Here is a 113,731-nt window from a genome sequence, read left to right as displayed (position 1 = left end):
GCGAGCTGAGCGACTTTCATCGAAAGGCTCCGGCCCCCATGGGGTTCGGAGCCTTTTTCGTTTCCGCACAGCGGGCTCGTCCCGGTGTATACCGGGCTGCACGCGCGATGACCTTGCTCACAACGCAAGCCGACCACAAGATCTTCTTCAGGTCCGCCCGCCACACTTCCCGGCATGTTCAAGAAATTGCTGGCCGCCGCGGGTGTCGGCGGGGCCGAGGTCGAGACCGAATTGTTCACCCCCGGAGTGCAGCCCGGCGGCGTGGTCGAGGGAACGATCCGGCTGCGCGGCGGGCGCGTCGCTCAGGACGTGGAGTACATCGCCGTGAAGTTCGTGACCCGCGTCGAGCAGGAGTACGAGGACCACGAGGGCCTGAGCGATGTCGGCTTCGCCCCGGTGGGGGTGACCGGCCCGTTCCATCTGCCCGCCGAGGCCGAGATGTCGTTCCGGTTCGCCGCCCGCGCGCCGATGGAAACCCCCATTACGTTCTACAACGGCAGGCACCTGCCCGGCACCGTGGTCTCGCTGCGCACCGAAGTCGGCATCCGCGGCGCGGTCGACGCGGGCGACACCGACCCGATCGGCGTCGGCGCGCTCCCGGCGCAGCACATCGTGCTGGAAGCCGTGGAGCGTCTGGGTTTCCACCTGCGCAGCGCCGACGTCGAGCAGGGCCGGGTGCACAACACCCCGCAGACGCTGCCCTTCTATCAGGAGATCGAGTTCGCGGGCTCGCCGCACTACCCGAGCCTGAACCAGCTCGAGGTCACGTTCATCGCCACCGAGACCGGGATGAGTGTGGTCTTCGAAGCGGACAAGCGCGGCAATTTCTTCACCGAGGGACGGGATGTGTTCGACGCGCTGTGGATGGAACACCACCGCCTCGACGGCATCGACTGGGCCGGTGAGATCCACCACCGGATCGCGCGTCTGGCCTCCTGAGCGCTGTCCCGGATTCGAGTGCGCACAACTCGCGCGGCTGTGGTTAAGTTTTGACCCATGAGCACGTCGCAGTCTGTCTCCACCGAAGAATATCTACCTCGTGACACCGCGGATGTCGTTCGCACTGTTCGGGATTCGCGGGTGCGCGCCGAAGGTCTCACGGTCGTCGGTGGCGAGGTCCTCGATGAGGGACTGCAGGTGCCAGATCACCGCGCGGTGGTGTCGCTGCGCAGGATGAACGCCGTACTGGATATCAACCTGGGTCGCAAGACCGTCCGGGTGCAGGCGGGGGCGAAGCTCTCCGAGATCGACCGCAGGCTCGGCGCGCACGGCCTCGGCCTGCCGATCGTCGGCGACCACCGGGACATCACCGCGGGCGGATTCGCCTCCGTCGGCGGTGTCTCCAGCGCTTCGCACCGCCACGGCCTGTTCATCGACCAGGTCGTCGATCTGGAGTACGTCGATCCGGACGGGCGCATCGGCACCTGCGGGCGCGATCACCACACCGAGCGCTTCCACCGCATCCTCGGCGCGGGTGGCCGGGCGGGCATCATCACCGCGTTGACGCTGGACACCATCGAGGTCGACAAGGACCACACCTGGCTCACCACCGACGCCCACCGGTTCCTGGACTTCGACTCCTTCGTCGAGCACGCCCAGAGCGAGATCTCCCGGCCCGGCAACGCCGCGCTGCAGGTGGGCCGCTGGGTCGACACCCAGCCGCTCAAGGTCGCGCGTCCGGTCGGAACCGGCCACGTGCAACTGGGCACGGTCCGCTTCGGCCAGTGGTCGAGTCTGTTCCCGACCGCGCCGACCCGCTCGTTGAAGGCCCGGCGCGACGTCGGCACCCGCGCCCGTAAGGGCCTGGGCGCCATCGCCTCGCACGCCAGCGGGCGCGCGGGCATGCCGGTGCGCAACGCCGCGGCGGGCGCGCTGATGTTCGCACCGAAGGTGCTCACCCTGCGCGACGCGGAATACCTCGCCGACACGGTCATCAGCTCCTCCGAGCGCGGCCCGGCCTACCGCGTGGGCATCTTCGCTCCGATGTCGACCTACTCCTCGGTCTTCTACCGGCTGCACGATCTGTTCTCCGGGCATCGCGAGCGCACCGGCTGCTTCACCGTCATCTCGGCGATGACCTATGGCGTGCGCTCGAACTACCTGCGCGCCGAGGCCGCCGCGCGCAACCTGCCGCACGAGGACCACGGCCTGATCACCTTCACCTGCCGCCTGCGCCCCTCGGCGCTGCCCTCGGAACTGCTGCGCGACATCGTGTCGAGCATCGACGAGATCTGCGCCTCCGAGCGCGCCCTGCGCTACGAATCGGCGCAGTAGACAGAGCGACGCCCGAAGGCCGGATGCGTTGGCGGACGCATTCGGCCTTCGCCGTCTTCGGCAGTCCCCACGAGGCGGGCATTCCACTCCGGCGGCCACCCGCGACACCGAAAGCCTGCCCGGGACGAGCGCCCCCGTGCGGACGAGCGCACCCCTGTGGAAACACAGCAGCGCCCCCACCCGTACGGGTGGGGGCGCTGCTGTCGCTGTGTCTCGTGTGGGCTACCGGAGCAGCCCGCCGAGAGTCCGGCTCAGTGCTTCTCGGGGCCGAGGTGGTACTCGAACACCAGCCCGCCGGCCGCGACGACGACAGCCACGACACCGACGGCGATCAGCCACGGCTCGAAGAAGGCCAGACCCAGGGCCGCGATCGAACCCGCGCCGGCCAGCAGGATGGGCCAGAAGCTGCCCGGCGAGAAGAAGCCGAGGTCACCGGCGCCGTCGACGATCTCCGCGTCCTCGTAGTCCTCCGGACGCAGGTCCAGGCGACGGGCGACGAACCGGAAGTAGGTGCCGACGATCAACGACAGACCCGCGGTCAGCACGATGGCGGTGGTGCCCGCCCATTCGATGCCGGTACGCGACTGTGCGGTGAAGAAGCCGTAGACGACGGAGACGATGATGAAGAACACCGTCAACAGTTCGAAGATGCGTGCTTCGATCCTCATGTCAGATCAATCCTCACTCGGACTCGCCGGACGCGCTCTTCGCCGAGCGATCCGTCTGGAACGGACTGGTCGATGTGGCCACCGGGGACTCGCCGATCGCCGACAGGGCCTCGGCGTTGGTCTTACCCGCGCGGCGCTCGTCCAGGTACCGGGTGAACTTCTCCGGCGAAACCGCCCGGATCTCGAAGTTCATCATCGAGTGGTAGGTGCCGCACATCTCGGCGCACCGGCCGACGAACGCGCCTTCGGTGTCGATCTCGGTGATCTGGAAGACGTTGTCGGAGTTGTTCTCCTTGGGGTTGGGCATCGCGTCGCGCTTGAACAGGAACTCCGGCACCCAGAAGGAGTGGATCACGTCGGCGGCGGCGAGCTGGAACTCGATGACCTTGCCGGTCGGCAGGACCAGGACCGGAATCTCGGTGCTGGTGCCGACGGTCTCGACGGTGTCGTAGTGCAGGAACGACAGGTCGTTCTCCGGGTGGCCGTGCACCGGACCGGGCTGCGGGTGACCGTGCTCGGGGTCGATGCGCTCCTCGTAGGCCTTCAGCTGCTCGGCAGCGGCGGCCTCACGGGCGGTGTCGATGCCGTCGAAGCGGTAGCCGTCCTTGAAGTCGACTTCGCGGTAGCCGAACTTCCAGTTCCACTGGAAGCCGGTGACGTCGACGGTGACGTCGGGATCCGCCACCTTCTCGTGCACGTAGTTCTGCACCACGACGGTGAAGTAGAACAGCACCGCGATGATGACGAACGGGATAGCCGTGTAGGTCAGTTCCAGCGGCACGTTGTAGCCGGTCTGACGCGGGAACTCCGGCGAGCCCTTCTTCTTGCGGTGGAAGACGACGGTCCAGAAGGTCAGACCCCAGACCAGCACGCCCATCATCAGCGCGGCCACGACGGACCAGGTCCACAGTTCCCGCATCCGGGTGGCCTGCGGCGTGACGCCCGAGGGCCAGCCGAACCGCAGCCAAACATTGTCGATGGAGCAGCCCGAGACGAGCATCGCGGTGATCCCCAAGGACACCGCCAGCCCGGCCCGCCGAAGGATGCGGCCCTGCCGACCCCGAACGGGTCGTGCCCCGATCTCTTCGCTCGCCTTGTGCGCCACGCTCACGCCTTCCTGGTCGCCACACATTCCGACAGTGCGCCGTCGGGGCCGCGATCCGCCCTGACGACACGATAAAAGCTCGTTCAGATCTTTCTCCGGACGGCGGCCACCGAGGACCCACCCTGCCTGAGAACGACCTGAGTACTACGCAGCGTAGACCAAACGGGCGGCCTCTATGTCGCCGGGTCGCGTTCGACACTCGGGCCGCACGCCCGTTCCCCCACGGCGCGGCCCCCGCGGCACCCCGCGACCAGCGCATGAGGCGTCCTGCGCGCGCGTGCGGCATACTCGGACACGTCATTTCGGCCGCGTGCGACGCGGCGCCCCCGACCGGAGAAACGAGGTTGCCGACACGTGTGCGGACTGCTCGGATTCCTGACAGCTGACGCGGCGACTTCCGAGGTCGTGGATCAGGTCTACAACGCGCTGCACTGCATGCGACACCGTGGACCGGACGAACGGGGCACCTGGCACGACGACCACCTCGTCTTCGGGTTCAACCGGCTGTCGATCATCGACATCGAGCACTCCCATCAGCCGCTGCGCTGGGGTCCGCCGGAGTCCCCCGAGCGCTACGCGCTGACCTTCAACGGCGAGATCTACAACTACCTCGAACTGCGCGAGGAACTGCGAGCCGCGCACGCCGCAGAATTCGGCGACCAGCCGATGTTCCGCACCGAGGGCGATTCCGAGACCATCGTCGCCGCCTACCACTACTGGGGCGTCGACGCCGTCGCGAAGCTGCGCGGCATGTTCGCCTTCGCGGTCTGGGACACCGAGCGCGACGAGCTGTTCCTGGCCCGCGACCCGTTCGGCATCAAACCGCTGTTCCTGGCCACCGGGCCCGGCGGCACCGCGTTCGGCAGCGAGAAGAAGAGCCTGCTGGATCTGCTGCCCGCGTGCGAGCGCGGCGACGAACTCGATCCGCGCGCGCTCGAGCACTACACGGTGCTGCAGTACGTACCGGAGCCGGAGACCCTGCACGCGGCCGTTCGCCGGCTGGAGTCGGGCACCTACGCGGTACTGCGTCCCGGTGCCGAGCCGGCGATCACCCGCTACTTCACCCCGCGTTTCCCGGTGCGCCCGTTCACGCCCGGTTCCGAGCAGGCCCGCTACAACGAGATCGCCGCCGCGCTCGAGGACTCCGTCGCCAAGCACATGCGCGCGGACGTCACCGTCGGCTCGTTCCTGTCCGGCGGCATCGACTCCACCGCGGTCGCGGCGCTGGCCATGCGCCACAACCCGAATCTGATCACCTTCACCACCGGCTTCGAGCGCGAGGGCTACTCCGAGGTGGATGTGGCCGCCGAGAGCGCCGCGGCCATCGGCGCCCGCCATGTCGTCAAGGTGGTCTCCCCCGCCGAGTTCGCCGCCGCCATCCCGGAGATCGTCTGGTATCTCGACGACCCGGTGGCCGACCCGGCGCTGGTGCCGCTGTACTTCGTGGCCAAGGAAGCACGCAAGCACGTCAAGGTGGTGCTTTCCGGCGAGGGCGCCGACGAACTGTTCGGCGGTTACACCATCTACCGGGAACCCTTGTCGCTGAAGCCTTTCGAGTACCTGCCCAAGGGGCTGCGCAGGCTGGCGGGCAAGCTGTCGGATCGCATCCCGGACGGCACCCGCGGCAAGAGCCTGCTGCACCGCGGTTCGCTGACGCTCGAGGAGCGCTACTACGGCAACGCCCGCAGCTTCAGTGATGCCCAGCTGCGCTCGGTGCTGCGCGAGTTCCGCCCGGAGTGGACGCATCAGGACGTCACCGCCCCGATCTACGCGCAGTCGCGCGGCTGGGACCCGGTGGCGCGCATGCAGCACCTGGACCTGTTCACCTGGCTGCGGGGCGACATTCTGGTCAAGGCCGACAAGATGACCATGGCGAACTCGCTGGAGCTGCGGGTGCCGTTCCTGGACAACGAGGTGCGCAAGGTCGCCGAGCAGCTGCCCTTCGATCAGAAGCTCACCAAGGAGACCACCAAATACGCGCTGCGCCGGGCACTGGAGGGCATCGTGCCCGGCCACGTGCTCCATCGCGCCAAGCTCGGTTTCCCGGTTCCGCTGCGGCATTGGCTGCGCGGCACCGAACTCTACGACTGGGCGCACGCCCAGATCGCCGACTCGCAGACCGACCACCTGCTCGACAAGGCCGCGATCACCGCGATGCTGGTCGACCACCGCGAGGGCCGCTCCGATCACAGCAGGCGGCTGTGGACGCTGCTGGTGTTCATGGTCTGGCACGGCATCTTCGTCGAGGACCGCATCAAGCCCGAGATCCAGGAGCCGGTCTACCCGGTCTCGCTGTGAGACCGTCCGGGGCGGGACCAACGGCCCGCCCCGGAGGGGGCTGCTAGAGCAGCGGCTCGATGTCGGCGGCGGCCTGGTCGCCGTAGGCCTTGGCCAGCCGGACCAGCGCCTCGTCCTTGTCGAGCTTCCACTCCTGGGTGCCCGTGGTCTCCAGCACCAGCACCGCGATGAGCGAGCCGAGCTGGGCGGACCGCTCGATGCTCAGCCCCGAGGTGTGGCCGGTGAGGAAGCCCGCGCGGAAGGCGTCGCCGACGCCGGTGGGATCGACCTTCTCGTTCTCGGGGACCACGCCGACGGTCACCTCGCTGCCGTCGCGGTCGACGATCAGCACCCCGTCCGCGCCGAGCGTGGTGACACGCACGCCCACCCGCTGGGCCACTTCGGCCTCGCTCAGACCGGTCTTCTGCAGCAGCAGCGCCCACTCGTACTTGTTGGTGAACAGGTAGGCGGCACCTTCGATCAGCCGCACCGCCTGGTCGCCGTCGAGGCGGGCCAGCTGCTGGGACGGATCGGCGGCGAAGGCGATGCCCAGCTCGCGGCACTCCTCGGTGTGGCGCAGCATGGCTTCCGGATCGTTGGCGCCGACCAGCACCAGATCCAACGAATGGTTCTCGGCCAACTCGGCGACGGAGATGTCACGGGCCTCGCTCATCGCGCCGGGGTAGAAGGACGCGATCTGAGCCATGTCCTCATCGGTGGTGCAGACGAAGCGGGCGGTGTGCGCGCGGTCGGAGATGTGCACCGTCGAGCAGTCGACGCCGTGCTGTTCCAGCCACGCACGGTATTCGGCGAAATCCGCGCCGACCGCGCCGACGAGCAGCGGGGTGCGATGGAGCACGCCCATCGCGAAGGCGATGTTGCCGCCCACACCGCCACGGCGGATCTGCAGGTCGTCGACGAGGAAGCTCAGCGACACGTTGGCGAGCTGGTCGGCCAGCAGCACATCGGCGAACCGTCCGGGAAAACGCATGAGATGGTCGGTCGCGATGGACGCGGACACGGCGATAGACACGAGGCGGGGCCCCTTCAACGGTAGGCGGCAGCGGGCGCGGGCCGGAGATACCGGTCCCCGCCTTCACCGTATCAATACCGGCCCGTGGGAAGGAGCCACCTCGCGTGGGTATCCCCCGTCGAACGGGGGCCACCCATCTCGGTCGAACAGGTCAGTTGAAGGAATCGCCGCAGGCGCAGGAGCCCGTGGCGTTCGGGTTGTCGATGGTGAAACCCTGCTTCTCGATGGTGTCGACGAAGTCGATCGAGGCGCCCTGCACGTACGGCGCGCTCATCCGGTCCACGGCCAACTTGACCCCGCCGAAGTCGGCGGTCAGGTCGCCGTCGAGGGTGCGGTCGTCGAAGAAGAGCTGGTAACGCAGGCCGGCGCATCCGCCCGGTTGCACGGCGATACGCAGCGCCAGGTCGTCGCGGCCTTCCTGATCCAGCAGCGCCTTGGCCTTGCTCGCCGCGGCGTCGGTCAGGATCACGCCGTGAGTCGTGGTCTCGTTCTGCACAGTCATGAACGCTCCTAAAGGACAGCTGAGGTCAACCCGTTGCATCAACGCCACTACTCGGGCTGGTATTCCCCTTCGTGTATTCCCCCATCTTGCCACCGCGGCGTCGCCCGGCGACGACGGCCTCACCGAAAGCGACCGGGTTTCGGGGCGCGACACGCCATCGAATAGCCTGGTCGGCGTGAAGTTGTTCCGTCGCGACCAGGCCGGCACCACCGACGCGACCGCCGAGTCCACGGCGGACGCGCACGACGACGCGGCCGTCAGCATGACCAAGACCGGCGCCGCCACCACCCCCGGCAAGGGCCGTCCCACTCCGAAACGCCGTGAGGCACAAGGCAACAGGCGCGGCCCGGTCGCGCCCGCCCCGCTCACCGCCAAGGAGGCCCGGGCCCGCCGCAAGGCCGCCAAGGGGCCGCGGGGCACCCGCGCGGAGCGCAAGGCCGCCGCCGCCGAGCGCAAGCTCGCCATGCAGGAGCGTCGCGCGAAGATGCTCGCCGGGGAGGACAAGTACCTGCTGCCGCGCGATCAGGGCCCGGTGCGCGCCTTCGTGCGCGACATCGTCGATGCCAGGCGCAATCTGGCGGGCCTGTTCATGCCGATGGCCTTGGTGTTGATCCTGTCGATGTTCGCCGCGCCCGGCCTGCAGACCATCGTGACGTTGGTCATGCTGGTGATGATGCTGTTCATGGCCATCGAGGGCGTCATCCTCGGCAAGCTGGTCAACAACCGGGTCGTCGAGCGATTCCCGGACACCACCGACACCGGCATCAAGCTCGGCTGGTACGCCTTCGTGCGCGCCTCCCAGATCCGCCGGATGCGCGCTCCCAAGCCGCGGGTCAGCCCGGGCGACGCTGTCTGACTGATTCCCCGATTCCTCGGCTGCCACGGCCGCTCGTCCTCGCGACGGGCGGCCGTTGTCGTTTCCGACGCCGCCCTTCGGCCGACATCGTTGCGGGAACCCGCGGCCGTCGTAGGGATGCACAGCGGTCGGCCGCCCGGGTCAGCGGTGGTCGGCGCGACCGGCGATGGCGGCGATCTCCGCGCGGGCGCGCTGGACATCGCGATCGACGACATCGGAGGAACCGGCCGGGCCGTAGCCGGGAGTGAGGAGGAAAGCGAGGAGGGCGATACCGGCGAGGGCGAAAAGTATCATCGTCATGGCAGTAAGTTTGCGATCATCAAGATTCCTCCGAAAGTGGCTGTTCTGACATAGTTCGTCAATTTTCGGCCAGCTAGACTCGGTGGATGTTGTCGAAGGTCGCCGTCGTGCTGTTCGAGAAGCTCGCCATGTTCGAATTCGGCGTGGTCTGCGAGGTTTTCGGCCTGGACCGCACCGCCGACGGTCTGCCGGGTTTCGACTTCAAGGTGTGCGGAGCCGAGCCCGGCAAGCCGCTGGCCTCCACCACGCCCGGCGTCACCGTCACTCCGGCCTACGATCTGTCCGAACTGCGCCGCGCCGACCTGGTCGCGGTCCCCGCGGCGCCTGTCGAGGTCCTCACGGGCGGCATCGACCCGCGGCTGATCGAGGCGCTCCGCGACGCCCACCAGACGGGCGCCACCATCCTGACCGTCTGCTCGGGCGCGTTCCTCGCGGGCGAGGCAGGTCTGCTCGACGGCCGTAAGTGCACCACCCACTGGCGCTACGTCGACACGCTCGCCGCCCGCTACCCCGAGGCCACCGTCGACCCGGACGTGCTGTTCGTCGACGAGGGCGATCTCGTCACGAGCGCGGGCACCGCCGCGGGCATCGACGCCTGCCTGCACCTGGTGCGCCGCGAGATCGGCAGCGCCGCGGCCAACGGCATCGCCCGCCGCATGGTCGTGCCACCGCAGCGCGACGGCGGGCAGCGCCAGTTCATCGAGCGTCCGGTCGCCGACTGCTCCGCCGACAGCCTCGGCGAAACCCTGCAGTGGATGAACGAGCATCTCGACCTGCCGCACACCGTCGAGGAACTCGCCGCCCGCGCCGCGATGTCCACCCGCACCTTCGCCCGCCGCTTCGCCGCCGAGACCGGAACCACCCCGGTGAAGTGGCTCACCACCCAGCGCATCCTGCACGCCAAGCAGCTGCTGGAGGACACCGGGCTCGGTCTCGAACACGTCGCCTCCCGTTGCGGATTCGGCTCCGCCGCGCTGCTGCGCCACCATTTCCAGCGCCACGTCGGCCTGGCCCCCGCCGAGTACCGCCGCCGCTTCGGCCGCACACCCGACGCCTGAGCGGCCTTCGGGATCACCGGCCGGTTCCTCCGGCGTGGCCCCACCGCTGACCGCGGCGATGAGCGGTTCGTCGACGATGTCGCACCACTCCGGCGCATCCGTATCGGCCGACCGACGCGACGATCACGCCGAGCGCGCCCGCTACCGCGCGCCGTGCGGGTATCCGGGCGGGGACTCGCTCGAGGGCGGCGTTCGGCACGCGCGGGCGCGCGGGGCAAGATTGGGCGACGACCACCCGCGGCGAGGACGCCGCTGCCCGACCCGAGAGGCTCGACCAGTGACACACGGATTCGGACCGGTTGCACCCCCCGACGCGGAGATCCGCGCACAGGCCGAAGCGCGCCAGACCCGGCTGATCAAACCGGCGGGCTCGCTCGGCAGGCTCGAGACGCTCGGCAATTGGATCGCCGCCTGCCAAGGCGCGTGCCCGCCGAAGCAGTTCGAGCGAGCGCGGGTGGTGGTGTTCGCCGGGGATCACGGCGTCGCCACGCACGGCGTCTCGGCCTATCCCCGTGAGGTGACCGCCCAGATGGTCGCCGGATTCCTCGCGGGCGGCGCGGCGATCAACGCGCTGGCCAGGGCTGCGGGCGCGACGGTCCGGATCGCCGACATCGCCGTCGACGGCGACACCGAACCGTCGATCAGCGCGCACAAGGTGCGCCGCTCCTGCGGCAGCATCGACCGGGAGGACGCGCTGTCCGCGGAAGAGATCGACGCCGCGCTGGCCGCGGGGGTCACCATCGCGGACGAGGAGATCGACGGCGGCGCGGATCTGCTCATCGCCGGGGACATGGGCATCGGCAACACCACCCCGGCCACCGTGCTCATCGCCACGCTCACCAATACCGAGCCGGTCGTCGCGGTCGGCCGTGGCACCGGCATCGACGACGCGGGCTGGATTCGCAAGGTCGCCGCCATCCGCGACGCCATGCGCCGAGCCCGGCCGGTGATGAAGGATCCCGTGGATCTGCTGCGGGTGGCCGCCAGCGCGGATATCGCCGCTACCGCCGGTTTCCTGGCCCGCGCCGCCCAGCGCCGCACCCCGGTGATTCTCGACGGCGTGGTGGTCACCGCGGCCGCGCTCGTCGCCGAGGATCTGGCCGCGGGCGCGAGCGCCTGGTGGGTGGCCGGACACCGGTCCACCGAACCCGCGCACTCCCTCGCGTTGAAACAGCTTCGCCTGGAACCGCTGATCGAGATGCAGATGCGCCTGGGTGAGGGCTCCGGAGCGGTCGCGGCTCTGCCGATCCTGCGCGGCGCGGTCGCCGCGCTCGCGGAGATGGCGACCTTCGACGAGGCGGGCGTGAGCACCGCCGACGGCAGCACGCCCGACCGCACCGTGCCGCTGACCACATGACCGCACCGCGCCGGGTCTCCTGGCCCGGGGGCGCGCGGCTGGCGTTCTCCTGGCTGAGCGTGCTGCCGGTGCGCGGACCCGAGGAGGTGGACCGGGCAGGCGCGGCCAGGGCGATCGCCCTCGCTCCACTCGTCGGCGCGACGCTCGGCACACTCGCCGCGACCCTCGCCTGGGTGTTCGTCCATCTCGGCGCCAGCGCTCCACTCGCGGCACTGCTCGCGGTCGGCGCCTCGGCCCTGGGCACCCGGGGCATGCACCTGGACGGCCTGGCCGACACCGCCGACGGTCTCGGCAGCTACGGCCCACCCGAGCGAGCGCGCGCGATCATGAAAGGCGGCGATGTCGGCCCGTTCGGCGTCGCCGCCATCGTGTTCGCGATCGGCGTGCAGACCTTCGCGTTCGCGGCGCTCGTCGATGAAAGCCGTTGGCTCGCACTGGCGCTCGCGGTCACCGTGGGCCGGGTCGCCGTCGTGCTCGCCTGTCACGGGGCGTCGCCGGCCGCGGGCACCGGCTTCGGCGCGCTGGTCGCCCGCACCCAGTCCCGGCTGACCGGCGCGCTCTGGATCCTCGCCGCGACGGTGTGCGCGATATTCGCGGTGCCGGATCGCGCGTGGCTCGGCCCGGTGGCCACCCTTGTCGCCCTGGCCGTCGCGCTGCTGCTGGTCCGGCATTGTGTGCGCCGTTTCGAGGGCCTGTCCGGCGATGTGCTCGGCGCCGCGATCGAGGTGTCGGTCGCCGTCGCGGCGATCGGCTTCTCACTGGCAACCCCCTGATTCCCGGGTCGGGGGACCAGAACGGTCGTCCACGTTCCGCCGAATACAACCGACCGGTACTTTTCCTTGCCGATGCGCGGAGGCAGCCACAGTACCCCTAGGGTGGGCATATGTCTTCCGACCGTCTGTACTTCCGGCAGCTGCTGGCCGGGCGCGATTTCGCCGTCGGCGACCCGATCGCGACCCAGATGCGCAATTTCGCCTACCTGATCGGTGACCGCGAGGCCGGTGAGTGCGTGGTGGTCGACCCCGCCTACGCCGCCGGCGACCTGGTCGAGATCGCCGAGAGCGACGGCCTGCGCCTGACCGGCGTGCTGGCCACCCATCACCACCCCGATCACGTCGGCGGAACCATGCTCGGCTTCACCCTGCGTGGCGTGGCCGAATTGCTCGAGCAGCGCCCGATGCCCGTGCACGTGAACAACCAGGAACTTTCCTGGGTCGCCAATGTCACCGGTATCGCACCGAGCGAACTCACCGGACATCAGCACGGCGACACCCTCGAGGTCGGCGCGGTGCGCATCCAGCTGCTGCACACTCCGGGCCACACCCCCGGCAGCCAGTGCTTCCTGGTGGACAACCGCCTCGTCGCGGGCGACACCCTGTTCGTGGACGGCTGCGGCCGCACCGACTTCCCCGGCGGGGACACCGACGAGATGTTCCGCAGCCTCCGCTATCTGGCCGGACTGTCCGGCGACCCGGTGGTCTACCCCGGCCACTGGTACTCCGAGGAGCCCAGCGCGGCACTGTCGGTGATCAAGGACAACAACTACGTCATGCGGCCGCAGACCCTCGAGCAGTGGCACATGCTGATGCCTGGCTGAGATACCGGCGGATCGGCGGTGGCGGCAGCGGCTGCCACCGCCTCGCGCTCAGGCCTTGCGCATCCAGCCGTGGATGTCGGCGAAGGTACCGCGCTGGATACCGGTGAGGGTCTCGCGCAGCGCCATGGTCACCTCGCCGGGCTCGCCGCCGCCGATGGTGAACTCGCCCTCGCCGGAGCGCACCCAGCCGACCGGCGTGATGACAGCGGCGGTGCCGCAGGCGAAGACCTCGCTGATCTCGCCGGAGGCGGCGCCCTCGCGCCACTCGTCGACGGTGATCTTGCGCTCCTCCACCGGGTAGCCGGAGTCGGCGGCCAGCGTCAGCAGCGAATCGCGGGTGATGCCGGGCAGCAGCGAGCCGGACAGCTCCGGGGTCACCAGACGGGCGTTGGATCCCTTGCCGAAGACGAAGAACAGGTTGTTCGTGCCCATCTCCTCGACGTAGCGGCGCTCACAGGCGTCCAGCCACACCACCTGGTCGCACCCCTTCTCGGAGGCCTGGGCCTGGGCGAGCAGCGAGGCCGCGTAGTTGCCCGCGACCTTCGCCTCACCGGTGCCGCCGGGGGCAGCGCGCACGTACTCGGTCGACAGCCACACCCGCACCGGCTTGACCCCGCGCGGGAAGTACGCGCCCGCGGGCGAGGCGAGCAACAGGTACTTGTAGGCCGACGCGGGCTTCACGCCCAGGCCCGCCTCGGTGGAGAACAGGAAGGGGCGCAGGTACAGCGATTCCTCGCCGCCCGCGGCGGGCACCCAGCGCTCGTCGACCTCGAGCAGTTGACGCACGGACTCGATGAACAGTTCCTCGGGTAATTCGGCCATCGCCATCCGGCGCGCGGAGCGACGGAACCGCGCCGCGTTGGCGTCGATGCGGAAGGTCGCGACGCTGCCGTCGGCCTGCCGGTAGGCCTTGAGGCCCTCGAAGATCGCCTGGCCGTAGTGGAACACCATGGTGGCCGGGTCCATCGACAGGGGTCCGTACGGCTCGACCTTCGCGTTGGTCCAGCCTTCGGCCTCGGTGTAGTCGATGGAGACCATGTGATCGGTGAAGTACCGCCCGAAACCGGGGGCCGCCAGAATCTCCGCTACCCGCTGGTCCGATTGCGGCGCGGGATGGGGAATGCGGGCGAACTGTGCGGCAACGGTCATGGCGATGATCCTAATCCGTGCCCGGATCCCGGTCTCGCGCGTGTGGGCGGTTGCGGTTCAGGAGGTGCGCGGCGACAGGAAAGGCGGCTTGACCACCTCGCAGCGCAGTTTCCGCCCACGCACGTCCACCTCGACCTCCGCCCCCGGCTCGATCCCTGCGGCGGTGTCGATCAGCGCGAGCGCGATACCGATCTTCAGGGTCGGCGAGAAGGTGCCCGAGGTGGTCTGCCCGACCTCCGCGCCGTCGCGCAACACGGTCTGCCCCTGACGCAGCACGCCGCGGTCCAGTGCGCGCAACCCGCGCAGGATGCGGCGCGGTCCCGCCGCCTTCTCCTGTGCCAGTGCGGCCTTGCCCCAGAACTCCGGCTTGCCCCAGGCGACGGCCCAGCCGATGCCCGCCTGCACCGGCGAGATCTCGGTGGACAGTTCGTGGCCGTGCAGCGGGTACCCCATCTCGGTGCGCAAGGTGTCACGCGCGCCCAGCCCCGCGAGCTGCCCGCCCACGGCCTTCACCCGCTCGGTCAGCGCCCGGAACACCACCTCGGCGTCGTTCCAGCGCGGCAACACCTCGTAGCCGTGTTCGCCGGTGTAGCCGGTGCGGCAGACCCGGACCGGGCGACCGTCCCACTCGGCGTCGGCGAAAGCCATGTACTCCATGTCCGACGGCAGGCCGAGCCCATCGAGCACCGCCGCCGCGCCCGGTCCCTGCACCGCGAACACCGCGTATTCGCGATGCTGATCCGTCACCGTGACACCGTCGGGCGCCGCCGCCGCCAGTCGCCGCACCACCGTCGCGGTGTTCGCCGCGTTCGGCACCAGGAAGATCTCCTCGTCGCCGACGTAATAGGCGATGAGGTCGTCGATCACGCCACCGTCCTCAGTGCAGCACAGCGTGTACTGCGCCTTGCCCGGCCGGATACGGTCCAGATCGTTGGTGAGCACGGCGTTCACGAACCGCGCCGCGCCCGGGCCGGCCACCGTCGCCTTGCCGAGGTGGCTGACGTCGAACAGCCCGACCGCGGTGCGCGTGGCCTGATGCTCGCCCACGGTGCCCGCGTAGGACACCGGCATCTGCCAGCCGCCGAATTCCGCGAACGTCGCCCCCAGTTCGACGTGCACATCGTGGACAGGTCCGCGCAACAGGTCGGTCATGCCGCCGAGCTTAGCCCGCGCTCGTCTGCGCATCGCGCGCCGGTGAGCGCCCGCGGAACCACATGGGGATCAGTACGGGGCCACCGTCGGGCAGCGCGAATGCGCCCCCGGTCCGCACGAAACCGCAGCGTTCGTAGAGGGCGGCCGAACGCTCGGTGCTGGCTTCCAGATACACCGGCTCCGCTGCCTCGGACAGCCGCGCGGCCAGGATCGCCGCGCCCGCGCCCCGTCCCCGGTGTTGCGGCACGGTCACGATGGATTGCAGGTATCGATGGGGGAATTCGCGCGGATGCGTCCGCGCGACCAGCGCGGTCACCGCCGCCAGCCGGACCATTGGACGGATCCGCGACGCCGTCGAGGCCATCTCGGCGATCTCCCGCGCCTCGGCCTCGTACCGGTCCACCGCGGTGACGTGATGCCACACCGAGACCGACCACACCTCCTGCTCCGGACCCGCGACCCATACCTCGTCCTCGCGCACCGCCCGTTCGATCACCTTCGGCGCGTGCTCGGCACGGAACGCCGCCGCGACATCCGGGTACCCCTCGGTCACCCAGGCCGTCACCGCCTCGTCCTGCGCACCCGCCGCGTACGCGCGACCGACCGCCTCGACGTCGGCGGCATCCGCCCTTCTCACGCGCATCCGATCCACTCCCCTACCTCCTGTTGTGAACACTGTTCCGAACGCCAAAGTAGGTACGGCGGTAGTGCTTCTCCAGATTTTCGTCACACTTGTTCGTGTGTCGAAAGCCGGCGAACGCCACCCCTCCGACAGTCGAGGCTCTCGCGGTGCCCGCAGTTCCCGCGAGGACCGGATTCCCGTCGCCGACGCGACGGACCCGCGGGCCACGCGGTGCGACCTGTGCCGCCGCCGCCTCGACTCTGCGAACCGCGGCAGGCCCCGCCGCTACTGTTCACGGTCCTGCCAGGCCCGCGCCTACCGAGCCCGCCGCGCGCTCCGCGCCGCCGGTGCCCCCACCGATCGCCGGCCGCCGCGGCCCGAGCGCCTCACCCGCGTGACGATCGCCCGGACCGCGGTCGCCCTGGCCGACCGCGACGGTCTCGGCGGACTCACCATGCGCCGCCTCGCAGGCGATCTCGGTGTCGCCACCGCCGCGCTCTACCGCCACTACCCGGACCGGGAAGCCTTGCTGTCGGCGATGACCGAGTTGGTCATGGCCGAACACGCGCGCCGCCCGCATCCCCTCCGCGCCGATCCGCGCAGCGCTGTGGCTCAGGAGGCGCATCGCGAATGGCGCCTCTACCGCGAGCACGCCTGGATGCTGCCGGTGCTGGCCCGCACCCGTCCCCCACTCGGTCCCGCCCTGTTCGACACACTCGAGCGGACCTTCGCGGCGCTGGGCCGGTTCCACGTTCCGGCCGAGGAGTTGCTCACCACCTACCTCGCCCTGTCCGGACTGGTCCAGGGCCTCGCCCTGCTGTCGGCCTCCGATCGTGACCGGCGCGCGGACAGCGCATCCGGCGGCGATCCCGAGGACACCACATCGCCGGACGAGCCGGATCTGCGCACCCTGGGCACCCACCCCACGCTGTCCCCGGCCCTCGCCCAGGCCGGCGCCCTGGATCTCGACGACCTGCTCACCAGCGCCGTCGCCCTGCTCCTCGACGGCATCGCGCACCGCCACGCCACACCCCTGGACGTCCGCTGCACGATGCGGAACCGACCGAATAGCCTGTGACCATGACCGCTGTTGCAGATCGCCCACTCGGACCCGAATTGGCGCGCACCGAATCACTGAGCCCGGACACCGACGTGCTCGTGATCGGGTTGACGTCCTCGGAGAACGGTCCGTCCATCGCCCCCGACGACCTGTTCGGTGACGTCCTCACCGAACAGGTACGCGCGGACCTGCTCGACGCCCTCGGCGCGGTGGGCGCCAAGGGCAAGGCCGAGGAACTGACCCGGGTGCCCGCTCCCGCCGGCCTCGACGATGTCACCAGCGTGCTGGCGGTCGGCCTGGGCCCGGCCGAGAAGGTCGACGCCGAGCAGATCCGTCGCAGCGCCGGGGTGGCCGCGCGCTCGCTCAGCGGCACCGAACTCGTCGCCACCACGTTGGGCGGCCTGGATCTGGGCGCCGCCGCCGAGGGCTTCTACCTCGGCGCCTACACCTTCATCCCGTTCCGCTCGGCGAAATCCGCCCCCAAAGCCGACGAGGGTCCGCTGGCGCGCGTGGAATTGCTGGTGCCGACCGCCGATTTCGGTGAGGCGGAACTCATCCGCGCCGCGCTGGTCGCCGAAGCCGTCGCCACCGCACGCGATTTCGTCAACACCCCGCCCAGCCACCTCTACCCGGCCGAGTTCGCCGCCCGCGCCGAGACTTTGGGCCGCGGCGCCGGTCTCGAGGTCGAGGTGCTGGACGAGAAGGCCCTGGAAGACCATGGTTACGGTGGCGTGCTCGGCGTCGGCAAGGGCTCCTCGCGCCCGCCCCGGCTGGTCCGGCTGAGCTACGCGGGCGGCGAGCGGAAGGTCGCGCTGGTCGGCAAGGGCATCACCTTCGACACCGGCGGCATCTCCATCAAGCCCGCCGCCAACATGGAGAACATGACCTCGGACATGGCGGGCGCCGCCGCGGTCGTGGCCACCGTCCTGCTCGCGGCCCGGCTCGGCCTGCCGATCACGGTCACCGCGACCGTGCCGATGGCCGAGAACATGCCCTCGGCCACCGCCCAGCGGCCCGGCGACGTGCTCACCCAGTACGGCGGCACCACCGTCGAGGTGCTCAACACCGATGCCGAGGGCAGGCTCATCCTGGCCGACGCGATCGTCCGTGCGTGCGAGGACGATCCGGAATTCCTCATCGACGTCGCCACCCTGACCGGCGCGCAGATGGTCGCCCTCGGCACCAGGACCCCCGGTGTGATGGGCACCGAGGAATTCCGCGACCGGGTGGCGGGGATCTCGCGCGCGGTCGGCGAGAACGGCTGGTCGATGCCGCTGCCCGCCGAACTGCGCCAGGATCTCAACTCCAAGATCGCCGATCTGGCCAATGTCGCACCGCATCGCTGGGGCGGCATGCTCTCGGCAGGGCTGTTCCTGAAGGAGTTCGTGCCCGAGGGCGTCCAGTGGGCACACGTGGACATCGCGGGCCCGGCCTACAACACCGGCGGCCCGTTCGGCTACATCGGCAAGGGCGGCACCGGCGTCCCGGTCCGCACCCTCATCGCGGTCCTCGAGGACATCGCCGCGGAGCAGTGACGGCGTCCGAGCAGTGACGACCGCACGGCGACTCGCGAAACCACGAGTCCCCGTGCGGCATCACAGATCGCGCAACTCCTCCTCGAACGCCTTGCGCCGCTCGATGCGCTTGCGTTCGTCGAAGTCGCGCATGCGCTGGGGATAGCCGGTCTTCGCCACGTCGTAGACCGGAATTCGCAGATCACCGGCCAGCTTCCGCGCTCCGGCCTCGCCGACGATTCGTCGTGTCCACTCGCCGTCCGCGGCGACGAGCACCACCGTCACGTCGGTCACCGTCGTCTTGGGCTCGATGTATCCCTCGACGCCGGTGTGGGTACGCACCCAGTCGGCGAGATACCGCGCGTCCGCACCCGAAACGCCGCCGCCGCCCCGGCTCATCGCACCACGCAGGCGCCTCCACAGACCCATCCGCGCCGACCTCCTACTCCTCCGGTGAAAGTTCTCACCGGCGTCGATTCCATAGTGCCAGCTCGCGGTCAACTGACCGCCCTGTGCTACGCGCCACGGCGGCGGGTGCAAGGATGGTCGACGGTACAAAGAACCACACCGATCTCCGATGCCGCGCAGAATCCGCGAGGCTTTCCGGGTTTTCGCCGCGACCGCGGTGGACGCCCGGCGGAAGATCAACTGTTGTAGAACCCGTCGAGCAGTCAGAGGAGTCAACGGACATGGCCTTCTCCGTCCAGATGCCGGCTCTTGGTGAGAGCGTCACCGAGGGAACGGTGACCAGGTGGCTGAAGCAGGAAGGAGACACGGTCGAGGTCGACGAGCCGCTGCTCGAGGTCTCCACCGACAAGGTCGACACCGAGATCCCGTCCCCGGCGGCGGGCGTGCTGTCGAAGATCGTCGCCCAGGAAGACGACGTCGTCGAGATCGGCGGCGAGCTCGGCGTGATCTCCGGCGAAGGTGAAGCACCTGCCCCCACCGAGGCGCCCGCGGCATCCGCCCCCGCCGCCGAGGCTCCGGCCGCGCAGCCGCCCGCCGAGGAAGTCGCGGCCGCCGAGCCCGAACCCGAGCCCGCGCAGGCCGAACAGGCCCCGCAGCAGTCCGGTTCCGCCGAGGGCACTGCGGTGAAGATGCCCGAACTGGGCGAGTCGGTCACCGAGGGCACCGTCACCCGCTGGCTCAAGGCGGTCGGCGATCAGGTCGAGGTCGACGAGCCGCTGCTCGAGGTCTCCACCGACAAGGTCGACACCGAGATCCCGTCACCGGTCGCGGGCACGCTGCTCGAGATCACCGCCCAGGAAGACGATGTCGTCGATGTGGGCGGCCAGCTCGGCATCATCGGCAGCGGCTCGCCCGCGCCGAAGGCCGAGCCCGCCCCGGCACCGAAGCCGGAACCCGCGCCGGAACCGAAGCCCGAGCCCAAGCCGGAACCCGCGCCCAAGCCCGCGCCCGCACCCGCGCCGAAGGCCGAGCAGCCCGCTCCGGCCCCGAAGGCCGAGCCCGCGGCCGACTCCGATGCCACCCCGTACGTGACCCCGCTGGTGCGCAAGCTCGCCGAGGAACACGGCGTCGACCTGGCCGCCGTCAAGGGCTCCGGTGTCGGCGGACGCATCCGCAAGCAGGATGTGCTCGCCGCCGCCGAGGCCAAGAAGGCGCCCGCCCCGGCTCCTGCTCCGGCTCCCGCCGCCGCTGCCGCGCCCGCCGCTCCGGCGGCCGATGCCAAGCTGGCCCACCTGCGCGGCACCACGCAAAAGGTGAACCGTATCCGCCAGATCACCGCCATCAAGACCCGTGAGTCGCTGCAGACCACCGCGCAGCTCACCCAGGTCCACGAGGCCGACGTCACCAAGATCGCGGCGCTGCGCTCGCAGGCCAAGGCGGCGTTCAAGGAGCGCGAGGGCGTCAACCTGACGTTCCTGCCGTTCTTCGCCAAGGCCGTGGTCGAGGCGCTCGGCGTGCACCCGAACGTCAACGCCTCCTACAACGAGGACAGCAAGGAGATCACCTACCACGCCTCGGTGCACCTCGGCATCGCCGTCGACACCGAACAGGGTCTGCTGTCCCCGGTGATCCACAACGCCAGCGACCTGTCGCTGGCCGGTCTGGCCCGCGCCATCGCCGATATCGCCGACCGCGCCCGCAACGGCGGTCTCAAGCCCGACGAGCTGGCGGGCGGCACCTTCACCATCACCAATATCGGCAGCCAGGGCGCGCTGTTCGACACTCCGATCCTGGTTCCGCCGCAGGCGGCCATGCTCGGCACCGGCGCGATCGTCAAGCGGCCGGTGGTGGTGACCGACGAGACCGGCGGCGAATCCATCGGCGTGCGGTCCATGTGCTACCTGCCCCTCACCTACGATCACCGCCTCATCGACGGCGCCGACGCGGGGCGCTTCCTGACCACGATCCGGCACCGCCTCGAAGAGGCCGCGTTCGAGGCCGATCTGGGTCTGTAGACGCCGATGAAGGTCGTGATCGCCGGATCATCCGGGTTGATCGGGACGGCGCTGGTCGCCGCGTTGCGCAGGGACGGACACGGTGTCGTCCGTCTCGTGCGCCGTCCCGTCGCGGCCCGTGACGAGTTCACCTGGCATCCCGCGCGCGCCGAGCTCGACGCTCGGGCGCTGCGTGGCGCCGACGCGGTGGTGAACCTGTGCGGTGCGGGCCTCGGACAACGGCGGTGGACCGGCAGCTTCAAACAGGAGCTGCGCGACAGCCGCATCACACCCACCGATGTGCTGTCCACCGAGGCGGCCGCCGCGGGCGTGCCGGTGCTGGTCAACGCCAGCGGCGTGCACTACTACGGCGGCGCCACCGGCGATCGCGTCGTCGACGAGACGACTCCGCCCGGCACCGGGTTCCTGGCGACCCTGTGCCGGGACTGGGAGGCCGCGACCGAACCCGCGCGCGCCGCGGGCGTGCGCACGGTCCTGCTACGCAGCGGCGTGGTGCTCTCCCGGCACGGCGGCATGATGAGCATGCTGCGCCCGCTCTACCGGCTCGGACTCGGCGCTCGCCTCGGTAACGGCCGTCAATACACCCCGTGGATCTCCCTGGAAGACGAGATCGGCGCCATCGTCTTCGCCCTGACCGAGGACACCATCGACGGCCCGGTCAATACCGTCGGGCCCGCCCCGGTCACCAATGCCGAGTTCAACCACGCCATCGGCCGGGCGCTGGGCAGGCGGACCCCGCTGATCGTGCCCGCCATCGCGCTGCGCACAGTGATCGGCGAATTCGCCGACGAGGCGATCCTGCGCGGCCCGCGCGCCATCCCGACCGTGCTGGAGCGGGCCGGCTACCAGTTCCGTCACCCCACCATCGGTTCCGCACTGGCCGCCCTGCTGGACACCGACGCGCGCTGAGCCCACCTCGGCCCCGACACCGGATCCGGCCCCCGCCGAGCCCCGGCCGCGGCGCCGACCGTCGACCCGCGTGACCGAGCGCTCATTGCCGGGGATCGTCGTGAACGGCGATGATCGGGGCGGCCGCCGTCCGCCGAGTTCTGTTCTGGAGTTCCCGTTGACCGTCACGCACGCCCGTCCGGACACCGTCATTCGTGACGCCATCGAGGACGACCTGCCCGCGATCCTCGAACTCCACAACATCAACATCGCGACCTCCACCGCTCTGTGGGACGTCGAGGAAGCCGATCCGGCCGACCGCCTGGCCTGGTTCCGCGATCGCCGCGCCGCGGGCATGCCGGTGCTCATCGCCGAAGTCGACGGCGAGTTCGCCGGTTACGCCCACTACGGCCAGTTCCGCCCGAAAGCCGGCTACCGCTACAGCGTGGAGAACTCCGTCTACATCGCCGAGCGGTTCCATCGCCGCGGCCTGGCCTCCGCCCTGCTCGGCGCGCTGATCGAGCGGGCGCGCGGCTCCGGCCGCGTGCACACGATGATCGCCGCCATCGAGTCCGGCAACGCCGCGTCCATCGCCCTGCACGAGCGGTTCGGCTTCGTCGAGGTGGGGCGGATGCCGGAGGTGGGCCGTAAATTCGGCCGCTGGCTCGACCTCACCCTGCTGCAATTGACCCTCCCCGTGGCGGGCGACTGAGCGCCGCTGGAGGCGTTGTCGCAGGTCGGCAACACTGTGGCGGCGACCACAGCGGGTCGCTGTGATCACCTCCACGTCCGGGCGTAACGTCGTGATCGTGAACGACACGCGCACCGCTCGGTCCGCTCGCTTCGACACCGCACCCGTCGTCGTCGAGGACCTCGGTCTCATCGACTATCACGCCGCTTGGGAACTACAGCGCACCATCGCCGCCGAACGCGCCGAGAACGCCGGTTCCGATCGTCTGCTCCTGCTCGAGCACCCGTCGGTGTTCACCGCGGGCCGCCGCACCGAGGATGCCGACCTGCCCATCGACGGCAGCCCCGTGGTGCAGGTGGACCGCGGCGGCAAGATCACCTGGCACGGCCCCGGTCAGCTCGTCGGCTACCCGATCGTGCGCCTGGCCGAGCCCGTCGACGTCGTCGACTATGTGCGCCGCCTCGAGGAAGCCCTGATCAGCGTGTGCACCGACCTCGGTCTGACCGTCGGCCGCGTCGAGGGCCGCTCCGGGGTCTGGCTGCCCGCCACCGAGTTCTTCGCCGAGCGCAAGGTCGCCGCCATCGGCATCCGGGTGCAGCGCGGCGTCGCCCTGCACGGCATCTCCCTGAACTGCAACTCCGCCCTCGACGGCTTCCAGGCGATCGTGCCCTGCGGCATCCCCGACGCGGGCGTCACCACCCTCACCCGCGAACTGGACCGCGAGGTCACCGTCGCCGAGGTCAAGCCCATGGTCGCCACCGCCATCGTGCAGGCCCTCAACGGCGATCTGCCGGTCAGCGAGCACGACATCCCCCGCACACCGGCGTCCCAGCCGGATCCGGCACGCGCGTAAGGTCGATCAGGTGACCTCAGTCGACACCCCGACACCGCAAGGCGGCACCCCCACCCCGGCCACCGCTGCTCAGGCCACCGCTACAGCGGATGGCCGCAAACTGCTGCGCATCGAGGCGCGCAACGCGCAGACCCCGATCGAGCGCAAGCCCAAGTGGATCCGTACCCGCGCCACCATGGGCCCCGAGTACAGCGAACTCAAGGGCCTGGTCAAGCGTGAGGGCCTGCACACCGTCTGCGAGGAAGCGGGCTGCCCCAACATCTTCGAATGCTGGGAAGATCGCGAAGCCACCTTCCTCATCGGCGGCGAGCAGTGCACCCGCCGCTGCGATTTCTGCCAGATCGATACGGGCAAGCCCGCCGCCCTCGACCGCGACGAGCCCCGCCGCGTCGCCGAATCCGTCCAGGCGATGGGTCTGCGCTACTCCACCATCACCGGTGTGGCCCGCGACGACCTCGACGACGGCGGCGCCTGGCTCTACGCCGAAACCGTCCGCGCCATCAAGCGTCTGAACCCCGCGACGGGCGTCGAGCTGCTCATCCCCGACTTCAACGCCGACCCCGCCCAGCTGGCCGAGGTCTTCGATACCCGCCCCGAGGTGCTCGCCCACAACCTGGAGACGGTCCCGCGCATCTTCAAGCGCATCCGCCCCGCGTTCCGTTACGAGCGCTCCCTGTCGGTCCTCACCGCCGCCCGCGAAGCCGGCCTGGTCACCAAGTCCAACTTGATCCTCGGGATGGGCGAGACCCCCGAGGAAGTCACCCAGGCCATGCGCGACTTGCACGACGCGGGCTGCGACATCCTCACCATCACCCAATACCTGCGCCCCTCCCCCCGCCACCACCCCGTCGACCGCTGGGTCAAGCCGGAGGAATTCGTCGAGCACTCCAAGGCCGCCGAAGCCATGGGCTTCGCGGGCGTCATGGCGGGCCCCCTGGTCCGCTCCTCCTACCGAGCCGGTCGCCTCTACGCTCAGGCCATGATCCACCACGGCCGCGAGATTCCCGCCGCCATGGCGCATCTCGCCGAGGAAGGCACCGCCTCCCAGGAGGCTTCCGCGGTCCTCGCCCGCTTCGGCAGCTGACCGCCCCGGGCCTGGGCCGGTACCCACCACTATCGGCCCAGGTAATTTCCTGCCCGGCTCAGCCGAACCGGCCGAATCAGCCCTTGTGCCGTAACGGCAGGCGTCGGTGAATCCAGTGTCGCTGCCATGATGCGTGCGTCAGCTGGATGTCCCCGCTCGGCGGCCCATGCCACACACCGTCGCGTGAAGAGCTCCTTGGCGATGGTGTACTCGTCGTCTTCCTCGATCTCGTAGCGCATCCGCACCGCACCACGGTAGCGCCCCTCCTGCGCTCACACCCGCTCACCGAGCGAGACGCACAGCCCGGTTGGTCCAGGAGCAGTCGACCGGGCCGACTCGACCCGGAGCAATGCACAGCGGGCGCCCCCCGCCGTTCAGTGCCCGACCTGCAGACCTTCCTCCCCCGGCCCCGTGGACCTGCTCACCGCATCGACATGATGTTCCACCGAGACATCCTGTGCGGAGTCATCCACCGGAATCACCGAGTCCCCGTTGGTGGTCGGCGCCATGTTGCCGAGCGCGCCACTACGCTGCTTCTGCCGGACGACACGAATCACGACCAAACAACTAGCCAGAATCACGATGGGCAGTAGGACGGCCAAGAGGATCTCCACCCCAGCAATCCTAGGGACCGCACCCGACCGCTGCGGACGCAGTAGGCAGGCCGCGCTCGAGGATCTCTATCGATAGTCGAAAACACTGGCAAATACTGGACTTCACTGGAATATCTGGATAATCTCGCCTCGTGCCAGACACCGCCCAGCAATTGGAGGACCGCATCGCGGAATTGCGTGCTTCCGTCCGGCGCGCGGTGTCCGCCGGTGATCGCGTCGGCGCCCGGCAACTGCGCGCCGAACTCCGACAGGCCGAGAATGCCTGGGAGGACGCGGTTCTCGGTATCGACCTCGCCGACGAGCCCGCCGAGCCCGCTCCGGCCGTTCCCGTCCGCGAGCACGTGCACCGCGCCCTGACCCTGCTCGGCGCACCTGCCGCACCGAAACTGGTGCTCGGCGTCCACGAGGCGTTCTTCTCGGGCGAACTGATCCCCGCCCGCCTGACCAGCCTGCGCCGCGACGAGGAGCGCTCGTTCCGCTCCGCCCCGCAGGCACGCCCGTACTACATCTGTTCGGCACTCACCACCGACCTGCTCGCGCCCGCGCGCGGCCTGCTCGCGGTCAGCACCTGGCCCTTGGACAAGCGCATGATCGGCCCGCTGAGCCCGCGCGTCGACCTGCTGACCTGCACCATCCGGCTCGCCGAACACTTGGCCGCGCAACCGGTCACCGCCCCGCGCGCCCGGCGCGTGCTGTGGAAGCTGGCGATCTCGATCCCGGGCGTGCGCGGCGGCCCGGACACCATCGATCACGCGGACGTCATCGACTGCGCGATCCGCGAACTGTCCGTTCACCAGGCCGAGGACGCCGCCCGGCGGGCCGAGGCCGCACAGCGGGCGAACAATCGACTCGATCACACCGCCCAACTGTTCGGTGTCCGCTTGGGTGTTGCCGATTCGCGACGAAAAGAGGTGGGATGAACACACTTTCGGCACGGCTGGACGAACTGCGTGGCGCGGCGCCGGCGTGCCGTCACAACGCCAGGACGATCGCGGCGCTGACGGCGAATCCCGGGTGCACCCGGCGTGCGCTGCTGGATGCCGCGGCGGTCGACAAGGCCGCCGTCGCACGGCATCTCGGGTTTCCGCCGACCTTCGGCCAGTCCCAGTTCGCGATTACCCGAGGCAACGCCTTCGAAGCCATGGTCAAGGCCAACGGCTGCGCCGATCTGCTCGCCCTGCTGCGCGAGCGGCTGGACCTCACCATCCCCGAGGTCGCTTACCAGAACCTCGAGGCCGTCGGCGACAACACCTCCAACGCGGTCCGCTACCGCCGCACCCGCCAGCTCTTCGAGCAAGCCGTCGATTCCGGCGAGGGCACACTGTTCGACCACCCGATGCTGCGTCTGGAAATCGCCGGAGCCACCGCGTATCTGGAACCGGACGTGGTGGCGCTGCGCCTCGGCGGCCAGTTCCACGTCGTGGAGATCAAGTCGTTCCCGATCGTCGACGGCCAGGCCGATCCGGCCCAGGTCGCCGCCGCCGCCCGCCAATCCGCGGTCTACGTGATCGCGCTGCGCGAGCTGATGCGCGAGATCGGCGCGGACCCGGAGAAACTGATCTCGCACAACGTGATCCTGGTGTGCACCACGGATTTCAGCAACCGCCCGACCGCCGAGCTGGTCGACCTGCGCAAGCAGATCGCGGTGGTCTCCCGCCAGCTCTCCCGCCTCACCTCCATCGACCAACTGGTCCGCACCCTGCCCGAGGAGGCCAGTTTCGCCCTCGGCGACCAGCTCGCCGGCACCATCGCCGACATCCCCGCCCGCTACGCCCCCGACTGCATGTCGACCTGCGAACTCGCCTTCGCCTGCCGCGACGAGGCCCGCTCGAGCGGCAGTGTCGATGTGCTGGGCCGCGGCGTCTGCGACGACCTCGGCGGCCTGGACAACATCGACGTGGTGCTCTCCCTCGCCGACGGTTCGCTGGCACTGGGCGAAGAATTCGCCGACATCGCCGACGTCCTCCGGCAAGCGCACCGGCTGCGCCTGGAGATCGCCGGATGAGCGTGCTGACCGCGCTCGCCCGCATGGAAGCGATGCGGGCCGGGCGCGCCCAGCCGATCGCCGACCTCTGCCACACCCATCTCTCCGACCGCCCGCTGGTCATGGTTCCGCTGAAACTCGCGGGCGAAGCCGCCGCGCCGCTGGCGATCATGATCGGCCGCGACCCCGCGGCCCCGCGGCTGCTGATCGTCCCCCAACCCCGCGACCGCGTACTGCGCCTGCGTTTCATCGCCGACCTGGCCGACATCGTGCTGCCCTACATCACCGAGCACACCCTGGAAACCGAGGAACGCACCACCAAGTCGGGCGAGACCTACCTGCGCTGCCTGGACGCCCCGCAACTGTGGGTGCCCAATACCGGCGGCATCGAATTCCTCGGCCTGCTCGGCCGTTCTGTGCGCTTCCACCGCACCGACGGCGACAACCCGGTCCCCGCCTCCATCCCACTGCTCGGCCGCTGGCTCACCTGGTTCCGTGACCGCGCCGAACACCCCGGCGCCTGCGTGGCGCTGCCCATGACCTCGGTGCTGTCCGCGCACTGGGCCAGCGGCCAGTCCGCGCTGGAGGACGCCAATCTCGCCGCGCTGCTCGGCTGGATCGCGCCACCGCCCGGCCGCACCGGCCAGGAAGCCGCCGCTCGCGCCGAGGACCCGCTCTCGGTTCCGCCTGCCGGCCCCGCCACCGACCCCGGCTTCGACAACGAGGAACTCGCACCGCTGATCGCCGCCTACGACGAGGCGATCGACGAGTCCGCGCGCGCGGTCGCGGCGCAGCGCACCAAACGCGCCCTGCACAAACAGATCGAACCCACCTGGCAACTCATGTGGCAGGGCATGTCGCTGCTGCGCGCCCTGCCCGCCGCCCCGCACACCGAGGGCCGCTGGTCCGACGACATCGCCGCCTTCTCCTACTTCCTCGACACCATCCCCGACGGCACCCCGCAACCCCGCCGCGACTCGGCGGTCTCGGCCGCCCGCCGCCTGCTCGACCGCGAACGCGCCCTCGAACGCTACGACGCCGAACGCGCCTTCGACGACCCCCGCGTCATGCTCGAACACCGCTTGGCCGGAACGGCTTTCACCGGCACCGTCGTCGACGTCGAGCCCACCCGCACCGAAGCCAAGGGCTCCCGCAAGGTCCTGCGCCCCCATCTGCGCGTCCGGACCAGCGACCCCTTCACCGCCGTCCCCGGCGAAAAGCTCTGCAATATCAACCATCCCAAGCAGTCCGGCACGGTCCTCGAGGTCGACGGCGACACCATCACGCTGGAACTGTCCGGCGGCATGGGCCGCAAACTCGTCCCCGACCCCGGCACCGTCGCCGAACTCGGCGCGGGCATCGGCTTCGCCCGATTCACCCCTGGTTCGTCGCGGCCGCCGAAACTGCCCACCCGCGAGGAAACCCCTTGGACCCACGGCGGCCCACCGCCGGAATGGGTGCCCACCGCGGACACCTTCGAGGAACTGTGATGACCACCGACACCGCCCGCGCCGCCGACGCCGCCGTCGCGGGCATCCTCACCGACCTCGCCACCTCCACCAACCGCGCGATCGTCGTCGACTCTCCGCCCGGCGCGGGCAAATCCACCCTCGTGGTCAAGGCCGCCCGCCAGCTCGCCGAATCCGGCGACCAGCACATGATCGTCGCCCAGACCAACGAACAGGTCGACGACCTCATCGAACGCCTCGCCACCGCCGACCCCGGTCTGGCCATCGGCCGGGTGTCCGCGGCGGGGTACCTGCCCTCGGAGCGCGTCACCCGCCCGAATGTGACCGTCGCGCAGAAGGTCACCGACCTGGCCGACCGCACCGTCGTCATCGGCACCGCCGCCAAATGGGCCACCATCGAGGACGGCGAATGGCAGCACGCCATCATCGACGAGGCCTACCAGATGCGCAGCGACATGCTGCTGCGCATCGCCAACCGCTTCGATCGCGGCCTGTTCGTCGGCGACCCCGGCCAGCTCGACCCCTTCGCCACCGTCGACACCGGCCGCTGGGCGGGCCTGACCTGGGACCCCACCACCAGCGCCGTCTCGGTCATGCTCGCCAACAATCCCGACATCCGCCCGCACAGCCTGCCCGTCTCCTGGCGCCTGTCGGCCACCGCCGCCCCCGTCGTCTCCGCCGCCTTCTACCCCTTCAACGAATTCCGCGCCGGCACCGACCCCGCCGCCCGCACCCTCACCTACTCCGCCCGCGGCCTGCGCACCCCCGTCGACGCCGTCCTCGACGAAGCCGCCGACCACGGCTGGGGCTGGTACGAACTCCCCGCCCGGCACGCCCTGCGCACCGACAGCGAAGCCGTCCGCGCCGTCGCCGAGATCACCCGACGCCTGCTGGAACGCGCCCCCACCGCCCACTCCGAACAGGGCACCCACACCGTCACCGTCGACCGCGTCGCCATAGGCACCGCCCACCGCGACCAGGCCGAAGCCATCCGCACGGCCCTGCGCGGCACCCCCGCCGAAGCGGTCACCGTCGATACGGCCAACCGCCTGCAGGGCCGCGAATACGACGTCACCGTGGTCCTGCACCCGCTGTCGGGGCGCCGCGACGCCAGCGCTTTCCACCTCGAAGCCGGGCGCCTGTGCGTGCTGGCCTCCCGTCACCGGCACGCCTGCATCATGGTGGGCCGCGCGGGGATCCCCGAACTCCTCGACGCCCACCCCTCGGCCGAACCGGTGCACCTCGGAGTGCCGGTCAAATTCCCCGACGGGTGGGAGGCCAATCAGGCGATCCTGAGCCGGCTCGAACAGCATCGCGTACGCGGCACATAGCGACCGATTCAACGAGTCCACCTCTGGCCCAACAGTTCTCGACAGGCAAGAAAGCGCCTCACTCCGGGGTGGGCCGCGCTATCGTTGGATCGCGTCGTTTCGGCCGCGAGGGGTGATGGGGGTTCCACCATGGCGGATATCAATCGTGAGCGACGTGTCCGCTGGGCGGAACAGAAGCTAGCCGGGTTTCCGAATCTGACTGCGCGGCAACGCAGATTCTTGTCCGTGTTGCTCACATCGCGCGGCTGGCAACTCTTCGTCGACCGGTCGTCACCGGCGCCCGTCGGCGCATCGACCTACGCCCTCGGGCCGACGGGCGTCTACGCTCTGGTGTTCACCGACACCGTCCCGGATCGAAGGCAACTCCTGTCGCTTCGCAAGCACGCGGAGGAGACGTTCGCCGGACTGCTGTCGGGAGGGTCCCAGTTCGTTCCGCACATGCTCGAAGTCGCTCTGCTCATGCCGCGGGCGGTCAGGACCGAAGCGCACGACCCCTTCCTCGCCGTCGATGAAGCCACGATGCACAGCGCGTTGGTCACCGGCGAGCATCGCCTCTCACAGCGTCGCGTTCGCGATATCGCCGTCGCTCTCGCCGAAAGACTGAGCGGGCACGAATGGATCTCCGCCGACGCCGCGCCCACCGCCGAGGCCGTGGCCTCGGAATCCCTCTTCGCCGAGCAGGATCTGCACGTCAGCGCCCGCGACGGTGCGCTCAACCGCCCGTTCCACGAGTGGATGACCTTTCTGGATCCCGATCAACTTTCCCTCGTGCACACCAACTTCAACGGCCCCGCCCGGATCAGCGGCCCGGCGGGCACGGGAAAGTCCGTGGTCGCTCTGCATCGCATGGCGCACTTCGCCAAACGTCATCCCGGCCGCCTGCTGTTCACCAGCTTCGTCAAGACCTTGCCCGCCTATCACTACTCCGCGTTCGCCCGGATCGCCCCGCACGCTGTCGATCGATCCACCTTCACCGGACTGCACGCCTGGACGATGACCTTCCTCCATCGACGCGGCGTCGACTACAACCTCGACGACGGCGCGAGGAATGATGCGCTGGCGCGAACTTGGCAAGCGGTACGGAAGGATCTCGGCCGGATCGACGGCACCGACTACGGCTATTGGACCGACGAGATCGACCGTGTCATCGAAGGCAGAGGCATACCCGACGTCAGCACCTACCAGGCGATCAACCGGACGGGCCGTGAAGGCATCCAACTGCACGGCAACCAGCGCAAGTATGTCTGGGAGAACTGGTACGAGCCCTACCGAGACCGTTTGGAAGAGAGAGGCGTCCACGATTTCAACGATGTGATCCGTCTCGCGGTCGAAGAGCTTCGGCTGCGCCCTCTGGATGACACCGAGGACTTCGCGCTGGTCGTCGTCGACGAAGTGCAGGACTTCACCCTTATGGAACTCCGTCTGGTCCACCTGATCGCAGGCGGTGGTCCGGATGCCCAACTGTTGCTGGTGGGCGATGGGCAACAACAGGTGTACGCGGGTGGCTGGCGCTTGTCCGACGCGGGCATACCGATCGCCGGCCGCGGCCGAGTTCTGCGGACCAACTATCGCAACCGCCGAGCCGTCCTGCGCTACACGAAAATGATCGAGGCAGGGAACACGGTCGATGATCTCGATGGTGGACGTGGCTTCGTCCTGCGCGACAGCGTGGCCACTCTCCCCGGCGGGACAGCCGTCGACAGGCATATCCGGCGCCGAGACGTCGATGCCGAGCTCGTCCGCGCCATCACCGAGTCGGGTCAACCGATCTCCGATATGTCCGTCATCGTGAACTCCCGCAAAGACGCCGAGCACTACCAGCGCGTCCTGGATCGTGCCGGGTTCCCCACCCTCGCGCTGGAAAAGTACGACGGTACCCAACTCGACGCCATCAAGGTCGGCACCGTCCACCGAGCCAAGGGAATGGACTTCGCCGCGGTCTTCCACATCACCGAAGAGCCGCCGGAAAACCGCACCGGACTCACCGGTGGCGCCAGGGACCGCGCCGAACTCCTCGCCCGCCAGACCCTGGTGGCTTCCAGCCGGCCACGGGACTACCTGTGGATCGCCTACGTGTCCGACTGAGGCCGACCTCCGGCAACGGCGCTGCGTGACGACTCCACCCGCCGCCGCCGAATGGCCGAACACACCCGCGCTGCACGCAGACCTCGTCCGACTCGGGGACCTGCCAGCCGGCCGGAGCCTGTCGGCTCCTGACAGGTTCCAGCCGGTTGTGAGGGATGTAGAACCATACTTCTAAGGTGGGTGGTTCTATGCCGTGCCGCTTCGGGACGCGTCGGCCCGCCGGATCGAGGATGTCTTGGTCCTCTCCCTGGAATCGCCCGGCGAACCGCACCGAGTCTCTCCTTGGGTGAAGTAGACCGCGCGATCCGCCCGGTAACCGCCTGCGCGGTGACCTTCGGCCCTTCTCGCCCCGCGCGTCCCCTCCTAGCGTCGATGTCGAGGAAAGCTCTCGGAAAGAGAGGAACGGCATGCCTCCGCACTGCGACTCACTCGACGGTCCCGTCGTCTCCGCGGCCCGACAGGCACTCGACACCGCCGAGGTGACCCGCGTCCTGCCGTTCGTCCCCGCCGAAGCCGAAGCCGAGGTCCGCGCGGCCTTCGACCGGGTCGTGCCGCTGCGCGAGACCGGCGCTCAGGCCGCCCGCGAGCTCGCCGAATTGTGGTTCTTCGAGACCGTCGTCCGCCTGCACCGCGCCGGCGAAGGCGCCCCCTACGCCGGTCTGAAACCCGCCGGGCTGTCGGTCGGTCCGGTGATCCCGATAGCCGAGCGCGCGATCGAATCCGGCGAGAGCCAACAGCTGGCCGACTTCCTGAGCAACGTCCTGCGCGACGAACTGAAGCACCGCCTCGATGCCGTCCACACGCTGGCCGCACACCGAGCCCTGTCCGTGGCCGACGACCGGCGCTACGTGCAGGCCATGCTCGGCTTCCAGGTGTACAGCCACCATCTCTACAAGGCGATGCAGGCCCACGACCACCACGAAGGCCGGAAGTAACTGTTCGCTCGGCCTTCCGACGCCTGCCTCGAACGGCTCAGCCCACCATCTCCTCGATGAGGTCGGCGGCGCGGCGCGTGCCGCCCTCCGCCAGCGCCGCGGCCCGCAACTGGGCCGAGCGGCGAGCGCGTTCCTGATCGCCGACGAGTTCGAGCAGCGCCGCACGCAGGTTCTCGGCGGTCGCGTCCGCGGTGTCGATCCGGCGAGCCACACCCAGCTCCACCAGACGGTCGGCGTTGGTGAACTGATCGACCGCCTGCGGCACAGCGATCATCGGGACGCCGGCCAGCAATCCCTCTCCGCACCCGCCCATCCCGGCATGGGTGACGAAAGCATCGGCCTGGTCGAGGATCTCCCGCTGCGCAACCCAGGAGTGCACCTCCACATTCGCCGGGATCGGGCCCAGCTCCGCGGCATCGGTGTGCTTGCCGATCTGTAGCACGACGTGCCAGCCGGGCAGCTCTCCGAAGGCGCGCAGGCACTGCCGGTAGAACTCCGGTTGCCGGGTGTACGCCGAGCCGAGCGAGATCAGCACGACGTTCTCGGCATCCGCCGGCCGAATCCAGGTCGGCTCGCCCGGCCGCAGATCGAAGCAGGGACCGACGAACGTCACCGTCCGCGTGTCGACCCGATCGGCGTGCGGCTGCATCGCCCGCGAGATCAGCGCCAGCGCGCGGTCCGGCCGGCCCGGGAAGGCGTTCACGTCGGTGGTGGACGCGCCGCACTCCGCCAGCCAGCGCGCGAACTTCGCCCGGTACTCGTCGGCGCCCGGCAGCTGCCACAGCACCGCCGCGACCTCCTCGTCGTAACCGTCCCACGCCACATACGTCGGCGACAGCTGGACGAAGGGGCGGCGCTGTCGTTCGGCGAGCGCCCGCGCGGCATACCCGCCGATGTCGTAGAGGTAGAGGTCGGCGGGGTCGGCGTCGTATGCCGCGCGTAATTGCGGGAGCGCCTGGATGGCGTCGTCCAGGAACAGCGACATCGCCGCGATCGGGTCGTCGGGCCAATCGTTGTCGGCGACGGGCAGCGTCGAGGAGCACGGCACGAGTTCGGCGCCGGTGGCGGTGATCATGTCTCCGACCATCGGATCGTTGGCATAGGTCACGCGATGGCCGCGCGTCGCCAGCTCCCGGATGATCTCCGAGCTGGGCAGGATGTGACTGACGGCCGGGACGCCGACCATAGCGATGTGGGCGCGGTTAGCGGACATGAGAGCCGACTGTACTGTCGGGACAGGCCGAGCTGTCCACACATTTTCGTGCGCGGCCCTGCGTCGCGGCACCGAGGAGCCCAGGACGCGCGCAGGGCGTCAGTGCCGTTCGAGCGCGTCCCTCGCCTCGGTCAGGAATCGCCTTTCGGCGCCGTCGTGCGAGAGATCGATCGCGCGTATATACGCGACACGAGCTTCGTCCGCACGGCCGAGCGACGCGCACAGGTGGGCGCGGGTGGCCCAGGCGGGTTGGAAGCGCCGGTCGTCGACCTCCGTATCCAGAATCTCCAGACCCGCCGCGGGTCCGTGGACGCGGGCGGTCGCGGCGGCAAGCGAGGTCGCGCTGCCGAGCGTCGGGGACAGACTGTGCAACGCGCGGTGAGCTTCCAGGATGACGACCGGGTCGGCGCCCGCGCCTTCGGCCGCTTGGATCGCCGCCTCGAGCTGATAGCGACCGAGCGTGCCGAACGAATGCGCGCACCGCAGATGGGCATGCCCCCGGGCGACGAGCTCGGCATCCCACAAACCGCGGTCCTGCGATTCCAACGGAACATAGCGACCCTCGGCGTCCCTGCGCGCCGGTGCCCGTGCCGTGCACAGGTCGATGAGGGCCGCGAGACCGTGTGCCTCGGGGTCCTCGGGCAACACCTCGGTCAGCACCTCGGCCAGATACAGCGCCTCGCCGGTCAGCGACTCGTGCAGTTCCCGCCCGGTGCTGTGCCAATCGATGGCGAACGCGCCGTAGACCGCGGCGAGGACCGCGTCGACCCGTGCGGGCAGCTCCGCGCGATCGGGCACCCGGAAAGGGATGCGCGCCTGCCTGATCCGCTTCTTCGCCCTGGTCAGCCGGGCCGCCACCGTCGTCTTGGGCACGGCGAACGCCCGGCCGATCTGTTCGGCCGTGCAGCCGAGCAGGGTGTTGAGCATCAGCGGAGTCCGTGTCACGGGGTCGATCGCCGGATGCGCACAGACGAACATGAGCTCGAGCCGCCGATCCTCCAGCGCTTCCGGATCGATCCGATCCAGCAGGCCGGGGTCGTGACGCCGCGGGTCGAACGCGACGGTGCGGCGGGCGGGCGCGCCCGTGGTGACATCGCGGACGCGATTGCGCGCCACGGTCAGCAGCCAGGCGTCCGGGTTGGCAGGCACGCCGTCCACCGGCCAGGTGCGCACCGCGCGTTCGAAGGCGTCGGCGAGCGCGTCCTCCGCCGTCGTGACATCACCGCAGCGCGCCGCGAGCAGCGCCAGCAGCCTGCCGTAGGACGTGCGGGCCGCCTCGGCGACCCGCGACGCCGCGTCGGTCACGCCGTCCATTCCCCCGCGACACACGAGGTCGCGACCGGCCGCACCTCCAGCATCGCGTAACTCGCCGCCGGGCACTTCTCCGCCCACCCGAGCGCGGCGTCCAGATCCGGCACCTCCACCACGAACACCCCGGCGAGCGCCTCCTTCGTCGCCGCGAACGGTCCGTCCTGCACCTGCAACGACCCGTTGCGCCGAGTCACCGTGGTCGTCGCCGCCTGACAGGCCAGGATGTCCGCGCCGACCAACACACCGGCCTCCTGCAACGCGCGTCCGTACGCTCCGAACGCCCGCTGCATCTCCTCGATCGCCTCCGCCGGGATCTCGCCCTCGGCCGGCTCCTCGTTGTGGATCAGAAACGCGTATCGCATCGGTCTCTCCTTCGTCGGCGGCCGAATCCAGTATCCGTGCCTACGAGGAAATGACGATCGAGCACACGGCGAATCGACACCTTCGCTCGTACTACTGCGAAGGTGACCCGAAGGTGTCGCGCCGACCTACGGCCTCCGTCGTGCCCCGTGTCATGCGAACAGACAAGTTCATCTGATCCCCGAACCCGACGGGCCCCGCGGACCGTGGGCGGTGTCGGTTCGGGCCGACGGCCGGACCATCGGGTATCTCGACGCCGGTGCCGCCCGCCTCTGGGTATGTCCCGCGACGACCAGCAAGATCTGGTTCCGCGAGTACGAGAACTGGGACGGCGGCGTCGATCAGCACGCGAATGTGATTCTGGGCCTCGAAGACCCGGCATTGGCGATCCCCGTCAACGAGCCCCCGAACCTGCCCTACACCACTCAAACCTTCGCATTTATGGAAAAATTACATCCGCGGTCAGTGATGTCGCGTCGAGCAGTTCTTGCTTGATAACTGATCCTGGTCGATCCTGGCTCAGCGAAAAAATATCTGTCGCGGATTTCCCAGTCCGACTAGGCCATATCAGCGCTAGTTCACTTCCTGACCGCAAGGCAACAACCACACCCCGACCGCATTCCATACGCTTGAATGTCTTGCCAACCCTCCCCTCGATCGCTGGCCAACCCACTGCAATCTGCCCAATCGGTATGACGGAAGCAGAATTCGACCATCGCGTAATTGAAAGTTCTCGCAGGGGAGGTACTGGCCACGGGCGCATGGCATCAAGTTCGGCGACTACCTTACTGAGAAAATCTCGAACCTCGGCAGGCGAATGCTTAACCTTTACAATAGGGTCGAGGTCCTGACCAGACTCCAGCGCGTCCGTGAGCGCTCTGTATTCCTGTTCCTGGGTCAGGCTTCCCAACGGCTTCCCCAAAAGGGTAGTCGAGACCCGTTCCACCTCGGCTTGATTCAACGCGGGAGAAAATTGCGTCATGTACAAAACCGCATTTACGACGAGTCGCCAATCGTTTGCCATTTCAACCTCCAGCTACCTGGGCCCTATCATTCGAACCGCTCAGCGATCCTTGAATCGGATTGAAGGCCGAAAACGCACTGGGTGCAGGATCGCACGCGACGAACGATCTCAGCTGACCCAAGTGACGATCATCGACATCAGGAATAGCACCACATTGACTGCGTTCGCAACGAGTAGACCTACCCCAACCCGACGGGAACCTCCCCCGAACAGGCATAGCACCAATCCTATGACAACTTCGAGTCCGTAAACCACCACCAGAAATAGTAAAAGCATCGGATACAGCGTCACCGGCAAGATGTTTATGAACATCACCGCCACCGCGGATACAAAGGTGCTCTTACCGAAAACCTGGTCGCTGGACGATTTCTCTGACAAAGCCGAGTAAGAAGCCAATTCACCCACCTCCACCCCAGGAGAGGAGAGCGATAACAACAGATGCCGCCGCCCACAGCGCGGTAGTCACTGAGGTTGCCAGCACGATCCCTTTACTAGCAGAAATTACCCGCGTGACCAAAAGAGTAAGAAATAGACTCACGCCGGACACGATGAAGTATCCTTCTGTAGGAATTGCGCCATAGTCTGGCTCATCAATTCTACGTAGACTGGCCAGCAGAACCACTTGAACCACAAACAACGTGGCTGCCGCGATCGTGGCGGACCTCCAAGTGCGGTCGATCGTTCTATCATCAGTACTCATGCCACACCTTCCGGCAACGACTCGGTAGGTACAACGGGCGGATTCTCCGTGGTCCCGAGCGGTGAGGAAGGTTTCGGACCACCAGGAACCGGCACATCATACTCCAGGTTCCATCCATCGGGCTCGACAAAGTCGTAGAACGCTTCACCACCGCGCGAACCCACATCGTGGTGGAAAGGCAAATTGACTGCAGGTCCCAGCGAATTGCCGGCGGCTGCCGGATCTATCACGATCGTTCTGGAGTCGCCATTCGGAAAATCTTGGTACGCCTCCAAGGAAGGATAGTCTGTCCGAGTCCCATCGATCTCAACACCTTCTGTTGTCGGAGTGAAGACAAGATCGCCGTTGACGGTGGCGGAATGATCACCCAATTCGCTCGAAAGTGGCGGCGCAAAAGGATTGCCGGCCTCGTACTGAATCCTGACAGAACCATCCGAGTTCTGCCACACCGTCCCCTCGGGGGCTTGCACCTTGACCTCCCCGTATCCTCCATCTTCGTCCTGAGCCACGGAGGGGTTCTGCCGCATGACCACGAGCCCATTCTCGTAGTCGACATAGGTGGTCACTCTGGAGTGTTCGGGATCAAAATTCGATTCGGCCGTCCTGTCGTCGCCGAAATCGCGCGCAAACGGATTGAATGATGTGAGCCCGTTTGTAGGATTACTGACGTCGCGTTGTTCGATGTACTGCCCAACTCGGACCACGCCTTGACCAGGCACCGGATTTATCCTCACGACCCGAATTTCCGGCCCCACGCCCTGATATTTGGGATCGTAACTCTTGGGGTTCAAGACCTCCGCAGTAGCCCAGTCTGCAGAACTGGACGGCGCTCTGCCGAACATCTGCTGGAACGCTGCGGCGGATGTACGCATCCTGTCAGGGTCCGCACGGATGTCCGCAGTCTTCGCTTCTTGTATCGCGATTGTGGATGCCTCTATAACCGATTCAGGCGCCAGGGCCGAGAGTAGGTTGTTCGCCTCCTCGATCTTGGCCGACCAGCGAGCATCAGCAGTCATGAGCGCATCGACCAGTCCCCGCAATCGCGCCAACTGAATCCCGGCCTCTGAGTCCCAATCTTCCAGTCCGGATACGTCCCAACTATCCGAAACCGACACCGGCGGCACCGCATATATGGAAAGGATGGTCTTTATTTCGTTAATCGGATACTCGAGATCCCGCATCGCCCCTGCACAAGCATCGCTCAAGCCATCGTATGCGGATGCGAGGGCACGCATCTGATTTCGCTCGCTGTCCGCTCGCGCTCTGGCCGATAGGGCGGAATCGCCGTGCCACTCCAACTCGTCGTGAATGACGGCATACATGGAATCGGATGCCTTTATTATGCTGTCGGCGATACCCGTTGCCCGGGCAGAGACGCCCACGAGCCCCGAAACATCCAGATGTTTCACCTCGAAAGGTGTCGGCACTATCTTCCCCCAGAATTCAGATCACCGATTTCCGCAAGCCGGCGTGCAGCTTCGGCATCGGTACCATTGAAAGTTTCCGCCGATATCGTCAGAAGCACCGCAAAGTGGTTGAAGCGCACCTTCACAGCATCCTTCGCACGAAGACTCATGTCATTCGATTTCGCAAGCTGCATACCGACTGATACAGATTTCAGAGCGTCAGATGTTGGCCCGGCGTCCAATCGGGGCGCGTTATCGATATCCCCAGGTAGTAGTGCCAGAGTTCCAGCAGCAGCGCGCAACCCTTCCGGGTCGACAGCGAACGACATCTATCCCCCCCTCTACGAATCTTCCTCGCCCGTCACCATAGCATCGGGAAACTGTGACGTGCCAGCGGATTCAACGTCGCATGCACCATTACCTCAGGACAGCACATGCATGGAGAAACCTGTCGATCACCTAGCGGCGGGCCGTAGATACCGTCCCACGCCGTCCGCACCGACCGGGAACAGCAACATATCTGCAGGAACGACTGTGGTCGTAGGCGACGTGAAGTCCAATGCGCTGTCATTCGGGAGAACCACGACACCGCCTGGACAGGCTTTGCGGCTTTGACGAATAGGTAGTAGGCCGTATGCGGGGTGTCATCCCCGTAGACCGGAGGAAGATGTTCCCAGCAGTATGTCGTGGTGCTGAAGTGAGACTTCAGGTCGGCGATCTTGGTGTCGGGAAAGACTACAACCATGCGGTCCCAGTCATCCTTCAAGCCCGCACCCCCTGGCAACCTGACGCATAGTCACGGGTTCTGACCCCAGCGCCAAGGTCCTCGCCGCGGTGAGCAGCCCTCGAGCATCACCCAAAGGCTCGGGTACCGCCCGAAGTCGAAAGTACTCGGGCAGTCCGGCACTGTGCTGGGAACGTCTCTACGTCACCCGGATACCAGCGCAACGACGGCGAACGCGACAGGAGCTCTCATGGTGGTCGGCGACGACGTCCGCTTCTACGTCACCGACGGCCAGCACCGCATCACCGCCATCCGCGGGCACGGCTCCGATCGCGCGGCGATTCCCGGACTCGTCGACGCCGACGCCGGTTTCGAGAACGACAGCCTCGCGGTGCTGATCGTCGTGGAGGAAGACCTCAAACGCATCCACCAGGATTTCGCCGACGCCGCGCAGACCAAGCAGATCCCCGCCAGCCTGCTCGACGTCTATAACACCCGTGAACCGGTCAACGGCGTGCTCGCCCGTCGTCCGCACTCACTTCCTCGGCGGCCGCGTCGACGCCACCTCCAAGACGCTGCCGAAGGCGTCGTGGCCAGTTCCCGATAGACGCGACCACCCGAAAGTAGAGGCCCAGGCTCGCTACCATCGAACGCGATATGCATACCGATCTGATGCTCGATTCGCTGGTTGGGCTGTCCGTGGGGGACGCGCTGGGGCAGCGATTCCCAGTGATGCGCCGGTCGATCGCCGAAATATTGGCAGGCGATATCCCAGCCGGGCAATGGGAGTGGACCGACGACACCCAAATGGCGTGCACTCTGGTCGCCGAACTCGGCCGACACACCGGCATCGATCAGGATCGGCTGGCTGCCAGGTTCGCCGCTCGATGGGAGCCACATCGAGACTACGGCTTCGCCACGACCGGGACTCTGCGGCAGATCCGGGACGGCGTGCACTGGCGGGTGGCAGCCGACGCCGCGTTCGGTGGTCAAGGTTCCTGTGGCAACGGCGCAGCGATGCGAGTCGCGCCACTGGGCGCGTATTACGCCGGCGATCCGGAAAAGATTGTCGCTGAAGCGGTTCGGTCGGCGCAGGTGACCCATGCGCACCCCGAAGGAGTTGCCGGAGCGGTCGCGGTGGCGTTGGCGGCCGGTCAGGCGGCTCACGCCCGACTGACCGGAACCCCGCTCGCACCAGAGGAATTCATCACCGCCATTATCGATCGACTCGGGGACGGCGAGACGAGCCGACAGATTCGCCGTGCCCGCACCCTTCTCGGAGCGCCCACACCCGAGGCCGCGCAGGCGCTCGGCAATGGGTCTCGGGTGACGGCGCAGGACACGGTGCCGTTCACGTTGTGGGTGGCGGCCACACATCTGGGCGAATACCCGGCTGCCATCGCCACGTGTCTGGCGGCGGATGGGGATATCGACACGACCAGTGCGATCGTCGGCGGAATCGTCGCCGCCCACAGCGGCTGCGGCAGCGGCCCGGGCCGGATCGGGGTGCCGGAGGCATGGGTCGCCACACGAGAACCGTTGCCCAGCTGGATTTCCACGGTCCGTGCCCAGCACCGGAAATCTCGGCTCGGATTCGGCCGCATACGACAATGGTTCGTCAGCGACCGGAACGAACCCCACCGCCCTTGAGGGGCAGGATTGTCACTGCTGAAGATCCGGCCGCTCCGAGAATTGTTCGTCGGCGCGGATTCGACGGCCATGTTCGTCGTAGGAGACCTGCCGACCCTCTTTGTCGTACCACTGGTTCGTCGCTGCGTCACGAGACCACCCTTCGAATTCGGTACCCCCCAAGTCGTCGGAGAACCGACCACCGAACCCTGGTGTCGTACCTTCAGATGCCGGGAGAGCACGGCCGCGCTCCTCGAAGGCAGCGAATATTTCCTCGGCTCGAGCAAGTTCCTCCTGAGAGGGAATCAGCCCGAGTGCTTCGCCCTCTTCGCGACTGTAAAAGATCTTGCCACCGACTTCTTTCGGCACACCCACCCCTTCCTAGACTTCGATCATCTTGATCACGATCCGACCTGTTGCCGGATCGGTAACTTTGCTTTGTACGAAAAAGTCAGTACCCGACGGAAATAGAATCTCATCCGGGGTACCGTACTGACTGTAGTTCCGCCCGGTCTTCGAAATGATCTGAAATTCAACGTTGGAGTTGTTGACGATGAACTCGTTAGCACCGGCAGGGTTGGTACTCGCCGAGGTGAATCCCTTTTCCTTTACTGGTTGACCCTCCACGTATTGCTCGAGCTGTTCCGCGGTGAGATTGGTATGCCGCTTCAGCGGTCCCTCATGTGTGGGAAGTTTACTCAACGCCTCGTTCATAGCGTTGATCTGGCGTTGCTGCTCGGGAGTTGAAGTCTCGCCGCTCCGCAGGATATCGGACAAAGACCGGCCGCGAAGGTCATTCACGCCCTGTGCCAGTACCCGCCGATCTTCGTCAGTCAACTCTTTGGCTACTACGGTCGGCTTGGATTTGAACCCCAGGCGCTCCAGGAGGTCGGAAAGGGACTTGCCGGCCTTCTGCATCGCGGTCCACGCGTCGTCTGCCAAGCCTTTGAGCTGAGCGGCTTTGCGTGCACGCCAGGCGACTACCGCAGCCTTGATTTTCACCCCCCATCGGCGGGCAGAGTCTACAGCTTTCGCGCCGGCGATCAAGCCACCGACGCCCGTCAAGGCCGAGGCAACGATGGTAACGGCCACGTTGATCGCGGCCTCCGTGATGATGGCTTCGACGAATTCTTTGATCTCCTCACGGAGCTCTTCGATCGCCGATTTGTAGTCGATGCAGATCTTGCTGATTTTGTTGCAGGTATTCAGCAGCTCGCCGACCGAGTTCTCTATGGTCTTCAGGTCTTCCCGAACCTGGACTGCATCCTTGGACGTGACTCCCTCGAAGAGGCTCGCTGAAATTGTGATCTTGTCTCTTGCGTTGGTGTTCTGGTAAATCGTGCCCAGACGATCCCACGCCTCAGCTGCCTTGGCCAGCTTATCGGTGTCGCCATCTGGAAGAGGGCAATTGATTGCATCGAGTACTTCGATCGACGTCTCCAAGAGGCCCTGCGGGGTGCCGCCCACCGCGGAAGCTGGAAGCGCGTACGGGCCGAAGGTCATTGTGGATGGCGAATCTGGTGGCCTGTCAGGTTGCGTTGCACCCTTCAGTGCGGCATCGGACTTGGCATGCTCGAAGCCGACGTCGTTCAGAGCAGTGCCATATGCACGCAGAGTCTGGTAGGTCGTACTGAAAAGGGCTACAGTTTCGCGGGCCGCCTCGTCATAAGAGGAGGCCCACGCCCGGCCGTCCTCGTCCCGCCCCGCCATCTTCCCGCACGAACTGAGCTCGGTGAAAACCCATCTGAAGCTATCGTTCAATGCAGCTGCGGCGTCGAAGCAGTTGGTGGCGGCCTGGTAGTAGACCTTGGGATCCACTTCCAGAACGGTCATACGCCGAGAATCCGTAGCGTCTGCGTTGCTGCGGCAGTGTAGCTGTCGTGAGCCGTCTTCACCGCGACCTCCAGTATCTCGAGCCCATCCTGCATATCGATGACCCCGGCTACCCACTCGCTATGCGCCTCACGGTAAGCCATTGCCGCGGTACCGACCCACACCCCCTCGACCTCCCTAGCTTTAGCCTCGAGCTCAGTCAGCCGATCGGCAACCGCCGCCTTGTACCCGCGCATGCGAGCAGCCAACTCGTCGAGTTTGTCGAGATCAACTGAAAATGCTGGTGTATCAGCGGCCATGAGTAGTGGTGTCCATTCAAGGGAGATCAAGGGAACTGATGCCTGCTGCGCGCGATTGGTCGGTCGTACGGATCGTCTCGGCGGTAATCCCTAGCTTCTCGGCCAGCTCGAACAATGCATCCCACACTTGGTCGGCCCCCTCATGGAACTCTTCCCAGCCCGCAGTGAACATTCCCCCGTTGTTTCCGGACCAGCTGTCGATCATGGATTTCACATCGGTCACCAATGACGCATACCCAGATTTACACTCCTCGGCGATCCGGTACGCTAAACGCCCAAGCGCTTCGACTTCTTCGATATCGATCGACAGCGAAGAGATATCACCTGTGGTCATGAATCCCCCTTCCGGTCGAACCTGTTCAGGGCAGGCGTCCCTTCATGGGAAGGTACTCCACCTGGATAATGTGGGCAAATAGAAGCTTCGCCCCTGACTCGCCTCAAAGCCGAGCGACCGACTGCGGCGGTCCAGCTCGCACATGCATCCGTGCATGGGCAGCGGCGACCGAACAACCAGGAGAGATTGTTTCGAGCCTGTTGGGCGTGGTCAGCCGGAGACGGAGATGTCGCGTAGTAGCGAAGACGTCGGTGGTGGACGTTCATCTGGCAGCGAACGAGCGGGTCAGCGAATTGACCGAAACAAGGTGTGTCAAGACGGGACACCGGAGCCCGCTACGCGTGTCCAGTCGATACTGGTTGTCATAGCACGGCCCGGCCGTGAAGACGCGCCCGATGAACGCCGCACCGGCCAGCTCAGGGACGGTCGAATTCGCCATCCCTAGCACCTGCCAGGAACGCGTCCCACTCCGAGGGGGTGAACACCAGGACCCCACCACTGGGGTTCTTCGAGTCGCGCACCCCGACCCGACCACCGTCCAGGTGCGCTATCTCGACGCAGTCGTTTCCGGCGGCACTGCGGGTGCTCTTGAACCAACGCGCTCCGGAAAGATCAACGGACACAGTCGAACTCCTTCGCTACCTGCCGCAGTAGGCGTTTGCTATTCGGCCCGTCCAACGCTACCCGCTGGATCACCTCGAATCCAGCTCGGTACCTGCGTACAGTGGTCGTGCGCTCCAGATAGATATTGCCCGTGTAGCTCTCGACGTAGACCACCGACGGCTCCAGCGGTCGCCCGTCAGCGTCGCTGGCGAAGTCGAGGATCGTGAAGGGGCCGGTCGAGACTCCCAGCGGGAAGCCGACCCCGAACGGCAGCACTTGAACCCGAGCGTTCGGTGGCAGATCAGCCAAATGCCTGAGCTGCGCCGACATCACACGAGGGCTTCCGACTACTCGCCTGATCACCGCCTCGTCCAGCACGAGCGCAGCGGTCAGGGGCGCGAGGTCACGCGTGATCAATGTCTGCCGGTTGCGGCGCACGCGCACCCGTCGTTCGATCTCATCAACGGTGTCCGTCGAGAAGTACACACGGTCCAGCGCCCGTGCGTAGTCGGGAGTCTGAAACAGGCCGGGCACCATGTCGGGCCGATAGACGGTGATCCGTGATGCCGCTGCCTCCATCTGGATGTAGGCGTTGAACGTCGGATTCACCTGATCAGGAAACTCGTCCAACCACGACGGCGTCCTCCCCTGCGCCGCCAGCGACTTCAGCACCGGCAACATGTCCACCCGCTGATACAGCTTGCACAGCCGCCGCAGATCCTCCTCCCGCACGACCACATTCGGCGCACCGGTCTCCAGCCGATGCAACGTCCCCGCCCCACGCCCGATCGCCCGCGCGGCCACTTCGATCGACAGCCCGGATTCCTGCCTCATCCCCCGCAGGCACCGCCCGAGGCTGCGGTGTGGAACGCCCCCTGTCCCGCGAATGTCGGCCCTGAGCTGTCGGACGTCGGCGCTCTCATCCCTGTCCCCCATGCCGTTTGCTCCTTTCCGTGGAATACCCGCACCCGGTGACTGGAAGTTCTCGAAATATCTTGTGGAAGGCAATGATTCGGCCTCGTGGCGACCATTGTGCAGGGTCGCTGGAAGGTGTCCAGGGCATTTGCCACTTTCCGTCGCGGAATTCCGCCGGAACCTCCACACCGCCCGCATCCGGTGCTCCACTGATCCCGTGATCGGCGCGGCGAGACCCCGGCATCCGCCCGCCAGTCGACCCACGGAGGACACATGACCAACGCACTACCGCAACGAATTTCGTTCCCTCGACCGCGCGCCCCGTACAAGTCGGTGCCGCTGCCCGTGCTCGAGCGCTACGCCCTCGCGCTGCGGACGTGGGCCGCCACACCCGAACGTCCCGGAGGCGGGGTGCCGACTTCTCCCCCGCCTCCGGTGACCCTCACCGAAGCCCTGTCGTGGACCGAGTGACCCGACACCGGCCCACCCGGACGAGGAGGTCGTGACCATGCGCCAGTACTACGTCAAAGTGCACTGCTGCGGCCCGCGGTGGCTCATCCACGTGCCCGCCGTGGACCGCTGGACGGTGACCGGCGACAAATCGGCAATTCGGGCCACCGCCCGGCAGATGATCGCGGCGATGACTGGGCACAGCGGTGACACGTTCGAGCTGGAGCTCGTCGCGGGCAGGGCTGTCCGCGACGCTGAAGAGTTCGCGGTGGGGTGCGCGGTGCTGACGCGGTGGCGGCCGAGCGAGGTCGCCAAGTGATTCCCGGAGAGGCTTCGAACTGGGATGTCGCCCTGGCGCGCCGGTCGAGGCCGGTAGATCAGGGGTGCTGTCGGTCCATGGACACAGGAGGCGCGCGTGGTCGCAGGGACCATTCAGCGGTGGACGCCGCGCAATGGCACAGGGGTCATCGAGACCGGCGAGGGGTGCTCGTGTGGTTCCACCTATCCGCTGTGCGTGGCGAGGACATCACGACCATCGCCGAGGGGATGCGGGTCGAGGTCGACATCGACCACACTTCGCAGGGGAAGTACGACTGCAGGGCGAGGTCCGCGCGAAGAAGTCCGTGATCGTGGCGGATCAGTTGAGCTGGTCGCCCTGGCTCGTCAAGGTCTGGCCGGTCTCCTGGTCGACCTGCACGAGTTTCCCTATAGCCGCCAGGTACGCGTCGCGCATGGTGGTGACGATCTCGATGTGCTGGTCGATGCGGGCGATTGCGTTGTCGTTAGGATCGTGTGGCGCCCCACCAGTTGCCTTCTGCTCGAACTTCTTCCTCAGGGCATCAGCAGAAGGGAGACCGCCGTACCCGGCGAGGCGCGACAATAGCGCGGCGTCCGTCCTGAGATCCTGCAAGTTACCTAGAAGCACGTTGCAGCGCTTGACCAGAGCCTCACCGATGTCGTTCTCGAGCTTGAACTCCCCGTTGATGCCTTGTTCTTTGAAGTTCTGCCAGGTACGGAGTTGAGTCTGCGCACTATCGGTCATGGTGTCCCCTGCGACGTACAGCTATTTCGGTAGGTGAGGTTCGAGATCGGTGGCGTGCTTGATCGCGAGGTCACATTGCGCCTCGGCGGGTCGGTCACCGAACCAGTCGACAGCGATCTCGAACATGCCCTGCTCGGCGGGCAGACTTATGTAGCAGGATCTTGCGCCTTCGAAGTCGTCCTTGCTCACGATGCCCGCCCGATCACCGATGGTGATTTCACGGAGGATTGTGAGGTTCGGGTTTGCACGCGCGTCTTCGATAGTCTTACTGGTGGACAGCAGATCCATCCGGTAATTGGCCGCGGTGGGCTTCCAACCGCAGATACGCCAGGACGAGATCTTGTCCGGGTTGACGACATTGCGCTCAGTCGATGGGTCCAGACCAGTCTCGATCAGCCACTCATCCGGGATATCTGTACATGGATCGAGCAGATTGTCCATCTCCGGCTCAGCCGCCGTAGGCGTACCGGGCTCGGAGCCCAGACCGACATCCGAGCACCCGGTGACCAGCCCGAGAACGGCTACCCCCGCGATCACAGTGCGTGCGGCGATGATGGCGCGCATGTCCCTCCCTGATTCCGACTGCCCGTCCACGATATCGGACGCTACGCAGCACGCTCCGGTTCCGGCAGCCCGTCGATAGGTCGCGTGAACGCCTCGAGCGAGTACTTCGTCCGCTCGGCCGAATTCATCCGTTCGACCGACACGCACAGGCCGTCGGCTGCGCCGATTCCTCGATAGTGTCGGGAGGATCGAAGTGCTGTGTGACCGGGAGGTTTCCATGCGCCGTACTCACCCCGGTGTGCCGGCCTGGTCGGCGATCTTCCTCGCGCTCGCCTGCCTGGTACCCGGATGCGCGCTTCTGGACGACGGCACCGGAGGCGGTGCGTTACCGACGGCGGGACCGCCCATCAAGGAACAGGTCGTGCCGGTGCGCGCGGTCGAGGACACCGAAATCGCTGTGTCCGAGTCGTGGACGGTCACGGTTCCCGCCGGGGCGGCACCGGCCGGAGCGACATTCGCCGTGCAGGCGGCCCCGGATCAGGATGGCGCCCCCGCGATCAGTCGTGCCGATCTGACGCTGTCGTCGGGCCAGCCGTCGACGCCGCTCGAATTCACCTACCGCACCGCCGATCCGGTCCCCAACGGCGTCGAGATCTTCTTCGTCGGACGCCCTAGCGGCACCGACGATTCGCCCGCGCCGTCCACGGTCGTCGCGGCCAGCCTCGATGCGGACCGCCGCACCGCCACCGCCGAGATTCCGCACCTGAGCTGGTGGGAGGTGTTCGCCACCGAGGCGAACCACGTCCTCACCTCCGCCGCCGGTCTCCGCACGAACGCGCCGTCCTGCGAGACCCAACCGCGACCGGCCTGGCTGGAGGAGGCCGCATTCCTGGAAGGGAGGGACGCTCCGATGCTGGTCTGCACCGGAGCCGACCCGAACGACCGCGAGACCGCGGTGGTCAAGATCCGCAACAATCGGGGTGTGGCGATGATCGTCACCGCACCGGTCACACCGAAATGGGCTTATGCGGAAGCGTTTTCCGGCCTGCCGAGTGCCTTCGTCGCGGAATTCCTCACGGCCACGACCGAGGCTTTCGGTGTCCCGTCCTCCGAGCGTTCGCGGACATGGGTGCTGCCGCCGGGCACCGGGCTCGACATCGGATTCACCGAACGATCGCTCTCGGCGCAACCCGCCTCCAAGATCACGACCAGGGTGTCCACCTCCTCGGTCGCCTACGGCCTCATCTGGAACGCGCTCGCGGAGCACTTCGACGACCCGACCGCGCTCACCGCGATAGAGCTGGGAATCATGGGTGTGTGCTTCGGCGAAGGCGTGAACTCCGCGGTCACCGCCTCGGATGCCGGGGCGCTCGCCGCGGCCGTCGCCCGGATCGCGGGCTGCGCCATCCAGAGTGCGCCCGACATCATCGGCGAGATCAGCGGGCACCTCTCCGACGAGGCGTGGAATGCCCTCCAGCGCAACCACGCCATCACCGGCAAGATCGGCGAACTGCGGTTCCGGCTACTGCCGCTCCTCGCGGTGGCGGAAGCGACCATTGTCATCGGTGACACCTTGTCCGCCCTCGCTCTCGGCTCCGGCGCATACGAGATCGCCCTGTTCACGGCGGTCGGCGCACAAGCCGGATTGGCCTCGCTGTGTAGAGAGATCGACGTGCGACGCACCGTCCGCCACCCGAACCTCGGTGAGGTCACCGTCGGCCTGGGCCGGCTGTCCGGCGCAGGCGAGGGATGTATCGCCGTCGTCGACAGGAGAGGGTCGAAACTGCTGGTCCAGAAGGTCTCGATCTACGGTGATGAACTGGACTTCGCCGATCCGGCCACCGATTCGACGAACAACGTGTTCATCACCTACAACCCCGGACGCTACAACGGGGTGATCACGCTCGTCCCGGTCGCCGGCGGCTACGCGGATATCGGTTGGAACGACCCGGACGGCCTCAACTACCAGAGCACCACGCACGCCTATTACTACGCCGAACTGATCGGCCCGGGCGACGACGGTCGGTATGCGATCGAGGCATCGAGCAACGACTGTGAACCCGACTGCGCGGGCGGGACGATCACCAAGAAGATCCTGCGCTGGAACGGCTCGCGATACGAATGAGCCGTGGCGCGCCGATGGGCCAGCTTCGGTCCGTTTCACAACATGGACCGAAGTCGGCCACCTCCGGCATCCCGACCAGCTCGGCGAGAAGTGGCGATCAGCGGTGCGCGGAGCCAGAATTCAGGTAGGTCAAGAACTGCGTCACCCTGTCTCGTTCGTTCGGGTCATCGCAGGGGCCGTCGACTGCGGCGTCCTGGCCGCTGCCGGTGTTCGCCCCGGGAGAGACGAGCGAGAGCAACCTGAGCGCCACCTCCGCGCCGAACTGCGCACCGAGATCCAAGCCGGACGAGCCGGTGCCGTTGAACTGAACCATAGGCCCGTTCCAGCAGTCGGGGACCACCTCGGTGCTACCGGTGCTCGGACTGTCGACCAGAGTCAAGCCCTGAGCCTGGGCCGGGGCCGCCGCGACAGCGGCGGTGGCGACGGCGATGAGACCGGTGGTGAGAAGTCGTTTCATGTATATCCCCTCGAGGCAGAACAGATGTGCACCAGTGGGCTGGCTGCCTCACACTAGGCAGACCCGAAGTCGAAACACTGCCATTTCGAACTGACACGATTGTGATACCTGTCACGCATATTCCGCGTCGGCGGGACGCTTCGGTCGTGTCGAGGACTGCCGCGGCGCCGGATTGAAAGTTGCTACGCCGGTTCCGGATCGGGGCCCACCGCGCTGCGCGGAGCGCTTGTCGGACGAAACTCGAACCGAGCGGTGACTTGCCGGTGGGCCGTGTCGCCTGCTGACAGCGAGAACGAAGACCTGCGCAGCCAAGGCGATTCCGATAGCGGAGAGGCGGGATTGTCACTGCGGGTTTCGCTGCTCGCGTGCGTCCGCACGAGCGGAGCACGCTACCGGCCGAGGCCCGCGGCGAGTATGCGCGCGGCTTCCATCACCGTCTCGCGGCGGCGGTCCAGGGCGGCCTGGTCGGTTTCCTCGTCCAGAGCTATCCGGCACATCTTCGGTACCGCGAAGTTCCAGATGACCAGGCCCATGATGGTGAACAGCAGGTCCTGAGTGGCGCGGATGGACGCGGATTCCGTCTCCGCGCCGGCGAACCGGAGAACCTTCTCGCGGAAACCGTCACGGCGTTCCCGTTCGCACTCGTCCGGGTCGTCGCGGGCCTCCAGCGCCTCCCACAGCAGCAGTCTGACCAGCTCCGGATGTTCGCGGTGCCAGTCGAAGATCTGGCCGACCGATTCGGCGACCGCATCGGGATCGATGGGGAGGGAGACGCTGATGTCCTCCATCTTCGCCCGCAGGATGGCGCCGAAGAGCTTCTCCTTGTTCCCGTAATACAGGTAGATGGCCTGCTTGTTCGCCCTGGCGGCCGTCGCGATGCGGTCGACCCTGGCGCCTGCGAGACCGTGCTGAGCGAACTCGGCAGTGGCGGCATCGAAGATCCGGCGTCTGGTGTCCTCCGCGTCGTAGGCCATGAGCAAATTAAACCATTCGGTTGACTCCACCTCGGCGACGGGGCAGGATCACAGTAAAACAACTCGATGGTTTAATTTACGGAAGGCCCTCCCATGAGCACTGCGACCGCGATCCCCGTCCGTTCACCACTGCCGGGCACACTCGCCGGCGCGACCGTCGTCCTCATCGGTGGCAGCTCCGGAATCGGGCTGGCGGCGGGCACTCTGCTGCGTTCGATCGGCGCTCGGGTCGTGCTGGTCGGCCGCGACCCCGACCGGCTCGAGGCCGCCCTCGACCGTGTTCGCGCGGTGAATCCGGCCGACGGCGAGAGTGATGCGGTGCTGGGCGTCGCGGGAGACGGCGGAGACGAACAGACCCTCACCGAAGTGTTCGACAGGGCGGGCCGCGTCGACCACGTGCTGGTCACCGCCGGCGACATGAGCGGGATCGGTCCCTTGTCCGGGCTGTCGGCCGACGACATCCGCGCACCTTTCGAATCCCGTCTGCAGGCGGCTTTCCTCATCGCGCGCACGGCGGCGAGCCACCTTCCGCCCGGCGGCTCGCTCACCTTCACCTCCGGGATCCTCGTGGCCCGGCCCGTTCCCGGAATCAGCGCTCTGGTGTCGGTGATCGGCGCCGTGGAGACCCTCACCGCAGCGCTCGCCGTGGAACTCGCCCCCGCGCGGATGCGTGTGAACGCCGTCCGCTTCGGCCGGATCGACACCCCACTCCTGCGCTCGCAACCCGGGCTGGATTCCGACGACGCGATCGCCGAGGCCGGATCGACCACCCCGCTGGGCCGATACGGCACGGCCGAAGAGGCCGCCGCCACGGCCCTGTTCCTCATGTCCAACAACTACGTCACGGGTCAGGTCATCACTGTCGACGGCGGCGAATCCCTCGCCTGAAAGGCTCATCGACACACTCGCTCTCGAGCACGAGGAATGGGAGTAGGGCGCCAGGAACCTCGAGGGACACACCCTCCTTCTTTTCACTCACCTGACCATCCTCGGGCAGCGGCGCGCGACGGCTCCTCGTCGTCGCACGCGCTGGGCGCGCTCACCGAGCTGATCCCGTCGAGTCGCTGTTCGCCACTCGCCTGTCGGGCTCGTCGGCGAAGGGCTGCCGGTTCGGCTACACGGGTGTGTTCGAGCGACTTCTGTAGAATGGCATGACATCCCGGCAAGAACGGGGGTAGGTGTGCGCCCGCTGACGATGGCGCTGATCTTCGCGATGATCTTCCTGGCCTGCTGCTACATGGCGGCGAAAGGCTATCGCGGTATGGCGACGAGCAGGTCGGAAGGTTACGGAGAAGACCTTCCCGATCATGTGCTGACCGACCCCGACCGCCGCAAGCAGCTCAACAGGATGGTCTTCCGGTTCGCCGGCGTGGCAGCCGTCCTGTGCCTGCCCCCATTCGGCTACCTCGCCTACATCCTCGCCGACGCCGAACGGCAGTTGCCCACACCGGCCCTTGTCCTGCTCGCGGTCTACGGCCTGGCGGTCACAGTCGTAGCCGGGTACCCCGTGGAGAAGATCAAGAGCTACGGTCAGGTCGACTCGCGGTAGCCCACGGACTTGATCAGCCTGACGCGCGGGGTGGGTCGACTTCGGTCCGCTTCGCGGAGGAACCTCGGAAGTCGACCACCTCCGCGGCGGCCGGGGCCAGAATGCGCATCAGGCTGGTGGTGAACGCATGCTCGGCATCGGAGTCTGTCATTCGGCCGCGGCCGCGCTCATCGCTTGCGGCGTGGGCGAGGTGGATCGCGGCGACGACCAGCCAGTCGACGGGGAGCCGGCTGTCGAATTCGCCCGTGTCCTGTCCTCGCCGGATCACCCGCCCGATTCGGTCCGCGATCGGCGCGTGCCGAGCCTGGTCCTCACGCGCGGCGATCGGCAACGCGTTGATCCGTTGCAGCAGGACCGGGTAGCGGCCGGATGCCTTTGCGGCCGCATCGAATACCCGCAGCAACGCCTCGGCCGCCGGGCCCTCGTCCGGTTCCGCGGCGTCCATCGCGGCAGCGGTCAGCTCGGTGAGCCTGTCCAGGACCGCCAGCAGCAGCCGCTCGCGAGAGGGGAAGTGCGCGTACACCGTCTGGCGGGTCACTCCCGCCCCCGCGGCGATGGTCTCGACGCCGGCCTCGGGTTGTTCGTTCAGGATGCGCGCGGCCGCGTCGAGGATGGCCACCCGGCTGCGGCGGGCGTCAGCGCGCTGCTTACGAGCCATCGGCCCCCCAATACCTCTTACATCTTGTCAAGGAATTCATCGGCTTATATCTTACAGCTCGTAAGAGTTGATCCGATCTCGCACATCTGGAGAGTCATGCCCACCTTCACCGGCACCGACCCCGCGGAATTCATCGCCGACTTCTTCACCTCCTTCAACGAACATCTTCTGGCCGACGACGAAGACGCGGCAGTCGTCGTGGACCGGTTCCACACCCCCGACATCGTGCAGGTCGCCGATGGGCACCGGATGGACCGCGACAAACTGATCGCGCACACCAGACCGATCCGAAAGAACCGCCCCACCAGCCACATCGACGTCCACGAGGCCATCGCCGACAACGACCGGATCGCCGCCCGATACACCATGCACGTCAGCCAGCGCGGCAGAGAATTCGCGATCGAGGTCTGCTTCTTCGGCCAGTTCACGTCCGACGGGCGGATGCGGGAAGCACACATGCTCACCCGAACCGCGTCCACCGACAACCAGCATCGGCCGACCTAGCGGCGTCGAGCCGAAGAGGTCTTCGGGCGCACCGCCGCGTGGACCTTCCCGATCTCGGCCAGGTATCGCCGCTCGTTGGGCATCCGCACGGCCCTTGAACCGCTACCGACCGAGGCCGGCGGCGAATATGCGCGCGGCTTCCATCACCGTCTCGCGGCGGCGGTTCAGGGCGGCCTGGTCCATTCACTTCCGATACGTTGGCGGTGATCGAGAAGTTTCGCGAGATGTTCGATTGTCCCCGCCGAAGCGCATGCACTGTTGCCGAACCGAGAATCCTGCTTCGCTATCCGACCGCCGGCTGGACTGGGGATCGTCCCGCTGACCCGTCGGGTTCGGTGGCGAAGTGCCGTCGGTATGCGGTCGGGGTGGTGCCGTAGGCGGCGACGAAATTCTGGCGGAAGGTGACCGGGCTGCCGAAACCGCAGGCCGACGCGATGGCGTCCACACCCCAGTCCGTCGTCTCCAGCAGCGCCCGCGCCTCGTCCAAGCGCCGCTCCAGGATCCAGCGCGCCGGTGTCGTGCCGGTGGCGCGCTGGAAGTGCCGGACGAAGCTGCGTCGGCTCATCCGGGCACGCTGGGCCATGATGTCGACGGTCAGCCGGTCGCCGAGACGCGCGAGAGCCCAGTCCAGCACCTTCCCGATGGCGTCGTCGGTGGCGGGCCGGGCGAGAGGTCGTTCGATGTACTGGGCTTGGCCGCCTTCGCGGTGGGGTGCGACGACGAGGCTGCGCGCCACCCGGGTCGCGGCCGCGGCGCCGAGGTGCTTGCGGACCAGGTGCAGGCAGGCGTCGATGGCCGCCGCGGTGCCTGCCGAGGTCAGCACGTCGCCGTGGTCGATGTAGAGAACAGATGAGTCGACTCGGGATTCGGGGCGGCGCTGGGCGAGCAGCGGCATCACCGCCCAGTGGGTGACTGCCGCGCGTCCGTCGAGCAGGCCCGCGTCGGCGATGGGAAACGCGCCCAGGCACAGTCCCACGATCACCGCGCCGCGCCCGTGCGCGGCGATCAAGGCGGTCTTCAAGGTCTCGCCGATGGGCGTGGGCGGCATCGGCCACGACGGGACGACCACGATATCGGCCCACTCCGCGGTGTCCGGGCCGCCGACCTCGCCCAGGACGTATCCCTCGGCCGTACGGATGCCGCCGCCGCGCTCCGCCCAGAGCCTGGTCTGCCAATCCGGAGCGAGACCGAGGCGGGTCACCTCGCCGAACACCATCAACGGCGCGGCGAGATGGAACATCGTGACGCCGTCGAAAGCGTAGACAGCGATCCGCATTCCGTCCTCCTCAGCCGGTCGGCATCCTGCTCCGGTGCCGGAACCAGGATTGGCCCGATCTCATCGTAACTATGCCTTTGTGCCACTCACCGTGAGAGGCCGGCGCGCGAAGAATCGAACACGACCACCCGAGCAGCGGGTGGAGACCACGATCGATTTCGGAGGAGTCGCTCTCATGACCGCAGCACGCCGTGCCCTTGTCGTCGTCGATGTCCAGCAGGAGTACTTCGCGGGACCGCTGGAAATCCGGTACCCCGTGAAGGAACAGTCGCTCGCCAAGATCGTCGAGGCGATCGACACCGCCGTCGCCGCGGAGATTCCCGTCGTCATCGTTCAGCACCACTCGCCCGAGGGCGCGCCGGTCTTCGCCGAAGGCACCGTCGGGTGGACACTGCACCCCGAGATCGGCAAGCGGATCACCCCCGGCACCAAGCTGTTGCCCAAGCAGTACAGCAGCGCGTTCGCCGGCACCGACCTCGCCGAATGGTTGCGCGCACGGAATGTCGACACCGTCACCATTGTCGGCTTCATGACCAACAACTGCGATCTGGCGACCGCGGCCGAAGCCGAAGGTCTCGGCTTCGCGGCCGAGGTCCTGTCCGATGCCACCGGCGCCGTCGACCTGGCGAACGAAGCGGGCCGGGTGTCGGCCCGAGATCTGCACACCACCCTGATGGTTCTGCTGCAGTCGAATTGGGCGGCAGTCGCCACCACCGCCGAATGGGTCCTGGCGCTGCGCTCCGGCGAGGCTCTGCGCAAGAGCAACATCGTCGTGTCCGCGATGAACGGACGCACTGCGGCGACTGTCTGAATTGCTGTCGGCGACGGCCATCACCCGAAGGCGAACTCCCGCGCCGGTGGAAGGACGCGCCGAGTGGATCCGCCGTGGCCCGGCGGATCCACGCACACGTGCTGGCTGCCGCACACTCGCACCGAATGACCGAGGCCCCCGCAGGCGCGGCCACCACCGACCGCACGACCGGTCCTGATCGGACCCACGAGGCGCTGCGGCGCACCGGGATACACTGGTCCGGTCATTCAGCACACCCCCCGGATTGGTGTAGCGGTGGAGCAACCTGGTCGGTTCCGGATCGACGTTCTCGGTCCGCTTCGGGTCCGGACGCCGGAGGGCGCCGAGATCACACCCGGCGGCGCGCTCCCCCGGCGGCTGCTCGCGCTGTTGACCCTGCGCCGCGGGAAGACGGTCACCATCGACGCGGTGATCGAGCTGCTGTGGCCGACCGATGGGCCGAACGATCCCGTCGCCGCCTTGCACAATCATGTGGCGCGGTTGCGGCGATCGCTGCCGGGGTTGATCGTGCGTGCGCCGGAGGGTTACCGCCTCGACCCGGCGCGGGTCGACGTCGATGCCGATGTGCTCGCCGCCGCGCTGGCCGAGCCCGGGGATTCCGGCGCGAGCCGCGTCGGCGACATCCTCGATCGCTGGCGGGGACCGGCCTACCCCGAACTCGAGGACTACGACGCGGCGCGTGCGGAGGCCGTCTACTTCGACGAACTCCGCACGCGCGCCCGGGAATTCGTCGCCGAGCGCAGGCTGGCGGCACAGGACACCGACGGCCTGGCCGCCCAGGTACGCGCGCTGGTGGACGAATATCCGTTGCGCGAACGCCCCCGCGCGCTGCTCATGGACGCCCTGGTGGCGACCGGCCGCCATGCCGACGCCCTGCGCGTCTACGACGAGTTCCGTCGCCTGCTGGCCGACGAGCTGGCGGTGGACCCGTCGCCGGAGCTGGCGGCCCGGCATCGGCGCATTCTGGACTCCGGTGAGCCGGGCGAGTGGGCGCCGCAGAGCCTGCTGCCGATGCCGCCGACCTCGCTGGTGGGGCGGGAACAGCTGTTGACCGAGCTGGCGGCGCTGGCCGCGGAATGCCGGTTGCTGACGCTGGTGGGGCCGGGCGGGGTGGGCAAGACCCGGCTGTTGCTGGAATTGGGGCATCGGCTGACCGAGTCGGGACCGGTGGTGCTGTGCGAGCTGGGGCGGGTCGAGGCGGCGGGTGCGGGCGAGGCGATCGCGGCGGCGTTGCGGATCGACAGCACACCGGGCGTGCCGATCGTCGACCGGATCACCGGCGTCGTGCGCGACGGTGCGCTGGTGCTGTTGCTCGACAACTGCGAACACGTGCTGGAGCCGGTGGCCGCACTCGTGGAGCGGTTGACGGGCCGCTGTCCCGGGGTGCGGATCGTGACGACGAGCCGGGAACGGCTGCGCGCGCCGGGTGAGTTCGTGCGGCACATTCCGCCGCTGGCCTTCGACAGTTCGGATGCGGCGGGGGTGCGGCTGTTCGTGGAGCGGGCGCGGGCGGTGTCGGCCGAGCCGGTCACCGATCCCGCGGCGCGAGCGCGGATCGCGGCGATCGTGGCCCGGCTGGACGGGCTGCCGCTGGCGATCGAATTGGCCGCGGCGCGGATGTTCTCGCACGACCTCGACGAGATCGCGGCGGGTCTGGACCAGCGCTTCGATTTCCTGTCGAACGGATACCGCACTTCGGAGCGGCACGGGTCGTTGTCGGCGGCGGTGGCGTGGTCGTTCACGCTGCTGGACGAACCACTCAGGCGGGCGTTCTCGGCACTGTCGATCTTCGGCGGACCGTTCGAGACCGACGGCGCCGCTGCGGTGTGCGGGGTGTCGCGTCCGGTGGCGGCCGATCTGCTGGGGCAGCTGTCGGAGCGGTCGCTGGTCATGCGATACCCCGGTCGGCGGTACGTGTTGCTCGAGACGTTGCGGGCGTTCGGACGAGAGCAGTTGGCCGCCGGGAACCAGTGGGAGACGGTGGCCGGACGGCACGCCGCGCACATGCTCGCCTGGGCCGAACGGGCGCACGACAGGCTGGCGCTGCCGGGCAGCTCGGCGATCCGTGAGATCGACGAGGCCGTCGGGGAGTTGCAGCGAGCGCTCGAGTGGTTGCTCGGCCACGACCGGGCGGACGCCGCGGGCCGGCTGGTGGCGGCGTTGTTCGACTACGGGCTGCTACGGCTGCGCCCGGATGTGCTGGGCTGGGCGGAGCAGGTGATCGCTGTGCTGCCGGCGGAGCCGGGCTCGCTGCCTGCCACGCTGTGGGCGGCGACGGCGTACGGCGCGTGGATGGTCGGTGATGTGCGCCTGGCCGGGGAGCGCGCGGACACGGCGTTGCGGATCGCCCGGGCGGCGGGGGAATCGGTGCCCACGCGAGTGTTCAGCGCCAACGGGGTGTGCGAGCTGTTCGCCGGGCATCTGGACGCGGCGGCGCACTGGTATCGGCTGGCCGCCGAGGAAGCCGATGTGGTGGGTGACCACATCTACCGACTGATTCCACACGGCACCGACATCATGGTGCGCAGCTATGTCGCAGACGCCGGAACCGCCTCGCGCGCCGCGGAATTGGCCGATGCCCTCGGGGACGACACCTCACCGTATGCCGCCTACGCCTGGTACTGCGCGGGCGAGGCGGTACTCGACAGCGATCCGGCGCTCGCGCGGGAACGGCTGGACCGGGCCGTTCGGCTCGCCGAACTCACCGACGCCGCACTGGTGACCGGGGTGGCGACCGCCTCGCGCGCCTCGCTGGAAGTGCGGGCAGGCCGGCTCCGGGAAGCGACACAGGCCTATCAACCGCTCGTCGAGCACTGGCGTCGCGTCGGCATGTGGGCAAAGCAGTGGGTGATGTTGCGCTCCGTCGCGCTGTTGTTCGAAGGGCTGGCGCGCTACGAGGACGCCGCGCTGCTCGAAGGCGCGATCCGCGCGGCCGAGACCGGGCAACGCGTCGCGGGCGCCGACGACATCGCGCTCGACGAACTCGCGACCCGGTTGCGTCAGGCGCTCGGCGACGAGCGGTTCGAAGCCGCCCACCGCCGAGGTGAGACCCTGGACCACGAACGCTTGGTCGGTCACGTCCTGGACTGTCTGTCCACCACCCCTTGACCGCCTTCCAGGGCGGTGCACCAGCCCGCATCGCGGTAGCACACGGTCCACAGGGCCGGCCGCGTAACCGGCCGGCCCGTGCCGCGGACTCCCCCCGCCGATGCCGGGCCGCCTACCAGCGCGGCTGTTCGCCGAGGATGCCCAGCGCCGCCTTGCCCACCATCTCGTGGGTGAGCGCGTCGTTGGCCGGATGGAACCCGCCGCAGCGCACGTCCCGATACAGCCGCTCGAGCTCGTTGCCGCGGAACATCCCCGCACCGCCGTTCACGTCGAGCGCGATGTCCACCACCCGTTTCGCCGCCTCGACGGCCCGCCACTTCATCGAGTACACCTTCGAGACCCATTCCGCGCCGTGGTCGGCCCCGGACATCCAATCCTGCAGGAACCGTTCCAGCACCGCCGACGCGGCGTCGAGTTCCAGATACATCGAGGCGACCTGCTGTTGCACGAACGGGTTGTAGGCGTAGGCGCCGCGTTCGATGGCCACCGACTTCTTGCGCCGCGCCGACTCGCAGGCCAATTCCAATGCGCGATCGGCGATTCCGAGATACACGGCGGCCATCAGCGACAGCGGCCACATCGTCATGCCGACCAGGAACGGGTGGGAGCCGTCGCCGGCGGGGGCCACGCAGCCGATGCGCTCGTCGGGGACGAAGACATCGGACAGGACGGTGTCGTGGCTCTGCGTGGGCCGCATGCCGAGGGTGTCCCAGGTGTCGACGACCCGAACGCCGGGGCTGGTCCGCTCCACGAACGCGTGCACGATATGCGGGCCGCCGGGCGCGTCGGCGTCGATGGCGTGCGCGCCCAACCATTTCCAGACCGGGCCGTTGGAGCCGAACTGTTTGACGCCGTCGAGCAGATAGCCGCCGTCGACCCGGCGGGCGCGGCAGGTCGACATGAGTACCGGCAGGTCGTTGCCCGCCTCCGCGTGCCCGGCGGCGATGACCTCGCCCGCGACGGCCTCGCGGTGGATCCACGTCAGCGACCGATCCCCCGCCCGCTCCACTTCGGAGGCGACGCCGATCCAGTAGGAGTGCATGGTCATCGCCAGCGCGGTGGCCGGGGCGTAGCGGGCGAGGCGGCGCTGGCTGCGCGCCAGCTCCTCGAGGGTCAGTCCCCAGCCGCCGCGCTCGGCCGGGACCGCGGCGGCGAGGTAGCCGATGGCGCGCAGTTCGGCGAGATCCTCGTCGAAGTAGGTGTTGTCGCGATCGTGGGCCGCCGCCCGGGCACGGAAGCCTTCGAGCAGTTCGGTGGGGATGGCCCGGGCGCCGCCGCCGTTCGTGCCGGATGTGCTGGTGGTGATCATGCTGTTGGTCATGGCATCAGCGTCGGCGGCGCCGCTGTCAGGACACTGTCACCGGCTGCCGGGGCCGCTTCGGCCGCCGACAGGGCGGTGACAGCGGCGCGCGGCACGGTGAGTTCATGAACGACAGGCAGCTCATGAACACCATCGGCGAACTCGGCACCATTCTCTCGCTCTGGGCTCATCCGGACGACGAAACCTATCTGGCCGCGGGCATCATGGCCGCGGCACGCGACAACGGGCAGCGCGTCGTCTGCGCGACGGCTACCGCGGGCGAGCTGGGAGCCTCGGATCCCGTCGTCTGGACGCCGGCGCGGCTCGCGCGGGTCCGGCGATGGGAGGCGGCGGCCGCGATGGCGATCCTCGGCGTCGACGAGCACGACGTCTACGACCTGCCCGACGGCGAACTGCCCATGCACGACACGGCGGGCCGGGAATGGGCGCGCCGACTGCTCGACGAGGTGCGTCCCGACACCATCCTCACCTTCGGACCGGACGGCATGACCTTCCACCTCGACCACATCGCCGTGCACCGCTGGGTGACCCGCGCCTGGCAGGAGACCGGATGCCGGGGGCGCCTGCTGTATGCCGCGCCGACCGTCGAGAAGCTGCGCAGATTCATGCCGCTCTACGAGGAATGGGACATGTACATGAGTCCGCGGCGCCCGGCGGGTGTGCGACCGGAGGAGTTGTCGTTGCGGATGGTGGTGTGCGAGCACGAGCTCGACCGCAAGATCACCGCGTTGCGGGCGATGGCCAGCCAGACGGCGGCGGTCGTGGCAGCCCTCGACGAGCAGGTGTATCGCGACATGGTCGCCGAGGAGAGCTTCGTCGCCGCCGCGTCCGTCGTGGCCGAACCTAGTGCGCCGCAACCGTCTCCGGCTCCCCCGGGTCGCTGATCAGCAGCACCGTGATCGGCACGGCCAGGCCGAGCAGGCCCATGACGAACACCGGGAAGAGGAACGAGAAGACCTCGACGCCGTCGGGTGAGGCGAAGCCCTGATCCACGGTCACGCTGACCGCCGCCATACCGGTGTAGTGCATGCCGACCACGGCGATGCCCATGATCAGGCCGCCGAGCAGCCGCAGCACGGGCGAGTCGAGGATGACGGTGAACAGCAGCGCCACGGTGGCCGCGACCACGGCGATGAGTATCGACAACACGACGAGCCTTCCGTCGTAATGGATTTCGCCCTGGAAGCGGATGGCGCTCATGCCCGCGTAGTGCATCGTGTTCACGGCCAGGCCGGTGATGAACCCGCCCGCGAGCAGGCGGGCGGTGACAACCGACTTGCCGACGACGTTCAGGCCGATGTAGACGGCGACGATGGCCAGGATCGCCGAGCCTGCGGTCCAGGTCATGTCATAGCGCAACGGGACGCCGGGGACGGCGAAACCGAGCATGGCGATGAAATGCATGAGCCAGATCCCCACACCGCCGATGGCGACGGCCGACATCGCCAGCCAGCCCTGCCGCTGCCCTTCGGTGCCCGCGGAGAGCGACCGGCGGGCGGCGGCCAGACCGACGAAGGATCCGATGACCGAAACGATGTAGGCGAGCCACATCAACCATGCGCCCATCTCGAAGTGGTGGACGTCGTGGGCCTGGTGGTGCATCGGGTGGAACTCCTGAATTTCGATTCGAAAAAGCAAGCAATCCGCCAGCAATTGAATTACCGGCGCCTGCACCATAACCGGCCGAGATCACCAGCTCAACAGGGTTCAGCTCGGCCGATAGTGATATAGATCACCATCGGCCGGGGTATTGGTCATTGCCGTTCAGCCCCACGCAAACGGGCAGACGCGGCTACCGACCGTTAACATTTTCGAATAGCAAGGACCGATTTCCTTCCACTCAGAAAATCGCCCCGCACATTGAAGATTGAAGCGTCACCGATGCCGAGCCGGGTCCGGCACACTCGAGACATAAGCCCCTTCGAGCGTTTCAGCTACCACGCTCAGTAATTGGTCGGCAGTCCAGATTCGAGGGACTGCGCCGCACAAGGGCGACCGGAATCGGGAAAACACGATGTGGAGGTCCGTTCGGCCACGGCGGCGAAGCCGAGGCCACGAGTGTCGTCCGCGCTGCGATGCGGCGCCGAGCAGGCCGAAGCCAGAATCCAGAAGGTGCTCAAGAGAGCGGCGATCAGCGTCAGCGCCACGATCTGCTGCCGGCGATGCGGGTTGGGCACGGCGGGCGCACGCAGCTGCGCCGAGATCCGCTGAGGACGCGGGGTGTTCGGACGCGGGAGCGAAGGTGTGTTCGCGACCATGCGCCGGGCGGCCTCGCGCACTCGCGCGGAGCCTGTGCCCATCGCACGCCGGGCGGCATCGCCGAGTCCGTCGCCGAGCCCCCCGCCCCGCCAGACCTCACGTCCGCCGACAGGGCGAACAGTCGGCGGCGCGAATGCCGCCGAGGGCCGCGGGCCGGGTTCGACGGGCCCCCGATCGACGGACCCGGAGTCGTCGAGCCAGGCGGGCCGCAGCACCTCGGTGTGGCGGAATCGGAGACGCTGCGGCCCGATCCAGGAGGACCAGTCGTCGGTGAAGGCGGAGTCGCTTTCCGGTTCGGGCAGTTGCTGTTCGGTCACCGTCGCGCCTCGCGGACGAGCGGAGGCGGACTCCGGCGCCGCAGTAGAGGCCCCGGGCAGCGGGGACACCAGAGCCAGGGCCGGGGCAGGTTCGTACCCCGCCGACTGCTCGATGGCCGGTGCCGGTTCGAAACCCCCGGCCGACTCGAACCCCGCTGACGGCTCGACGGCCGACGCCGGTTCGAATCCCACAGGTGGTTCGGAATCCGCGGGCGGCTCCGATCCGGTAGCGGCGAAGCCGGATTTCGGTACAGAAGCCGATCCGGCAGACGAACCCTGTCGGCGCACAGGGCCGGACGTCATGAGGCCGGGGGCGAAGCCCTCCTGCGCGGGGCTCGCGGGCAGCGGATCGACCCGATCGGCGATACCCGCATGCGACGGCAGAACCTCGGCTTCGCCCGCGGCGCGATCCTGAACGACGAGGTGGGCGCGGGACGCGCCGGACGGCACGCCGACCGTGAACGCCGCGGGCACCATCTCCTCCCCTGCCCGCAGATCCCCGACGCGCACACCGTCGGCCCCCTCCGGTTCGGTGGCGGCCCGCTTGCGTTGTTCGGTGTGCCTGCGTGCCGCTGTCACCGCGGCCGCGTAGTCGGGACTCGCCAGGTAGTCCAGGCGGGCGCGGGACGGAAAGCCCTCCGCCAGCAGGTCTTCGACCGTCACCCGCTCCCCCGCGCCGAGATCGGTGAGCAGGTCGTGCGCGGCCTCCGCACTCCAGACGATCGCCCGGTTCGCGGTGCGGTGGAACCACGCGCGCAGGTCGGCGGCGGACTCGGCGACCACCACGCCGCAGCGCGGGCGGCCCGCGCCGACCCGAACCGTGATGTCGGATTCGCCGGGCGGCACGATCACCACCAAACCTTCGACGCGAGCGTCGGCATTATGGCCGCGCGCCGCTTCGCTCAAGGCGGAGATGCTGTCCGACACCCGATCGAAAGGCCGTTCTTCGGAGAGGTTTTCGGCGTCGTCGAGCGGATCGCCGTCATAGCCGGAAAGCTTCCAGCGACCGTCCGAGCGCAGTGCGAGCACGCCTTCCCTCGCCTCGGGAGCGGTCCCCTTCACATCCATCACGATGGTCGCGCGGGGCGTCAGGACGACGAGATCGGTGTGCTCGTGCGCGCCCAGGCGAGCGCCGGAGATCGCCAGGCCGACGATGATGAACTGACCGGACCAGGCGCGCATCCAGTCGAGAACCCGCTGTTCGGTATACGCGCCCGCCGTATGCACCCTCGCCTCGTCGATGACCAGCATCGCGGCCGCCCTCCATCGCCGTCCCACTATCGACGGACTCCACGGTAGGCCGTCGCGGTGGCGCCGTTTCGCCGAAAGGCACTGTAACAGCGTGGTATTGGCGGCGATGAGGCGGTCGGCGGACAGCGTGGCCGCGACGCGCCCGGCCGCGTTGGCCGACCGAGCGAACTCGTGGCACACTTGCGCGGCTGTATCTTGGATAGGAGCACCATGCGTTTCGCGTTCTCACTCGGCGTATCCGCCCTGGCCGCCGTGGCTTTCGTTCTCACCTCCCCCGCCTCCCCCTCGGCCGACGCCGAGCCTGCCGAGTGCCATCCCTCCTACACCCCGTGCCTGCCGATCACCAGTGACGTCGACTGCGCGGGCGGCAGCGGCAACGGTCCGGTCTACACCGGTCGCGTGACCGTCATCGGCCCCGACGAATACGGTCTGGACCGCGACAACGACGGCGTCGGCTGCGAGTGAGGGCCGGGCGCGCCGGACAGGCGTGCGGCGCGCCGCCCCACCGAAACGAACTCGCCCGCCGGCTCGACACACCCGACGACGGTCTGCGTGGCACGGGTCGCCGACGTTCACCGTACGTTCGACAGCAACCGTGCTTTCGGCATCGACCTGCTCTCGACATCACACAGGTGAGGAGTTCGGATGAAGCGAAACATCAGGCGGGCGGCGGGGATCGTGGGGGCCGCGTGCGCGATCCCCGTCCTCTTCGCCGGAGCGGCCGAGGCCCAGCCGGGGACGAAGCACTTCTCGGTGGGCTCGGTGCAATGCGCGATCTTCGGCGACGGCACGGTGGGATGTGACCTGCCCTCGCCTACCCCGCTGACCTACGGGCAGCTGCCGTTCGGCTTCCCGGTGAGCGAGATCGTGATCGACGTGCCCTGGCTGCCCGCCCATCCGACCTTCGACCCCGGCACCCCCTACACCCTGCCCGGCGGCAACCCGCCGCTGTCGGAGGTGAAGACCGGCGACGGTCAGTGGGGCCCGACCATCGAGCACGCAGGCGCCAGTTGCGCCGTCGGCTTCCACGGCTCGTTCGGCTGCGCCGCGAAGGGACGCGGCTGGAGCATGTGGTCGGGGCGGCTCACCGCCTGAGGCGGTGTTCGGCGCGCCCGCCGGACACCGGGACGCGCATCCGGGCTGCCCACCGCACCGGGGCCGTGGACTTGCGGCGGCGATGGTGGGAAGCTCGAAGTACCGCGATGTCGAGGCGAGGAAGCGTGACATGGCCGACGGTGTGATGACCGTTGACCGACCGGAGCGCATTCGGAACGTGGCGTTGGTCGGGCACAGCGGAGCGGGCAAGACGACGTTGGTGGAGGCGCTGGCGCTGGCCACCGGCGCGCTCAATCGCGCGGGGCGGGTGGAGGACGGCACCAGCCTGTCCGACTACGACGAGATCGAGCAGCGCAAGCACCGGTCGGTGCAGGTCTCGGTGGTGCCGGTGGGGTGGCACGAGACGAAGATCAATCTCATCGACACCCCCGGTTACGCGGATTTCGTCGGTGAGCTGCGCGCGGGCCTGCGCGCGGCGGACGCGGCGCTGTTCGTGATCTCGGCGGCCGACGGCCCGACCGGGGTCGGTGGCGCGACGCGGGCGGTGTGGGACGAGTGCGAGGCGGCGGGCATCCCGCGCGCGATCGTACTCACCCATCTGGACGCCGCCCGGGCCGACTTCGACGAGATGGTGCACGCCTGCGCGCTCTTCCTGGGCGATGGCGCGTCCGAATCCGTTCTGCCGCTGAATCTTCCGGTCCACGGCCCTGCGGGCACGGACGGCCACCGGCCGGTCACCGGGCTGATCGACCTGCTGTCGGACCGGGTGATCGACTACTCCGGCGGGGAGCCCGCACCGCGGGAACCGACCGAGGAGCAGGCCGGCCGCGCCGCGCGGGGCCGCGGCCGGTTGATCGAGGCCGTGATCGCGGGCAGCGAGGACGAGTCCCTGATGGAGCGCTATCTCGAGGGCGCCGACATCGATCCGGCCACCCTGACCGCCGATCTGGAACGGGCGGTGGCGCGGGCCGGATTCCACCCGGTGCTGATCGGCGCGTCCGCCCCGGAAGGCGCCCGGACCGGGCTGGGCACCGTGGAACTGCTGGAGTTGATCGTGGGGGGCTTCCCCACCCCGGCCGAACATGTGGTCACCGCGACGCCCGGCGGCGACGGCGCGGCCGCGCAAATGCTGACCTGCGACCCCGAGGCCGATCTGGCGGCGGAGGTGATCCGCACATCCTCGGACGCCTACGTCGGACGGGTCTCGCTGGTGCGGGTCTTCTCCGGCACCCTGCACGCCGACGACACCGTGCACGTGCGTGGGCACGGACTGGCCACCCCCGGCGACCCGGCGCACCCCGATCACGACGCCGACGACCGGATCGGCGCGGTGACGGCCCCGTTCGGCAAACAGCAGCGCCCTCTGCCCCAGGCCATCGCGGGCGACATCGCCTATGTCACCAAACTCGCCCACGCCGAGACCGGCGACACCCTCTCGGCCACCGGCGCCCCGCTGCTCATCGAGCCCTGGCCGCTGCCGGAGCCGTTGCTGCCGGTCGCCGTGCGCGCGCACGGCAAGTCCGACGAGGACAGGCTCTCCACGGGTTTGGCCCGGCTCACCGCCGAGGATCCGACCTTGCGCGCCGAGCACAATCGCGACACCGGTCAACTGGTGCTGTGGTGCCTGGGCGAAGCGCATCGCGATGTCGCGCTGGAACGGCTGCGCACCCGCTTCGGCGTCCAGGTCGACATCGAGGAGTACCGGCTGGCGCTTCGCGAGACGCTCGCGCGCCCCACCCGGGCGCGCGGCAGGCATGTCAAACAGTCCGGCGGGCATGGACAGTTCGCGGTGTGCGAGATCGAGGTCAGGCCGTTGCCGACCGGGTCGGGGCTCGAGTTCGTCGACGCGGTGGTCGGCGGGGCGGTGCCCCGTCAGTTCGTCGGGTCGGTGGAGAAGGGCGTGCGGGCCCAGGCCGCGCGCGGGGTGGTGGCGGGGTATCCGCTGGTGGATGTGCGGGTGACACTGGTGGACGGGAAGGCGCATTCGGTGGATTCCTCCGACGCCGCGTTCCAGACCGCGGCCGCGTTGGCGCTGCGGGAGGCGGCGGCCGCGGCGGGGGTGGTGCTGCTCGAACCGATCGACGAGGTGTCGATCGTGGTTGCCGACGATTATCTGGGCGCGGTGCTCGGCGATCTGTCGAGCCGGCGCGGGCGCGTCCTGGGCACCGCACCGCACGGTTCGGGCCGCACTCGGGTGGACGCCGAGGTGCCCGAACGGGAGTTGCGCAGTTACGCCGTCGACCTGCGTTCGCTCGCCCACGGAACCGGCGAGTTCCACCGTGGCTATCTGCGACACGAGCCGATGCCCGCGCCGGTCTCGCGGGCAGTACTCGACGAGGCCCCGACATGAGCCCACTATCCTGAGTGCCATGGCAGCAGGTAAGGGCGGTAAACCGTCGAAGGAAGCGAAGGCCGCGGCGAAGGCGGCACGCAAGCAGGCGTCGAAGGAGCGTCGTCAGCAGCTCTGGCAGGCGTTCCAGATGCAGCGCAAGGAAGACAAGCTCCTGCTGCCGCTGATGATCGGCGCGCTCGTCGGTATCACCGTGGTGTTCCTGGCGATCAGCCTGATCTTCGGCATCAACTGGTACTTCCTGGTGCCCATCGGCGTGCTGCTCGGCGTGCTGGTGGCGTTCATCATCTTCGGCCGCCGTGTGCAGGCCAGCGTCTACGCCAAGGCCGAGGGCCAGGCGGGCGCGGCCGCGTGGGTGCTCGACAACCTGCAGGGCAAATGGCGGGTGAGCAACGGCGTCGCCGCCACCACCCAACTGGACGCGGTGCATCGGGTGATCGGCCGCCCGGGTGTGATCCTCATCGGCGAGGGGTCGCCGCAGCGGCTCAAGTCGCTCATCGCCCAGGAGAAGAAGCGCACCGCCCGCCTCATCGGCGACACCCCGATCTACGACTTCGTGATCGGCAACGAGGAGGGCCAGGTTCCGCTCAAGGAGCTGCAGAAGCGCCTCACCAAGCTGCCCCCCAACATCGACGCCAAGCGCATGGACCTCATCGAGGGCAGGCTCTCGGCGCTGAGCAAGCGCACCGGCCCCGCACTTCCGAAGGGTCCGATGCCCGCGGGCGCGAAGATGAAGGGTATGCAGCGCACGATCCGCCGCCGCTGACCGACCGACGCCAGACCGATCGAACAGCCCGGGCACGCCCCGGGCTGTTCGCGTCAGCGGGCGTTGTGATCAGCGGGCGTCGCGGTCAGCGGGCGTTGATCAGCGCGGTTCCGGTGGCGCGGTCGTGCATGCCGCGGCCGTCGCCGTCGGTGAACAGCGCGGGGATGACGAACACGAGCAACACCTGCCTGGCCAGTGCCCGGACGAACCCGACCGGTGCGGCCACGTCGACGCGCGCGACCCGCAGCCGCAGGAAGTACTGGCCGGGGGTGAAGCCGAACAGCGTCACCGAGGCCACGCCGATCACGAACCAGATCAGCAGGGTGAGGTTCGCGTTCACGCCCTGCACGATCAGCGCCGTGATGCCGACGGCGATCATCCAGTCCACGAACAGCGCCGCGATGCGACGCGCCATCCCGGCCAGCGACCCGGCGCCCGCACGCGGGAGACCGAGCAGCTCGCCCGGGTACTCGGAAGCCGACGGATCGCCTTCCGCCTCGGGTCCGGTGAGCCAGGAGCCGGTGATACGTGCCATGACCTCAGGATAGGCGGCGGCAACGGTCGTCGCCGTACCCGGCCTGCCCTGCTCGGGCTATCCTCCGGCAATCCTGCGTGCCGGCCGTTTGCACACGGGTGCCCGCTGTGCGGCGGCAGACCCGGCAGTGGCAGGATGGAGAACTATCCGGTGCTGGGAGGGAGACCTCACACCCACCCCCGCACGTGTAACACCGGCGAAACACAGCCTTGATTGCTGGGAAACACCGCGTACTTAGCGTCTGCTGTCGAACCCACGCAATCCACACTGGCTGGGACCGATCCGTAAGGAGAACAAGTGACGTTCAGCACGGCCGATGAGGTCATCCAGTACATGAAGGAAGAGGACATCGAGTACGTCGATATCCGCTTCAGCGATCTTCCTGGTGTGCAGCAGCACTTCTCGATCCCCGCCAAGGCCTTCACCGCCGACCTCGCCGAAGAGGGCCTCGCCTTCGACGGTTCCTCTGTCCGTGGGTTCCAGTCGATCGACGAGTCGGACATGCTCCTGCTCCCCGACTTCTCCACCGCGCGGGTCGACCCGTTCCGGGCCGCCAAGACGCTGAACATGAACTTCTTCGTCCACGACCCGCTGACCCGTGAGGCCTACTCCCGCGACCCGCGCAACATCGCGCGCAAGGCCGAGGAGTACCTGCGCTCGACCGGCATCGCCGACACCGCCTACTTCGGCGCCGAGGCGGAGTTCTACATCTTCGACTCGATCCGCTACGACTCGGCCATGAACGGCTCCTTCTACGAGATCGAGTCGATCTCGGGCTCCTGGAACACCGGCGCGGAGTTCAACCCGGACGGCACCCTCAACCGCGGCTACAAGGTCCGCAACAAGGGTGGTTACTTCCCCGTCGCGCCGTACGACCACTACGTCGACCTGCGCGACAAGATCTCGACCAACCTGCAGAACGCGGGCTTCGAGCTCGAGCGCGGCCACCACGAGGTCGGCACCGCCGGTCAGGCCGAGATCAACTACAAGTTCAACACCCTGCTCGGCGCGGCCGACGACCTGCAGCTGTTCAAGTACATCGTGAAGAACACCGCGTGGCAGGAAGGCAAGACCGTCACCTTCATGCCGAAGCCGCTCTTCGGCGACAACGGCTCGGGCATGCACGCCCACCAGTCGCTGTGGAAGGACGGCAAGCCGCTGTTCCACGACGAGGCCGGCTACGGTGGCCTGTCCGACATCGCCCGCCACTACATCGGCGGCATCCTGCACCACGCGCCGTCGCTGCTGGCGTTCACCAACCCGACCGTGAACTCCTACCACCGTCTGGTGCCGGGCTACGAGGCCCCCATCAACCTGGTGTACTCGCAGCGCAACCGCTCCGCCGCGGTCCGCATCCCGATCACCGGCAACAACCCGAAGGCCAAGCGCATCGAGTTCCGCGCGCCGGACTCCTCGGGCAACCCGTACCTGGCCTTCGCCGCCATGCTGATGGCCGGCCTGGACGGCATCAAGAAGAAGATCGAGCCGCACGCCCCCGTCGACAAGGACCTCTACGAGCTCCCGCCGGAGGAGGCCAAGAACATCCCGCAGGCCCCCACCAGCCTGGCCTCGGTCATCGACCGCCTCGAGCAGGATCACGACTACCTGACCGAGGGCAACGTGTTCACCCCCGACCTGATCGAGACCTGGATCGACATCAAGCGCACCCAGGAAATCGCGCCGGTCAACCTGCGTCCGCACCCGTACGAGTTCGAGCTCTACTTCGACGTGTAATCCCCACCTGCGCGATCACCCCTGTTCCGGTTGCCGGTCCACGGGTGGGCAGTGAGCGGTGACGAGTCCACCCGCCGAGCATTCCGCTCGGCGGGTGGACTCGTTTCGTATCGGCCGCAGATGCGAATGGGGATCGCGTGTCGTACCGGTGCTCGACCGAGCACTAACTACGATCCGGGATCATGTTGGGAACTATCCGAACACTGGGCTTCACCGTCTCCGTGCTGGCATTGCTACCTACGCCAGCTGCGCACGCGGATATTGCCACCCTTCCGCCCCACGAGAAGACATTCGAGTCGGCGTTCGGCAGTTTCACCGTCGGCGTTCGCGACGAAACCATCAATCGCATCGCGCCGTTGAACGCGGTCGGGACCACCCGAGAAGCCCTGGTGAGCAATGTCGCCTACGGCCGGCTCGACGGGCAGGCCGGCGGCATATTGCGCACCGGTTATACCGTCGGTTGTGCGGTCAAGATCGAGCAAGGGGTGATCGGCGCGGAGCCGACCCTCGAATCCGGGATCGAAGGCCCGCGGCAGAACTTCGGGACGGAGCAGGCGCAGGCGGGCACCTTCGAACAGGGGCAGTCGCGCACCACGGAACAGGCACAGGCGCGCACTACGGAAGAGTCGAGTACCGGAGAATCGGTGGAGGTGGAGACGCAGGAGTCGGGACAGTCGCAAACGCAGGAGTCGGCGCAGGCGTTTACGCAGGAGTTCGGGCAGTTCCAGGAGTTGGAGGGGGTGAATCCGCACCTCACTCTGGACCCGGGTGTGATCCTGGCGCTCAACCTCCAGCCCGGTGAAGTGGAGGATGTCGTGATCGCGGAAGGTAAGGAACTGATCCCCGGCAAGACCGTGCAGATCGTGACTCGCGACTTCAATATCAAGGTCAACAATTGCCTCGGCCCGGTGAGTATCAGGCAGTTCACCTACATATATGCCAAATCCCCCGAGATCGACGACAGCGGAGCGGTATTCGGCGACCCGTTTTCGCTGTAGGCATTCCCGAGGTCAGTCCTCGAGGGCGACCACCACGCCGGCGCGCATCAGCACGGCGTACAGCTCGACCAGCGGCGGTGTGAGCAACCGGACCACAGCACCGACGACCACGTCCGGACCGGCAACGGCCATAGGATTCGACATGCCTCGACGGTAAAATAATCAGGTAGTCCCCGGGAGAAGCGCAGCTTACGAAAGGGGAAACCATGGCCGACCAGAAGTCTCTCCCATCATCGCAGCGCAGTATGTCCGACCTGGCGCGCGAGGCCGAACGTTTCGCGGTACGCCTCCCGGGTGTGGGCCACATCGGAATTCCCCGGCCCGAGCAGATGGCCTATTTCGCCGGATTGGGGGCGCTGGTGGCGTTGGGGCTGCTCGAATGGCCGACAGCCGTGGCGATCGGCGTCGGTCAACTCTTGCTCACCGAGCATGCCAAGAGCGCGGACGGTGCTCGGACAGCTGCCACGACGCCTGAACCGGAACCCGCACACGAACCGGAACACGCGGCCTCCACCGCTTCCGCCGAATCCTGAACGGCACTGATGTGCGGTGGCGTAAGAGGACATATCAGTCGCGATCGTCCGCTCCGGGGTCCGGAATATCGGCAACGCACCGGGTCGATCGGCCCGCCGGTACGTCGAAGAGGACGCCGTGGAATCCACCGCTCGGGTTCGTGACGAGGACGCATCGGCGCCCGGCGCGAAGCGGCGGTATGCGGGTTTCGGACCGGTAGGGCGATCATGATCGCGGCGCGCATGATATCGGCGATCGCGTCACTGCCCGCACGGTGCGTGTATGCCGGGACGCGCGCGGTCACCGCCGGCGCGACGGTCACCGCGGACACCGTGGTGATCGGCGCGGGCACAGTTGTCGGTGTGAGCAGGGCACTACTGCGCCCTCCCGCCGGGGTGGCCGCCGCAGCCGCGTCTGTGCCGCGCGAGGTCATCCGCCCACTGGCGGGCCTGGCGCGCGAGTCCGTCGGGGGTGCCCCGGCACGACGGTGTGGGTTCGGCGAGAACCGCATGTGGATCGACGTGCGCGGCCTCGACACCCCGCACGGGCGGGCGCTGGGCGAGCGAGTGCTCGAGGCGGTCCGTTCGACACCGGGCGTCCGACAGGCCGAACTCCACCGACCGTGGTCCCGAATCGTGGTGACCTCCGATGGGTCCGGTCCCGCTCCCCAGGCGCTGTGCCGAATCGTGAGCGCTGTCGAGAAGTCGTGCGGCCCCGCGGGTTCGGTCGGCCGACCGGTGAACCTGCCCGGTGACGACGTCGTCCTGGCCGGTCACCTGATCGCCGCGGGCACCACGCTCACCGCACTGTGGGTGACTCTCGGCGGGAGGTTGCTGCGGTTGCCGCGGCTACCGGGGGCCGTGGCGGCTCCGGTGATCGCGACCGACTACCAACCGCGGGCGCGGGCCGTCGTGGAGAACGCGATCGGCGAGGACGCGGCCGATCTGGTCTTCGCGGTCGCGACCGCGGCGGTGTACACCCTGAGCCGGTCACCGGCGTCGCTGGCCGTAGACGCGACGACCAGGATCGCCCTGCTGGCAGAGGCACTGTCCGGTCGGCGGGCGTGGCGGGCGCAAGAGCCGGCGCTCGCCACGCGGGTGACCGCCGAGGACCATCCGCCGTCGGTCAGGTCCGGTGCAAGGCCGGACGGCCCGATCGAGCGTTATGCCGGTCGCGCCGGTCGAGTGGGGCTCGTCGGCGCGGCCGGAGTCGGCGCTGTCTCCGCGAATCCGGTGGCCGCGGGCACCGCCGCGATGGTGGCCGCGCCGAAGGCGACCCGCTCGGCACGCGAAGTGTTCGCCGCCACCCTCGGGCGCGGCCTGAACGAGCGGCACGGTGTGCTGGTACTGCGGCCGGCCGCACTGCGCCGCCTCGACCGGGTGGATACGGTGGTGATCGATCCGCGGGCCCTCTACACCGCGACACTCGGTGTCAGCCGTGTTCTCGGTGTTCGGGAGCACGACCGCACCCGGGTATGGGAAGCCGCGCGTGAGTCGGTGGCGCGCGGCGCGCTGACACCCGGCTGGCATCCGGTCTCCGCTGTGCCCGGCGCCCCGCGGGAGGCCGACGCCGCCGGGCGGGTCCTGGTCAGTCCCGTTCACGACCGATACGCCTCGGCGGTGATCGCCGAGGCTCGCCGGGCGGGCGTCAGGGTGATCTCGGTCGATGACGACGCCCTCCGCTCACTGCGCAACGGCTTCGACGACCTGCATCCCCTCGGTGGTTCGCTCGATCGGACCCTGAGCGAGGTGGTCGCGAAGCTGCGACGCGACGGCGCCACCGTCGCCGTGATCGCCGCGGACGCGCCCCTGACCCTCGCCTCGGCCGATGTCGGGATCGGAATCACGCGTGACGGACTCGCCCCCGCGTGGGGTGCGCACCTGCTGGCGACGGACCTGACCGGTGTCTGGCGGGTACTGCGTGCGCTTCCGGCCGCCCGGTCGGCGAGCCGCCGCGGCGTCGAGCTCTCGCGCGATGCCTCCCTGCTCGGCACCCTGCTGCTGGTGCCCGGTGTGCCGGGCACAGGGACGGAGCCGGTGACCGCCGGCGCGGCGGGCGGGCTGTGGGCCGGCTACACACTGGCCCGAGATGTCCTCGCCGCCCCGCTTCCCGTATCGCGGTCGGGCCACGAGTGGCATGCGATGCCCATCGCCGAGGCTCGCCGCCTGCTCCCCGCGCCACCGGAGGACGACGTGCCCGCCGGACACGGAAGCCCGGTCGCACTGATCACCGCACCGACGACACGGCTGCTCGGCACCCGCCCGGTGACGTCGACCAGGGACTTCGTGCGCGCGGTGCGCGCCGAACTCTCCGATCCCCTGACCCCGGTGCTGGCGACCTGCGCCGCCGCGAGCGCGGTACTGGGGTCGCCGCTCGACGCGGTGCTGGTGGGTTCGGTACTGATGCTCGACGCGTCGATCTCGGCGACGCAACGACTCCGCGCCGAACAGGTGCTGAAAAGACTTCTCGCCGTGCAGGATCCGCCCGCCCGGCGAATCACCGGCCCTGGTCGCTACCTCGATGTCGCCGCGGCGGGGCTGCGCCCCGGCGACGTGATCGAGATCCGACCGGGGGAGGTGGCCCCGGTGGACGGCCGGTTACTCGAGGCGCCCGGCGTCGAGGTCGACGAGTCGTCACTGACCGGCGAATCACTCCCGGTGACCAAGCAGACCGAGCCGACGCCGGGGGCGCCGCTGGCCGAACGCAGCTGCATGATCTACGCGGGCACCACCGTATTGACCGGCACGGCAATCGTCCTGGTGACCTCGGTCGGACAGGCCACCGAGAAGCGGCGGGCCACCGCCATGGCCCCGGCCAAGGTGCGCGAGGTGGGACTGCAGTCGCAGTTGAGCGCGTTGACCCGGCGCTCCCTGCCGATCAGTTTCGGCGGCGGCGCCCTGGTGACCGCGTTCGGGCTGCTCCGCGGAACCGGATTGCGGGCCGCGGTGATCAGCGGTGTCGCGATCACCGTCGCCGCGGTGCCGGAAGGTCTGCCCCTGGTGGCCACCCTGGCACAGGCGTCGGCCGCGCGCCGGCTCACCCGGTCCGGGGCGCTGGTCCGCGCGCCGCGCGCGATCGAGGCCCTCGGGCGCGTGGAGGTGGTGTGCTTCGACAAGACCGGAACCCTGAGCGAGAACCGGCTGCGCGTCTCGGCGGTCGAGCCTGCGCCGGGGTTCTCCCGGGAACAGGTACTGGCCTACGCCGCCCGTACGGCCCGACCGGAGAACGGAGGTCCCCCCGACCACGCCACCGATGTCGCGGTCATCGAAGCCGCCGACGCCGGGCACGCGTACGACGACGGTCGGCGGGACGCGTATCTGCCGTTCCGGTCGGGCCGCTCCTACGCGGCGGCGATCGCCGGGACACATCTGGCCGTCAAGGGCGCACCGGAAGCCGTCCTCGCCGCGTACACCGATCAGGATCCCGTCATCGCCGAACGGGTGCGATCGATGGCCGCCGCCGGACTGCGAGTCATCGCCGTCGGCCAACGCGAGATCACGGCCCGCCAAGCCGAGGTATCCGCCGCTGATCCCGACACCCTCGCCGAACTGGCAGAGCATCAGCTGCGGCCGGTCGGCCTGCTCGGGTTGTCCGACACACCGCGCGCCGACGCCGTCGGACTGATCCCGGCTCTGCTCGAGCAGAACATCGCGGTCCGCCTGATCACCGGAGACCATCCCGTCACCGCCCTGGCCATCGCCGAGGAACTCGGCTTGCCGGTCACCGCGGACCAGGTGATCAGCGGAGCCGAATGGGACACCCTGTCGCAGACCGCACAAGAACACGCCGTCGCGGACTGCCTGGTCTTCGCCCGCATGTCTCCGGAGAACAAGGTGCAGATCGTGCAGACCCTGGAGCGAGCAGGGCGGGTGTCGGCGATGGTCGGTGACGGCGCCAACGACGCCGCCGCCATCCGGGCCGCCGGCGTCGGCATCGGGGTCGCCTCCCGCGGCAGCGACCCGGCCCGCGGCGCCGCCGACATCGTCCTGCTCGACGGCCGGGTGGGGGCACTGCTCGACGGGCTGGACGAGGGCCGCCGGCTGTGGCGCCGGGTGAACGCGGCCGTGGCCGTGCTGCTCGGAGGAAACGCGGGCGAAGTGGCTTTCGCACTGCTCGGCAGCCTGGTCACCGGACACTCGCCGCTCAACGCGCGACAACTGCTCCTGGTGAACATGTTGACCGACGCCCTGCCCGCGGCCGCCCTGGCCGTCGCCGCCCCGAACCACACCTCCCCCGACCGCACGTCCCCCGACCGCAACGGCGACCACGACATGGCAGGCGCCACGCACGCGACGGACCAGTCGGCACTGCTGCGCACCATCACCGTCCGCGGCGCCACGACGGCCGCCGGCGCCACCGCGGCGTGGACCGCGGCACGCCTCACCGGGAGACCACGGCGCGCGTCCACCGTGGCCCTGATCGCGCTCGTCGGCAGCCAACTCGGCCAAACGCTGATCGATTCCCGCAGCCCGCTCGTCGTCTCGACCGCCGCCGGATCCCTCGCCGTCATGGCTGCCCTGATCAGCACTCCCGGGATCAGCCAATTCCTCGGCTGCGTCCCCGTCGGCCCCGTCGGCTGGGCCCTGGGACTGGGATCAGCTGCCACCGCGACCGCCGCCGCCGGACTCGCCCCCGAGCTCGTGGTTCGCCTATCCGGCTTCGACGCCATCGAGCGCGCGATGGCAGGCAACGGTGACGGCGAGGACGGCGAGGACGGCGAATGATCAGGCGTCGCGCGCAGTCGTCGGTGTGGTTCCCGCTTCCCCCTCGGGGTAGTCGTAGAGCACAAGCCGGAGGAAGGCAGGCTCATCCATGAACGGCACGACCGGCGGCTCGCGGGCGGCGCCGAGGAGCACGGCGGCTCCGCGGGCCGCGACCCCGGATCAGCGTGTGGCGGCGGCACGCGCAGACCTGGTCACCCGCGGCGTTCATCTCGCCCCCGCGGCTGTCACGACAGCACTTCTCGGCACGACGGACGAGACCTGGGAACGGTTCCATGCCCACTGGGACGCGCTCAGCCCGGACCACTACGCCGCCGAACAGGGCACGCACAGGCTGCGCCGCTACGGGCGATTCTCCTGGTCCGCGGCGACGGACCGGATCCGGCTGTTGCCGCAGGCGGAGTTCGTGCAGCCGGAGAACAGCAACCCGCTCTACATCGGCGTCAGCCGTACCCTCGAGCCCCTGACCGACTCCTTCGCGGCGGACCCGGTACTGCGCGCGGTGCTCCGGCTGCTCGGGCAGGTGGCGACAGCGCTGGACGATCCGGCGGAGTGGATCGCGAAGGTCCATCCTTTCCGCGTCGTCGCCTCGGCGGACGCGGACGGCCTGCCCACACCCGAGGGCAGGCATCGCGACGGCGTCACCCTGGTCTCCTCGCTACTGGTCGGCAGGCGCAATGTCGCCGGGGGCGAGAGCGCGGTCTTAGATCCCGACGGAGCGCGATTACTGGCGACCACGCTGCATGTACCGGGAGATCTGTTGCTGGGTGACGACCGCCGCACGCTGCACAGCGTGTCCGCGATTCGCCCGGTGGACCGCGGCCGGCCCGGCTCTCGCGATGTTCTGGTGGTGACATTCGCGCCGTGGTGACCCCCGGTGACGGCCGCTGAAGCTGCCGGTAACGGCTCGGACGGGACAGGAGGCGCACGGTGGCCGCGGTTGTCGGATCTCGTAGCGACGCGAAGACCACGCCGATCGTCCTCGCGCTCGCCATCGCCTTCACCATCACTGTCGTCGACCCGTTGGTGCTCAACCTGAACCTGCCCGCGGTCAGCCGGGCGCTGCACGTCCCCGCGCAGTTCGTCGGGGTGCTGGGTGGAGCGGCGACGCTGGTGATGGCTGCCGCTGTCCTGGCCGCGGGCAATCTCGGGGACGCCTTCGGCCTGAAGCGGCTGTTGAGGTCGGGGCTGGTCCTCGTCATGATCGCCAACCTGCTGTCGGTGTTCTCGCCCGGCTGGGGCTTTCTGCTGGGGATGCGCCTGCTGGACGGACTCGGGATGACGGCGCTGCTCGGCGTGCCACTGGCACTGCTGAAAACCTCGGTAACGGCGGCGAAGAGACCCGCGGCCATCGGCGCGTTCATGGCCGTCGAGATGATCCTGTGTGGGGTGACCCCCGCGTTGACCGGCTGGGCGGTGATGGCGACGGACTGGCGGGTGCTGTTCCTGCTCGCCCCGCTGTTGTGCCTGGCATCGCTGTGGCTCACCTCCCGCTATGTTCCCGAGGCTCCGGTGCAACAACGGGGCAGACTCGACGTGGTCGGCGTGATCCTGGTCGGAGCTGCTCTGCTCGCCCTGGTCATCGGCCTGGCGGCCGCGCAGAACGGCATATCGCGGCCGCAGACCGTGCTGCCGATGGTGATCAGCGTGGTGGCCGCCGCGCTCTTCGTGCGCCATGAACGCCGCACACCCGAACCGGCATTGGATCCGGCCTTGTTCGGCAGCCGCGCGTTCACCGTGGCGCTCGCGGCGACCCTCACGCTGAACTTCCTGGCCGCCGGGCTGGGAATCGCCCTCGGGCAGTTCGGCAGCGTGGTGCTCGCGCTCTCGCCGGAATCGATCGGCCTGTTGTACCTGCCCGGCACCTTGCTGATCGCCGGCGCGGTGATCATGGCAGGGCGCCTGGTCGGGAAATACAGTCCGACGCCGATCTTGGTCACCGGCCTGGCGGTGCTGGCGGTGAGCGGGCTGCTGATGGCGGGGACGGTCAGCCCGACGATGGCGCTGTGGTTGCTGGTGGCCGCGATATGGCTGTGCAATCTGGGCGCACTGGTCACCTCGACCGCGGTGTCGGAGACGGTCCTCGCCGAAGCGCCGCCCGGGCGTTCCGGCTCGGTGGCTTCCGCGCAGTTGGCGTTCGGGATGACCGGCTACGCGCTCGGGCCCACCGTCTATCTGCTCCTGTTGCGGATCTACTTCCGGCAGGAGTGGCTGGCCGATGCCGAATCGCGCGGGCTGTCGGTGACCGAAGCCGAGCAGACAGTGGACGCCGTGCGCAGCAGCCTGGCGCTGAGCCCGGGCAACGGCGGATTCGATCCGAACCTCATCCGGCACGCGTCCGGACTGCACCTCGGGGAGGATTTCGCCGACGCGCTGCGGCTCACCATGCTGACGGTCAGCATCCTGCCGCTCCTCGTCGCCGCGGCGGCCTTGTCCGTCTCGGCGTCCTTCCGCCGAAGCCGCCGCCGCGCGGCCCACCGGTCCGACCGCCAGGGTCTCGAGTAATTCGTTCCCCTGTCTCCAAGGTCCACGAGAGCCGGGACCACCGGCCCTTTATGTCCCTGAACTGCTCTGATGTCCCGATACGCCGTTGATTCGGGCCTACTACAGCTCGTAGTGTTCGCGGTATGTGGATCATCGCCATCGTGGCCCTCGTCAGCGTCCTGACCATCACCATCGGTTTCGCCCTCGGACTGCCGGAGTGATGTCGGCATAAGCGACAAACCTGCCTCGCTCCGGCGTCTCAGCCTGTCGATCACCGCCGTCCGCCCGCCGGTGCTGATCGACCGCACGCGCGAGCTGCCCTGATCTCCCCTGCCGGACCGCTCGGTGCGGTATGAACGAGGCAGTGGACGACGGGCGACCTGGACGGGACGGGCGATGACAGCGCAGCACACGGGGACGGCGAACACTCGGGCCCTGGAAGCCGTCGACGACGCGGTCGCCGAGCGCTTGGCCGCCGCGTTGCGATGCGCCACCGTCTCCGGCATCGGGGAGGAACCCGACGACAGCGCCGACGCGGAATTCGTCCGGCTGGCCGCGCACCTGGAAGCGTCGTTCCCCCGGGTGCACGCGGAGCTGCAGTTGCGGACGTTCGGACACAGCAGGCTGTATCGCTGGGCCGGTACCGAACCGGAGCGGGTGTCGGCGATTCTGCTGGCGCATCAGGACGTGGTACCCGCGGGCGACGGCTGGTCCCATCCCCCGTTCGGCGGGGTCGTGGACGAGGAATTCATTTGGGGGCGCGGCGCGATCGACGACAAGAGCCGGATGCTCGCCCTGCTGGAAGCCGTCGAGGACGCGCTCGAGGCCGGAATCCGGCCACGGCACACGGTGTACCTGGCGTTCGGGCACGACGAGGAGGTGTTCGGCGACGCCGGTGCGGTCAGGATGGCCGATCACCTGCGCGCGGCGGGCGTGCGGGCGGATCTGCTGCTCGACGAGGGCGGGGTCGTCACCGAGGGCGTCGCCGACGGGGTGCGAGTGCCCGTGGCCTCGATCATGGTGGGTGAGAAGGGCTATGCCACCGTGCGCTTGTCGGTGCGCGAGCTGGGTGGGCATTCCTCGATGCCGGGCAAGCAGACGGCGGTGGGGCGGATCGCCCGGGCGGTGGCGCGGGTACAGGACCGGCCGATGCCGCTGCGGCTGCCGCCGGTGACCGCCGACATGCTCGCCCGGTTGCGGGCGGTGATGCCGCCGGCGCGGCGGGTGCTGCTCGGTGTGGCGGGCGTGGCCGGGCCGGTGATCACGCGAGTGATGGCCGCGCGGCCGCAGACCGAGGCGATGGTGCGCACCACCACCGCGCCCACGGTGATCCGGGGCGGCGTGAAGGCCAACGTACTGCCGCGGCACGCGGAGGCGTTGATCAATTTCCGCATCCTGCCCGGCGACTCGGTCGCCGGCGTACTCGAGCATTGTCACCGCGTGATTCGCGATCCGGGCGTGACGGTCGAGCTCGCGGGGATGGCGTCGGAGCCTTCGCGCGCCGAGAGCCCCGGTCCGGCTTTCGAACTCGTCGCGCGGCTGGCGCGGGAGGTGGTTCCCGGCGTCGCGGCCACCAGCGGCCTGGTACCGGGCGCGACGGACTCCAGGCACTACGACGAGCTGGCCACGACGCGCTGCAATTTCGCGCCCATCGTGCTGACCGAGGCCGACCTGGCGACGATCCACGGAACCGACGAACGGATCTCGCGACTCAACTACGCTCGCCTCATCGAGTTCGACCGGCGCCTGATCGAGGCGCTCGCGGCCGGTCCGATCGGAGAGGAGCTGCGGTGACCCAGACGAGGGAAGACACGTTCGAGGGGCGCGGCGACCGGGTCTTCTGGCGCGCCTGGCTGCCCGAGGGGCCTGCCCGGGCGGTGACCGTGTTGGTGCACGGTGTCGCCGAGCATTCCGGCCGGTACGGGCACGTCGGCGAGTTCCTGGCCGACTCCGGGTACGCGGTCTACGCGCTCGACCACATCGGGCACGGCAGGTCCGGTGGTCGCCGGGCCAATCTGGACTCCGTCGACGGCGCGGCCGACAACGTGGAGCAGCTGCGGACGATCGCGCGGCAACAGCATCCCGACGTCCCGGCGTTCCTGCTCGGGCATTCGATGGGCAGCCTCATCGTGCTGTACCTGGCGACCCGCGCACCGATCGACGTCGCCGGGATCGTGCTGTCCGCCCCGCCGCTGGACATCCCGGTCGGTAATCCGCTGCAACGGCTGTTCGCTCCCGTGCTGTCCCAGTTGACCCCGAATCTGGGTGTGCTGCAACTGGATTCGTCGACGATCAGCCGAGATCCCGCGGTGGTCGCCGCCTACGACAACGACCCGCTGGTGTTCCGCGGCAAGCTGCCCGCCCGCACCGGCGCGGAGATCCTGGCGGCCACCGGCACGGTCAAGAGCAGGCTCGGCGCGCTCACCGTGCCCACGCTGGTGCTGCACGGCACCGCCGACACCCTCGCCGCCCCGTCCAGCTCCGACATGCTCGAGCGGGGCGCGGCCGCGCGGGATCTGACGGTGATCCGCTACGACGGCCTCTACCACGAGGTCTTCAACGAGCCCGAGCGCCACACCGTGCTCGGCGACGTCCAGCAGTGGATTCAGGCGCGTCTGAGCGCCCAGTAAGCTCACGGACATGGCTTCGACATCCAACGCATCGGTCGCTTTCGTCCGCGCGTCCTGGCACAGCGAAATCGTCGGCAAGGCGTTGGAGGGCTTCACCGCCGAATTCGACCGGCTGGGTTTCGCCACCGAGGGCATCGACGTCTTCGAGGTGCCCGGCGCCTTCGAGATCCCGCTGCACGCCCAGCGATTGGCCCGCACGGGCCGGTACTCGGCGGTCGTGGCGGCGGCGCTGGTGGTCGACGGCGGTATCTACCGGCACGACTTCGTCGCCTCCGCGGTGGTCGACGGACTGATGCGGGTTCAGCTCGACACCGATGTGCCGGTGTTCTCGGTGGTGCTCACCCCGCATCACTTCCACGAGCACAGCGAGCACATCGACTACTACACCGGGCACTTCGTGAAGAAGGGCGCCGAGGCGGCGCGCGCGGTCGCGGGCACGCTGGCCTCGCTGAGCACGCTGCCCACCGCCTGAGGCCGACCCGCACTGCGGGCAGCCACGCCAGGCCCCGCCATGAAGCGATCGTGATCGACTCCGACCCGGACAAGGCCGGCTGAGGCACAGCCCGGTTCAGCCCAGGTGCAGCACCGCGAAAACCGCGCGGTGGTCGGAGCCGGGAATCCGGATGCTCTCCGCGTGGTCGGCGCTGCCATCGGCGACCAGGACGTGATCGATGCCGATCACCGGCCCCCATGCTCGGTCGTCGGGCCAGGTGGGCATCGGCCCGGCGCCGGCGAGTTCGGCGGCCGAGGCGAAGCGGCCGCTCAGCAGATCGCGGAACAGGGCGTGATCGCGGGTGGCATTGAAGTCCGCGCCGACCACGGCGGGCCCGGCCTGCGCTTCGAGGATCTCGCGGGCCCGGCGCATCTCGGAGTTCCACGCCGGGAAGTTCGCGGTCGGTGGCACCGGGTGGAAGTTCAGCACGGTGACCGCGCCGCGCTCGGGGTGATCCATGGTGGCCGCGAGATTGGTCAACAGGAAGCCGTCGAACTTCACGGTGTCGTGCAGGGGGTAGCGGCTGTAGATGCCGGTGCCGCCGCCTCCGTGCCTGGGTTCGAGGTAGTGGTAGGGCAGCTCGGCGGCGAGGGCAGCGGTCAGCCGGGGTTCGATCTCGGGGGTCAGTTCCTGCACGGTCAGCACGTCGGCGCTGCGTGACTCCACGTGATGTGCCACAGAAGTCACATCGGCCGCACCGAAGAGCAGATTCGACTGCAGCACCCGCAGCTCCGTCCCGCCCGCCGCGTTGCCGTCCGGAACGAAGACCGGCAGCTGTGTCCACGCCACCGCCGCCACCACGATCCCCGCCACCACCGCACTGCGCCAGCCGCGAGCCACCAGGAACAGCAACAGCGCGACCACCGCCGCGAGCATGAAGTAGGACGCACCCGAGGCGACGAGCGAGAACGTCTGCGACCGCCATCCCCTCGTGTGCAATACGATTCCGGCGATCCCCACCACCAGGCCGCACCACCCCGATACCAGCAGCGCCCGCATCATCCATCTACGCATGGAACCAACCTATTCGGCACCGCTTGCCGATCGCTTGCGAGTGCCCTGCGCCGCGGGCCACCCCTACACTGATCGGCATCCGCACGAGAGGTGCTCGCATGCATGTCGAACAATTGCGGGCCGCTGGGTCGATGACCGAAGGCGACGCCCACGACCTCGCCGCCGTCGCAGGCGGCCACCGGTCCTGCCGCCTCACGCTCAGCTGCCACGAGCGCAGCGCCCACGCCCTGGTGCTGCCGTTCTGCCGCGACGAGTTGGCCGTGACCGAAGGCGACCTCGTATCGGTGACGGTCGAAGGTCCGGACCAGGAATCGGAGCGCGCGGCGCTGCGTGCGTTCGCCGCTCGCTTCGACGGGATCAGGGACGATCAGCCGCCGAAGACCCGCTCCACGACCGCTTTCGCGCGACGGGTGATTCGCAGGTAGTTGTCGAGGAACTCCGCGCCGCCGTCGTTGTTCGGCCAGCCGGCCACCGCGGCCACCGCCGAGAGCAGGCTGCCGGGGGCGGGTAGCTGGTCGATGGCCTTGCCGCGCACCAGGACCAGCGCGTTGCGGGCTCTGGTCGCGGTCAGCCAGGAGTCGCGCAGCAGGGCCACGTCCTCGGCGGACAGCAGTTCGGCTTTCTCGATGACCTCCAGTGCCTCCAGGGTGGAGGTGTTGTGCAGGCCGGGGATCTCGTGCGCGTGGCGCAGTTGCAGCAACTGCACGGTCCACTCGATGTCGGCCAAGCCGCCGCGGCCGAGTTTGGTGTGGGTCGCCGGATCCGCGCCGCGCGGAAGGCGTTCGGCGTCGACCCTGGCCTTGATGCGGCGGATCTCGCGGACCGCTTCCTCGGAGACGCCACCCGCCGGGTACCGGACCTTGTCGATGGCGTGCAGGAACCGCACCCCGAGCGCCTGATCGCCGGCCACCTGGTGCGCGCGCAGCAGCGCCTGCATCTCCCATGCCTGCGACCACTGCTCGTAGTAGGCCTCGTAGGAGGCCAGCGTGCGGACCAGCGGGCCGCTGCGGCCCTCGGGGCGCAGACCGGCGTCGACGTGCAGCGGGGGGTCGGTGCTCGGTGCGCCCAGCAGCCGCTGCACCTGTTCGGCGACGCTGTTGGCCCACTTCACGGCCTTGGTCTCGTCCACACCCGGCCGGGGGTCGCAGACGAACAGCACGTCGGCGTCGGACCCGTACCCCAGTTCCATGCCGCCGAGCCTGCCCATGCCGATGACCGCGACATCCGCGGGCGCCGGTTCGCCGGTCTCGACCTCGCTTGCCCGGATCACCGCCGCGAGCGATGCTTCCAGCACCGCCACCCAGACCGAGGACAGCGCCAGGCACACCTGCGGCACGTCGAGCATCCCGAGCAGATCGGCCGAGGCGATGCGGGCCAGCTCGTGCCTGCGCAGCGAGCGGGCCGCCGCCACCGCGCGGGTCGGGTCGTCGTAGCGGGAGGCCGCGGTGAGGATGCCGCGGGCGACGTCCTCCGGTTGCGGTCCCAGCAGCGCGGGGCCGCTGGGACCGTCGGCGAACATACGGATGGTCTCGGGTGCGTTGATCAACAGGTCGGGCAGGAACTCCGAGGAGCCGAGCACGATCATCAGACGTTCGGCGATCGCGCCCTCGTCACGCAGTTCGCGCAGGAACCAGATCTGGTCGTCGAGTGCTTCGGAGAGCCTGCGGTAGGCGAGCAGGCCCGCGTCGGGATTGGGTGTCTCGCCGAGCCATTGGAGCAGCGTCGGCAGCAGCAGCGCCTGGATGCGGCCCTTGCGCGAGACTCCCCCGGTCAGCGCTTTCAGGTGGCCGAGGGCGTTCTCCGGGGAGACGTAGCCGAGAGCGGCGAGCTGGCGGACAGCGGCGGCGGGACTCAGGCGCAACGCGTCCGGTTCCATCTTGACCACCGACTCCAGCAGCGGCCGGTAGAAGAGCTTGGTGTGCAGGCGCCGGATCCGCACCGCGTTGCGGCGGATCTCCGAACGCAGCACGCCGACCGCGTCCTGCCTGCCGTCCGGGCGGACGTGGGCGGCGCGGGCCAGCCAGCGCAGGCCCTCGACGTCGTCGTCGGCGGGCAGCGTGTGGGTGCGCTGCAGGCGCTGCAACTGCAACCGGTGCTCGAGCAGCCGCAGGAACTCGTAGGAGGCGTTGAGATTCGCGGCGTCGTCGCGGCCGACGTAGCCGTCCGCGGCCAGCGCTGTCAGCGCGTCCACGGTGCTGGCGACGTGCAGGTTCTCGTCGACCCGGCCGTGCACCAATTGCAGCAGCTGCACGGCGAATTCGATGTCGCGCAGGCTGCCGCGGCCCAGTTTGAGCTCCCGCTCCTGCAATTCGGCGGGCACCAGATCCTCGACGCGGCGGCGCATGCCCTGGACGTCGGAGACGAAGTCGGGACGCTCGGAAGCCGTCCACACCATCGGCATCACCGCGTCGCGGTATCGGCGGCCGAGTTCCAGATCGCCGGTCATCGGGCGGTTCTTCAACAGCGCCTGGAACTCCCAGGTGCGCGCCCAGCGCTTGTAGTAGGCCAGGTGCGAATCCAGCGTGCGCACCAGCGCACCGGCCTTGCCCTCGGGGCGCAGGGCCGCGTCGACCTCGAAGAACGCCTGGCTGCCGATGCTCATCATCTCGGCGGCGAGCCTGGTCGCGGTCGCGTCGGCCGGTTCGGCGACGAACACCACGTCGACATCGCTGACGTAGTTCAGTTCACGCGCGCCGCACTTGCCCATCGCGATCACAGCCAGGCGCACCGGGCAGGGCTTGTCCTTGCACACCCGGGCCACCGCCACCGACAGCGCGGCGGTCAGTGCCGCGTCGGCCAGGTCGGCCAGCTGCCTGCCTACCACCCGATACGGCAGCACCGGCTCGTTCTCGACCGTGGCGGCCAGATCGAGGGCGGCCAGCAGCATCAGGTGATCGCGATAACGGCGGCGCAGCGCGGCCACCACCTCGGGCCCGGCATCGCCCGCCCGGAACAGCGTCGGACTCGCGTTCGGACCCTCTTCCGGCACCGCCGAGACGACGGCGAGCAGGTCGGCGACCAGTTCGTCCTTGTCCGGCAGCGCGCCGCGGCGCAACAGTTCCCAACACGAGGGCTCGGCGATCAGATGGTCACCGAGCGCCGTGGAGGACCCGAGCAGCGCGAACAACCGCCCGCGCAGCGCCGTCTCGGTGCGGATGGCCGAATCCAGCTCCGCCCAGCCGGTCCCGAGCGCCTCCCGCAGCCGGATGATCGCGCTGAGCGCCAGATCGGGGTCCGGCGCGCGCGACAGCGACCACAGCACCGGGATACCTTCGACATTGTCCCAGCCCAGTGTGCGCAGCGAGGTGGGGGCGGACGGATCGAGCAATCCGAGCCGCCCGACACCGGGCACAGCGGAACGAGCGGTAGGGGGCCGAACCATGGATCTGAACTTACCGTGTTACAGCCCCAGGTATTCCTTCAGCTCGTACGGGGTCACCTGGCTGCGGTAGCCGGCCCATTCCCGGCGCTTGTTGCGCAGGAAGAAGTCGAAGACGTGCTCGCCGAGCGCTTCGGCGACCAGCTCGGACCGCTCCATCGCGCCCAGCGCCTCGTCCAGGGTGCCGGGCAGCTCCCGGAAGCCCATCGCCCGGCGCTCCGCCGAGGTCAGCGACCACACGTCGTCCTCGGCCTCCGGCGGCAGGGTGTAGCCCTTCTCGATGCCGCGCATACCGGCGGCGAGCAGCACCGCGAAGGTCAGGTACGGGTTGCAGGCCGAGTCGGGGCTGCGGATCTCGACGCGCCGCGAGGAGGACTTGTTCGGGGTGTACATCGGCACCCGGACCAGCGCCGACCGGTTCGACCGGCCCCACGAGGCGGCCGTCGGGGCCTCGCCGCCGTGGATCAGGCGCTTGTAGGAGTTCACCCACTGGTTGGTGACCGCGCTGATCTCCGGCGCGTGCTCGAGGATCCCCGCGATGAACGCGCGCGCGGTCGTCGAGAGATTCTGCGGGTCGTCGGGGTCGTGGAAGGCGTTGGTCTCGCCCTCGAACAGGCTCATATGCGTATGCATCGCCGAGCCCGGGTATTCGGCGAACGGCTTGGGCATAAACGTCGCGCGCACGCCCTCGTCGATGGCCACTTCCTTGATCAGGTAGCGGAAGGTCATGACGTTGTCGGCCATGGACAGCGCGTCGGCGTAGCGCAGGTCGATCTCCTGCTGGCCGGGCGCGCCCTCGTGGTGACTGAACTCCACCGAGATGCCCATCGATTCCAGCGCGTCGATGGCGTGACGGCGGAAGTTCGGCGCCGAATCGTGCACCGCCTGGTCGAAGAAGCCACCGGCGTCGGCGGGCTCGGGCGGCGTGCCGTCGCTCGGGCCGTTCTTCAGCAGGAAGAACTCGATCTCGGGGTGGACGTAGCAGCTGAACCCGACGTCACCGGCCTTGTTGAGCTGACGGCGCAGCACGTGGCGCGGGTCGGCCCAGGACGGCGAGCCGTCGGGCATGGTGATGTCGCAGAACATGCGGGCGGAGTGCTGATGCCCCTTGCTCGAGGCCCACGGCAGCACCTGGAAGGTCGAAGGATCGGGCCGGGCGACCATATCGGCCTCGGATACCCGGGCGAAGCCCTCGATGGCCGACCCGTCGAAGCCGATGCCCTCTTCGAACGCGCCTTCCAACTCGGCGGGTGCGATGGCGACGGACTTCAGGTAGCCCAAGACGTCGGTGAACCAGAGACGCACGAAGCGGATGTCCCGCTCTTCGAGCGTCCGCAGCACGAATTCCTTCTGGCGATCCATACGCGCGACCGTAGTCACTTGGCGTTAAATCCGTGTTACATGAGGTGCATCAGTTTTTTGCGGTGCTCGGCGGGGCCTCAACAGCTCAGGCCCTGCGGAGGTTCGATCAGGTCGACCAGGTAGGCGATGACGGCCGAATCCAGGCACTCGTCACCCACCACGAGGGCGGCGGTGTGCCGATTCCCCTCGAAGGTGATCAGGGCCGCGTCGAGCTGGGCCGCCAGGTCGACACCGGCTTGATACGGCGTGGCCGGGTCGTCGGTGGTGGAGACCACGACCGTGGTGGGCAGCCCGTCGACCGCGATGGTGTGCGGCTCGCCGGAATTGGGCACCGGCCAGCTCGCGCACAATTCCCGCGCCGAGGCGCCGGTCCCGCGGCCGTCGTCGAGGAAGGGCGCGGCCTTGCGGTATTCGGTGTCGAGCCGGGCGGCGACGGCCGGATCGGTGACGCGCGGATCGTCCACGCAGCGAATGGCGTTGAACGCGTCCTGGATATTGCTGTAGGTGCCGTCGTCGTTGCGGCCGTCGTAGATGTCGGCCAGATACAGCAGGGTGTCGCCGCGGCCCTCGCGCAACTCCTGCAGCCCCAGGGTGAGCCGCTGCCACAGTTCGTCGGCGTAGAGGGTCTGGGTGACGCCGGTCATGGCGTCGTTGTAGCCGAGGCCGCGCGGGTCGGTGGTGGCGGCCGGGGTGTCCCACAGCGGATCGACCAGTTCGCGGAACCGGGCGACCGCCTGGGTGGGATCGGTACCGAGCGGGCAGTCGGCGGCCTGGGCGCACTCGGCCGCGTAGGCGTCGAAGGCCCGCTGGAAACCGGCGGCCTGGCGCAAAGCCTCCTGGACGGGGTCCACCGAGGCGTCCACGGCGCCGTCGAGCACCATCGCGCGCACCCGGTCGGGGAACTTCTCGGCATACAGCGCGCCGATCTTGGTGCCGTAGGAGTAGCCGAGATAGGTCAGCTTCGCATCGCCCAGCACGGCCCTGATCACGTCCATGTCCTGCACGACCTCGCGGGTGCCGATGTGCTCGAGCAGGTCGACGCCGCTGCGCTGGACGCACTTGTCCGCGTACTCGCGGTTCTCCGCCTCGGTCTGCGCGATCCCCTCCGGTGTGCTCTCCTCCGGTGGTTCGGCGCGCTCGGCATCGGCTTCCGCCGGGGTCAGGCAGGTGACCACGGGCGTGGACGAACCCACGCCGCGCGGATCGAATCCGACCCGGTCGAACCGCTGCGCCAGCGGGGTCTGATTGCCGACGAGCACCGTGTCCAGGCCGGAGACGCCGGGACCGCCCGGATTCATCAGCAACGAGCCAATCTTCGGCCCGGTGGCCGGGATGCGCGAGAGCGCGAGCTGCGCGGTGGGACCTTCCGGCTCGGCGTAGTCGATCGGCACCTCGATCCTGGTGCACTGCGCGATCGGCGGCAGGCTCACCTGCTCGCCCGCGATCTCTGCGCACGCGGTCCACCGCGGGTCCTGCTCGTAGAAGCGGGACAGACCGTCGGGCGCGGGCGGCATCGACCCGACCGGCGCGTCGCCCTCGGCGACGCACCCCGCCGTCGCCACCACGATCGACACCGCCGCCGCTACCCCGAACCACCGCCGAACACCCATGCTCACGATCCTGCCAGCACCGATGCCGACCGCGAACCTCCGGCACGCCAGACCCGCCACGCCCGCCCCGCAGGGCCGCCGGTCGGGAGAGGGCCTCGCGAACCGGAGACGACGCACGCGGTTCCCGGCTCGTCCGGAGGCGCGCGCCCGCGGGCGTAGGCGGCGGGCGCCGGTCCGGGAAGGCATGTCCCGGCAGCGCCCCGAGGAAACGATCGGCCGCCAGGCGGTGGCCGCAGCGGCCCGAACGGCGATGAGGTCAGGGCCGCAGCAGGAAGTCCACGAGTTTCTCGCGCTCGGAAGGCGATGGCTTGCCACCGCGCGCCGAATTCGACAGGTGCAGTGCCCCGATGCCGAGAGCGAAGGTCCATTCGGCCCGGCGGGCGGCGGTCTCGGGGTCGAAGCCGTGGTCGGCGAAGGCCCGGCGGACCGCGCGTTTCGCCTGTTTGTCCGAGGCGCGCACGCTCGCGGCCGCGCGTGGGTCGGATCGGGCCCACTCCCGCATGGCACGCTCCAGCGTCCAGTGCCGCGGGCTGACCAGCAGGCCCATCATGGCGATCAGCCGTTCGCGCGGCGGGGTGTCCGCGAGGGCGTCCATCCGCTGGTGGTCTACGTCGCTCCATTGGCCCCAGGCGTCGACCAGCGCGTTCTTGAACGCGGTGATGTCCTGGAAATGGTGGTAGAAGCTGCCTTTGGTGACGCCGAGGCGAGTGCACAGCACGTCGATCTTGAGCGCGCGGAAACCCTCTTCGGCCAGCACCGTGTATCCGGCCTGCAACCAGTCGTCGACCGTCAGCTGGACGGCACCGCGTGCCCGCGCCACCGCCTCAGCTTAGTCGCGCGATTGCCCGTCGTCCCCGCGCCGCCGATCCCGCGCTGCGCCCGGCGGATGCGCCGACGCGCCCGGCTGGTTCGCCTTGGCCTCGACACCGGCCACGATCATGTCCGCGACGAAGTGCGCGTGCCTGCGCACCGCCTGCGCCGAGAGCGGGTCGCCGGGCGCCATCCGCCTGGCCAGCGGCAGCGCCGAGAACGGGGCCGTCGCGCCGTGCGCGATGAGGAAGTGGATGGACCGTAAGTCGTTGCGGGTGAGCACTTTCCGGCGGATCAGCGGTTCGAGTGGCTTGGCCAGGCGCACCAGGATCGGCTCGATGTGACGCTCGTAGAGGTAGGCCAGGCGTGGGCCCTCGATCGCCGATTCCATGCTGACCAGCCGGACCGCGTCGGGATAGTCGGCCTGCAGGATCAGAAAGCGCACGATGCCGCGCCGGAACTCCTCCAGCGGCGCGAGATCCGGACCGGCGGCGCCCTCGGCGACCAGAGCGGCGGCGTGCCCGAATACCCAGTCCACCACCGCGAACCACAGCCCCTCCTTGGAGCCGAAACGCTGGTGGATCAGGTTGTGACTGACGCCGAGCTCGCGGTTGATCTCGGCCACCGACGCGCCGGCGAAACCGTCGCGGGCGAAGATCCGCAGGGCGGCGGCCATGATCTCGTCGGCCGAGGCGGGCGATCCACCGGCGGGCGGGCGACCACGCGACTTCTTGACCCGCGCGATCTCCGGCCCCGTGCCCGGCGCGGGCTCGGCCCCCGGGGCGGGCTCGGCCTTCACGGATTCCACGGCGTCCTCCACTGCTGCGCTACCCACCGGCCGCCGATCGGATCGAGGTTCCGGCGACTTCTCCGGAAAACCGTACGTCTCGACGGCTCGTCGAACGATATCGACCCCACCAAAGATATTGACGGTAATCAATTTATCTGAAACATTGGCTCCCATCGAGATGGCTTCGCGGTGGCGGATCGACGCGGCCCCGCACGAGGACTGGAAGCTGACATGGAATCGTTTGTGCACCTGCGTAAAGGCACCACTCCCCGCCGCCTGCACGCCGACCTCGACGGACTCAAGGACGACGAACTCGGCCGCGGCGGCTTCACCGGCCGCACCGCGAGCCTCTACCGCCGCAACGATCCGACCCAGTACAAAGCGGTCGGCCCCCTGCGTCCCACCGACGTGCTGGCGAGCTCGCTGACCCCCGCCGACGCCACCGACCCCGCGGGCGCCCCGCTGCGGTTGTTCCACAATGCCGACTGCCGCATCCTGCTCAGCCGCCGTGGCGAGCAGATGCCGCACTTCGTGCGTTACGTCGACGGCGATGTGCTCTCCTTCGTGCACGCGGGCTCCGGTCTGCTGGAGACCGAGTTCGGCCCGCTGGACTACCGCGAGGGCGACTGGATCTACATCCCCAAGGGCTGCACGTTCCGCCAGGTCCCCGCGGCCGAGACCACGTTGCTGATGATCGAGGCGACCGAGGAGTTCCGCGTCCCCGATGCCGGCTACCTGGGCAGGCACTTCCCGTTCGACCCGGCGCTGGTCACCATTCCCGAGCCCGCCGCCCACGACGACGACGGCCGCGAGAGCTACGAGATCGTGCTGTTCCACGAGGGCGGCCCGACCAGGCTGTATTACAAGCACCACCCGCTCGACGTCGAGGGCTGGCGCGGGGACAGCTTCCCGTTCACCTTCAACATCGCCGACTACAACGTCATCCTCTCCGAGAGCGTGCACCTGCCCCCGACGGTGCATCTGTTCATGGAGGCCACCGGCGTCTACGTGATGAACTTCCTGCCCAAGCTCGCCGAATCCGCGCCGGGCACCGAGACCATCCCGTGGTACCACCGCAACGTCGACTACGACGAGATCGCCTTCTTCCACGGCGGGGAGATGTACGGCGTGCCGATGCCGCCCGGCCTGATCTCGCACGCGCCGCAGGGGGTGCACCACGGCGCGCCGGAGAAGATGCGCGAGCGCGCCCGGCGTAAGCGCGAGGAGATCACCCGTATCGGCTGGACGACCATCGCCATCGACACCCGCCGTAGGCTGATCCCCTCGCCCGAGTACCTCGCCGCCGACCTCGGCGCCCACTGATCTCGTCCGGCGCCCACTGATCTCGTCCGGCGCCCACTGATCTCTCCTCTCGACATACCAAGGCAGGCACAATGTCTCGCATCGAACGCATCCCGTACGTCGTCGCCTACGCGAACACCACCGGTGGCCGCGACGCCTACGGCGGGCTGACCGAGCTGGTCACCCTCGAATCCCAGCTGGTCAAGCCCCGCGACCACGAGTCCGACACCGTGCTGGTGCTCATGCACCCGGTGTCCAGCGGCACCTATCTGCCGATCGTGGGCTCGCTGGCCAAGGCCGGGCACCACGTCATCGTGTGCAACAGCCGCTACCGCGGCGCCGATGCCGCGCTGCTGATGGAGAAGGTCGTCCAGGATCTCGGCGAATGCGTCCGCGACGCCAAGAATCGGCTCGGCTACCGGAAGGTCGTGCTGCTCGGCTGGTCCGGCGGCGGTTCGCTGTCGGTCTTCTACCAGCAGCAGGCCGCGAAGCCGACGTTGACGGCGAGCCCGTCCGGCGACGGCCCCGACCTCACCAAGGCCGACCTGCCGCCCGTCGACGGCATCGCGCTGGTCGCCGCGCACATCAGCCGCCACCACACGCTCACCGAGTCGATGGACGCCGCCATCCTCGACGAATCCGACCCCACTGTGCGCGACCCCGAGCTGGATCTCTACGACCCGGCCAACCCGAACCAGCCCCCGTACACCGCCGAATTCCTCGACCGCTACCGGCAGGCCCAGATCGCGCGCAACCGCAGGATCACCGCCTGGGTGAAGGACAAACTGGCCGAGCTGAAGGCCGCGGGCCGCCCGAACGACGAGTTCGGCTTCGTCGTGCACGGCACCATGGCCGACCCGCGCTGGCTCGATCCCGCCATCGATCCCAACGACCGCAACCCCGGCGAGTCCTACCTGGGCGATCCGCAGGAGGTCAACCAGGGCCCGTTCGGCCTGGCCCGGTTCACCACGCTGCGCAGCTGGCTGTCGCAGTGGAGCTACGACGACGCCCGCGGCGACATCGTCGACTGCGGCCCCGACATCGCCGTGCCGACCCTGGTGATCTTCAACGCCGCCGACAACATCTGCACCCCGAGCCACGCGCACGCCATCTTCGGCGCCATCGGCACCGAGGACAAGGAACTGCACGAGATCGCCGGAGCGAACCACTACTATCTGGGACCGGACCAGCGCGAACCCCTCACCGAGGCGGTGCGGATCATCAGCGACTGGCTCACGAAACACCACCTCGCCCCCACGACCTGAATGAATCCGCAGATGACCCCCTCCCCCACCTCCCACTCGGCATTCGCCGACTCGCCCACCGTCGGCCCGGAGCACATCGGCGCTCTCGACGGCATCCGTGTCCTCGAGGTCGGCACACTGATCTCCGGACCGTTCGCCGCCCGCCTGCTGGGCGACATGGGCGCCGAGGTGCTCAAGATCGAGCTGCCCGACCGGCCCGATCCGCTGCGCACCTGGGGGCAGGCCGAACTCGACGGCCACCGTTTCTTCTGGACGGTCGCGGCCCGCAACAAGAAGGCCATCACGCTGAATCTGCGTGAGCCGCAGGGCCGTGACCTGTTCCTGGAACTGGTGGAACGGTCCGACATCATCGTCGAGAACTTCCGGCCTGGGACGTTGGAGAAGTGGGGTCTGGGCTACGAGACCCTGCGTGAACGCAACCGCGGCATCATCCTGGTGCGGGTCTCCGGGTACGGCCAGACCGGCCCGGACGCGCACAAGGCCGGCTACGCCTCGGTCGCCGAGGCGGCCAGCGGCCTGCGACACATGAACGGCTTCCCCGGCGGCCCGGCACCGCGCCTGGCTCTTTCCCTCGGCGACAGCCTGGCGGGCATGTTCGCCGCGCAGGGAGCGCTGGCCGCGCTCTACCGCCGCTCGGTCACCGGCGAAGGCCAGATCGTCGACGCCGCGCTCACCGAGGCGTGCCTGGCGATCCAGGAATCGACCATTCCCGACTACGACATCGGCGGCGTGGTGCGCGGACCGTCGGGCACCCGCCTGGAGGGCATCGCGCCGTCGAACATCTACCGCAGCGCCGATGGCAGCTGGGTGGTGATCGCCGCCAACCAGGACACCGTGTTCCGCCGCCTGTGCGCGGCGATGGGGCAGCCGGGACTCGCCGACGACGAGCGCTTCGCCGACCACCTCGCCCGGGGCAGGAACCAGGATGAGCTGGACGCGATCATCGCCGAATGGGCCGCCACCCGGCAGCCCGGCGACATCATCGCCACACTCAACGAGGCCGGTGTCATCAGCGGGCCGATCAACACCGTCGCGGAGGTGGTCGAGGATCCGCAGCTGCGGGCGCGCGGCATGATCGCCGACCACTACGACGAGCGCATCGGCCGGAATGTGAAGGGACCGGGCATCATTCCGGTCCTCTCCGAGACGCCGGGCGCGATCCGCAACGCGGGTTCGGTGCGGCCGGGACAGCACAACGAGGAGGTCTACCGGGGCCTGCTCGGCAAGACCGACGACGAGATCGAGAAGCTGCGCGAGGCAGGCGTCCTCTAGCCCGTTCTCGGGACGCGGACGAGAAGAGGACGTGGCGATGATCTCCGCTGCGCTGCTGGTGACGGCGGCCGTACAGCTGGCGTGTGTGGTCGTGTTGTGGACTCGGGTCCCCCGCTCGGCGCGGGTGTGGCTGCTCGGGCTGGTGGGGCTCGGAGTGGCTTACGACTCGGCCGTCGTCGGGATCGGCGCCGTCCTCGGTGAGGGCGCGCTGTTGCACACGCTCAGCGTGCCGCGCTTCGTCGTCCACGCCTTGCTCACGCCGCTGCTGATCCTCTGGGCTGCCGACCGGGTCGACGCCGGGCCGCCGGTGCGCCGGGCCGCCGTAGCGCTGACCGTGGTGGCGCTGGCCTGGGGAGTAGCCTTCGAACTGCCGCATCTGCGTCTGGAGGCGCGGCACTACGCCGACACCGTGCGCTACGCCGCCGAGCACCCGGTCCCGCCGATGCCCGCCGTCGTGGTGAGCGTGGTCCTGCTCGCGGCCGGAATCGTATTGTGGCGCAGGGAAGCTCGCCGGGCGGCCCTGATCGGTACGGTGCTGCTGTTCGGCGCCTCCGCGGCGGCGGTGTCCGTGCCGCCGCTGGGCAATATGGGCGAGGCCGCCATGCTCGCCGGTCTCGTAGCCGCCGAATTGCCGATGCGGTCGAACCGACGCACGGCGGCCGTCGGCGAGAACACCGTGCCCGCCGAGCCGGAACGCTGACCCACAGCCGGTCACCCACGTATCGCGGGACGGGTCAGTCCTGCGGCTCGGCCAGCACCACCACACCGCTCGGCGCTTCGAGCAACGGGATCGTGCGGGCCGCCGCGTCGTCCACGTGGATGCGCGGATGTCCGGGCGGCTCGGTCTCGTAGAAGGTGCCCGGCCCGTAGAACTGGCCGTACCTGACCACCACTCCCCCGAAGTCCAGCACCGCTCGTTCGTGTGCCGCCAGCGCCTCGGCATGCCCCTGCGGAACCCACGCGATGCTCTGCGCGAGGAAGCGTGGCGCGCGCGCCGCCGTGGCCGCCGCGATCAGGTTGGCCGTGCCCTCGGTGCGCATCCTGGCGTTCGCCTCGGCCCGTTCGGCCAGCTGCGCTGGATCGTCGGGTAGGTCGGTGAGCTGGTGCATCACCAGGTCGGGCCGGAAGTTCACCACCGCCGCGGTCAACGCGCTCAGGTGGTAGACATCGCAGACGACAGGCTGCCCGCCCGCCGCCACGATCGCCGCGGTCCGGCTCACCGACCGGGTCATGCCCGCGACTCGATGGCCCGCTGCGGTCAGCAGAGGGAGCAGGCGTGTTCCCAGCACACCGGTGGCACCGGCCAGAAAGATCCGCACAGGATTCACGGTAGTCCCACCAGGGGCTCGGCTCGCCGCACGCGCCGATCAGCACCCCTCGGGTGCGACCGGGTCGTCCCTGACGAGCGTGCTGGTCGCCGCGCGGGTCATTTCAGGATGACGCGGTCCTCGGAGGCGGCGAAGTCGATCTGACGTTTCGCGTTCGACAGTGTCGTCACCGCGCAGGTGCCCAGCGGGCCCGAGCGGTCGTACATGACCGCGGTGCCGACGGAGATGCCCGCGTCGGCGAAGGTGTTGTCGGCTCTCATGCCGATCTCGTACCCGACGGGCAGCCGCGACAGTGTCAGGGTCACATCGGCGTTGATGTAGCCCGCGCCCGCGCTTCCCCAGTGGCACACCTGATTCGCGGTATCCGCGGTGATCGCCGCCCGCTGGAACGGCGTCATCTGCGTACCCGCCACCAGCGACGGCATACTGTGCCACGACGCCTTGCGCTCGGCATTCTGGGCGACGGCGAAATCGCCGGTCCAGTCGGCCGCACCGCACTTGAACAGTGGTCGCGCCCCGTCCGGCGACAGGCATCCCTCCGGTGGCACCGGCAGGTCCGGCGCCGGTGACCAGACCGTGCCCGGGGGCTGTTCGCTCCGGCGCAGGAACACCGCTGTGGCCCGCACGCGATCCTGTCCGTCCTGCACGATCCAGGCGTCAGCGACCACGATCCGCGATCCCTGCCGCACCACCTCGGTCCGCACCCGCGTCGGCGCGGCGAACACCGGCTGATACAGATCCACCGTCATCCGCGCGGGCAGGAAACCCTGCGGGCAGTGCTGCTCGAGTGCCAACCCCAGCAGCCCGCACACCGGCACGCCGCTCAACTGATTCGGCGACCACCAGCTGACCGACAGCTCCGTGGGCAGGAAGTCCTCGCCCTGCCTGGTGAAGAATCCGAGCACCGCGCACCCCTCCGTCGATGTTGCTGTGTCCCGAAGGTTATGCGCTGCGCTCCGTAGCCGCGGCCGGATCGACGCGACCGGTCAGCACGTCACGCGCCGCCATCAGCGCGAACCCGAGCAGGTTCAGCCCCGGCCACGTGGCGGGCTCGGCGGCCGCCGGATCGTCGGCGGCCAGCCCGATCCCCCAGATCGGATCGACCGGACTCGCCTCGACCAGCACCCGATCGCCGGTGCCCGCGAGATAGGCGGACAACTGCTGTTCCTGACCGAATTTGGCGACGTTCCCCGCGACGACCACCTCGAACCGAGCCCGCTCCCAGCGCTGTTCGTCGAAGCCGGCGACCGTGCGCCCGATCTTCTTCGCCTGCCCCGGATGTTCGGCTGCCAGCACCTGTTCGGCCGCTCGCTCGTCACCGAACATGCGCGCCTTGCGCCACATCATGAAGTGCTCGGTCGTGCGGAAGCGCAACCCGTCCACCTCGAACGCCGACGGCCACCACTGGCTCAGGCAGTGTGCTCCGGCACCACCGTCGGCCTTCGGTTGATGGCCCCAGAAGAACAGGTACTTCGCCCGTTCACCACGCCCGAGTTCGTCGAGCAACCACTGCTTCGAATACATACTCACCTCACCCGACCGGAATGTCGAACATGGGCCGACCACCGGAGTACGACCTCGATCGAGCCCACGAGTTCTCGTTCAACTCCGCCAGATCCGGAGAGAAGATCGGCTGCTCCGACATGCGGGGTGGCCACGAATTTCCGATCGACCGCGGTGTCCCACCCCATCGCGCCCCCTTCGATCCATCGGCGTTCACGCCGGTACCGAGCCTATCGCCAGGCTCCGACAGGGTCGAACAAATTTTGCGCACCCCGCGTCAACGGCGCCCGAGCGACTGCACAGGCCCGGCCCTGAGCACTCGAAGAGATATCGTCACACTCTCGATCATGGAACTCGCCGAGGCCGAAGCCGTCCTGCCAGAGGTGGTGTCACGAGTGCGCACACTCCACGAGCGGGTCACGATCACCATTGATGGCGCGCCCGCGGCCGTCCTCATTGCTCCCGCGGACCTCGAGGCGCTCGAGGAAACGATCGAAATACTGTCGGACTCCGCAGCGATGTCCCAGCTTGCCGAGTCCGACGCCGAGTTGGCGCGTGGCGAAGTCGTCGACGGGGAGGACCTTGCGGCGGAGATGGTGAACCGTCGCCGGTGAGGTGGCGACCTAGCTGCCACTGTGACCAATCGCACCGATCGATGCCCCTGTCTGGGTCGGGAGGACGGGTGGCACACTGGAGGGCGTCAGTGAACCCGGGGACCCGACAGCGGCCTCGAGGAGACAACACGAAAGGGACGACGATGTCCGTATCCGATTCGGAAACCCCTGCCTACGGCGCGGCGCAGCCGGTGCAGGCGCGTCGCAAGACACGGATTCCCCACCTCCAGCAGATGAAGGCCGCCGGTGAGCGCTGGTCGATGCTCACCGCCTACGACTACTCCTCGGCGCGGTTGTTCGAGGAAGCCGGCATCCCGGTGCTGCTGGTCGGTGACTCCGCGGCCAACGTCGTCTACGGCTACGACACCACCGTGCCGGTCACGGCGGACGAGCTGATTCCGCTGGTCAGGGGCGTGGTGCGCGGTGCGCCGAACGCGCTGGTGGTGGCGGATCTGCCGTTCGGCTCCTACGAGGGTTCGCCGCGGCAGGCACTCGAGACCGCGACCCGTTTCATGAAAGAAGGTGGCGCGCACGCGGTGAAGCTCGAGGGCGGCGAGCGGGTCGCCGAGCAGATCGCGCTGATCACGTCGGCCGGTATCCCGGTGATGGCGCATATCGGGTTCACTCCGCAGAGCGTGAACACCCTGGGCGGATTCCGGGTGCAGGGCCGCGGGGACGGCGCCGAGCAGCTCATCGCTGACGCGATCGCGGTACAGGAGGCGGGCGCGTTCTCGGTGGTCATGGAGATGGTGCCCGCGCAACTGGCCGGGCAGGTCACCCACAAGCTCACCATTCCGACGATCGGCATCGGCGCCGGTCCGGACTGCGACGCGCAGGTGCTCGTCTGGCAGGACATGGCCGGCTACACCAGCGGCAAGACGGCGAAGTTCGTCAAGCGCTTCGGCAATGTCGGCGACGAGTTGCGCTCGGCCGCCGCGGCGTTCGCCGACGAGGTGCGCGCGGGCACCTTCCCGGCTGCCGAGCACAGCTTCTGATCCACCGTGCCGGGCGGGGGGATCGCGATCCCCCCGCCCGGCACCGGACGTGCACCGCGTCCGCGGCGCAGTGGCAGACTCGGAATCGACATTTTCGACTCGAGCAGAGGTTTTCGATGCCGCATCGCCGTTGGTTCTCCCGCCGCCCTCTCATGCTGGTCGCCGCCGCTTTCGCGGTCGCGGGCACGCTGAGCGCCTGCGGGTCGTCCGAGGATCCGGGCCAGGCCGCCCAGACCGCGTCGTCCTCCTCGACGACCGCCGCACCCACCACGAAGCCGACGACCTCGGCGAAGGCCGAGCCGACGGTCAGCGACGCCGCCGCGCAGAGCCTGTGCGACGCGATCCGGCCCGAGTTGTCGAACTTCCGGGTGCAGGGTCCGACGCTGGGCCGCATCGGGATGAATCTGATCGTGCACCCGTGGGGCGTGCAGAACGGCATCGACGTGCTCAACAACAAGAGCGTGGTCGACACCGTCACCCTCGAGACCTGCCCGGATGTGCGCCAGGAGGCCATCGACGCGCTGGAGGTCCCCGACCTGGCGACAGTCGTTGTCGGCCGGTGACATCCGGGCGTGTGTCATGGTGATGGGGTGACCAGACGCGAACTGTATCCGCCGATCGAGCCGTACGAGTCGGGCATGCTCGACATGGGTGACGGGCAGTCGGTGTATTGGGAGATCAGCGGCAACCCCGGCGGGAAGCCGGTGGTGTTCCTGCACGGCGGACCGGGCGGCGGGACCACGTCGGCGCACCGGCAGTTCTTCGATCCGGCCGCCTACAAGATCGTGCTGTTCGACCAGCGCGGCTGCGGTCGGTCCACCCCGCACATCGCCGACGGCGCGGACCTCGCGGTCAACACCACCTGGCATCTGGTCGCCGACATCGAGAAGCTGCGCGAGCATCTGGGCATCGACCGTTGGCAGGTGTTCGGCGGTTCCTGGGGCTCGACACTGGCGCTGGCCTACGCGCAGTCCCATCCCGAACGAGTCACCGAAATGGTCCTGCGCGGCATCTTCCTGTTGCGGCGCAAGGAGATCGACTGGTACTACAACGGCCCCGCCGGATACGTCTACCCCGACGAATGGGAGAAGTATCTGGCGCCGATCCCGGCGGACGAACGCGACGGTGATCTGGTGGAGGCCTACCATCGGCTGCTGCACTCGCCCGATCCCGCCGTGGTCGAAGCCGCGGCGGTCGCGTGGTCGGTGTGGGAGGGCTCGACGAGTTCGCTGCTGCCGCGCCCGGAGCGGGTCGCCGAGAGCGCCGATCCCCGGTTCGCCACGGCGTTCGCGCGCATCGAGAACCACTACTTCCGCAACGGAGGGTTCCTCGAGGAGGGGCAACTGCTACGCGACATCGACAGGATCGCGCACCTGCCTGCCGTGATCGTGCAGGGACGCCACGACATCGTCTGCCCGGCGATGAGCGCGTGGGATCTGCATCGAGCGTGGCCGGGGTCGCGGCTGCACATCGTCGACGACGCCGGGCACGCGACCACCGAGCCGGGGATCGCGCACCATCTGCTCGAAGCCACCGACGAGTTCGCGAAGTCCGGCCGATGACGAAGAAAGCGGGAAAGGCCGTCACCACCGCCCTTGCCGAGGACATCGAGCGGATGCTCGGCGCCGAACCGGATGTGCGCGCCGACGCCTACGACTCGGTGCATCAGATGCGGGTCGCGACCCGGCGGTTGCGCAGCGTGCTGCGTTCCTATCGCACGTTGTTCCGCAGGTCCGAGACCGAGGAACTCAGCGCGGAACTGAAGTGGCTGGCCGGTCTGCTCGGCGTGGCGCGGGACGCGGAGGTGCGCGCCGAGCGGTTCGCCGCGCTACCGGACACCGGCGACGAGGGTGAGGCGCCGACGGCCGAGAGCGAGAAGACCGACGACGCCGTGGACTCCGACGGCGAACCCGACGACGGAGCGGGTACCGCCGATTCCCACGACCGGCGCAAGACCGTGGTGGACCGTTTGGTGGAAGCACAGCGGGCCCGCTACGCCGACGCACACGCCGAGGTGCTCACCGCGCTCGACTCCGAGCGCTACGCCGAACTGCGGGAAACCCTCGAGCACTGGCGAACCGACCCACCGTTGCGCGGCAAGCGGGGCCGTGCTCCGGCCGCGAAAGTCTTCCGCGCGGTGCTCGATCGCGACACCGAGCGGCTGCGGACCAGGATCAGCACCGAGCCCGATCTGCCCGAGGACGACAGGGTGGAGGCGTTGCACGACATCCGCAAGGCCGCCAAGCGGTTGCGCTACAGCGCCGAAGCGGCTGCCCTGGTGCTCGGCGAAGATGCCGCCGACCTGAGCGCGCGGGCCAAGAAGGTCCAGTCGGTCCTCGGTGATCACCGCGACGCCGTCGAAGCGGCCCAGGTGATTCTCGCCGCGGCGAGCCGGGCGGAGGCCGTCCACACCGCCACCGTCGCCGATATCGACCTCTATGTGCGCCTCGCGGCCGCCGAGGAAGCCGCCGCCGCACGCGAACTCGAACGCTATCCCGAAGTGGCCCAGGCGTTCACAGCAGGGAGCCACCACGAGCGGAGCGCCGACTAGCGCTGTCGGCGGTGTCCGCCCGCACGCTCAGGCCCCTGGGCCGCAACCGTCTGCGCGTCGGCTCTCCACACCGCTGGGCCGAAGCAGTCGGCGCGAGAGACATCCGTACGGCCTCCGCCCCGGAGCAGTCCCTGCGACGCGCTCGGGTGCGGCGGCGAACGACCGGCGGAGCCGAGGTTCGGTTGCCCACAGCGGCTCGGGCGACGCGGCCGGTGGATTCAGGCCGGGTGGGTGAAGCCGATCTTTCGACCGACGGGATCGGCCGTGGTCAGGCGGACCCGCAGGTGCTTGCCTTCCGGTGGGTCCCCGGCGCACGGGCCGAGCAGTGGCGGGTCGGCGACGAAGATCTCGGCGGGGCGTCCGCCTTCCGCTTCGCGCAGGACGACAGCCTCGAAGACGTCACCGATTCGCTCGGACAGCAGTGTCGCCTCGGTGAGATCGACGCACGCGCGGTCGACTTTGCTCGCGACGGCGCCGGTGCGCCGCATCGTGTCGGCGACCTCGGCCAAGCCCTCGCTCGCCCATCGCGGCACGGGGGTGCCCGCGCACAGCGCCAGGCAGATCTCGATGGTGAACCGGTCCGACAGGCGGCGCAGCGGCGCGGTGACGTGCGCGTAGGGGGCGCCGATGGCGCTGTGGTTCAGGTTCTCCTCGCCGTCGGCGCCGGTCAGGCGGGTGTAGTCGGCGCCGCGCAGCAGGCCGGTGGCTTCCGACATCAGGACGAGCCCGGCCGGGCTGTTGGCGTCCAGGCCGGCCAGCATCGGGCCGACGGGCAGATCCCGCGGCCAGTCGATGCCCATCGCCACGGCGGTGCGGCGCATCGAATCGACCGCGGACTCCTGCGGCGGCGGCATGGTGCGCAACAGGCCGGTCCGCTCGCTCGCCGGAGCGGCGAGCATGAGGCGGGCCGCGCACATGCCGGTGAGCAGGGAGACCTGTTCGTTCCAATCGTCGGCGGCGGTACGCGGCTCCAGCACCAGTCGCCAATGTCCGTCGGAAGCGCCGTCGGCGACGACGCTCTGCGAGGGCAGGCGCAGGCCGATCGCCCCGCGTTCCAGCCCCGCGGCGATGCGTAACGCGCCGAACTCCGGCAGCGCCTCGATCGAGGGATGCAGCCGGCCCGCGTCGGCATCGGCCTGCACACCGGCGTAGTCGAAGCGGGCGCGCGAGCGGACCAGCGCCCTGACCACCTCGTAGCGCACCGGCTGGGCGGCGGCGTCGAGTTCGATGGTCCACAGGGCGGCGGGTCGGGTGCGGCCGGGCAACAGGCTGGCGGAATCCTCGGACAGGACCGGCGGATGCAGCGGCACCGAACCGTCCGGCAGGTAATAGGTCTGGCCGCGAATTCCGGCCTCGTTCGCCAACGCGCCGTCGGGGACGATCACGGCGCCGAGGTCGGCGATGGCGTAGTGGAGCAGAAAGCCCGTTTCACTGCGTCGCAGGCAGAGGGCTTGATCGAGATCGAGCGAGCCGGGGGGATCGATGGTGACGAGTTCGATGTCGGTGCGATCCACCCGAGAGCCCGCGAACGCGTCGACCGCGTCGCGGGCTTCGGCGACGGCCTCGGCGGGATACGCCGAGGCCAACGCGAATTCGGATCGGATGGCGCCGAAGTCGACCGGCGCCGAGATGATCCGCTGGTGTAATTCCACAACCGGAGATTACTGGAGCGGGAATTACTGCAGTGCCAACATGGTGCCGTTGAGCTCATGGAGCGGACCGAAGACGGTGAAGGTCACCCTGCCGTTCGGATACTGCGCGGACAAGTGGGCGGCGGCGTCGAGCGCCTCGCCGAACGACGGCGCCGACTGATGGGGAAGGCCGGCGACCGCCCGGCCGAAACCGGTGTCGGCGACCCACCTGGTGTCGCTGGGGCTGAGGTCGACCTGCACGCCGCCCGGCAGCGGAGTGACAGCCACCGCGCTCGCGGAGCCCGCACCGAGCACGGCGAGAACTGAAGCGGCTCCGGCGACGAGTGCGCCGGCGACCAGGGAACGAACTACCCGCATATGTGTTGTGACCTGCTTCCGCATAGATGTCCGAATGGCCCGGAGCTGCCCCGCGCCGGGCTCGTGCCAACGGCGACCACTCTATGATGTCGATCACCATTCGTGCCAGTCCTGAACCAATTACCCGAGCGATTTCCCGGGGACCTCGGCGGGGACGTTTCGGACTGCTAATGTTCGATTCCGGTACGGGTGCGAAAAGTTTCGCCCCGTTTCCGTCAGCTCCCCGACGTCGAACAATTGGAGTACCACACTGATGTCATCGATCATCTTCGATTACCTGATGCCTCTGGTCGGCCCGGACCAGGCCTCGTACTGGGCGCAGGTTCTCCTGATCGAACCGGCCTGACCTCCCGGTCACAGGTCATCGACACGTCGCCTTCCGTTCATTTCGACGGAAGGCGACTTCGTTCCAGCGACGCTACGATCCCGCGTCGTGACCAGATTCTCCGCCGCCCTCATGGCCGGTTCCGCTGTTTTCGCCCTGTCGCTCACCGGTTGCGGCACCGACGACTCCGGCGATTCCGCCCAGAGCGCCACCACCACGACGTCCCCTGCTCCCGTCGCCGTCGACAACGCCAAGGCAGGCATGTTCGTGGTCAGCTACCGCAACGCTTTCCCCGACCTGACACAGGGACGTGAGGACCGCGAACTCGCCGAGATGTTCAGTGGTATCTGTGGCGGCATCGCGGCGGGCGAATCGCAGGACGCCGTCGTCGCCGACATCGTGGCGCGCACCGATTCCGCCGCCACCACCGAGCAGGCGCTGGCCATCTACGCGACCGCCCGATACATGTGCTGAGTCACATGTAATGAGGCACGGCGGCTGTGCCCGGTGGGCGGACGAGTTGGTCTGTAAGCCGGATCCTGTCCCCGGTTCGCACCGGGTGGCGACCATCCATCTGGGCACACCGTCGCCGGGTACCTCGAGCGGTCAACCCGCAGGCTCGGGCGAGCAGCCCTCGAACACCTGCGCAGCCGCACTCTCGCGAATGCGACCTTCGACCTTGCTCCGGGCGGGGTTTACCGAGCCGCCCCGGTCACCCGGGGCGCTGGTGCGCTCTTACCGCACCGTTTCACCCTCACCGCACGACCCCGAAAGGCCGTGGGCGGTCTGTTTTCTGTGGCACTGTCCCGCGGGTCACCCCGGGTTGCCGTTAGCAACCGCCCTGCTCTGTGGAGTCCGGACTTTCCTCGGCGACGGGCTGCGACACCGAGGTGCCCGTTCCCTTCGCCGCGGCCGCCCGACCAACTCGTCCGCACGAACAGGGTACCTGCCCGCCCCGCCCCGGCAGGCCGCCGGGCGGGCACGCCAGTACGCTCGAGCGTCATGGAACGTCTCGAGGTCGGTTTTCCCTCAGGTGGCCGTCAGTGTGCCGCCTGGCTGTATCCTCCCGCAGGCGTCCCCAAGCCCCGTCCGCTCGTGGTGATGGGGCACGGTCTGGGGGGCACGCGGGACATGGGTCTGGACAGATACGCCCGCAGGTTCGCCGCGGCCGGAATGGCCGTATTGGTATTCGACTACCGGCATTTCGGCGCCAGCGAGGGTGAACCGAGGCAGCTGCTCAACCTCGCCCGCCAGCGCGACGACTGGCGCGCGGCCATCGCCTACGCCCGCACCCTGCGCGGCATCGACAAGACCAGGATCGCCCTGTGGGGCACCTCGCTGGGCGGCGGCCACGTGCTCGCCGTCGCGCCGGAGGACGACTACATCGCCGCTGTGGTCGCTCAGGTGCCGTTCACCAGCGGCTGGGCCTCGGCGAAGGCGAAGGGCGTGATCAGCCTGACCAAGGTCAGCATGATCGCCCTCGCCGACGTGCTGGTCGGCCCGCTGCGCCGCGAGCCGGTGCGCGTGCGACTGGCGGGGCGCAGAGGGTCCGCGGCGCTGATGAGCGCGCCCGACGTACCGGAGGGCTACGGCAGGCTGGCCGAGGAGAGCGCGACCTACGAGCCGAAAGTCGCCGCGCGCGTGGCATTCTCGCTGTTGTTCGACGCGCCGGGCAAGCACACGAAGGCGATCAAGACACCGGTGTTCTACGCGATCGCCGACAACGACACGATCACCCCGGTCGGTCCCACGCTCGCCGCCGCCGAACGCACCAAACATCCGGTCGTGAAGCGCTATCCGGTAGGGCATTTCGACATGTATTTCGACGAAGTCTTCGAACAGGTCGTCTACGACCAGACCGAATTCCTGGTCTCGGTGCTGCGCCCCTGAATCGCCGCACCCGAACAGAATTCACCGCCGTGCCGCAACGCCGGGCACGGCGGTGGATTTCGCCGGGAAACGCGGTCAGATCGTGTGGAAGCCCGCGCCCACACCACCGATGGCGTCGACGGCGGCGAGGATGACCTCGATCGGGGCGAAATAGGCCGGCGAGTGGATCGGGTTGGCGGCATCGGCGCACGGCAGGTCGAACGGGATACCCGCCATGCCGGTCAGCCTGCCCTGGTTCATGCCGACCAGGCGATCGCCGACCGTCACCGGCCCGCCGGAATCACCCGGTTTGGAGCACGCCTGGTTGAGCGTGAGGGTCTCGTCCAGATTTCCCCACACCACGCCGCAGCCCCCGCCGCTGGTGCGACCGTTGAAGCACACCGTCGTGCCCGGGCTCGGCGTCTCGCCGAGGCCGTTGATGGTCGTCTGACCGACCGTGCGGACCGGGGTCACCTTGGCCGGGTCCAGTTGCAGCACAGCGAAATCCAGCCCCTTGCCGTTGTCGGAATAGGCGACCGAGCCGATCACACCCGCCTGCAGCGCCGCTTCCGCGGCCAGCCGGGAGCCGGTCGGGGCGCAATGGCCCGCGGTCAGCCCGACCAGGCGTCCGGCGTTGTCGTGACCGATGGCGGTCAGCGAGCACGCCGAGTTGTTGTCGAAGACCAGTCCCGAACCACCGCCGAGCACCGCGCTTTCCGGCGCCGCCTGCGCCGTCCCCGTGACGGCTGAGCCCACACCTGCGACGACGGCCGCCGCTGCCGCCATCCACCTGAGCGTCACCACAGTACTTCCTCTCGAATCCCGAAGAATGAAGAGCGAATTCGCGCCGGATTCGCACCCGGTGTGAACCGTCCCACCACAGCCGCGTACACCTTTGCACGAGACGGGCACGCACGGTAGCCGAATCGTATGAACCCTTGCGGGCGGGCCGGGCGCTCTCAGCTCAGATAGGACGTGTCGTTGACCAGTCGCACCGACGCGCCGCCGTCGGGATAGAACTCGGCGATCGACAGCGACGCCAGATCCAGGTGCAATCGGTACAGCAGCGAGGGGCCCACCCCGAGCGCCAGCTGCAACAGCGTCTTGATCGGCGTCACATGGCTGACGACCACCAGATTGCGTCCCGGATACAGCGCGATCAGGTCGCGGCGCGCCGCCTCGACCCTGGCTCGCACCGCCTCGAAGCTCTCCCCGCCCGGCGGCGGCAGCGACGGATCGCCCATCCAGGCCGCGTGCAGTTCTGGATCGCGTTCGGCCGCCTCGGCGAAGGTGAGCCCTTCCCACTCGCCGAAATCGGTTTCGATCAGGCCGTGATCGGTCTGCATCGGCACGCCGAGCGCCGTGGCGGCGGCCTCGGCGGTCTGGGTGGCGCGGGTCAGCGGCGAGGTGATCACCGCTTCGACATCACCCTTGGCGGCGAGCATCGTCGCGGCGCGCGCGGCCTGTTCGCGGCCCAGTTCGGTCAGCGCCGGGTTGCCGCGTCCGGAGTAGCGGCGCTGGATCGACAGCTCGGTCTGGCCGTGGCGCAACAGCAGCAGGCGGGTCGGGCGGCCGACCGCATCGGTCCACCCGGGGGCCGCAGCGGCGGGGGTCGCCGAGCGCGGGGTCGACGTGGCGCCGCCTGTTCCGCGGCTTCCCGCGGAGCCGGAGCGGCCCGCGTCGGCACCGCTTCCGTGCTCGACGCCGCTCTTCTGTTCGACGCCGCTCTTCCGTTCGACGCCGCCGACCCCTTCGGGGCCGCTACCGCTTTCGGCACCGCTTCGGGACTTCTCGCTCGTGCCGGAACGCGGCGTGGCCTCCGTCGCCCCGATGTCCGGGCGCTCGCGCGTGGACCGGGTTCCGGCGCGACTCGCGCCCAGGTCTGTCGCGGCATGGCCGTCGGCGCGGGCCGCGCGGACCTCCTCGACGAGGAGCGCGTCGTCCATCGCCTCGTTGGCCAGCTTGTCGGCGTGCTTGTTCCGCTCGCGCGGAATCCAGGTGAAGGTGACCCGGTCGAAGCCGGCGACCAGCCTGTGGGCACGCTCGGCCAGCGGAATCATCGCCGGGTGCTTCACCTTCCAGCGCCCCGACATCTGCTCGACCACCAGCTTGGAGTCCATCCGCACGTCCACCGTGCGGGCACCCAGCTCGGCCGCCGCCTCCAGACCGGCGATCAGGCCCCGGTACTCCGCGACATTGTTGGTCGCGATGCCGAGGCCCGCGGACCGCTCCGCGAGCACCGTCCGATCGGTGTCGAACACGACCGCGCCGTAACCGGCCGGTCCCGGATTGCCCCGCGCCCCGCCGTCGGCCTCGACGATCACCTGCGAGTACGCCACCTTCTTGTCGGGCACCTTCCTGTCGGACATGACCTCATGGCCTCACAGACCGGATTCCTTGGTGCGCACCAGGACAGCGCCGCATTCCGGGCAGCGCACCACGGCGTCCGGTGCGGCCTTCGCGATCCGGGCGATCTCCCCGCGGTCCAGCTCGATCCGGCACGCACCGCACCGGCGCGCCTGCAGCAGCGCCGCGCCCACCCCCTGCTGGGCGCGCTGACGGTCGTAGATCGCGAGCAGTTCGGCGGGGAAGGCGCCCAGCAGCGCGGCGCGGTCGTTCTCGCAGCGGGTCTGCGCCACGTCCAGGTCGGCCAGCGCCTCGTCGCGCATGCGCTGCGCCCGGGTGAGCTCCTCCTCGGTCCTGCTCAGCTGCGCGCCCGCGTGATCGTGGTCCGAGGCGGAAGCCTCCCGGCGCTCCATCACCTCGAGCAACTCGTCCTCGAGCACGCCGCGGCGCCGCTCCAGGCTGCCGAGCTCATGCTGGATCTCCGACAGCTGCTTGGCGGCCACCGCCCCCGACGACAGCATCCCGCGGTCGCGCTCCTCACGCTTGCGGACCGCCTCGACCTCGCCTTCGAGCTTCTTGATGTCGCGGTCCAGGTCGTCGATGACGATCTCCACCTTCACCGCGGCATCCTTGTGCTCGTTGCGCAGCGCCACCAGCCGGTCCACCTCCTGCTGCTCGGGCAGCACGGTACGCCGGTGCGCGATCCGCGTGAGCTCGGCATCGACAGCCGCGAGCTGGAGCAGCTTGGCCTGGATCGGTGGTTCGACATTCAACGCGGACAGACTCCTGCAGACTGTGGACGAATGAGCGCCCGCCGAGGCCCGGCGGGCAAGGGTCGAGCGTACCCCTGCTCTCGCCGCCGGCCCGCCGAACCCAGCACAGACCCCATGAGATCAGCGGAACCGAACGCCGGGCGGGTGCGTCATATAGTTGCGTGGACATGTGCACCGTTGCAGTCGCGCAGGCCATCTACGAGAACAGCTACGCGGCGGCGAGCGGGCAGCTCGAGCCGACCGATCGAGCCGCGGCAAGTCGGATGAATGTACGAACCGAGGGGGTCAACTGATGGTTGTCGGGCTCATCGCGGCCGTGGCCGGGCTGGCGGCGGGTATCAACGGTCACCGGAACTCCAGCGCCGACACCGAGCGGGATCGGACGCTGCAGGGCGACGCGGCGGACCTGTGGAAGAACGATCGCCAGCACATCCAGAACGAATACAGCCTGCTCTCGCGCGAGTACAACAATCCCGCACCACCGGCGATCACCGATCCGGAAGCGTTCGACACCTGGTCACATCGAGAGATCTATGACGCGTTGTACGGCACCGGCGACCCCGACAATCCCCGAGGAGTCCAGCAGGCAGACATCAACGCCGGGGCCGACGGCTGGCGCAAGCTGACCGGTCAGGCCAAGGATGCGATCAAGGCGTTCAGGGAAGGCATCCAGTACGACATCGAACACCTGTGGAGCGGTAGGACCGCGAACTCGGCGATGACCGCGAGCCAGTCCTATGCCGACGAGTTCCACACGCTGGCAGTGAGTTTCGAGCAGGTGGCCGGCGGTATCGACCTCATCCAGGGCTATCTGGACCAGGCGAAGCTGTCGGTCCCACCGCCGGAGGAACTCGACGCCGTCGACAGATTCCTGGGCCATGTCCCCGGCAACGGCGTGCTGAAGCTGGGCCAGCACCGAGCCAACGAGGCGGAGGCCAGGGCACAGGAGGCCATGAAGATCTACCAGCTGGGCGCCACCGAGGTCGACGAGCAGACGCCGATCCTGCCGGAGCCGAAGAATCCGGTGAACAGCTCGAATCCCGGTGACAACACCCAGCAACCGGGCAGCACTCCGCCGGGTTCGACCCCTGGTCCGGTGACGCCGGGTTCGCAGGATCCGTCGAAGACCGCCGACCCGTCCTCGACCGACGATCCCTCGAAGACCGAGGACCAGTCCTCGACAGAGGATCCCTCGGCGACGGACGACCCGTCCTCGACCGACGATCCGAGCACCGATCCGGCGTCCACGGATCCGGCGAGCACCGTGCCCGCGTCGAGCCAGCCGAGCACCCTGACCGATCCGAGCGGCAAGCCGAGTCTCGGCTCACCGGGTTCGGGCTCACCCGGCTCGGGCTCACCGGGTTCCGGCTCGCCGGGGTCGACGCCGAGCCCGGGAGCCAGCATCCCGGGCAACGCCGCCACCTCGGCGCCCACGGGTGCCGCAGTAGCCAACGCCCGCACCGCGGGGACGACCGGGCGGGCCGGAATGCCGGGTATGGGCGCCATGGGCGGCGGCCGAGGCGGCGGCAAAGACGACGAGAGCGAGCACAACATCCCCGATTACCTGGTCCAGGACCGCACCACCGAATTGCTCGGGGAGCAGCCACGCGTGCTCCCGCCGGGCGGAGTCATCGGCGGATGAGCGAACTCCGTTGGCAGCTGGACGGTCTCGCGTTCCGTATGGCACTCGAGGTGCTCGGGCGCGATCGGCTGCCGTATCCACTGAGCTACCGGCCCGAACGGATGGAGCATCGCGACGACTACGAGCGGCTGCGCGCGCAGACCGCCGGACGGTTGCGGCAGATCTTCGACGAGCGGCTGCACCGCGCGTTGACCGTGCTGTTGGAGCCGGAGGTACGGGTGGAGGTGCACGGCCTGCACGGACCACGGGCCGACCGGGTGGTGCGGATACACGCGGGCATCTCCGGTCAGGTCGCCACCGTCGCCGTGCAGCATCCCGGACCGACCAGGGAACACGGGCGCGATGTGGTGCTGACCATGTGCTACTCGCACACGGTCGCCACCGAGATCGCCGCCCGGTTGCCGCGCTACGCGGGCGGGCGGCACACACCGTTCACCGCCCGGCGGTCCGAACTGGACCGACCGGTGTACGCGCGGCATCCGAACCGGCTCACGCCGGAAGAGGAGCTGAACCGGTTCGTGCGCAGGCCGCGCACCGGCACCGGCGAGATCTCCGTGCACCCGGGGATCGCGATCGATGCGCGGCCCACGAACGACGGGCACGCGTTCCTCTGGCTGGACTACCCCGACGACGGGCGCTACCTGCTGGTCAATCACGACGCCGACGCGTTCTCGATCAGTCCCGCGCCGGTCGACGAGCTCGTGCGGCAGTTGCAGCATCGGATCGACGCTCTCCGGACGCGCTCCCACGCCTGGTGAGCCTCGTTCACTCGCCCGCGGCGCGGGTCTTGATGGCGTCGCGAGAGATGTAGACGTCGTATTCGCCCGGCGTGGCGATGACGGCATTGCCGTACGCCGAGCGCACGAAAGGCTCGGTGTACCAGCTACCGTCGCGCATGTCCTCGAAGAAGTCGCGGTCCTCGCCGTCGAGGAAGATGTGGTTCTGGGTGGTGGCGACGCCGTCGAGCCGTTGGCCGTACAGGCGGGTCACCTTGTAGCCGGAATGGAAGCCGAGCGCGTTCACCCACGGTTCGAGTTCGACGATGTTGGCCTGCAACACCCACATGTCGCCCTGCACCTGGAAGGTCTCGTGGCGTTCCTCGGTGTCCTCGTCGCCGTAGATCGTGAGCTCCACCTCGAGCTGATGATCCTGACCGTCCACCTGTCGCACCACCGCGTGCGCGGCTTTGATCTCCCCGGTGAGACCGAGGTAGGTCTGCAGCAGCGTGACGATCCAGAGGACCACCACCGCGGCCAGCAGGATCACCAGACCGCCCGCGCCACGACCGATCGCTACGCGCCATCCGACCGTGCGCACCTTCAAAAGCGCCGAGAGCAACAGAGCCACACCGACGAGGAGCAGCAGGATCAGACCGATCTGCGCGACCCCGAAGTCCACCGGGAAGTTCATGCGGTAGTTGTACCCATTCGCGGCTGTCACAGCGCGGCGAATCTCGCGCCCACCCGCGCGTCCGCCCCGGACACGCCGCCCTGAATGCGCTGTGGCGGTGACGATCAGGGCTGGGCGCACACCGTCCACGGATCGGTGCGCAGGGTCGAGACCCGGGTCTCCAGATCCGGGAGCGCAGCGCGCACGATGCCCTGAGCCTGTGCGCACCACGGGAATTCGGTGGCCCAGTGGGCGGCGTCCAGCAGGGCCGGACCGTTCGCGCGCAGGTGCTCGTCGGCGGGGTGATGGCGCAAGTCTGCGGTGAGGTAGGCGTCCACGTCCAGGCGGGTGACCGCGCCGAGGAACGAGTCGCCCGAGCCGCCGCACACCGCGACACGCTCGATCATCCGATCCGGGTCGCCCGCAGCGCGCACGCCCCAGACGGTGGGCGGCAGCCCCTGCGCGACGCGAGCGGCGAACTCGCGCAGCGTCCGCGGCTCGGACAGCTCGCCCACCCGGCCCGATCCGAGGCTCGACGGCAGCGCGGCGCGCTCGGTGACGTGATAGGCGGGTTCCTCGTACGGGTGCGCGGCCCGCAGCGCATCGAGCACCGCGGTGCGGGCGCCGGGCGCGGCCACGACCTCGATGCGATCCTCGGCGACGACCTCGAGTTCGCCGATGCCGCCGATCGCCGGGTTCGCGCCGGGCATCGGCCGGAACTGTCCCTCCGAGGCGACCCGCACGGCGCAGTCGCGATAGGCGCCGGAACCACCGGCACCCGCCGCGAACAGCGCCGCGAGTACCGCGTCGGTGTGTGCCGTCGGCACCTGGATGGTCCATTTGTCCACCGCGACAGCCGGTTTCGGATTTATCGGGCCGGTCACGGTGAGGCCGACAGCGGCGGCCAGCGCGTCCGAGACGCCGGGATCGGCGGAGTCGGCATTGGTGTGGGCGGTGAACAGGGCACAGCCGGCGCGGATGAGCCGGTGCAGCAGAGCGCCTTTCGGGGTGTCCGCGGCGACGGTGTCGACACCGCGCAGCAGCAGCGGATGATGCACGACCAGTGCTTGGGCGCGCCAGTCGATCGCCTCGTCGACCACCTCGGCGGTGGCGTCGACGGCGAAGAGCACCCGGGTCAGGGTGTCGTCGGGGTCGCCGCAGACCAGCCCGACGGAATCCCACGACTCGGCGAGCTTCGGTGGGTAGGCCGCGTCGAGTACCTCCACGAGTTCCGCCAGCTTCGTCACCCTCGACCTCCTGTTTCCGCGCCACCGGCGCACGCACCGTCGCACCGACGGTCACCTCCGGGCGAGGATCGCCCGGCACTGCCGGGCCGGTGCACACCGCTTCTCGCGGCCCCGCGGTCGTGCCGTGTCGGGTTGAGGGGCAGCGATCCGAACGGCTCCATCATGCCGGTCCGGGGCGACGTCGCGGGCAACCGGCTGCCTCGATCCATCGCTCCACC

Annotated in this window: 112 protein-coding genes and 1 other RNA gene (1 of these 113 only partly in view); 62 read left to right on the top strand and 51 right to left on the bottom strand. The window is 68.7% G+C overall.

From position 1 onward, the window contains the following. The 3 genes from IU449_RS22200 to IU449_RS22190 all read left to right on the top strand — a co-directional run. Positions 1-9, top strand: partial view of a lysophospholipid acyltransferase family protein gene (locus tag IU449_RS22200; RefSeq protein WP_195004035.1) — the final stretch only. The gene continues 714 nt to the left of window position 1, outside the view; 9 of the gene's 723 nt are visible here — the last part of the coding sequence; its start codon lies beyond the left edge, outside the window; it ends in the stop codon at positions 7-9. A gap of 165 nt (positions 10-174) precedes the next feature. Continuing rightward, positions 175-939, top strand: coding sequence for a sporulation protein (locus tag IU449_RS22195; RefSeq protein ID WP_195004034.1), 765 nt, complete (start codon positions 175-177; stop codon positions 937-939). 57 nt (positions 940-996) lie between these two features. Further along, positions 997-2,274, top strand: a complete 1,278-nt coding sequence (locus IU449_RS22190; protein ID WP_195004033.1) for an FAD-binding oxidoreductase — start codon at positions 997-999, stop codon at positions 2,272-2,274. A gap of 251 nt (positions 2,275-2,525) precedes the next feature. Here the strand turns inward: IU449_RS22190 and IU449_RS22185 are convergent, their stop codons facing one another. After that, the gene (locus IU449_RS22185; protein ID WP_195004032.1) at positions 2,526-2,942 is read right to left on the bottom strand and encodes a cytochrome c oxidase subunit 4; all 417 of its coding nucleotides are present in this window, start codon (positions 2,940-2,942) and stop codon (positions 2,526-2,528) included. A gap of 13 nt (positions 2,943-2,955) precedes the next feature. Continuing rightward, positions 2,956-3,942, bottom strand: coding sequence for a cytochrome c oxidase subunit II (locus IU449_RS22180; RefSeq protein ID WP_228805540.1), 987 nt, complete (start codon positions 3,940-3,942; stop codon positions 2,956-2,958). 459 nt (positions 3,943-4,401) lie between these two features. Between IU449_RS22180 and asnB the strand changes: the two genes are divergently transcribed. Further along, on the top strand, positions 4,402-6,345 hold the full coding sequence (asnB, locus tag IU449_RS22175; protein WP_195004030.1) for an asparagine synthase (glutamine-hydrolyzing): 1,944 nt from the start codon (positions 4,402-4,404) through the stop codon (positions 6,343-6,345). A gap of 43 nt (positions 6,346-6,388) precedes the next feature. Here the strand turns inward: asnB and IU449_RS22170 are convergent, their stop codons facing one another. Together IU449_RS22170 and IU449_RS22165 are read right to left on the bottom strand one after the other, a co-directional pair. Next, positions 6,389-7,357 carry a carbohydrate kinase family protein gene (locus IU449_RS22170; protein WP_195004029.1) on the bottom strand — a complete coding sequence of 323 codons (969 nt, stop codon included), beginning with the start codon at positions 7,355-7,357 and terminating at the stop codon, positions 6,389-6,391. Between the two features lie 151 nt (positions 7,358-7,508). Next, a complete protein-coding gene (locus IU449_RS22165; protein WP_040795354.1) occupies positions 7,509-7,859 on the bottom strand; it encodes a HesB/IscA family protein in 351 nt (116 codons plus the stop codon). Positions 7,860-8,034: 175 nt separating this feature from the next. On the opposite strand from IU449_RS22165, the gene IU449_RS22160 reads away from it, so the two are divergent. Then, entirely contained in the window at positions 8,035-8,715 is a 681-nt protein-coding gene (locus tag IU449_RS22160; RefSeq protein ID WP_324188374.1) for a DUF3043 domain-containing protein, read from the top strand. A gap of 141 nt (positions 8,716-8,856) precedes the next feature. Here IU449_RS22160 and IU449_RS22155 read toward each other — a convergent pair whose 3' ends face one another. Further along, complete coding sequence (locus IU449_RS22155; protein WP_195004028.1) at positions 8,857-9,015, bottom strand: hypothetical protein; 159 nt, start codon at positions 9,013-9,015, stop codon at positions 8,857-8,859. 86 nt (positions 9,016-9,101) lie between these two features. On the opposite strand from IU449_RS22155, the gene IU449_RS22150 reads away from it, so the two are divergent. The 4 genes from IU449_RS22150 (at position 9,102) to IU449_RS22135 (ending at position 13,027) form a co-directional block, all read left to right on the top strand. Beyond that, positions 9,102-10,073, top strand: a complete 972-nt coding sequence (locus IU449_RS22150; protein WP_195004027.1) for a helix-turn-helix domain-containing protein — start codon at positions 9,102-9,104, stop codon at positions 10,071-10,073. A gap of 277 nt (positions 10,074-10,350) precedes the next feature. After that, a complete protein-coding gene (cobT, locus tag IU449_RS22145) occupies positions 10,351-11,430 on the top strand; it encodes a nicotinate-nucleotide--dimethylbenzimidazole phosphoribosyltransferase (protein WP_195004026.1) in 1,080 nt (359 codons plus the stop codon). After that, on the top strand, positions 11,427-12,203 hold the full coding sequence (locus IU449_RS22140) for an adenosylcobinamide-GDP ribazoletransferase (RefSeq protein ID WP_195004025.1): 777 nt from the start codon (positions 11,427-11,429) through the stop codon (positions 12,201-12,203). Before cobT ends, IU449_RS22140 begins: the two co-directional genes overlap by 4 nt. A gap of 110 nt (positions 12,204-12,313) precedes the next feature. Beyond that, positions 12,314-13,027 (top strand): MBL fold metallo-hydrolase, encoded by a 714-nt coding sequence (locus IU449_RS22135; RefSeq protein WP_195004024.1) that lies wholly within the window; start codon positions 12,314-12,316, stop codon positions 13,025-13,027. 48 nt (positions 13,028-13,075) lie between these two features. On the opposite strand, the gene IU449_RS22130 is transcribed toward IU449_RS22135, so the two are convergent. From IU449_RS22130 to IU449_RS22120, 3 genes are read right to left on the bottom strand one after another with little or no spacing between them, the layout of a single operon-like run. Next, on the bottom strand, positions 13,076-14,176 hold the full coding sequence (locus IU449_RS22130) for a branched-chain amino acid aminotransferase (RefSeq protein ID WP_195004023.1): 1,101 nt from the start codon (positions 14,174-14,176) through the stop codon (positions 13,076-13,078). Between the two features lie 57 nt (positions 14,177-14,233). Then, entirely contained in the window at positions 14,234-15,328 is a 1,095-nt protein-coding gene (gene gcvT / locus IU449_RS22125) for a glycine cleavage system aminomethyltransferase GcvT (RefSeq protein WP_195004022.1), read from the bottom strand. Between the two features lie 10 nt (positions 15,329-15,338). After that, positions 15,339-15,971: a GNAT family N-acetyltransferase gene (locus IU449_RS22120; protein WP_195004021.1), complete on the bottom strand. Its 633-nt coding sequence runs from the start codon at positions 15,969-15,971 to the stop codon at positions 15,339-15,341. A 373-nt stretch (positions 15,972-16,344) separates the two neighbouring features. Between IU449_RS22120 and IU449_RS22115 the strand changes: the two genes are divergently transcribed. Beyond that, positions 16,345-17,028, top strand: coding sequence for a TetR/AcrR family transcriptional regulator (locus tag IU449_RS22115; RefSeq protein WP_324188373.1), 684 nt, complete (start codon positions 16,345-16,347; stop codon positions 17,026-17,028). Positions 17,029-17,030: 2 nt separating this feature from the next. Beyond that, the gene (locus IU449_RS22110; protein WP_195004020.1) at positions 17,031-18,545 is read left to right on the top strand and encodes a leucyl aminopeptidase; all 1,515 of its coding nucleotides are present in this window, start codon (positions 17,031-17,033) and stop codon (positions 18,543-18,545) included. Positions 18,546-18,605: 60 nt separating this feature from the next. On the opposite strand, the gene IU449_RS22105 is transcribed toward IU449_RS22110, so the two are convergent. Continuing rightward, on the bottom strand, positions 18,606-18,953 hold the full coding sequence (locus tag IU449_RS22105; RefSeq protein ID WP_195004019.1) for an oxidoreductase: 348 nt from the start codon (positions 18,951-18,953) through the stop codon (positions 18,606-18,608). A 260-nt stretch (positions 18,954-19,213) separates the two neighbouring features. Between IU449_RS22105 and sucB the strand changes: the two genes are divergently transcribed. The 5 genes from sucB (at position 19,214) to lipA (ending at position 24,463) form a co-directional block, all read left to right on the top strand. Beyond that, positions 19,214-20,947, top strand: a complete 1,734-nt coding sequence (gene sucB / locus IU449_RS22100) for a 2-oxoglutarate dehydrogenase, E2 component, dihydrolipoamide succinyltransferase (RefSeq protein ID WP_195004018.1) — start codon at positions 19,214-19,216, stop codon at positions 20,945-20,947. Positions 20,948-20,953: 6 nt separating this feature from the next. After that, a complete protein-coding gene (locus tag IU449_RS22095; RefSeq protein WP_195004017.1) occupies positions 20,954-21,856 on the top strand; it encodes a TIGR01777 family oxidoreductase in 903 nt (300 codons plus the stop codon). A 157-nt stretch (positions 21,857-22,013) separates the two neighbouring features. Then, positions 22,014-22,547, top strand: coding sequence for a GNAT family N-acetyltransferase (locus tag IU449_RS22090; RefSeq protein ID WP_195004134.1), 534 nt, complete (start codon positions 22,014-22,016; stop codon positions 22,545-22,547). 97 nt (positions 22,548-22,644) lie between these two features. Beyond that, on the top strand, positions 22,645-23,379 hold the full coding sequence (gene lipB, locus IU449_RS22085; RefSeq protein ID WP_195004016.1) for a lipoyl(octanoyl) transferase LipB: 735 nt from the start codon (positions 22,645-22,647) through the stop codon (positions 23,377-23,379). Between the two features lie 10 nt (positions 23,380-23,389). Beyond that, positions 23,390-24,463 (top strand): lipoyl synthase, encoded by a 1,074-nt coding sequence (gene lipA / locus IU449_RS22080; protein ID WP_195004015.1) that lies wholly within the window; start codon positions 23,390-23,392, stop codon positions 24,461-24,463. 374 nt (positions 24,464-24,837) lie between these two features. Here lipA and IU449_RS22075 read toward each other — a convergent pair whose 3' ends face one another. Beyond that, positions 24,838-25,077, bottom strand: coding sequence for a hypothetical protein (locus IU449_RS22075; protein WP_195004014.1), 240 nt, complete (start codon positions 25,075-25,077; stop codon positions 24,838-24,840). A gap of 131 nt (positions 25,078-25,208) precedes the next feature. Between IU449_RS22075 and IU449_RS22070 the strand changes: the two genes are divergently transcribed. From IU449_RS22070 to IU449_RS22045, 6 genes are all read left to right on the top strand, one after another. Further along, a complete protein-coding gene (locus tag IU449_RS22070; protein ID WP_195004013.1) occupies positions 25,209-25,997 on the top strand; it encodes a hypothetical protein in 789 nt (262 codons plus the stop codon). Beyond that, positions 25,994-27,082: a hypothetical protein gene (locus tag IU449_RS22065; protein ID WP_195004012.1), complete on the top strand. Its 1,089-nt coding sequence runs from the start codon at positions 25,994-25,996 to the stop codon at positions 27,080-27,082. The genes IU449_RS22070 and IU449_RS22065 overlap by 4 nt, the downstream gene beginning before the upstream one ends. Then, complete coding sequence (locus IU449_RS22060) at positions 27,079-28,551, top strand: hypothetical protein (protein ID WP_195004011.1); 1,473 nt, start codon at positions 27,079-27,081, stop codon at positions 28,549-28,551. Before IU449_RS22065 ends, IU449_RS22060 begins: the two co-directional genes overlap by 4 nt. Continuing rightward, positions 28,551-29,861 (top strand): AAA domain-containing protein, encoded by a 1,311-nt coding sequence (locus IU449_RS22055; RefSeq protein ID WP_195004010.1) that lies wholly within the window; start codon positions 28,551-28,553, stop codon positions 29,859-29,861. The genes IU449_RS22060 and IU449_RS22055 overlap by 1 nt, the downstream gene beginning before the upstream one ends. 225 nt (positions 29,862-30,086) lie before the next feature. Next, positions 30,087-31,946, top strand: coding sequence for a UvrD-helicase domain-containing protein (locus tag IU449_RS22050; RefSeq protein WP_324188372.1), 1,860 nt, complete (start codon positions 30,087-30,089; stop codon positions 31,944-31,946). Between the two features lie 407 nt (positions 31,947-32,353). Beyond that, on the top strand, positions 32,354-32,881 hold the full coding sequence (locus IU449_RS22045; RefSeq protein WP_195004008.1) for a DUF6448 family protein: 528 nt from the start codon (positions 32,354-32,356) through the stop codon (positions 32,879-32,881). A gap of 37 nt (positions 32,882-32,918) precedes the next feature. Here the strand turns inward: IU449_RS22045 and IU449_RS22040 are convergent, their stop codons facing one another. The 3 genes from IU449_RS22040 to IU449_RS22030 form a co-directional block, all read right to left on the bottom strand. Next, positions 32,919-34,094, bottom strand: coding sequence for a macrolide family glycosyltransferase (locus tag IU449_RS22040; RefSeq protein ID WP_228805475.1), 1,176 nt, complete (start codon positions 34,092-34,094; stop codon positions 32,919-32,921). 99 nt (positions 34,095-34,193) lie between these two features. Then, entirely contained in the window at positions 34,194-35,408 is a 1,215-nt protein-coding gene (locus IU449_RS22035) for an RNA polymerase sigma factor (protein ID WP_195004007.1), read from the bottom strand. Further along, entirely contained in the window at positions 35,396-35,767 is a 372-nt protein-coding gene (locus tag IU449_RS22030) for a YciI family protein (RefSeq protein ID WP_195004006.1), read from the bottom strand. The genes IU449_RS22035 and IU449_RS22030 overlap by 13 nt, the downstream gene beginning before the upstream one ends. 211 nt (positions 35,768-35,978) lie before the next feature. Between IU449_RS22030 and IU449_RS22025 the strand changes: the two genes are divergently transcribed. Next, positions 35,979-36,260 carry a hypothetical protein gene (locus IU449_RS22025; protein ID WP_195004005.1) on the top strand — a complete coding sequence of 94 codons (282 nt, stop codon included), beginning with the start codon at positions 35,979-35,981 and terminating at the stop codon, positions 36,258-36,260. Positions 36,261-36,897: 637 nt separating this feature from the next. Here the strand turns inward: IU449_RS22025 and IU449_RS22020 are convergent. The 4 genes from IU449_RS22020 to IU449_RS22005 are packed head-to-tail and all read right to left on the bottom strand — an operon-like array spanning position 36,898 to position 39,224. Then, the gene (locus IU449_RS22020; protein ID WP_195004004.1) at positions 36,898-37,200 is read right to left on the bottom strand and encodes a hypothetical protein; all 303 of its coding nucleotides are present in this window, start codon (positions 37,198-37,200) and stop codon (positions 36,898-36,900) included. Continuing rightward, entirely contained in the window at positions 37,187-37,489 is a 303-nt protein-coding gene (locus IU449_RS22015) for a hypothetical protein (RefSeq protein ID WP_195004003.1), read from the bottom strand. The genes IU449_RS22020 and IU449_RS22015 overlap by 14 nt, the downstream gene beginning before the upstream one ends. Further along, complete coding sequence (locus tag IU449_RS22010; protein ID WP_416382214.1) at positions 37,486-38,898, bottom strand: hypothetical protein; 1,413 nt, start codon at positions 38,896-38,898, stop codon at positions 37,486-37,488. Before IU449_RS22010 ends, IU449_RS22015 begins: the two co-directional genes overlap by 4 nt. Positions 38,899-38,915: 17 nt before the next feature. Next, positions 38,916-39,224 (bottom strand): hypothetical protein, encoded by a 309-nt coding sequence (locus IU449_RS22005; RefSeq protein WP_195004001.1) that lies wholly within the window; start codon positions 39,222-39,224, stop codon positions 38,916-38,918. Between the two features lie 579 nt (positions 39,225-39,803). Here IU449_RS22005 and IU449_RS22000 point away from each other — a divergent pair. Together IU449_RS22000 and IU449_RS21995 are read left to right on the top strand one after the other, a co-directional pair. Then, on the top strand, positions 39,804-40,226 hold the full coding sequence (locus IU449_RS22000; protein WP_416382213.1) for a DNA sulfur modification protein DndB: 423 nt from the start codon (positions 39,804-39,806) through the stop codon (positions 40,224-40,226). Between the two features lie 50 nt (positions 40,227-40,276). Then, a complete protein-coding gene (locus IU449_RS21995; protein WP_324188371.1) occupies positions 40,277-41,269 on the top strand; it encodes an ADP-ribosylglycohydrolase family protein in 993 nt (330 codons plus the stop codon). A 12-nt stretch (positions 41,270-41,281) separates the two neighbouring features. Here IU449_RS21995 and IU449_RS21990 read toward each other — a convergent pair whose 3' ends face one another. The 6 genes from IU449_RS21990 to IU449_RS21965 all read right to left on the bottom strand — a co-directional run bounded on the left by IU449_RS21990 (position 41,282) and on the right by IU449_RS21965 (position 45,253). After that, complete coding sequence (locus IU449_RS21990; RefSeq protein WP_195003999.1) at positions 41,282-41,617, bottom strand: hypothetical protein; 336 nt, start codon at positions 41,615-41,617, stop codon at positions 41,282-41,284. Between the two features lie 12 nt (positions 41,618-41,629). Beyond that, positions 41,630-43,081, bottom strand: a complete 1,452-nt coding sequence (locus tag IU449_RS21985; protein ID WP_195003998.1) for a hypothetical protein — start codon at positions 43,079-43,081, stop codon at positions 41,630-41,632. Next, positions 43,078-43,380, bottom strand: a complete 303-nt coding sequence (locus IU449_RS21980; RefSeq protein ID WP_195003997.1) for a WXG100 family type VII secretion target — start codon at positions 43,378-43,380, stop codon at positions 43,078-43,080. Before IU449_RS21980 ends, IU449_RS21985 begins: the two co-directional genes overlap by 4 nt. A 16-nt stretch (positions 43,381-43,396) precedes the next feature. Continuing rightward, positions 43,397-43,714: a WXG100 family type VII secretion target gene (locus tag IU449_RS21975; RefSeq protein WP_195003996.1), complete on the bottom strand. Its 318-nt coding sequence runs from the start codon at positions 43,712-43,714 to the stop codon at positions 43,397-43,399. A 416-nt stretch (positions 43,715-44,130) separates the two neighbouring features. After that, on the bottom strand, positions 44,131-44,337 hold the full coding sequence (locus IU449_RS21970; protein ID WP_195003995.1) for a DUF397 domain-containing protein: 207 nt from the start codon (positions 44,335-44,337) through the stop codon (positions 44,131-44,133). Beyond that, complete coding sequence (locus IU449_RS21965) at positions 44,327-45,253, bottom strand: helix-turn-helix domain-containing protein (RefSeq protein WP_195003994.1); 927 nt, start codon at positions 45,251-45,253, stop codon at positions 44,327-44,329. The genes IU449_RS21970 and IU449_RS21965 overlap by 11 nt, the downstream gene beginning before the upstream one ends. A gap of 252 nt (positions 45,254-45,505) precedes the next feature. Here IU449_RS21965 and IU449_RS21960 point away from each other — a divergent pair, with 252 nt between their 5' ends. Both IU449_RS21960 and IU449_RS21955 read left to right on the top strand, forming a co-directional pair. After that, on the top strand, positions 45,506-45,703 hold the full coding sequence (locus IU449_RS21960) for a hypothetical protein (protein ID WP_195003993.1): 198 nt from the start codon (positions 45,506-45,508) through the stop codon (positions 45,701-45,703). Between the two features lie 31 nt (positions 45,704-45,734). Next, positions 45,735-46,001: a hypothetical protein gene (locus IU449_RS21955; RefSeq protein WP_195003992.1), complete on the top strand. Its 267-nt coding sequence runs from the start codon at positions 45,735-45,737 to the stop codon at positions 45,999-46,001. A 318-nt stretch (positions 46,002-46,319) separates the two neighbouring features. On the opposite strand, the gene IU449_RS21950 is transcribed toward IU449_RS21955, so the two are convergent. Continuing rightward, the gene (locus tag IU449_RS21950; protein ID WP_195003991.1) at positions 46,320-46,724 is read right to left on the bottom strand and encodes a hypothetical protein; all 405 of its coding nucleotides are present in this window, start codon (positions 46,722-46,724) and stop codon (positions 46,320-46,322) included. Positions 46,725-46,745: 21 nt separating this feature from the next. Continuing rightward, positions 46,746-47,288 (bottom strand): DUF3558 domain-containing protein, encoded by a 543-nt coding sequence (locus tag IU449_RS21945; RefSeq protein ID WP_195003990.1) that lies wholly within the window; start codon positions 47,286-47,288, stop codon positions 46,746-46,748. Between the two features lie 217 nt (positions 47,289-47,505). Between IU449_RS21945 and IU449_RS21940 the strand changes: the two genes are divergently transcribed. Further along, a complete protein-coding gene (locus IU449_RS21940; RefSeq protein ID WP_195003989.1) occupies positions 47,506-49,353 on the top strand; it encodes a hypothetical protein in 1,848 nt (615 codons plus the stop codon). A 97-nt stretch (positions 49,354-49,450) separates the two neighbouring features. Here IU449_RS21940 and IU449_RS21935 read toward each other — a convergent pair whose 3' ends face one another. Together IU449_RS21935 and IU449_RS21930 are read right to left on the bottom strand one after the other, a co-directional pair. Then, positions 49,451-49,810 carry a hypothetical protein gene (locus tag IU449_RS21935; RefSeq protein WP_195003988.1) on the bottom strand — a complete coding sequence of 120 codons (360 nt, stop codon included), beginning with the start codon at positions 49,808-49,810 and terminating at the stop codon, positions 49,451-49,453. 389 nt (positions 49,811-50,199) lie between these two features. Further along, positions 50,200-50,784 carry a TetR/AcrR family transcriptional regulator gene (locus IU449_RS21930; protein ID WP_195003987.1) on the bottom strand — a complete coding sequence of 195 codons (585 nt, stop codon included), beginning with the start codon at positions 50,782-50,784 and terminating at the stop codon, positions 50,200-50,202. 93 nt (positions 50,785-50,877) lie between these two features. Here IU449_RS21930 and IU449_RS21925 point away from each other — a divergent pair, with 93 nt between their 5' ends. Then, positions 50,878-51,672: an SDR family oxidoreductase gene (locus IU449_RS21925; protein ID WP_195003986.1), complete on the top strand. Its 795-nt coding sequence runs from the start codon at positions 50,878-50,880 to the stop codon at positions 51,670-51,672. Positions 51,673-51,964: 292 nt separating this feature from the next. Beyond that, complete coding sequence (locus IU449_RS21920) at positions 51,965-52,333, top strand: hypothetical protein (RefSeq protein ID WP_195003985.1); 369 nt, start codon at positions 51,965-51,967, stop codon at positions 52,331-52,333. Between the two features lie 13 nt (positions 52,334-52,346). Here IU449_RS21920 and IU449_RS21915 read toward each other — a convergent pair whose 3' ends face one another. Then, positions 52,347-52,991 carry a TetR/AcrR family transcriptional regulator gene (locus tag IU449_RS21915; protein ID WP_195003984.1) on the bottom strand — a complete coding sequence of 215 codons (645 nt, stop codon included), beginning with the start codon at positions 52,989-52,991 and terminating at the stop codon, positions 52,347-52,349. A 96-nt stretch (positions 52,992-53,087) separates the two neighbouring features. On the opposite strand from IU449_RS21915, the gene IU449_RS21910 reads away from it, so the two are divergent. After that, entirely contained in the window at positions 53,088-53,495 is a 408-nt protein-coding gene (locus IU449_RS21910) for a nuclear transport factor 2 family protein (protein WP_195003983.1), read from the top strand. A gap of 283 nt (positions 53,496-53,778) precedes the next feature. Here IU449_RS21910 and IU449_RS21905 read toward each other — a convergent pair whose 3' ends face one another. Next, entirely contained in the window at positions 53,779-54,771 is a 993-nt protein-coding gene (locus tag IU449_RS21905) for a GlxA family transcriptional regulator (protein ID WP_195003982.1), read from the bottom strand. A gap of 175 nt (positions 54,772-54,946) precedes the next feature. On the opposite strand from IU449_RS21905, the gene IU449_RS21900 reads away from it, so the two are divergent. Further along, positions 54,947-55,582, top strand: coding sequence for a cysteine hydrolase family protein (locus IU449_RS21900; protein WP_195003981.1), 636 nt, complete (start codon positions 54,947-54,949; stop codon positions 55,580-55,582). 255 nt (positions 55,583-55,837) lie between these two features. Beyond that, a complete protein-coding gene (locus tag IU449_RS21895) occupies positions 55,838-58,690 on the top strand; it encodes an ATP-binding protein (protein ID WP_195003980.1) in 2,853 nt (950 codons plus the stop codon). 112 nt (positions 58,691-58,802) lie between these two features. On the opposite strand, the gene IU449_RS21890 is transcribed toward IU449_RS21895, so the two are convergent. Further along, positions 58,803-60,011, bottom strand: a complete 1,209-nt coding sequence (locus IU449_RS21890; RefSeq protein WP_228805473.1) for an acyl-CoA dehydrogenase family protein — start codon at positions 60,009-60,011, stop codon at positions 58,803-58,805. Positions 60,012-60,115: 104 nt separating this feature from the next. On the opposite strand from IU449_RS21890, the gene IU449_RS21885 reads away from it, so the two are divergent. Then, positions 60,116-60,895, top strand: coding sequence for a PIG-L deacetylase family protein (locus IU449_RS21885; RefSeq protein ID WP_195003979.1), 780 nt, complete (start codon positions 60,116-60,118; stop codon positions 60,893-60,895). Here the strand turns inward: IU449_RS21885 and IU449_RS21880 are convergent. Further along, a complete protein-coding gene (locus tag IU449_RS21880) occupies positions 60,855-61,613 on the bottom strand; it encodes an MHYT domain-containing protein (protein ID WP_195003978.1) in 759 nt (252 codons plus the stop codon). The two genes, IU449_RS21885 and IU449_RS21880, sit on opposite strands and share 41 nt — an antisense overlap. 341 nt (positions 61,614-61,954) lie before the next feature. Beyond that, positions 61,955-63,838 carry a hypothetical protein gene (locus IU449_RS21875; protein ID WP_195003977.1) on the bottom strand — a complete coding sequence of 628 codons (1,884 nt, stop codon included), beginning with the start codon at positions 63,836-63,838 and terminating at the stop codon, positions 61,955-61,957. A 210-nt stretch (positions 63,839-64,048) separates the two neighbouring features. Here IU449_RS21875 and IU449_RS21870 point away from each other — a divergent pair, with 210 nt between their 5' ends. The 4 genes from IU449_RS21870 (at position 64,049) to IU449_RS21855 (ending at position 68,010) form a co-directional block, all read left to right on the top strand. Then, on the top strand, positions 64,049-64,303 hold the full coding sequence (locus tag IU449_RS21870) for a hypothetical protein (RefSeq protein ID WP_195003976.1): 255 nt from the start codon (positions 64,049-64,051) through the stop codon (positions 64,301-64,303). Between the two features lie 180 nt (positions 64,304-64,483). Continuing rightward, positions 64,484-64,933, top strand: coding sequence for a hypothetical protein (locus IU449_RS21865; RefSeq protein ID WP_228805472.1), 450 nt, complete (start codon positions 64,484-64,486; stop codon positions 64,931-64,933). A gap of 130 nt (positions 64,934-65,063) precedes the next feature. Further along, positions 65,064-67,244 (top strand): elongation factor G-like protein EF-G2, encoded by a 2,181-nt coding sequence (locus IU449_RS21860; protein WP_195003975.1) that lies wholly within the window; start codon positions 65,064-65,066, stop codon positions 67,242-67,244. A 19-nt stretch (positions 67,245-67,263) separates the two neighbouring features. After that, the gene (locus IU449_RS21855; RefSeq protein ID WP_195003974.1) at positions 67,264-68,010 is read left to right on the top strand and encodes a DUF4191 domain-containing protein; all 747 of its coding nucleotides are present in this window, start codon (positions 67,264-67,266) and stop codon (positions 68,008-68,010) included. A gap of 85 nt (positions 68,011-68,095) precedes the next feature. On the opposite strand, the gene IU449_RS21850 is transcribed toward IU449_RS21855, so the two are convergent. Continuing rightward, positions 68,096-68,545, bottom strand: coding sequence for an RDD family protein (locus IU449_RS21850; RefSeq protein ID WP_195003973.1), 450 nt, complete (start codon positions 68,543-68,545; stop codon positions 68,096-68,098). A 297-nt stretch (positions 68,546-68,842) separates the two neighbouring features. Here IU449_RS21850 and glnA (IU449_RS21845) point away from each other — a divergent pair, with 297 nt between their 5' ends. Beyond that, positions 68,843-70,279, top strand: coding sequence for a type I glutamate--ammonia ligase (gene glnA, locus IU449_RS21845; protein WP_195003972.1), 1,437 nt, complete (start codon positions 68,843-68,845; stop codon positions 70,277-70,279). A 182-nt stretch (positions 70,280-70,461) separates the two neighbouring features. Continuing rightward, positions 70,462-71,277 carry an MspA family porin gene (locus tag IU449_RS21840; protein ID WP_195003971.1) on the top strand — a complete coding sequence of 272 codons (816 nt, stop codon included), beginning with the start codon at positions 70,462-70,464 and terminating at the stop codon, positions 71,275-71,277. Between the two features lie 12 nt (positions 71,278-71,289). Here the strand turns inward: IU449_RS21840 and IU449_RS29540 are convergent, their stop codons facing one another. Beyond that, entirely contained in the window at positions 71,290-71,421 is a 132-nt protein-coding gene (locus tag IU449_RS29540; RefSeq protein ID WP_267468377.1) for a hypothetical protein, read from the bottom strand. A gap of 62 nt (positions 71,422-71,483) precedes the next feature. On the opposite strand from IU449_RS29540, the gene IU449_RS21835 reads away from it, so the two are divergent. The 7 genes from IU449_RS21835 (at position 71,484) to IU449_RS21805 (ending at position 82,097) form a co-directional block, all read left to right on the top strand. Further along, positions 71,484-71,810: a hypothetical protein gene (locus IU449_RS21835; RefSeq protein WP_228805471.1), complete on the top strand. Its 327-nt coding sequence runs from the start codon at positions 71,484-71,486 to the stop codon at positions 71,808-71,810. A 222-nt stretch (positions 71,811-72,032) separates the two neighbouring features. Continuing rightward, positions 72,033-76,514: an HAD-IC family P-type ATPase gene (locus IU449_RS21830; RefSeq protein ID WP_228805470.1), complete on the top strand. Its 4,482-nt coding sequence runs from the start codon at positions 72,033-72,035 to the stop codon at positions 76,512-76,514. Between the two features lie 88 nt (positions 76,515-76,602). Continuing rightward, the gene (locus IU449_RS21825; RefSeq protein ID WP_195003969.1) at positions 76,603-77,382 is read left to right on the top strand and encodes a 2OG-Fe dioxygenase family protein; all 780 of its coding nucleotides are present in this window, start codon (positions 76,603-76,605) and stop codon (positions 77,380-77,382) included. Between the two features lie 59 nt (positions 77,383-77,441). Further along, on the top strand, positions 77,442-79,016 hold the full coding sequence (locus IU449_RS21820; protein ID WP_195003968.1) for an MFS transporter: 1,575 nt from the start codon (positions 77,442-77,444) through the stop codon (positions 79,014-79,016). A gap of 375 nt (positions 79,017-79,391) precedes the next feature. Further along, the gene (locus IU449_RS21815; protein ID WP_195003967.1) at positions 79,392-80,789 is read left to right on the top strand and encodes a M20/M25/M40 family metallo-hydrolase; all 1,398 of its coding nucleotides are present in this window, start codon (positions 79,392-79,394) and stop codon (positions 80,787-80,789) included. Continuing rightward, a complete protein-coding gene (locus IU449_RS21810; RefSeq protein ID WP_195003966.1) occupies positions 80,786-81,625 on the top strand; it encodes an alpha/beta hydrolase in 840 nt (279 codons plus the stop codon). The genes IU449_RS21815 and IU449_RS21810 overlap by 4 nt, the downstream gene beginning before the upstream one ends. 10 nt (positions 81,626-81,635) lie before the next feature. After that, positions 81,636-82,097 (top strand): 6,7-dimethyl-8-ribityllumazine synthase, encoded by a 462-nt coding sequence (locus IU449_RS21805; protein ID WP_195003965.1) that lies wholly within the window; start codon positions 81,636-81,638, stop codon positions 82,095-82,097. A 96-nt stretch (positions 82,098-82,193) separates the two neighbouring features. Here the strand turns inward: IU449_RS21805 and IU449_RS21800 are convergent, their stop codons facing one another. Then, a complete protein-coding gene (locus tag IU449_RS21800) occupies positions 82,194-83,132 on the bottom strand; it encodes an endonuclease/exonuclease/phosphatase family protein (protein WP_195003964.1) in 939 nt (312 codons plus the stop codon). A 98-nt stretch (positions 83,133-83,230) separates the two neighbouring features. Here IU449_RS21800 and IU449_RS21795 point away from each other — a divergent pair, with 98 nt between their 5' ends. Then, on the top strand, positions 83,231-83,557 hold the full coding sequence (locus IU449_RS21795) for a hypothetical protein (protein WP_195003963.1): 327 nt from the start codon (positions 83,231-83,233) through the stop codon (positions 83,555-83,557). On the opposite strand, the gene IU449_RS21790 is transcribed toward IU449_RS21795, so the two are convergent. The 5 genes from IU449_RS21790 to IU449_RS21770 form a co-directional block, all read right to left on the bottom strand. Further along, complete coding sequence (locus tag IU449_RS21790; protein WP_195003962.1) at positions 83,500-86,514, bottom strand: bifunctional [glutamine synthetase] adenylyltransferase/[glutamine synthetase]-adenylyl-L-tyrosine phosphorylase; 3,015 nt, start codon at positions 86,512-86,514, stop codon at positions 83,500-83,502. The genes IU449_RS21795 and IU449_RS21790 overlap by 58 nt on opposite strands. An 18-nt stretch (positions 86,515-86,532) precedes the next feature. After that, a complete protein-coding gene (glnA, locus tag IU449_RS21785) occupies positions 86,533-87,873 on the bottom strand; it encodes a type I glutamate--ammonia ligase (RefSeq protein WP_195003961.1) in 1,341 nt (446 codons plus the stop codon). 77 nt (positions 87,874-87,950) lie between these two features. Further along, positions 87,951-89,483 (bottom strand): alpha/beta hydrolase, encoded by a 1,533-nt coding sequence (locus IU449_RS21780; RefSeq protein WP_195003960.1) that lies wholly within the window; start codon positions 89,481-89,483, stop codon positions 87,951-87,953. A gap of 256 nt (positions 89,484-89,739) precedes the next feature. Then, complete coding sequence (locus IU449_RS21775) at positions 89,740-90,303, bottom strand: TetR/AcrR family transcriptional regulator (RefSeq protein WP_324188370.1); 564 nt, start codon at positions 90,301-90,303, stop codon at positions 89,740-89,742. A gap of 9 nt (positions 90,304-90,312) precedes the next feature. Next, the gene (locus tag IU449_RS21770; protein ID WP_324188369.1) at positions 90,313-91,101 is read right to left on the bottom strand and encodes a TetR/AcrR family transcriptional regulator; all 789 of its coding nucleotides are present in this window, start codon (positions 91,099-91,101) and stop codon (positions 90,313-90,315) included. Positions 91,102-91,314: 213 nt separating this feature from the next. On the opposite strand from IU449_RS21770, the gene IU449_RS21765 reads away from it, so the two are divergent. The 4 genes from IU449_RS21765 to IU449_RS21750 all read left to right on the top strand — a co-directional run bounded on the left by IU449_RS21765 (position 91,315) and on the right by IU449_RS21750 (position 95,622). Further along, complete coding sequence (locus IU449_RS21765) at positions 91,315-92,406, top strand: homogentisate 1,2-dioxygenase (protein ID WP_195003959.1); 1,092 nt, start codon at positions 91,315-91,317, stop codon at positions 92,404-92,406. A gap of 71 nt (positions 92,407-92,477) precedes the next feature. Then, complete coding sequence (locus IU449_RS21760) at positions 92,478-93,650, top strand: alpha/beta fold hydrolase (RefSeq protein ID WP_195003958.1); 1,173 nt, start codon at positions 92,478-92,480, stop codon at positions 93,648-93,650. Between the two features lie 12 nt (positions 93,651-93,662). Beyond that, positions 93,663-94,922 (top strand): CaiB/BaiF CoA transferase family protein, encoded by a 1,260-nt coding sequence (locus IU449_RS21755; protein WP_195003957.1) that lies wholly within the window; start codon positions 93,663-93,665, stop codon positions 94,920-94,922. A gap of 37 nt (positions 94,923-94,959) precedes the next feature. Then, positions 94,960-95,622: a hypothetical protein gene (locus tag IU449_RS21750; RefSeq protein WP_195003956.1), complete on the top strand. Its 663-nt coding sequence runs from the start codon at positions 94,960-94,962 to the stop codon at positions 95,620-95,622. A gap of 34 nt (positions 95,623-95,656) precedes the next feature. On the opposite strand, the gene IU449_RS21745 is transcribed toward IU449_RS21750, so the two are convergent. The 3 genes from IU449_RS21745 to IU449_RS21735 all read right to left on the bottom strand — a co-directional run bounded on the left by IU449_RS21745 (position 95,657) and on the right by IU449_RS21735 (position 97,774). Beyond that, on the bottom strand, positions 95,657-96,241 hold the full coding sequence (locus tag IU449_RS21745; protein ID WP_195003955.1) for an NAD-dependent epimerase/dehydratase family protein: 585 nt from the start codon (positions 96,239-96,241) through the stop codon (positions 95,657-95,659). 107 nt (positions 96,242-96,348) lie between these two features. Beyond that, complete coding sequence (locus IU449_RS21740) at positions 96,349-97,155, bottom strand: thioesterase family protein (RefSeq protein ID WP_195003954.1); 807 nt, start codon at positions 97,153-97,155, stop codon at positions 96,349-96,351. A gap of 37 nt (positions 97,156-97,192) precedes the next feature. Further along, the gene (locus tag IU449_RS21735; protein ID WP_195004127.1) at positions 97,193-97,774 is read right to left on the bottom strand and encodes an NADAR family protein; all 582 of its coding nucleotides are present in this window, start codon (positions 97,772-97,774) and stop codon (positions 97,193-97,195) included. A 326-nt stretch (positions 97,775-98,100) separates the two neighbouring features. Between IU449_RS21735 and IU449_RS21730 the strand changes: the two genes are divergently transcribed. The 5 genes from IU449_RS21730 (at position 98,101) to IU449_RS21710 (ending at position 101,913) form a co-directional block, all read left to right on the top strand. After that, positions 98,101-98,367 (top strand): type II toxin-antitoxin system Phd/YefM family antitoxin, encoded by a 267-nt coding sequence (locus IU449_RS21730; RefSeq protein ID WP_195003953.1) that lies wholly within the window; start codon positions 98,101-98,103, stop codon positions 98,365-98,367. Between the two features lie 143 nt (positions 98,368-98,510). Continuing rightward, positions 98,511-99,362: a 3-methyl-2-oxobutanoate hydroxymethyltransferase gene (gene panB, locus IU449_RS21725; RefSeq protein WP_195003952.1), complete on the top strand. Its 852-nt coding sequence runs from the start codon at positions 98,511-98,513 to the stop codon at positions 99,360-99,362. Between the two features lie 116 nt (positions 99,363-99,478). Continuing rightward, positions 99,479-99,925, top strand: coding sequence for a hypothetical protein (locus IU449_RS21720; protein WP_195003951.1), 447 nt, complete (start codon positions 99,479-99,481; stop codon positions 99,923-99,925). A gap of 75 nt (positions 99,926-100,000) precedes the next feature. After that, positions 100,001-100,924, top strand: a complete 924-nt coding sequence (gene pip, locus IU449_RS21715; protein ID WP_228805524.1) for a prolyl aminopeptidase — start codon at positions 100,001-100,003, stop codon at positions 100,922-100,924. After that, complete coding sequence (locus IU449_RS21710) at positions 100,921-101,913, top strand: CHAD domain-containing protein (protein WP_195003949.1); 993 nt, start codon at positions 100,921-100,923, stop codon at positions 101,911-101,913. The genes pip and IU449_RS21710 overlap by 4 nt, the downstream gene beginning before the upstream one ends. 218 nt (positions 101,914-102,131) lie before the next feature. On the opposite strand, the gene IU449_RS21705 is transcribed toward IU449_RS21710, so the two are convergent. Together IU449_RS21705 and IU449_RS21700 are read right to left on the bottom strand one after the other, a co-directional pair. Continuing rightward, positions 102,132-103,565 carry an RNB domain-containing ribonuclease gene (locus tag IU449_RS21705; protein ID WP_195003948.1) on the bottom strand — a complete coding sequence of 478 codons (1,434 nt, stop codon included), beginning with the start codon at positions 103,563-103,565 and terminating at the stop codon, positions 102,132-102,134. 24 nt (positions 103,566-103,589) lie between these two features. After that, complete coding sequence (locus IU449_RS21700; RefSeq protein WP_195003947.1) at positions 103,590-103,922, bottom strand: hypothetical protein; 333 nt, start codon at positions 103,920-103,922, stop codon at positions 103,590-103,592. 433 nt (positions 103,923-104,355) lie between these two features. On the opposite strand from IU449_RS21700, the gene IU449_RS21695 reads away from it, so the two are divergent. Next, positions 104,356-104,721, top strand: coding sequence for a hypothetical protein (locus tag IU449_RS21695; RefSeq protein ID WP_195003946.1), 366 nt, complete (start codon positions 104,356-104,358; stop codon positions 104,719-104,721). A gap of 38 nt (positions 104,722-104,759) precedes the next feature. Here the strand turns inward: IU449_RS21695 and rnpB are convergent. Continuing rightward, positions 104,760-105,175, bottom strand: an RNA gene (rnpB, locus tag IU449_RS21690) — RNase P RNA component class A. A gap of 74 nt (positions 105,176-105,249) precedes the next feature. Between rnpB and IU449_RS21685 the strand changes: the two genes are divergently transcribed. Continuing rightward, positions 105,250-106,137 (top strand): alpha/beta hydrolase, encoded by an 888-nt coding sequence (locus IU449_RS21685; protein WP_195003945.1) that lies wholly within the window; start codon positions 105,250-105,252, stop codon positions 106,135-106,137. Positions 106,138-106,212: 75 nt separating this feature from the next. Here IU449_RS21685 and IU449_RS21680 read toward each other — a convergent pair whose 3' ends face one another. The 3 genes from IU449_RS21680 to IU449_RS21670 form a co-directional block, all read right to left on the bottom strand. Next, entirely contained in the window at positions 106,213-106,920 is a 708-nt protein-coding gene (locus IU449_RS21680) for a S1 family peptidase (RefSeq protein ID WP_324188368.1), read from the bottom strand. Positions 106,921-107,075: 155 nt separating this feature from the next. Continuing rightward, positions 107,076-108,485, bottom strand: coding sequence for a bifunctional RNase H/acid phosphatase (locus tag IU449_RS21675; protein ID WP_195003944.1), 1,410 nt, complete (start codon positions 108,483-108,485; stop codon positions 107,076-107,078). Positions 108,486-108,497: 12 nt separating this feature from the next. Further along, on the bottom strand, positions 108,498-109,235 hold the full coding sequence (locus IU449_RS21670; RefSeq protein ID WP_195003943.1) for a zinc ribbon domain-containing protein: 738 nt from the start codon (positions 109,233-109,235) through the stop codon (positions 108,498-108,500). Between the two features lie 167 nt (positions 109,236-109,402). Here IU449_RS21670 and IU449_RS29535 point away from each other — a divergent pair, with 167 nt between their 5' ends. Genes IU449_RS29535 through IU449_RS21660 form a run of 3 tightly spaced genes read left to right on the top strand, consistent with a single transcriptional unit; the run spans position 109,403 to position 111,635 of the window. Further along, positions 109,403-109,528 carry a hypothetical protein gene (locus IU449_RS29535; RefSeq protein ID WP_267468376.1) on the top strand — a complete coding sequence of 42 codons (126 nt, stop codon included), beginning with the start codon at positions 109,403-109,405 and terminating at the stop codon, positions 109,526-109,528. After that, the gene (locus IU449_RS21665) at positions 109,528-110,877 is read left to right on the top strand and encodes a PPE domain-containing protein (protein WP_195003942.1); all 1,350 of its coding nucleotides are present in this window, start codon (positions 109,528-109,530) and stop codon (positions 110,875-110,877) included. The genes IU449_RS29535 and IU449_RS21665 overlap by 1 nt, the downstream gene beginning before the upstream one ends. Next, the gene (locus tag IU449_RS21660; RefSeq protein WP_195003941.1) at positions 110,874-111,635 is read left to right on the top strand and encodes an ESX secretion-associated protein EspG; all 762 of its coding nucleotides are present in this window, start codon (positions 110,874-110,876) and stop codon (positions 111,633-111,635) included. Before IU449_RS21665 ends, IU449_RS21660 begins: the two co-directional genes overlap by 4 nt. 7 nt (positions 111,636-111,642) lie before the next feature. Here IU449_RS21660 and IU449_RS21655 read toward each other — a convergent pair whose 3' ends face one another. Both IU449_RS21655 and IU449_RS21650 read right to left on the bottom strand, forming a co-directional pair. Beyond that, a complete protein-coding gene (locus tag IU449_RS21655; protein ID WP_195004125.1) occupies positions 111,643-112,287 on the bottom strand; it encodes a hypothetical protein in 645 nt (214 codons plus the stop codon). Between the two features lie 104 nt (positions 112,288-112,391). Continuing rightward, the gene (locus tag IU449_RS21650) at positions 112,392-113,513 is read right to left on the bottom strand and encodes a Nif3-like dinuclear metal center hexameric protein (RefSeq protein WP_195003940.1); all 1,122 of its coding nucleotides are present in this window, start codon (positions 113,511-113,513) and stop codon (positions 112,392-112,394) included. Between the last annotated feature and the right edge of the window lie 218 nt (positions 113,514-113,731).

The sequence above is a fragment of the Nocardia higoensis genome, from assembly GCF_015477835.1.
GTDB lineage: Bacteria > Actinomycetota > Actinomycetes > Mycobacteriales > Mycobacteriaceae > Nocardia > Nocardia higoensis_A.
Note: the sequence above shows the minus strand (reverse complement) of the source record. Positions and strands in the feature narration are given on the sequence as shown.

Bases quoted from the DNA above. Each gene is read 5' to 3' on its own strand.
- IU449_RS22195 (WP_195004034.1), top strand. From the start codon at position 175: ATGTTCAAGAAATTGCTGGCCGCCGCGGGTGTCGGCGGGGCCGAGGTC.
- IU449_RS22190 (WP_195004033.1), top strand. From the start codon at position 997: ATGAGCACGTCGCAGTCTGTCTCCACCGAAGAATATCTACCTCGTGAC.
- IU449_RS22185 (WP_195004032.1), bottom strand. From the start codon at position 2,942: ATGAGGATCGAAGCACGCATCTTCGAACTGTTGACGGTGTTCTTCATC.
- IU449_RS22180 (WP_228805540.1), bottom strand. From the start codon at position 3,942: ATGCTCGTCTCGGGCTGCTCCATCGACAATGTTTGGCTGCGGTTCGGC.
- IU449_RS22165 (WP_040795354.1), bottom strand. From the start codon at position 7,859: ATGACTGTGCAGAACGAGACCACGACTCACGGCGTGATCCTGACCGAC.
- IU449_RS22155 (WP_195004028.1), bottom strand. From the start codon at position 9,015: ATGACGATGATACTTTTCGCCCTCGCCGGTATCGCCCTCCTCGCTTTC.
- IU449_RS22150 (WP_195004027.1), top strand. From the start codon at position 9,102: ATGTTGTCGAAGGTCGCCGTCGTGCTGTTCGAGAAGCTCGCCATGTTC.
- IU449_RS22140 (WP_195004025.1), top strand. From the start codon at position 11,427: ATGACCGCACCGCGCCGGGTCTCCTGGCCCGGGGGCGCGCGGCTGGCG.
- IU449_RS22135 (WP_195004024.1), top strand. From the start codon at position 12,314: ATGTCTTCCGACCGTCTGTACTTCCGGCAGCTGCTGGCCGGGCGCGAT.
- IU449_RS22130 (WP_195004023.1), bottom strand. From the start codon at position 14,176: ATGACCGTTGCCGCACAGTTCGCCCGCATTCCCCATCCCGCGCCGCAA.
- gcvT (WP_195004022.1), bottom strand. From the start codon at position 15,328: ATGACCGACCTGTTGCGCGGACCTGTCCACGATGTGCACGTCGAACTG.
- IU449_RS22120 (WP_195004021.1), bottom strand. From the start codon at position 15,971: ATGCGCGTGAGAAGGGCGGATGCCGCCGACGTCGAGGCGGTCGGTCGC.
- IU449_RS22110 (WP_195004020.1), top strand. From the start codon at position 17,031: ATGACCGCTGTTGCAGATCGCCCACTCGGACCCGAATTGGCGCGCACC.
- IU449_RS22105 (WP_195004019.1), bottom strand. From the start codon at position 18,953: ATGGGTCTGTGGAGGCGCCTGCGTGGTGCGATGAGCCGGGGCGGCGGC.
- sucB (WP_195004018.1), top strand. From the start codon at position 19,214: ATGGCCTTCTCCGTCCAGATGCCGGCTCTTGGTGAGAGCGTCACCGAG.
- IU449_RS22095 (WP_195004017.1), top strand. From the start codon at position 20,954: ATGAAGGTCGTGATCGCCGGATCATCCGGGTTGATCGGGACGGCGCTG.
- IU449_RS22065 (WP_195004012.1), top strand. From the start codon at position 25,994: ATGAACACACTTTCGGCACGGCTGGACGAACTGCGTGGCGCGGCGCCG.
- IU449_RS22060 (WP_195004011.1), top strand. From the start codon at position 27,079: ATGAGCGTGCTGACCGCGCTCGCCCGCATGGAAGCGATGCGGGCCGGG.
- IU449_RS22055 (WP_195004010.1), top strand. From the start codon at position 28,551: ATGACCACCGACACCGCCCGCGCCGCCGACGCCGCCGTCGCGGGCATC.
- IU449_RS22045 (WP_195004008.1), top strand. From the start codon at position 32,354: ATGCCTCCGCACTGCGACTCACTCGACGGTCCCGTCGTCTCCGCGGCC.
- IU449_RS22040 (WP_228805475.1), bottom strand. From the start codon at position 34,094: ATGTCCGCTAACCGCGCCCACATCGCTATGGTCGGCGTCCCGGCCGTC.
- IU449_RS22035 (WP_195004007.1), bottom strand. From the start codon at position 35,408: ATGGACGGCGTGACCGACGCGGCGTCGCGGGTCGCCGAGGCGGCCCGC.
- IU449_RS22030 (WP_195004006.1), bottom strand. From the start codon at position 35,767: ATGCGATACGCGTTTCTGATCCACAACGAGGAGCCGGCCGAGGGCGAG.
- IU449_RS22015 (WP_195004003.1), bottom strand. From the start codon at position 37,489: ATGAGTACTGATGATAGAACGATCGACCGCACTTGGAGGTCCGCCACG.
- IU449_RS22005 (WP_195004001.1), bottom strand. From the start codon at position 39,224: ATGTCGTTCGCTGTCGACCCGGAAGGGTTGCGCGCTGCTGCTGGAACT.
- IU449_RS21995 (WP_324188371.1), top strand. From the start codon at position 40,277: ATGCATACCGATCTGATGCTCGATTCGCTGGTTGGGCTGTCCGTGGGG.
- IU449_RS21985 (WP_195003998.1), bottom strand. From the start codon at position 43,081: ATGACCGTTCTGGAAGTGGATCCCAAGGTCTACTACCAGGCCGCCACC.
- IU449_RS21980 (WP_195003997.1), bottom strand. From the start codon at position 43,380: ATGGCCGCTGATACACCAGCATTTTCAGTTGATCTCGACAAACTCGAC.
- IU449_RS21975 (WP_195003996.1), bottom strand. From the start codon at position 43,714: ATGACCACAGGTGATATCTCTTCGCTGTCGATCGATATCGAAGAAGTC.
- IU449_RS21965 (WP_195003994.1), bottom strand. From the start codon at position 45,253: ATGGGGGACAGGGATGAGAGCGCCGACGTCCGACAGCTCAGGGCCGAC.
- IU449_RS21960 (WP_195003993.1), top strand. From the start codon at position 45,506: ATGACCAACGCACTACCGCAACGAATTTCGTTCCCTCGACCGCGCGCC.
- IU449_RS21950 (WP_195003991.1), bottom strand. From the start codon at position 46,724: ATGACCGATAGTGCGCAGACTCAACTCCGTACCTGGCAGAACTTCAAA.
- IU449_RS21945 (WP_195003990.1), bottom strand. From the start codon at position 47,288: ATGCGCGCCATCATCGCCGCACGCACTGTGATCGCGGGGGTAGCCGTT.
- IU449_RS21940 (WP_195003989.1), top strand. From the start codon at position 47,506: ATGCGCCGTACTCACCCCGGTGTGCCGGCCTGGTCGGCGATCTTCCTC.
- IU449_RS21935 (WP_195003988.1), bottom strand. From the start codon at position 49,810: ATGAAACGACTTCTCACCACCGGTCTCATCGCCGTCGCCACCGCCGCT.
- IU449_RS21930 (WP_195003987.1), bottom strand. From the start codon at position 50,784: ATGGCCTACGACGCGGAGGACACCAGACGCCGGATCTTCGATGCCGCC.
- IU449_RS21925 (WP_195003986.1), top strand. From the start codon at position 50,878: ATGAGCACTGCGACCGCGATCCCCGTCCGTTCACCACTGCCGGGCACA.
- IU449_RS21915 (WP_195003984.1), bottom strand. From the start codon at position 52,991: ATGGCTCGTAAGCAGCGCGCTGACGCCCGCCGCAGCCGGGTGGCCATC.
- IU449_RS21910 (WP_195003983.1), top strand. From the start codon at position 53,088: ATGCCCACCTTCACCGGCACCGACCCCGCGGAATTCATCGCCGACTTC.
- IU449_RS21905 (WP_195003982.1), bottom strand. From the start codon at position 54,771: ATGCGGATCGCTGTCTACGCTTTCGACGGCGTCACGATGTTCCATCTC.
- IU449_RS21900 (WP_195003981.1), top strand. From the start codon at position 54,947: ATGACCGCAGCACGCCGTGCCCTTGTCGTCGTCGATGTCCAGCAGGAG.
- IU449_RS21890 (WP_228805473.1), bottom strand. From the start codon at position 60,011: ATGACCAACAGCATGATCACCACCAGCACATCCGGCACGAACGGCGGC.
- IU449_RS21885 (WP_195003979.1), top strand. From the start codon at position 60,116: ATGAACGACAGGCAGCTCATGAACACCATCGGCGAACTCGGCACCATT.
- IU449_RS21880 (WP_195003978.1), bottom strand. From the start codon at position 61,613: ATGCACCACCAGGCCCACGACGTCCACCACTTCGAGATGGGCGCATGG.
- IU449_RS21875 (WP_195003977.1), bottom strand. From the start codon at position 63,838: ATGCTGGTCATCGACGAGGCGAGGGTGCATACGGCGGGCGCGTATACC.
- IU449_RS21870 (WP_195003976.1), top strand. From the start codon at position 64,049: ATGCGTTTCGCGTTCTCACTCGGCGTATCCGCCCTGGCCGCCGTGGCT.
- IU449_RS21865 (WP_228805472.1), top strand. From the start codon at position 64,484: ATGAAGCGAAACATCAGGCGGGCGGCGGGGATCGTGGGGGCCGCGTGC.
- IU449_RS21860 (WP_195003975.1), top strand. From the start codon at position 65,064: ATGGCCGACGGTGTGATGACCGTTGACCGACCGGAGCGCATTCGGAAC.
- IU449_RS21855 (WP_195003974.1), top strand. From the start codon at position 67,264: ATGGCAGCAGGTAAGGGCGGTAAACCGTCGAAGGAAGCGAAGGCCGCG.
- IU449_RS21850 (WP_195003973.1), bottom strand. From the start codon at position 68,545: ATGGCACGTATCACCGGCTCCTGGCTCACCGGACCCGAGGCGGAAGGC.
- IU449_RS21840 (WP_195003971.1), top strand. From the start codon at position 70,462: ATGTTGGGAACTATCCGAACACTGGGCTTCACCGTCTCCGTGCTGGCA.
- IU449_RS29540 (WP_267468377.1), bottom strand. From the start codon at position 71,421: ATGTCGAATCCTATGGCCGTTGCCGGTCCGGACGTGGTCGTCGGTGCT.
- IU449_RS21835 (WP_228805471.1), top strand. From the start codon at position 71,484: ATGGCCGACCAGAAGTCTCTCCCATCATCGCAGCGCAGTATGTCCGAC.
- IU449_RS21830 (WP_228805470.1), top strand. From the start codon at position 72,033: ATGATATCGGCGATCGCGTCACTGCCCGCACGGTGCGTGTATGCCGGG.
- IU449_RS21825 (WP_195003969.1), top strand. From the start codon at position 76,603: ATGAACGGCACGACCGGCGGCTCGCGGGCGGCGCCGAGGAGCACGGCG.
- IU449_RS21815 (WP_195003967.1), top strand. From the start codon at position 79,392: ATGACAGCGCAGCACACGGGGACGGCGAACACTCGGGCCCTGGAAGCC.
- IU449_RS21805 (WP_195003965.1), top strand. From the start codon at position 81,636: ATGGCTTCGACATCCAACGCATCGGTCGCTTTCGTCCGCGCGTCCTGG.
- IU449_RS21800 (WP_195003964.1), bottom strand. From the start codon at position 83,132: ATGCGTAGATGGATGATGCGGGCGCTGCTGGTATCGGGGTGGTGCGGC.
- IU449_RS21795 (WP_195003963.1), top strand. From the start codon at position 83,231: ATGCATGTCGAACAATTGCGGGCCGCTGGGTCGATGACCGAAGGCGAC.
- IU449_RS21790 (WP_195003962.1), bottom strand. From the start codon at position 86,514: ATGGTTCGGCCCCCTACCGCTCGTTCCGCTGTGCCCGGTGTCGGGCGG.
- glnA (WP_195003961.1), bottom strand. From the start codon at position 87,873: ATGGATCGCCAGAAGGAATTCGTGCTGCGGACGCTCGAAGAGCGGGAC.
- IU449_RS21780 (WP_195003960.1), bottom strand. From the start codon at position 89,483: ATGGGTGTTCGGCGGTGGTTCGGGGTAGCGGCGGCGGTGTCGATCGTG.
- IU449_RS21765 (WP_195003959.1), top strand. From the start codon at position 91,315: ATGGAATCGTTTGTGCACCTGCGTAAAGGCACCACTCCCCGCCGCCTG.
- IU449_RS21760 (WP_195003958.1), top strand. From the start codon at position 92,478: ATGTCTCGCATCGAACGCATCCCGTACGTCGTCGCCTACGCGAACACC.
- IU449_RS21755 (WP_195003957.1), top strand. From the start codon at position 93,663: ATGACCCCCTCCCCCACCTCCCACTCGGCATTCGCCGACTCGCCCACC.
- IU449_RS21750 (WP_195003956.1), top strand. From the start codon at position 94,960: ATGATCTCCGCTGCGCTGCTGGTGACGGCGGCCGTACAGCTGGCGTGT.
- IU449_RS21735 (WP_195004127.1), bottom strand. From the start codon at position 97,774: ATGTATTCGAAGCAGTGGTTGCTCGACGAACTCGGGCGTGGTGAACGG.
- IU449_RS21730 (WP_195003953.1), top strand. From the start codon at position 98,101: ATGGAACTCGCCGAGGCCGAAGCCGTCCTGCCAGAGGTGGTGTCACGA.
- panB (WP_195003952.1), top strand. From the start codon at position 98,511: ATGTCCGTATCCGATTCGGAAACCCCTGCCTACGGCGCGGCGCAGCCG.
- IU449_RS21720 (WP_195003951.1), top strand. From the start codon at position 99,479: ATGCCGCATCGCCGTTGGTTCTCCCGCCGCCCTCTCATGCTGGTCGCC.
- pip (WP_228805524.1), top strand. From the start codon at position 100,001: ATGCTCGACATGGGTGACGGGCAGTCGGTGTATTGGGAGATCAGCGGC.
- IU449_RS21710 (WP_195003949.1), top strand. From the start codon at position 100,921: ATGACGAAGAAAGCGGGAAAGGCCGTCACCACCGCCCTTGCCGAGGAC.
- IU449_RS21700 (WP_195003947.1), bottom strand. From the start codon at position 103,922: ATGCGGGTAGTTCGTTCCCTGGTCGCCGGCGCACTCGTCGCCGGAGCC.
- IU449_RS21685 (WP_195003945.1), top strand. From the start codon at position 105,250: ATGGAACGTCTCGAGGTCGGTTTTCCCTCAGGTGGCCGTCAGTGTGCC.
- IU449_RS21675 (WP_195003944.1), bottom strand. From the start codon at position 108,485: ATGTCCGACAGGAAGGTGCCCGACAAGAAGGTGGCGTACTCGCAGGTG.
- IU449_RS29535 (WP_267468376.1), top strand. From the start codon at position 109,403: ATGTGCACCGTTGCAGTCGCGCAGGCCATCTACGAGAACAGCTACGCG.
- IU449_RS21665 (WP_195003942.1), top strand. From the start codon at position 109,528: ATGGTTGTCGGGCTCATCGCGGCCGTGGCCGGGCTGGCGGCGGGTATC.
- IU449_RS21660 (WP_195003941.1), top strand. From the start codon at position 110,874: ATGAGCGAACTCCGTTGGCAGCTGGACGGTCTCGCGTTCCGTATGGCA.
- IU449_RS21655 (WP_195004125.1), bottom strand. From the start codon at position 112,287: ATGAACTTCCCGGTGGACTTCGGGGTCGCGCAGATCGGTCTGATCCTG.